This window comes from Hyphomicrobium sp. ghe19 (genome assembly GCF_902712875.1).
In the GTDB taxonomy this organism is placed as follows: domain Bacteria; phylum Pseudomonadota; class Alphaproteobacteria; order Rhizobiales; family Hyphomicrobiaceae; genus Hyphomicrobium_B.
Genome location: NZ_LR743509.1, coordinates 229,573 through 344,915, shown reverse-complemented (window position 1 = coordinate 344,915; position 115,343 = coordinate 229,573). Strand labels below are relative to the sequence as shown.

General features: G+C 59.1%; 106 protein-coding genes, 2 tRNA genes and 1 pseudogene (2 of these 109 only partly in view). 55 read left to right on the top strand and 54 right to left on the bottom strand.

All coding sequences use genetic code 11. The features are described 5' to 3' along the window. Window positions 1-71 carry the 5' portion of a complex I NDUFA9 subunit family protein gene (locus AACL53_RS01605; RefSeq protein ID WP_339081794.1) on the bottom strand. The gene continues 904 nt to the left of window position 1, outside the view, so the window shows 71 of its 975 coding nt (coding positions 1-71); it begins with the start codon at window positions 69-71; its stop codon lies off the left edge, out of view. A 192-nt stretch (window positions 72-263) separates the two neighbouring features. Between AACL53_RS01605 and AACL53_RS01600 the strand changes: the two genes are divergently transcribed. The 3 genes and pseudogenes from AACL53_RS01600 (at window position 264) to AACL53_RS01590 (ending at window position 4,658) form a co-directional block, all read left to right on the top strand. Further along, window positions 264-349, top strand: a tRNA-Leu gene (locus AACL53_RS01600). A gap of 1,215 nt (window positions 350-1,564) precedes the next feature. After that, a complete protein-coding gene (locus tag AACL53_RS01595; RefSeq protein WP_339081792.1) occupies window positions 1,565-3,574 on the top strand; it encodes a protein-L-isoaspartate(D-aspartate) O-methyltransferase in 2,010 nt (669 codons plus the stop codon). Between the two features lie 48 nt (window positions 3,575-3,622). After that, a pseudogene (locus AACL53_RS01590) lies at window positions 3,623-4,658 on the top strand (zinc-dependent alcohol dehydrogenase family protein). Window positions 4,659-4,743: 85 nt separating this feature from the next. On the opposite strand, the gene AACL53_RS01585 reads toward AACL53_RS01590, so the two are convergent. From AACL53_RS01585 to AACL53_RS01555, 7 genes are all read right to left on the bottom strand, one after another. Beyond that, on the bottom strand, window positions 4,744-5,025 hold the full coding sequence (locus AACL53_RS01585; RefSeq protein ID WP_339081790.1) for a hypothetical protein: 282 nt from the start codon (window positions 5,023-5,025) through the stop codon (window positions 4,744-4,746). Beyond that, entirely contained in the window at window positions 5,010-6,170 is a 1,161-nt protein-coding gene (locus AACL53_RS01580) for an ABC-type transport auxiliary lipoprotein family protein (RefSeq protein ID WP_339081788.1), read from the bottom strand. The genes AACL53_RS01585 and AACL53_RS01580 overlap by 16 nt, the downstream gene beginning before the upstream one ends. Beyond that, window positions 6,145-6,936, bottom strand: a complete 792-nt coding sequence (locus AACL53_RS01575; RefSeq protein WP_339081786.1) for an ABC transporter ATP-binding protein — start codon at window positions 6,934-6,936, stop codon at window positions 6,145-6,147. Before AACL53_RS01575 ends, AACL53_RS01580 begins: the two co-directional genes overlap by 26 nt. A gap of 3 nt (window positions 6,937-6,939) precedes the next feature. Then, entirely contained in the window at window positions 6,940-8,082 is a 1,143-nt protein-coding gene (locus AACL53_RS01570; protein WP_339081784.1) for an MlaE family lipid ABC transporter permease subunit, read from the bottom strand. Beyond that, window positions 8,079-8,822, bottom strand: a complete 744-nt coding sequence (locus AACL53_RS01565; protein WP_339081782.1) for a CBS domain-containing protein — start codon at window positions 8,820-8,822, stop codon at window positions 8,079-8,081. Before AACL53_RS01565 ends, AACL53_RS01570 begins: the two co-directional genes overlap by 4 nt. Window positions 8,823-8,856: 34 nt before the next feature. Next, window positions 8,857-9,138 (bottom strand): phasin family protein, encoded by a 282-nt coding sequence (locus tag AACL53_RS01560; protein WP_339081779.1) that lies wholly within the window; start codon window positions 9,136-9,138, stop codon window positions 8,857-8,859. 182 nt (window positions 9,139-9,320) lie between these two features. Then, window positions 9,321-11,153 carry an alpha/beta hydrolase gene (locus tag AACL53_RS01555; protein WP_339081777.1) on the bottom strand — a complete coding sequence of 611 codons (1,833 nt, stop codon included), beginning with the start codon at window positions 11,151-11,153 and terminating at the stop codon, window positions 9,321-9,323. Between the two features lie 180 nt (window positions 11,154-11,333). Here AACL53_RS01555 and AACL53_RS01550 point away from each other — a divergent pair, with 180 nt between their 5' ends. Next, window positions 11,334-14,036, top strand: coding sequence for a bifunctional acetate--CoA ligase family protein/GNAT family N-acetyltransferase (locus tag AACL53_RS01550; RefSeq protein WP_339081775.1), 2,703 nt, complete (start codon window positions 11,334-11,336; stop codon window positions 14,034-14,036). A 19-nt stretch (window positions 14,037-14,055) separates the two neighbouring features. On the opposite strand, the gene AACL53_RS01545 is transcribed toward AACL53_RS01550, so the two are convergent. The 4 genes from AACL53_RS01545 to AACL53_RS01530 form a co-directional block, all read right to left on the bottom strand. After that, window positions 14,056-14,505: a hypothetical protein gene (locus AACL53_RS01545; RefSeq protein WP_339081773.1), complete on the bottom strand. Its 450-nt coding sequence runs from the start codon at window positions 14,503-14,505 to the stop codon at window positions 14,056-14,058. A gap of 137 nt (window positions 14,506-14,642) precedes the next feature. After that, entirely contained in the window at window positions 14,643-17,207 is a 2,565-nt protein-coding gene (gene mgtA / locus AACL53_RS01540) for a magnesium-translocating P-type ATPase (RefSeq protein WP_339081771.1), read from the bottom strand. A gap of 274 nt (window positions 17,208-17,481) precedes the next feature. Further along, window positions 17,482-18,135, bottom strand: coding sequence for a BON domain-containing protein (locus AACL53_RS01535; protein WP_339081769.1), 654 nt, complete (start codon window positions 18,133-18,135; stop codon window positions 17,482-17,484). Between the two features lie 373 nt (window positions 18,136-18,508). Next, a complete protein-coding gene (locus tag AACL53_RS01530) occupies window positions 18,509-18,763 on the bottom strand; it encodes a hypothetical protein (protein WP_339087026.1) in 255 nt (84 codons plus the stop codon). Between AACL53_RS01530 and AACL53_RS01525 the strand changes: the two genes are divergently transcribed. Beyond that, complete coding sequence (locus tag AACL53_RS01525) at window positions 18,674-19,840, top strand: AAA family ATPase (RefSeq protein ID WP_339086853.1); 1,167 nt, start codon at window positions 18,674-18,676, stop codon at window positions 19,838-19,840. The genes AACL53_RS01530 and AACL53_RS01525 overlap by 90 nt on opposite strands. 15 nt (window positions 19,841-19,855) lie before the next feature. Here AACL53_RS01525 and AACL53_RS01520 read toward each other — a convergent pair whose 3' ends face one another. The 3 genes from AACL53_RS01520 to AACL53_RS01510 all read right to left on the bottom strand — a co-directional run bounded on the left by AACL53_RS01520 (window position 19,856) and on the right by AACL53_RS01510 (window position 23,687). Further along, window positions 19,856-20,293, bottom strand: a complete 438-nt coding sequence (locus AACL53_RS01520) for a universal stress protein (protein WP_339081767.1) — start codon at window positions 20,291-20,293, stop codon at window positions 19,856-19,858. A 174-nt stretch (window positions 20,294-20,467) separates the two neighbouring features. Continuing rightward, complete coding sequence (chrA, locus tag AACL53_RS01515) at window positions 20,468-21,679, bottom strand: chromate efflux transporter (protein ID WP_339081765.1); 1,212 nt, start codon at window positions 21,677-21,679, stop codon at window positions 20,468-20,470. Between the two features lie 871 nt (window positions 21,680-22,550). Further along, complete coding sequence (locus AACL53_RS01510) at window positions 22,551-23,687, bottom strand: porin (RefSeq protein ID WP_339081763.1); 1,137 nt, start codon at window positions 23,685-23,687, stop codon at window positions 22,551-22,553. Between the two features lie 596 nt (window positions 23,688-24,283). On the opposite strand from AACL53_RS01510, the gene AACL53_RS01505 reads away from it, so the two are divergent. Continuing rightward, window positions 24,284-24,369, top strand: a tRNA-Leu gene (locus tag AACL53_RS01505). Window positions 24,370-24,555: 186 nt separating this feature from the next. Here AACL53_RS01505 and AACL53_RS01500 read toward each other — a convergent pair. Continuing rightward, window positions 24,556-24,741, bottom strand: a complete 186-nt coding sequence (locus tag AACL53_RS01500) for a hypothetical protein (RefSeq protein WP_339081761.1) — start codon at window positions 24,739-24,741, stop codon at window positions 24,556-24,558. Between the two features lie 44 nt (window positions 24,742-24,785). On the opposite strand from AACL53_RS01500, the gene AACL53_RS01495 reads away from it, so the two are divergent. The 5 genes from AACL53_RS01495 to AACL53_RS01475 all read left to right on the top strand — a co-directional run bounded on the left by AACL53_RS01495 (window position 24,786) and on the right by AACL53_RS01475 (window position 27,608). After that, window positions 24,786-25,328, top strand: a complete 543-nt coding sequence (locus AACL53_RS01495; protein WP_339081759.1) for a sigma-70 family RNA polymerase sigma factor — start codon at window positions 24,786-24,788, stop codon at window positions 25,326-25,328. Next, on the top strand, window positions 25,325-25,957 hold the full coding sequence (locus AACL53_RS01490) for a ChrR family anti-sigma-E factor (RefSeq protein ID WP_339081757.1): 633 nt from the start codon (window positions 25,325-25,327) through the stop codon (window positions 25,955-25,957). Before AACL53_RS01495 ends, AACL53_RS01490 begins: the two co-directional genes overlap by 4 nt. A gap of 86 nt (window positions 25,958-26,043) precedes the next feature. Further along, window positions 26,044-26,469, top strand: coding sequence for a hypothetical protein (locus tag AACL53_RS01485; protein WP_339081754.1), 426 nt, complete (start codon window positions 26,044-26,046; stop codon window positions 26,467-26,469). Window positions 26,470-27,084: 615 nt separating this feature from the next. Beyond that, window positions 27,085-27,243 (top strand): hypothetical protein, encoded by a 159-nt coding sequence (locus AACL53_RS01480; protein ID WP_339081752.1) that lies wholly within the window; start codon window positions 27,085-27,087, stop codon window positions 27,241-27,243. Between the two features lie 74 nt (window positions 27,244-27,317). Next, entirely contained in the window at window positions 27,318-27,608 is a 291-nt protein-coding gene (locus AACL53_RS01475; protein ID WP_339081750.1) for a hypothetical protein, read from the top strand. A gap of 38 nt (window positions 27,609-27,646) precedes the next feature. Here the strand turns inward: AACL53_RS01475 and AACL53_RS01470 are convergent, their stop codons facing one another. Next, window positions 27,647-27,934: a hypothetical protein gene (locus tag AACL53_RS01470; protein WP_339081748.1), complete on the bottom strand. Its 288-nt coding sequence runs from the start codon at window positions 27,932-27,934 to the stop codon at window positions 27,647-27,649. 158 nt (window positions 27,935-28,092) lie between these two features. Continuing rightward, entirely contained in the window at window positions 28,093-28,233 is a 141-nt protein-coding gene (locus tag AACL53_RS01465; protein WP_339081746.1) for a hypothetical protein, read from the bottom strand. A 185-nt stretch (window positions 28,234-28,418) separates the two neighbouring features. Here AACL53_RS01465 and AACL53_RS01460 point away from each other — a divergent pair, with 185 nt between their 5' ends. Continuing rightward, window positions 28,419-28,607: a DUF3606 domain-containing protein gene (locus AACL53_RS01460; protein ID WP_339081744.1), complete on the top strand. Its 189-nt coding sequence runs from the start codon at window positions 28,419-28,421 to the stop codon at window positions 28,605-28,607. A 484-nt stretch (window positions 28,608-29,091) separates the two neighbouring features. Here AACL53_RS01460 and AACL53_RS01455 read toward each other — a convergent pair whose 3' ends face one another. Together AACL53_RS01455 and AACL53_RS01450 are read right to left on the bottom strand one after the other, a co-directional pair. Continuing rightward, window positions 29,092-29,904 carry a hypothetical protein gene (locus AACL53_RS01455; protein ID WP_339081742.1) on the bottom strand — a complete coding sequence of 271 codons (813 nt, stop codon included), beginning with the start codon at window positions 29,902-29,904 and terminating at the stop codon, window positions 29,092-29,094. A gap of 5 nt (window positions 29,905-29,909) precedes the next feature. Continuing rightward, complete coding sequence (locus AACL53_RS01450) at window positions 29,910-31,217, bottom strand: hypothetical protein (protein WP_339081740.1); 1,308 nt, start codon at window positions 31,215-31,217, stop codon at window positions 29,910-29,912. Window positions 31,218-31,436: 219 nt separating this feature from the next. Between AACL53_RS01450 and AACL53_RS01445 the strand changes: the two genes are divergently transcribed. Further along, complete coding sequence (locus tag AACL53_RS01445) at window positions 31,437-31,739, top strand: polyhydroxyalkanoic acid system family protein (RefSeq protein WP_339081738.1); 303 nt, start codon at window positions 31,437-31,439, stop codon at window positions 31,737-31,739. 282 nt (window positions 31,740-32,021) lie between these two features. Here the strand turns inward: AACL53_RS01445 and AACL53_RS01440 are convergent, their stop codons facing one another. From AACL53_RS01440 to AACL53_RS01410, 7 genes are all read right to left on the bottom strand, one after another. Further along, the gene (locus AACL53_RS01440) at window positions 32,022-32,279 is read right to left on the bottom strand and encodes a hypothetical protein (protein WP_339081736.1); all 258 of its coding nucleotides are present in this window, start codon (window positions 32,277-32,279) and stop codon (window positions 32,022-32,024) included. 305 nt (window positions 32,280-32,584) lie between these two features. Beyond that, window positions 32,585-34,585, bottom strand: coding sequence for an AI-2E family transporter (locus AACL53_RS01435; protein ID WP_339081734.1), 2,001 nt, complete (start codon window positions 34,583-34,585; stop codon window positions 32,585-32,587). Between the two features lie 54 nt (window positions 34,586-34,639). Then, window positions 34,640-34,855, bottom strand: a complete 216-nt coding sequence (locus AACL53_RS01430; protein ID WP_339081733.1) for a CsbD family protein — start codon at window positions 34,853-34,855, stop codon at window positions 34,640-34,642. Between the two features lie 115 nt (window positions 34,856-34,970). Next, window positions 34,971-35,102 carry a hypothetical protein gene (locus tag AACL53_RS01425; protein WP_339081731.1) on the bottom strand — a complete coding sequence of 44 codons (132 nt, stop codon included), beginning with the start codon at window positions 35,100-35,102 and terminating at the stop codon, window positions 34,971-34,973. Between the two features lie 148 nt (window positions 35,103-35,250). Then, entirely contained in the window at window positions 35,251-35,592 is a 342-nt protein-coding gene (locus tag AACL53_RS01420) for a hypothetical protein (protein ID WP_339081729.1), read from the bottom strand. 13 nt (window positions 35,593-35,605) lie between these two features. Beyond that, a complete protein-coding gene (locus AACL53_RS01415) occupies window positions 35,606-36,088 on the bottom strand; it encodes a hypothetical protein (protein WP_339081728.1) in 483 nt (160 codons plus the stop codon). 15 nt (window positions 36,089-36,103) lie between these two features. Beyond that, window positions 36,104-36,394 (bottom strand): hypothetical protein, encoded by a 291-nt coding sequence (locus AACL53_RS01410; protein ID WP_339081725.1) that lies wholly within the window; start codon window positions 36,392-36,394, stop codon window positions 36,104-36,106. Window positions 36,395-36,630: 236 nt separating this feature from the next. Between AACL53_RS01410 and AACL53_RS01405 the strand changes: the two genes are divergently transcribed. From AACL53_RS01405 to AACL53_RS01395, 3 genes are all read left to right on the top strand, one after another. Then, window positions 36,631-37,239, top strand: coding sequence for a hypothetical protein (locus AACL53_RS01405; protein WP_339081723.1), 609 nt, complete (start codon window positions 36,631-36,633; stop codon window positions 37,237-37,239). Window positions 37,240-37,288: 49 nt separating this feature from the next. After that, the gene (locus AACL53_RS01400) at window positions 37,289-38,095 is read left to right on the top strand and encodes a hypothetical protein (protein ID WP_339081721.1); all 807 of its coding nucleotides are present in this window, start codon (window positions 37,289-37,291) and stop codon (window positions 38,093-38,095) included. 205 nt (window positions 38,096-38,300) lie between these two features. Then, entirely contained in the window at window positions 38,301-38,936 is a 636-nt protein-coding gene (locus AACL53_RS01395) for a phosphatase PAP2 family protein (RefSeq protein WP_339081719.1), read from the top strand. Window positions 38,937-38,954: 18 nt separating this feature from the next. On the opposite strand, the gene AACL53_RS01390 is transcribed toward AACL53_RS01395, so the two are convergent. Together AACL53_RS01390 and AACL53_RS01385 are read right to left on the bottom strand one after the other, a co-directional pair. Then, complete coding sequence (locus tag AACL53_RS01390; protein ID WP_339081717.1) at window positions 38,955-40,355, bottom strand: HAMP domain-containing sensor histidine kinase; 1,401 nt, start codon at window positions 40,353-40,355, stop codon at window positions 38,955-38,957. Further along, the gene (locus AACL53_RS01385) at window positions 40,339-41,016 is read right to left on the bottom strand and encodes a response regulator transcription factor (protein WP_339081715.1); all 678 of its coding nucleotides are present in this window, start codon (window positions 41,014-41,016) and stop codon (window positions 40,339-40,341) included. The genes AACL53_RS01390 and AACL53_RS01385 overlap by 17 nt, the downstream gene beginning before the upstream one ends. 264 nt (window positions 41,017-41,280) lie before the next feature. Between AACL53_RS01385 and AACL53_RS01380 the strand changes: the two genes are divergently transcribed. From AACL53_RS01380 to yghU, 3 genes are all read left to right on the top strand, one after another. After that, complete coding sequence (locus AACL53_RS01380; protein ID WP_339081713.1) at window positions 41,281-41,745, top strand: hypothetical protein; 465 nt, start codon at window positions 41,281-41,283, stop codon at window positions 41,743-41,745. 105 nt (window positions 41,746-41,850) lie between these two features. Further along, on the top strand, window positions 41,851-42,969 hold the full coding sequence (locus AACL53_RS01375) for a class I SAM-dependent RNA methyltransferase (RefSeq protein WP_339081711.1): 1,119 nt from the start codon (window positions 41,851-41,853) through the stop codon (window positions 42,967-42,969). Window positions 42,970-43,019: 50 nt separating this feature from the next. Then, complete coding sequence (gene yghU / locus AACL53_RS01370; protein WP_339081709.1) at window positions 43,020-43,886, top strand: glutathione-dependent disulfide-bond oxidoreductase; 867 nt, start codon at window positions 43,020-43,022, stop codon at window positions 43,884-43,886. On the opposite strand, the gene AACL53_RS01365 is transcribed toward yghU, so the two are convergent. Beyond that, complete coding sequence (locus AACL53_RS01365) at window positions 43,887-44,564, bottom strand: alpha/beta hydrolase (RefSeq protein ID WP_339081707.1); 678 nt, start codon at window positions 44,562-44,564, stop codon at window positions 43,887-43,889. A gap of 113 nt (window positions 44,565-44,677) precedes the next feature. Here AACL53_RS01365 and AACL53_RS01360 point away from each other — a divergent pair, with 113 nt between their 5' ends. The 5 genes from AACL53_RS01360 to AACL53_RS01340 all read left to right on the top strand — a co-directional run bounded on the left by AACL53_RS01360 (window position 44,678) and on the right by AACL53_RS01340 (window position 49,717). Beyond that, window positions 44,678-45,460, top strand: coding sequence for a cobalamin-binding protein (locus tag AACL53_RS01360; RefSeq protein ID WP_339081705.1), 783 nt, complete (start codon window positions 44,678-44,680; stop codon window positions 45,458-45,460). A gap of 144 nt (window positions 45,461-45,604) precedes the next feature. Next, window positions 45,605-46,042: a hypothetical protein gene (locus AACL53_RS01355; RefSeq protein ID WP_339081703.1), complete on the top strand. Its 438-nt coding sequence runs from the start codon at window positions 45,605-45,607 to the stop codon at window positions 46,040-46,042. A 726-nt stretch (window positions 46,043-46,768) separates the two neighbouring features. Continuing rightward, on the top strand, window positions 46,769-47,047 hold the full coding sequence (locus AACL53_RS01350) for a hypothetical protein (RefSeq protein WP_339081701.1): 279 nt from the start codon (window positions 46,769-46,771) through the stop codon (window positions 47,045-47,047). Between the two features lie 139 nt (window positions 47,048-47,186). Further along, on the top strand, window positions 47,187-48,182 hold the full coding sequence (locus AACL53_RS01345; RefSeq protein WP_339081699.1) for an aldo/keto reductase: 996 nt from the start codon (window positions 47,187-47,189) through the stop codon (window positions 48,180-48,182). Window positions 48,183-48,253: 71 nt separating this feature from the next. Further along, window positions 48,254-49,717 (top strand): MFS transporter, encoded by a 1,464-nt coding sequence (locus AACL53_RS01340; RefSeq protein ID WP_339081697.1) that lies wholly within the window; start codon window positions 48,254-48,256, stop codon window positions 49,715-49,717. A 3-nt stretch (window positions 49,718-49,720) separates the two neighbouring features. Here the strand turns inward: AACL53_RS01340 and AACL53_RS01335 are convergent, their stop codons facing one another. From AACL53_RS01335 to ssuD, 3 genes are read right to left on the bottom strand one after another with little or no spacing between them, the layout of a single operon-like run. Continuing rightward, a complete protein-coding gene (locus AACL53_RS01335) occupies window positions 49,721-50,509 on the bottom strand; it encodes an ATP-binding cassette domain-containing protein (protein WP_339081695.1) in 789 nt (262 codons plus the stop codon). A 28-nt stretch (window positions 50,510-50,537) separates the two neighbouring features. After that, window positions 50,538-51,338 carry an aliphatic sulfonate ABC transporter permease SsuC gene (gene ssuC, locus AACL53_RS01330; RefSeq protein ID WP_339081693.1) on the bottom strand — a complete coding sequence of 267 codons (801 nt, stop codon included), beginning with the start codon at window positions 51,336-51,338 and terminating at the stop codon, window positions 50,538-50,540. Continuing rightward, on the bottom strand, window positions 51,335-52,513 hold the full coding sequence (ssuD, locus tag AACL53_RS01325) for an FMNH2-dependent alkanesulfonate monooxygenase (protein WP_339081691.1): 1,179 nt from the start codon (window positions 52,511-52,513) through the stop codon (window positions 51,335-51,337). The genes ssuC and ssuD overlap by 4 nt, the downstream gene beginning before the upstream one ends. Window positions 52,514-52,763: 250 nt before the next feature. On the opposite strand from ssuD, the gene AACL53_RS01320 reads away from it, so the two are divergent. Next, window positions 52,764-53,741 carry an aliphatic sulfonate ABC transporter substrate-binding protein gene (locus tag AACL53_RS01320; protein ID WP_339081689.1) on the top strand — a complete coding sequence of 326 codons (978 nt, stop codon included), beginning with the start codon at window positions 52,764-52,766 and terminating at the stop codon, window positions 53,739-53,741. 38 nt (window positions 53,742-53,779) lie between these two features. Here AACL53_RS01320 and AACL53_RS01315 read toward each other — a convergent pair whose 3' ends face one another. Continuing rightward, the gene (locus AACL53_RS01315; RefSeq protein ID WP_339081687.1) at window positions 53,780-55,396 is read right to left on the bottom strand and encodes a DHA2 family efflux MFS transporter permease subunit; all 1,617 of its coding nucleotides are present in this window, start codon (window positions 55,394-55,396) and stop codon (window positions 53,780-53,782) included. 38 nt (window positions 55,397-55,434) lie between these two features. Continuing rightward, a complete protein-coding gene (locus AACL53_RS01310; protein WP_339081685.1) occupies window positions 55,435-56,661 on the bottom strand; it encodes an HlyD family secretion protein in 1,227 nt (408 codons plus the stop codon). A 115-nt stretch (window positions 56,662-56,776) separates the two neighbouring features. Here AACL53_RS01310 and AACL53_RS01305 point away from each other — a divergent pair, with 115 nt between their 5' ends. The 8 genes from AACL53_RS01305 (at window position 56,777) to AACL53_RS01270 (ending at window position 65,497) form a co-directional block, all read left to right on the top strand. Beyond that, complete coding sequence (locus tag AACL53_RS01305) at window positions 56,777-57,424, top strand: TetR/AcrR family transcriptional regulator (protein WP_339081683.1); 648 nt, start codon at window positions 56,777-56,779, stop codon at window positions 57,422-57,424. Window positions 57,425-57,595: 171 nt separating this feature from the next. Next, window positions 57,596-58,738 (top strand): HlyD family secretion protein, encoded by a 1,143-nt coding sequence (locus tag AACL53_RS01300; RefSeq protein ID WP_339081681.1) that lies wholly within the window; start codon window positions 57,596-57,598, stop codon window positions 58,736-58,738. A gap of 199 nt (window positions 58,739-58,937) precedes the next feature. Further along, the gene (locus AACL53_RS01295; RefSeq protein ID WP_339086852.1) at window positions 58,938-59,558 is read left to right on the top strand and encodes a ribonuclease D; all 621 of its coding nucleotides are present in this window, start codon (window positions 58,938-58,940) and stop codon (window positions 59,556-59,558) included. Window positions 59,559-59,642: 84 nt separating this feature from the next. Continuing rightward, window positions 59,643-61,589, top strand: a complete 1,947-nt coding sequence (gene lptC / locus AACL53_RS01290; protein WP_339081679.1) for an LPS export ABC transporter periplasmic protein LptC — start codon at window positions 59,643-59,645, stop codon at window positions 61,587-61,589. Between the two features lie 66 nt (window positions 61,590-61,655). Then, window positions 61,656-62,516, top strand: coding sequence for an LPS export ABC transporter ATP-binding protein (lptB, locus tag AACL53_RS01285; protein WP_339081676.1), 861 nt, complete (start codon window positions 61,656-61,658; stop codon window positions 62,514-62,516). Between the two features lie 46 nt (window positions 62,517-62,562). Then, entirely contained in the window at window positions 62,563-64,092 is a 1,530-nt protein-coding gene (gene rpoN / locus AACL53_RS01280) for an RNA polymerase factor sigma-54 (protein ID WP_339081674.1), read from the top strand. Window positions 64,093-64,315: 223 nt separating this feature from the next. Further along, window positions 64,316-64,936: a ribosome hibernation-promoting factor, HPF/YfiA family gene (gene raiA / locus AACL53_RS01275; protein ID WP_339081672.1), complete on the top strand. Its 621-nt coding sequence runs from the start codon at window positions 64,316-64,318 to the stop codon at window positions 64,934-64,936. Window positions 64,937-65,032: 96 nt separating this feature from the next. Next, window positions 65,033-65,497, top strand: coding sequence for a PTS sugar transporter subunit IIA (locus AACL53_RS01270; RefSeq protein ID WP_339081670.1), 465 nt, complete (start codon window positions 65,033-65,035; stop codon window positions 65,495-65,497). A 51-nt stretch (window positions 65,498-65,548) separates the two neighbouring features. Here the strand turns inward: AACL53_RS01270 and AACL53_RS01265 are convergent, their stop codons facing one another. After that, window positions 65,549-66,346 carry an undecaprenyl-diphosphate phosphatase gene (locus tag AACL53_RS01265; protein ID WP_339081668.1) on the bottom strand — a complete coding sequence of 266 codons (798 nt, stop codon included), beginning with the start codon at window positions 66,344-66,346 and terminating at the stop codon, window positions 65,549-65,551. A 191-nt stretch (window positions 66,347-66,537) separates the two neighbouring features. Between AACL53_RS01265 and AACL53_RS01260 the strand changes: the two genes are divergently transcribed. The 4 genes from AACL53_RS01260 (at window position 66,538) to AACL53_RS01245 (ending at window position 70,310) form a co-directional block, all read left to right on the top strand. Continuing rightward, on the top strand, window positions 66,538-67,188 hold the full coding sequence (locus tag AACL53_RS01260) for a glutathione S-transferase family protein (RefSeq protein ID WP_339081666.1): 651 nt from the start codon (window positions 66,538-66,540) through the stop codon (window positions 67,186-67,188). Window positions 67,189-67,197: 9 nt separating this feature from the next. Next, window positions 67,198-68,346: a tRNA epoxyqueuosine(34) reductase QueG gene (gene queG, locus AACL53_RS01255; protein ID WP_339081664.1), complete on the top strand. Its 1,149-nt coding sequence runs from the start codon at window positions 67,198-67,200 to the stop codon at window positions 68,344-68,346. 1 nt (window position 68,347) lies between these two features. Next, window positions 68,348-69,211 carry an SDR family oxidoreductase gene (locus tag AACL53_RS01250; RefSeq protein WP_339081662.1) on the top strand — a complete coding sequence of 288 codons (864 nt, stop codon included), beginning with the start codon at window positions 68,348-68,350 and terminating at the stop codon, window positions 69,209-69,211. A gap of 121 nt (window positions 69,212-69,332) precedes the next feature. Then, a complete protein-coding gene (locus tag AACL53_RS01245) occupies window positions 69,333-70,310 on the top strand; it encodes a hypothetical protein (protein WP_339081660.1) in 978 nt (325 codons plus the stop codon). A 2-nt stretch (window positions 70,311-70,312) separates the two neighbouring features. On the opposite strand, the gene AACL53_RS01240 is transcribed toward AACL53_RS01245, so the two are convergent. Then, on the bottom strand, window positions 70,313-71,116 hold the full coding sequence (locus AACL53_RS01240) for a carboxylesterase (protein WP_339081658.1): 804 nt from the start codon (window positions 71,114-71,116) through the stop codon (window positions 70,313-70,315). Window positions 71,117-71,150: 34 nt separating this feature from the next. On the opposite strand from AACL53_RS01240, the gene AACL53_RS01235 reads away from it, so the two are divergent. The 4 genes from AACL53_RS01235 to AACL53_RS01220 all read left to right on the top strand — a co-directional run bounded on the left by AACL53_RS01235 (window position 71,151) and on the right by AACL53_RS01220 (window position 74,595). Beyond that, window positions 71,151-72,314 carry a glycosyltransferase family 4 protein gene (locus tag AACL53_RS01235; protein WP_339081656.1) on the top strand — a complete coding sequence of 388 codons (1,164 nt, stop codon included), beginning with the start codon at window positions 71,151-71,153 and terminating at the stop codon, window positions 72,312-72,314. Between the two features lie 281 nt (window positions 72,315-72,595). After that, the gene (locus AACL53_RS01230; protein WP_339081654.1) at window positions 72,596-73,327 is read left to right on the top strand and encodes a hypothetical protein; all 732 of its coding nucleotides are present in this window, start codon (window positions 72,596-72,598) and stop codon (window positions 73,325-73,327) included. Window positions 73,328-73,530: 203 nt separating this feature from the next. Then, a complete protein-coding gene (gene infC / locus AACL53_RS01225; RefSeq protein WP_092863127.1) occupies window positions 73,531-74,061 on the top strand; it encodes a translation initiation factor IF-3 in 531 nt (176 codons plus the stop codon). 159 nt (window positions 74,062-74,220) lie between these two features. After that, a complete protein-coding gene (locus tag AACL53_RS01220) occupies window positions 74,221-74,595 on the top strand; it encodes a cyclic nucleotide-binding domain-containing protein (protein ID WP_339081651.1) in 375 nt (124 codons plus the stop codon). Window positions 74,596-75,073: 478 nt separating this feature from the next. On the opposite strand, the gene AACL53_RS01215 is transcribed toward AACL53_RS01220, so the two are convergent. Together AACL53_RS01215 and AACL53_RS01210 are read right to left on the bottom strand one after the other, a co-directional pair. Next, window positions 75,074-75,250 (bottom strand): hypothetical protein, encoded by a 177-nt coding sequence (locus AACL53_RS01215; protein ID WP_339081649.1) that lies wholly within the window; start codon window positions 75,248-75,250, stop codon window positions 75,074-75,076. Window positions 75,251-75,364: 114 nt separating this feature from the next. Continuing rightward, window positions 75,365-75,565, bottom strand: coding sequence for a hypothetical protein (locus AACL53_RS01210; RefSeq protein WP_339081647.1), 201 nt, complete (start codon window positions 75,563-75,565; stop codon window positions 75,365-75,367). Window positions 75,566-75,892: 327 nt separating this feature from the next. Here AACL53_RS01210 and AACL53_RS01205 point away from each other — a divergent pair, with 327 nt between their 5' ends. Continuing rightward, window positions 75,893-76,333 carry a GtrA family protein gene (locus tag AACL53_RS01205; protein ID WP_339081645.1) on the top strand — a complete coding sequence of 147 codons (441 nt, stop codon included), beginning with the start codon at window positions 75,893-75,895 and terminating at the stop codon, window positions 76,331-76,333. A gap of 19 nt (window positions 76,334-76,352) precedes the next feature. Here the strand turns inward: AACL53_RS01205 and AACL53_RS01200 are convergent, their stop codons facing one another. Then, entirely contained in the window at window positions 76,353-76,700 is a 348-nt protein-coding gene (locus tag AACL53_RS01200) for a hypothetical protein (protein ID WP_339081643.1), read from the bottom strand. 489 nt (window positions 76,701-77,189) lie between these two features. Between AACL53_RS01200 and rpmI the strand changes: the two genes are divergently transcribed. The 6 genes from rpmI (at window position 77,190) to AACL53_RS01170 (ending at window position 84,777) form a co-directional block, all read left to right on the top strand. After that, window positions 77,190-77,390 (top strand): 50S ribosomal protein L35, encoded by a 201-nt coding sequence (gene rpmI / locus AACL53_RS01195; RefSeq protein WP_015596609.1) that lies wholly within the window; start codon window positions 77,190-77,192, stop codon window positions 77,388-77,390. 98 nt (window positions 77,391-77,488) lie between these two features. Then, window positions 77,489-77,890, top strand: coding sequence for a 50S ribosomal protein L20 (rplT, locus tag AACL53_RS01190; protein ID WP_339081637.1), 402 nt, complete (start codon window positions 77,489-77,491; stop codon window positions 77,888-77,890). Between the two features lie 238 nt (window positions 77,891-78,128). Continuing rightward, the gene (gene pheS, locus AACL53_RS01185) at window positions 78,129-79,202 is read left to right on the top strand and encodes a phenylalanine--tRNA ligase subunit alpha (protein ID WP_339081635.1); all 1,074 of its coding nucleotides are present in this window, start codon (window positions 78,129-78,131) and stop codon (window positions 79,200-79,202) included. Between the two features lie 274 nt (window positions 79,203-79,476). Then, complete coding sequence (locus AACL53_RS01180; RefSeq protein WP_339081633.1) at window positions 79,477-80,826, top strand: RtcB family protein; 1,350 nt, start codon at window positions 79,477-79,479, stop codon at window positions 80,824-80,826. Window positions 80,827-80,946: 120 nt separating this feature from the next. Further along, window positions 80,947-83,379 (top strand): phenylalanine--tRNA ligase subunit beta, encoded by a 2,433-nt coding sequence (pheT, locus tag AACL53_RS01175; protein ID WP_339081631.1) that lies wholly within the window; start codon window positions 80,947-80,949, stop codon window positions 83,377-83,379. Window positions 83,380-83,415: 36 nt separating this feature from the next. After that, complete coding sequence (locus tag AACL53_RS01170) at window positions 83,416-84,777, top strand: NAD(P)/FAD-dependent oxidoreductase (RefSeq protein ID WP_339081629.1); 1,362 nt, start codon at window positions 83,416-83,418, stop codon at window positions 84,775-84,777. A 92-nt stretch (window positions 84,778-84,869) separates the two neighbouring features. On the opposite strand, the gene AACL53_RS01165 is transcribed toward AACL53_RS01170, so the two are convergent. From AACL53_RS01165 to AACL53_RS01150, 4 genes are all read right to left on the bottom strand, one after another. Continuing rightward, complete coding sequence (locus AACL53_RS01165; protein ID WP_339081627.1) at window positions 84,870-86,111, bottom strand: lytic murein transglycosylase; 1,242 nt, start codon at window positions 86,109-86,111, stop codon at window positions 84,870-84,872. A 98-nt stretch (window positions 86,112-86,209) separates the two neighbouring features. Next, complete coding sequence (mbfA, locus tag AACL53_RS01160; RefSeq protein WP_339081625.1) at window positions 86,210-87,166, bottom strand: iron exporter MbfA; 957 nt, start codon at window positions 87,164-87,166, stop codon at window positions 86,210-86,212. Window positions 87,167-87,309: 143 nt separating this feature from the next. After that, the gene (locus AACL53_RS01155; RefSeq protein ID WP_339081623.1) at window positions 87,310-88,908 is read right to left on the bottom strand and encodes a SulP family inorganic anion transporter; all 1,599 of its coding nucleotides are present in this window, start codon (window positions 88,906-88,908) and stop codon (window positions 87,310-87,312) included. Window positions 88,909-89,175: 267 nt separating this feature from the next. Then, window positions 89,176-89,742: a hypothetical protein gene (locus tag AACL53_RS01150; RefSeq protein ID WP_339081621.1), complete on the bottom strand. Its 567-nt coding sequence runs from the start codon at window positions 89,740-89,742 to the stop codon at window positions 89,176-89,178. Between the two features lie 172 nt (window positions 89,743-89,914). On the opposite strand from AACL53_RS01150, the gene lepA reads away from it, so the two are divergent. Continuing rightward, a complete protein-coding gene (lepA, locus tag AACL53_RS01145) occupies window positions 89,915-91,717 on the top strand; it encodes a translation elongation factor 4 (protein WP_339081619.1) in 1,803 nt (600 codons plus the stop codon). Between the two features lie 14 nt (window positions 91,718-91,731). Here the strand turns inward: lepA and AACL53_RS01140 are convergent, their stop codons facing one another. Then, window positions 91,732-95,778 carry an AsmA family protein gene (locus tag AACL53_RS01140; protein WP_339081617.1) on the bottom strand — a complete coding sequence of 1,349 codons (4,047 nt, stop codon included), beginning with the start codon at window positions 95,776-95,778 and terminating at the stop codon, window positions 91,732-91,734. A gap of 649 nt (window positions 95,779-96,427) precedes the next feature. Here AACL53_RS01140 and AACL53_RS01135 point away from each other — a divergent pair. Together AACL53_RS01135 and AACL53_RS01130 are read left to right on the top strand one after the other, a co-directional pair. After that, window positions 96,428-98,875, top strand: coding sequence for an ATP-dependent helicase (locus AACL53_RS01135; RefSeq protein WP_339081615.1), 2,448 nt, complete (start codon window positions 96,428-96,430; stop codon window positions 98,873-98,875). 267 nt (window positions 98,876-99,142) lie between these two features. Further along, window positions 99,143-99,340 carry a hypothetical protein gene (locus AACL53_RS01130; protein ID WP_339081613.1) on the top strand — a complete coding sequence of 66 codons (198 nt, stop codon included), beginning with the start codon at window positions 99,143-99,145 and terminating at the stop codon, window positions 99,338-99,340. A gap of 76 nt (window positions 99,341-99,416) precedes the next feature. Here AACL53_RS01130 and AACL53_RS01125 read toward each other — a convergent pair whose 3' ends face one another. Beyond that, window positions 99,417-100,673: a J domain-containing protein gene (locus AACL53_RS01125; RefSeq protein ID WP_339081611.1), complete on the bottom strand. Its 1,257-nt coding sequence runs from the start codon at window positions 100,671-100,673 to the stop codon at window positions 99,417-99,419. Window positions 100,674-101,011: 338 nt separating this feature from the next. Here AACL53_RS01125 and AACL53_RS01120 point away from each other — a divergent pair, with 338 nt between their 5' ends. The 4 genes from AACL53_RS01120 (at window position 101,012) to AACL53_RS01105 (ending at window position 105,476) form a co-directional block, all read left to right on the top strand. Further along, on the top strand, window positions 101,012-102,466 hold the full coding sequence (locus AACL53_RS01120; protein WP_339081609.1) for a TMEM143 family protein: 1,455 nt from the start codon (window positions 101,012-101,014) through the stop codon (window positions 102,464-102,466). Window positions 102,467-102,474: 8 nt separating this feature from the next. Continuing rightward, the gene (locus AACL53_RS01115; RefSeq protein WP_339081607.1) at window positions 102,475-103,350 is read left to right on the top strand and encodes a 50S ribosomal protein L11 methyltransferase; all 876 of its coding nucleotides are present in this window, start codon (window positions 102,475-102,477) and stop codon (window positions 103,348-103,350) included. Between the two features lie 44 nt (window positions 103,351-103,394). After that, window positions 103,395-105,206 (top strand): aminopeptidase P family protein, encoded by a 1,812-nt coding sequence (locus tag AACL53_RS01110; protein ID WP_339081605.1) that lies wholly within the window; start codon window positions 103,395-103,397, stop codon window positions 105,204-105,206. A gap of 90 nt (window positions 105,207-105,296) precedes the next feature. Further along, window positions 105,297-105,476, top strand: a complete 180-nt coding sequence (locus tag AACL53_RS01105) for a hypothetical protein (protein WP_339081603.1) — start codon at window positions 105,297-105,299, stop codon at window positions 105,474-105,476. Between the two features lie 25 nt (window positions 105,477-105,501). Here AACL53_RS01105 and ligA read toward each other — a convergent pair whose 3' ends face one another. From ligA to murB, 8 genes are all read right to left on the bottom strand, one after another. Further along, the gene (gene ligA, locus AACL53_RS01100) at window positions 105,502-107,643 is read right to left on the bottom strand and encodes an NAD-dependent DNA ligase LigA (RefSeq protein WP_339081601.1); all 2,142 of its coding nucleotides are present in this window, start codon (window positions 107,641-107,643) and stop codon (window positions 105,502-105,504) included. A gap of 100 nt (window positions 107,644-107,743) precedes the next feature. Further along, a complete protein-coding gene (locus tag AACL53_RS01095; RefSeq protein ID WP_339081599.1) occupies window positions 107,744-108,613 on the bottom strand; it encodes an outer membrane protein assembly factor BamD in 870 nt (289 codons plus the stop codon). A 236-nt stretch (window positions 108,614-108,849) separates the two neighbouring features. After that, the gene (gene lpxC / locus AACL53_RS01090) at window positions 108,850-109,791 is read right to left on the bottom strand and encodes a UDP-3-O-acyl-N-acetylglucosamine deacetylase (protein ID WP_339081597.1); all 942 of its coding nucleotides are present in this window, start codon (window positions 109,789-109,791) and stop codon (window positions 108,850-108,852) included. 375 nt (window positions 109,792-110,166) lie between these two features. After that, a complete protein-coding gene (gene ftsZ, locus AACL53_RS01085; protein ID WP_339081595.1) occupies window positions 110,167-111,750 on the bottom strand; it encodes a cell division protein FtsZ in 1,584 nt (527 codons plus the stop codon). Window positions 111,751-111,844: 94 nt separating this feature from the next. Continuing rightward, entirely contained in the window at window positions 111,845-113,101 is a 1,257-nt protein-coding gene (ftsA, locus tag AACL53_RS01080) for a cell division protein FtsA (RefSeq protein WP_339081593.1), read from the bottom strand. A gap of 11 nt (window positions 113,102-113,112) precedes the next feature. After that, complete coding sequence (locus tag AACL53_RS01075) at window positions 113,113-114,138, bottom strand: FtsQ-type POTRA domain-containing protein (RefSeq protein WP_339081591.1); 1,026 nt, start codon at window positions 114,136-114,138, stop codon at window positions 113,113-113,115. Then, the gene (locus tag AACL53_RS01070; RefSeq protein WP_339081589.1) at window positions 114,126-115,079 is read right to left on the bottom strand and encodes a D-alanine--D-alanine ligase; all 954 of its coding nucleotides are present in this window, start codon (window positions 115,077-115,079) and stop codon (window positions 114,126-114,128) included. The genes AACL53_RS01075 and AACL53_RS01070 overlap by 13 nt, the downstream gene beginning before the upstream one ends. Window positions 115,080-115,123: 44 nt before the next feature. Continuing rightward, on the bottom strand, window positions 115,124-115,343 hold the final stretch of the coding sequence (gene murB, locus AACL53_RS01065; protein WP_339081587.1) for a UDP-N-acetylmuramate dehydrogenase. The gene runs 758 nt beyond the window's last position; only the last 220 of its 978 coding nucleotides appear in the window; its start codon lies off the right edge, out of view — the gene reads right to left on this strand; it ends in the stop codon at window positions 115,124-115,126.

The window sequence follows — 115,343 nt, the reverse complement described above, 5'->3', positions numbered from 1 at the left end:
GACCAGACGATGTAGCGGCCGACGAAACCGGAGCCTCCGAAAACCGTCGCCAGCTTGCCGTTTTCTGCCATTCGGAAACCTCGATGCTGCAGCCCCGATGGGCTCATTTGCTGGCTGCAGGTCTAACGATCCAAACTGACGCTGTGAAGCCTGTCGGACTGCCTCATCCCGGAGTTGATGGCGCGGGTCGATGTATTGTCTCACCCTGCTAACTCGTAACGCAATTGACTGCGGCGCTCGCACAATTTACCTGACACGTCGGAGCCCAGATGGCGGAATTGGTAGACGCACTGCTTTCAGGTAGCAGCGCTCACAAGGCGTGGAGGTTCGAGTCCTCTTCTGGGCACCATGGAATTCCCGAAAAACTAAATAAAATCCACCACTTGGTGAAACTCAAGCCGCGACGATTCACCCTGTGGCCCACCTCTCTGGGGTGGGTGGGATTAACCGCTTTGGATCGCAGCTTTTTCCTCTTTTCGACGTCGCAAACTATCCACGTGCAAGTGTCCCACGGAATTCTCAGCCTTCGAGGCTGACCAATTGTTCTGAGGGCGCCCCTATCCGCTTAGGAAGGGAGGTTTGCGAAGATGCAAGTCTGAGCAAGCGAATCCTTACTCAGCCGGACAAAATTGCCATACACATTCGTATCGCTGGGGAATTCGAGTGAACTCTCAGCCCGGCCTCCGTAAAATAGAATTTTACAAAAAATATTGCCTTCGATCGACCGTTCACCGCTGCGGCCGTAGGTCGTCAGCACTCCAACGTTTTGCAACCCACAAGCTACCACGCTCTATGGTTTTCGAGCGCTTTTGAGAGGCCGCACTCCCGGCAAATGAAGTACCGGACTGAGGTCACAAGCGTTCAAAAGTGTGCGCGTTACGTAGCCCTTTTTTCGGGAAGATGTTCGTAGGCATGACCGATTGGCTCGAACTAACGCTTAGACGTCTGTCTCGTCAGTCGCGCACTTTCTCTGCGGACGCTTATGTCTGGTGTTTTGTGGTCAGCGAGCGAGGATAACGTTTCGGCATTAGCGCAATACCGCTTCCAGCCTGGACTGCCGAAGCTATCTGTCATGTCATCGAAGCATTGCTGTTTATTCGAGCACGACGCACACGTGCATTGCAAACGCTGAAAGATTATCGGCGACACTCGCTTGATGCCCATTGGATTCAACCCAAGAGACGTCAAACGCCACTGGAGCAACAAACTTCCACGAAGACTATAGGATTTTTTTGAGAGGGGCGGCGAAAACAGTTTCTGCTTTCGGCTTCCAGAAGCTTCCATCCTGATCTCCATAAATGATCTGGCATGACGTTCACGCCGCTCAAGCGCTGCCTCAAAACAATTTTTATGCAAACTTTCCGTGAGCGGCTTCGACTGAGAAGGGCCGCGTAGCGAACCCGACTAAACTGTTGCAACGTAAGCGGACGAACATATTGCGCCGTTCACTTTAAGTCGCGCATCTCGCATTGTTTCTGACTTCATTTTGGGCAAGCGCAACGCGCGTAACCCTATAAAATGTATTGATGTTTAAAATTCCCGGGAACCTCGCGGGTATCGTGCCATGAAGCACAGCAACGAACATCAGGCAATAGAGCGGCGAGGGTTTGTCGAGCGACAGATCGAGGCACGGGGTGTACGTGATCCTCTCGTCCTCGATGCGATGCGAACAGTGCCACGCGAAATGTTCGTTCCCCAGGAATTCGCAGCGGAGGCCTATGATGATGCGCCCCTGCCTATCGGTTCCGGACAAACAATTTCCCAGCCTTACATTGTAGCCTTCATGATCGAAGCGTTAAGCCTGCGTGGTGGCGAGAAGGTCTTAGAGATCGGTACCGGATCTGGTTACGCCGCGGCGGTATTGGCGCAAATTGCGGGCGACGTGTACACGATCGAACGCATCGGCGAACTGGCATCGCGAGCTAACCAGAATCTGGCGAACGCAGCCTGCGATCATGTGCACGTGCTGCACGCCGATGGCACGCAAGGCTGGCAGCAGGAAGCGCCATTCGATGCCATTCTGGTCTCAGCGGGCGCGCCGGATGTTCCATCCACGCTGCTGCATCAACTAAAGGTCGGCGGACGGATCGTCGTACCCATTGGAGATAATTTGCGTTCCCAAGAACTGGTGCGCATTACGAGAACGGGCGATGAAGACTTCGAGCAGGAGGACATAGCCGACGTCCGCTTTGTGCCGCTGATCGGAAAAGAGGGATGGGAAACCACGGAAGACGAATGGCAGGTGAAGCCACCGCGTGTCATTCGTGCGCGACCCGCCGTGAGCATCTCGGTGCCATCCCTGATCGCCAAGAACGCGGAGATCTTCACCCAGATTCGAGATGCGAAATTCGAGCCGCTTCTCGATCGAATCGGTAACTCACGCGTCGTCCTGATCGGCGAAGCAAGTCATGGCACTTCCGAGTTTTACCGAATGCGAGCGCGCATTACGCAGCGCTTGATGGAAGAGAAGGGATTTAGTTTCGTCGCCGCCGAGGCGGATTGGCCCGATGCGGCGCGCATCGACCACTATGCGCGGCATCGAGACGTACCTCCATCGGAATGGACGGCGTTTGCAAGATTCCCGACGTGGATGTGGCGGAACGCCGAAACCCGCAGCTTCGTCGACTGGCTCCATAAGCACAACGCGACGCGCGCCTATGATCAACGGACGGCGTTCTATGGTTTGGACCTCTACAGCTTGTATAACTCGGTACGGGTGGTCCTTGCATATCTCGACTCTGTCGATCCAGACCTCGCAGCAATTGCTCGTGAACGTTATGGGTGCCTTAGCCCTTGGGAAGCGGACCCGTCTGCTTACGGTCGCGCGGCACTAACCGGTGCTTATCGAAAGTGCGAACAAGACGTCACGCATGTCTTGGTGGATCTGCTCGAAAAACAACAGGCCTATGCGATGAATGACGGCGACCGTTTCTTCGACGCCGCTCAAAATGCGCGCTTGATCTCGAATGCCGAGCGCTACTATCGCACGATGTATTATGGCTCGCGCGCATCGTGGAACTTGCGCGACAGCCACATGTTCGAAACCCTGAACCAGCTACTGAACCATCATGGCGCAAGTTCGAAAGCGATCATTTGGGCACATAATTCCCATATAGGAGATGCATCGGCGACGGAAATGAGCCGGCGCGGCGAATACAATATCGGGCAACTCTGCAGACGGCACTTCGGGACCGATTGCTTCAGCATAGGCTTCGGCACGAACGACGGTACGGTTGCAGCCGCCTCGAACTGGGACGGGGACATGGAGGTCATGAATGTCCGGCCGGCGCACGCCCAAAGCTATGAGCGGCTCTTCCATTTGACGAACGCGCCGGGGTTGATGCTTTCTCTCCAGGCAGAGACCGCGCTTCGCGAAAAGTTGATGCGACCGCTCCTCGAACGGGCGATCGGCGTCATCTATCGTCCCGATAGCGAGCTCGCGAGCCACTACTTCGAGGCAACCCTGCCCCTCCAGTTTGACGAATACATATGGATCGACCGGACAAGCGCCGTTAAGCCGCTCGCTAGTATAGAACTCGAGGGAATGCCCGAAACCTATCCGTTTGGCGTCTAGAAAGCTAACGAGCGCACGCTGCACGTTCAACCGAGCAGGTGATAAGTGATGAAGGCACAGGTCTATAAAGGCCCCGGTCAGAAAGTCGTTGGATCGGCCCATCCCTGAAGTTAAAGAACCGAATGACGCCATCGTCAGAATTTCCAAGACGACGATTTGCGGAACGGATCTTCACATCCTCAAGGGTGATGTTCCAACGTGCAGTCCCGGCCGCATACTTGGTCACGAGGGAACGGGAACTGTCGAGAAGATCGGCGCGGGTGTCACTGCATTTCGGCCCGGCGACCGCGTCCTCATCTCGTGCATCTCGGCCTGTGGCCGTTGCGAATATTGCCGTCGGGGCATGTATTCACACTGCACGACGGGTGGTTGGATTCTCGGCAACAAAATTGACGGAACGCAGACGCAGTATGTGCGAATTCCTCATGCGGACACGAGCCTCTATCGGATCCCGGAAGGAACTGACGAAGAAGCGCTCGTGATGCTCAGCGATATCCTGCCCACGGGATTTGAGTGCGGTGTCCTCAACGGCAAGGTTGCACCAGGCAGCACTGTCGCAATCGTCGGCGCGGGGCCGATCGGGCTGGCAGCCCTGCTAACGGCGCAGTTCTATTCGCCGGCCAAGATTATCATGATCGATCCCGACAACAATCGCCTCGAAGTGACCAAGCATTTTGGGGCAACGGCAATGGTCAACGCGACCGGCATCGAGGCGGCGGAAACCGTCATGAAAATGACCGGCGGCCGCGGCGTCGATACTGCGATCGAGGCTGTTGGTGTACCCGCTTCATTTCTGACATGCGAGGATATCGTTGCGCCGGGCGGAACGATCGCCAATATCGGTGTGCATGGCGTCAAAGTCGATCTGCACCTTGAGCGCCTCTGGAGTCAGAACATCAGCATTACGACACGGCTTGTCGACACTGTCACCACACCGATGCTGCTCAAAATAGTTCAAGCCCATAAAATAGATCCGGCCAAGCTGATCACGCACCGTTTCAAGTTCGACAATATCCTCGATGCCTACGACACTTTCAGCCACGCAGCGGAGACGCACGCGCTCAAGGTCGTGATCGAAGCGTAAAGCTGCGCTCGCGTCCAACTTGGTTCTGTCGGAATATCGATGTGCCTCGAAGCAACGCAGGGCGTCGTTGTCGTGCCAGACTACGCTAATTCTTTTGAATGGATTCCAGGTATTTCAGCAACTCGCCGACGGCTATGCGAGAATAATTTCCTCCGCCTTTGCCTCCTCCGCCTTTCTCGCTGAAGACCTTGCCCCATAGCGGCATGTCCTGTGGCCCATGGCCAGCGATGTCTCCGCCGTAACGAATAATCTCCACGATGCGAGCGGCAGGGAAGTTGCCATTGGCCCGCTTGCTGATCTCGGTAAGGTTGGCCGGCGTCACTGTGAGACACTTTGCTGTCGGCCCGTTGCCTAGGCGATTTTGCATGTCCAAAGAACAAGCTCCGTGACGACCTTGGCGAACACCTGATTGAGAGCCGCCACGGCGCTCGCCTCGTCGACGACGTTCGACGGGATACGAGCTTCGAACAGCCGGGCACCGAGGATATTGCCGTTGTCACCGATGATCTTTGCCGAAAAAGCGATTTCGGAAGTCGGAGTTTCTGACATAACAACTTGGAAGCTGCGCAAATCTATCAGCAGCTGATAATCGATTTTGAGCCCTTCGGGCTGGCGGCCAAGCGTCTTCAGATAGCCGGCATTCTCGAAACTTTGAACCACACGTGATTGCACGAGGCGGCTCAACGTATCCGGCCATTTTGCCTGGAACGCTGTCGCCCGGTCGCCGGATGGCGTTACGACGGCAACCTGATCGTTGAAGACGCTGCCGACGACGTCCGGTTCAGGAATGACGAGCTGACCTTGCGGAATTTTCGCCAGAGATGGAAACGCATTCGCGGCTTTGAGATCAAAAACATGAGTTGAGGCTTTCTGAGTTCCTCCGCCTGTCATTCGCTCGAGCCCGGAAAGTATTCCGTCAACGCGGTCCGAATTGCGGGCAAGCGCAGTGGAAAAAGTATTGATATTGGCAATCAGCGAACGCAATGGCTCAGCATTATCAGTTACGACCGCGTCGATGTGGCGAAGAACGCTTCGCGCCGAGTCCGTCATATTTTGACCAGCGTCCGGATCAGCGAAAAGAAGCGGCGGCTGATCGTCGATCGATTTCACGGGCGGCGCGTTCGCCACTCCGCCGTCTAATGACAGAACCGGTGAACCCGTGAGCCCCTGAAATGCAATAGCGACCTTCGTATCGGCACGAACGGGTGTATCGCGGTCAATGGACATGACCGCCGTCACCTGCCTTGGATTCTCAGGGTTCAATTGAAGCGCAACGACTTCTCCGACGCGGATGCCATTGAACTGAACACCTGAGCCCTTCAGAAGCCCCGACACCGAATTTTCAAATCGTACCCGGTACAGTTGTTGCTTCGTCAAGCCGCCGGCATGATTCAGCCAGTAGACGAACGCAAAAGCTGCCATGATAGCGATAAGCGTAAATGTCCCGATCAGCGTATAGCGCGCGCGGATTTCCATCCAAGGTCCCTCAAACAGGTAATCGTGCGAATCCATGTTCGAGCAGCCGACCTCGCTGCCCACGAAAATAGGCCTTAACCCAGGGGTGCTCGCTGGAAAGCATTGCGGGCATCGGACCATCCGCCACGATTTTTCCCTCTGCCAGGACGGCGATGTGATCGCAGACAGCGTGCAAGGTGTTTAAATCATGGGTGATCATGAAGACCGTCAGACCGAGCGTCCTTTGGAGCGTCCGGATCAAAGCATCAAACTCGCCGGCCGATATGGGATCGAGGCCGGAAGTCGGTTCGTCGAGAAAAACCAGCTCCGGATCGAGTGCAAGGGCGCGGGCCAGTGCCACACGCTTCGTCATGCCACCGGAGAGCTCCGAAGGAAACTTGTTCTCGTCCTTCCTGGATATCCCGACCATGGTGAGCTTCGTCGCCGCCAATTCTTCGAGCATGGATTCCGGGAGGCGAAGGAATTCCCGCATCGGAAATTGTACGTTCTGAAGGACCGTCAGCGAGGAGAACAACGCGCCATTTTGAAATAAAACGCCCCATCGACGTTGGAATTCGCGACGAGCCTCATCGTCGAGCGCATCCTGGCTTTGCCCAAGAACCTCGATGGTACCTGAGCGCTTCGGCAGCAGTCCGATGATCGTGCGGAGGAGAACGGATTTGCCGCTGCCCGATCCGCCTACGAGACCGAGGATCTCACCACGCCTGACGTCCAAGGAAATATGATCGAGCACAATCCGGTCGTGGAAGCCGACGACCAAATCACGGACACGGATCATCGGCTGGGCTGCGGCGTTTTGCATGGCTCACATACCGATCGATGCAAAAAAGATTGCGAAAAGTCCGTCGATAACGATGACGAGGAATATGGATGTCACCACGGAAGCCGTAGTCTGAAGCCCGAGAGATTCAGCGCTGCCTTTGACTTTCAAACCCTCTGTGCACGCGACAACGCCGATGACGAGTGCCATGAAGGGCGCCTTGATCATTCCCACCTTGAAATGCGTGATCGAGATAGCTTCCTTCAGCCGTGCCACGAAAATTTCCGGGCTCATCCCACCGTACAACCAAGCGACCAATTCGGCTCCGTAAAGCGCCGACATCGAACCGAGGAAGGTCAAAATCGGTAACGCGATTACCAAAGCAATCACACGAGGTAAAATCAGAACGTCGACGGGGTCGAAGCCCATGGTCCTCAGAGCATCGATTTCTTCGCGCATTTTCATCGACCCGAGCTCGGCCGTGTACGAGCTTCCCGAACGCCCCGCCACCATGATGGCCACGATGAGCACACCGATCTCACGGAGGACGAGAATGCCGACCATATCGACGACGTAGTCGTCCGCCCCGAATTTCCGGAAATGGAAAAATCCCTGCTGGGCGATGATCGCGCCGATCAGAAACGTGATCAGCAGGATGATCGGAATAGCCTGCCAAGCGACCCGATCTAGATGGTGTACCGTGGACGGAAGCCGGAATTCCGAAGGCCTACGCAGCGCTCGCAGCGCCGCGACCGAGACCGCTCCGAGCATATTGAGGAGCAGCAAAAAATTTTGCCAAGCGGCCGTCAACGCCTCGCCGACTGCCGCAACTCCTGAATATCCCAACCGTGCCTTTGGATGCACACGATCAGCGTCCTCGCTTGATTTTTGCACGGCATCGAACAAGACGGAGAACTGGCTTGGGAGGCCAACAATCGTTACTTCTCGTCCCCGCGACTTCAATTCGCGAACGAGACGCGCAAGCTGCCAGGCGCCGAAAGTGTCGAAGGCACGAACACCGCTCATGTCGATGGACGTCGCAATTGGCTGATGCGCATCAGCCAATAACGAGCAAACGATTTGATCAAGCGTCTTTGCACGCTCCGCGGTCCATTCGTTCGCAGCCGTGAGAGACGACGAATTCGCGTCACTAACGGATGTCAGCAGAGACGTGGAATCTGCGCTCAAGATACAGGTTCTTCCGGCAGACATTGCTCCTTGTCGTCAGGAGAATACACGACCAGTCCGGAGACCGGATCGACCCATGCGAGGTGGTTTCGCACCTCTTTGACACCCGGAACATTTTCGGCAGCCACCACGGCGGCCTCATCCTGTTGATAGGCGGTAAATGAACCCCAGAGATCTACGATGCCATCCTTCACCGTGGGAGTAATGAATTCGCTGGCCATCCACGGTAGCTTGCCCAGCTCCGCACGCACCTTCTCGCGGATGACGGCATCATCCTCACGAACGGAACTAGCGCCACGAGCCAGGCTTGCCAGCGCTTGCACGAGATTGGCCCGGCTGACAATTCCAATCACGGCGTCATCCCTCAAAACGGGCAGCCGCTTGATCTGATGCTTCTCCATGAGATGAACAATCTCATCGATATCCGTATGTTCACCGATCGTGACCAGATCTCGCGTCATTACGTCGGAGACCTTGCGGCCATGAGAACGGACGTATTCTCCCGCGAGTGTTGAGGGCGCCGCCAAAAACGAACGCCAGCCGGATCTCTTGGTTTCGGTCCCCGTTTCAGCGCGGCGCAGGCAATCACCCTCGGTGACCATGCCAACCAGCGCCCCGTTGGCGTCTATCACGGGCAAACCGCTAACGCGGAACTTCTGCATCGTCGCCGCCATGTCCGCGATTGAGGAGTCTGGTGTGACCGACACCACATTTTTGGTCATAATATCCAGCGCTTTCATGGTCCAACTCCTTGGAGTGAGTATGAACGGCAAACTATTGGAGCTTGTCTGAGGAGAACGGCGCGAATGGCCCGCGCGCCGCTTGCCACATGTTATCGGCGAAGGCAGTAAAGCCCTTGCCATAGTCATTGGCAGCCTGCTGCCAGAACTGCGCATAGACCTGGTAGACGTCGTTGATTGTCTTGCAGCTTGCGAGCTGCTGGGGAAAAGCGGCGTCCTTTGCCATGCGGTCGCCGACGAACCGGAGCCAGCCGTGCGCGATTTCCTCCGTCGCGTGCTGTGCGTCTGAATTCCAAGCTGCAAATCTTCCGGCCATTGGATTCCAAACTGTCAGTAAGGGAAAAATGCTCGTTTCAGATGCTGTATCTGGCGTGGCTCTGGATTCTGAATATTGTTGACGATCGGACATATCCGTAGCTCCTACTCTAAAATGGTCCCCTCCCTGTCATCACCTTCATTCGCCCGTCCTTTTCTGCTTTGACCGTCACCCCGGCAATCTCAACGCTGATAGACGTAGGTTCCTGGCGCACTTGCGAGGGGTTCAAGTCCATCGCCAGATGCGCCCATTGGTGGTGGCGCAGATTTTTTGGATGACCGCTCGGCGAGCCAACCCGTCCACGCCGGCCACCAGGAGCCGTCGAATTTGGGCGCGTTCGCATGCCACTCGTCGGCGCTTTCGAAGCTATCTGTTTCAAGCTTGGTCGCCATCCGATAGCTGCGTCCCGATGATCCCGGAGGCGATATGACGCCCGCATTATGCCCTCCGCTGGTCAGCACAAACGTAACATCCGTGTCGCTCAGGATGTTGAACTTGTAGACCGATCGCCATGGCGCGACGTGGTCGGTCTCGGTTCCGAGTGCGAATATCGGCATACGCAGATCGGTGAGCGCAATCGCTCGCCCATCGACTGTGTAGCGTCCTTCCGCGAGATCATTGTTCAGAAAAAGGGAGCGCAGATAATCCGAATGCATACGGTAAGGCATACGCGTGGCATCTGCGTTCCAAGCCAATAAATCGAAGATGGGCTGGCGTTCGCCCAGGAGGTAACGATTGATGACATGCGACCAGATGAGATCGTTCGAGCGGAGGAGCTGGAAAGCTCCTGCCATCTGAGTGCTATCGAGGAAGCCCTGCTGCTGCATCATGTCTTCGAGGAAAGAAATCTGACTTTCGTCGATGAACAACGTCAGTTCACCTGCTTCCCTGAAGTCCGCTTGAGCCGCAAGAAACGTTACCGATTTGAGACGATCGTCATTGTCGAGTGCCATGGCCGCCGCCGCCGTCGCCAGCAGTGTCCCGCCGAGGCAGTAGCCGGCTGCATGAATTTTCTGTCCTCCCGCAACTTTGCTGACCGCGTCGATCGCGGCCATCACGCCAAGACGGCGATAATCTTCAAAGCTCGTATCGCGATCCTCTTCCCCTGGGTTGCGCCAGGAAACCATGAACACGGTGAAACCCTGGGCCGTGAGATACTTGACCAGCGAGTTCTCGGGCCGGAGATCCAGAATGTAGAATTTCATGATCCAGGCGGGAATGATGAGTATCGGCTCGGGGTACACATCCGGCGTCGTCGGCGCGCATTGGATCAGCTCGATCAGGTCATTGCGAAAGATGACTTTTCCGGGCGTCACCGCGATCGTTTCACCGACCCTGAAATTTTCTACGCCTTCCGGCCCCTCTCCGTCACGAAGCCGCTTCAGATCTTCGAGAAAATTCCATAGTCCGCGAACGAGATTGAAGCCCGCCTCTGCTTCGGTACGGACGAGGACATCCGGATTCGTCAGCGGAAAATTCGTGGGGGCGAAGACATCGAGCGTCTGTCTCATAATGAAGTCGAGACGCTCGGCGTTCTGCCTTTCCACTCCGCGCACTCCCGTGACTGCGGAATGCCACCACTCCTCCCAAAGCAAAAACGATTGGCCATAGAGGTTGAAGGGAAAATCCTTCCAGCGTTCGGAGCGAAAGCGCTTGTCATTCGACCGTGGCAGAATGCATGGAGCTGCATCAGCACCCGTCAATGCCGCAGCTTTTGCGAAGTCCGCCAGCCGGGTCCATTGATGGACGGCTTCACCAAAAAGCTCGAGTTGACGGCCTGGAGACGTTGCCAAGTGAATGGCCCAATCGAAGTAAGCATTGGCGCACGCGGCGGGAGACACACCGGCGGTCGTCCGCGCAAGCAGATAGTGCAAATAGCGGTCGAGGTTATTATAAAATGCATTCTGTTCGTGCGCGCGCAAGGATTCGGCGGCGCCGCTGTCAGACTTTATCGTGCGCCCGCTTGTGGAAACAATACCCAGCTCAGGCCCGCCGTCCTCCACCTTGGTCAACACGGCAACTTCTCCAAGACTGATGCTCAGAATACTCAATAGGAACAATCTGCGCCAAGGGAATTGAGCCACGTCAAAGAAGGCTAAACGACCGGCGTTAGGGGTTGATCCAAATCAACTGCCGCTCGACCGTGCCGTCTAAACCGTCGGCAGGGACGAACGCGCTACGAGCGAAGGAACGTGATGACCATACGAAATCTCACTCATCTGATGGCGCCAAAATCCGTCGCATTGATTGGCGCCAGTTCGAAGCCAGGCTCTGTGGGGCTCACGGTGATGCGCAATCTCTCGGCAGCGGGCTTTGCAGGCGACATCACCCTGGTTAATCCCAATCACTCAGAGGTCGATGGGCGCCACTGCTACGGCTCGGTGAACGATCTCGGTGAGCCGCCTGACTTGGCGGTCGTCGCTGCACCGCCTGCCGCGGTACCTGGAATAATCGCCGACCTCGGCCGCAAAGGAACACGCGCTGCTGTCGTATTGACGGCGGGTCTCGGCCCAAGATCGAAAGAGATGCTCGAAGCTGCTCGTCCCAATTGTCTGCGCATCCTCGGCCCGAACTGCATCGGCCTTATGGCTCCACAGATCGGCCTCAATGCGAGCTTTGCGCATCGGGCTCCGCTGGCTGGCGATTTGGCTTTCGTATCGCAATCTGGCGCGCTGATAACCGCGATCATTGACTGGGCGGCTGCTCGTGAGATCGGCTTCTCACATGTGGTGTCCCTGGGAGAAATGGCAGACATCGACCTGGGCGACATGCTCGACTATCTCGCGACCGAGCGGTCTAGCCGCGCTATTCTGCTCTATGTCGAGGCCGTTACGCACGCCCCAAAGTTTCTGTCTGCCGCACGCCGCGCAGCAAGATTGAAGCCCGTTGTTGTCGTCAAGAGCGGCCGCCACTCCGGCGGAGCCCGTGCCGCTCTTTCGCACACTGGCGCGTTGGCTGGCTCTGATGCTGCCTATGATGCTGCGTTTCGCCGTTCGGGTTTGCTACGTGTCAAAACGCTCGACGAACTTTTCGCGGCCGCAGAAATTCTCGCCCACGCACCAAAGCTCGACGGCGAACGATTGGCAATCCTGACGAACGGCGGCGGTGCCGGCGTCCTCGCTGCCGACGAATTGCAGGATGCCGAGGGCGTCCTGGCGAAGCTCGATATCAAGACGACAGCAGCGCTCAACAAAGTGCTTCCGCCAACCTGGTCGCACGGCAATCCTGTCGACATCATCGGCGACGCCACTCCGAAGCGGTACACAGATGCGCTTCACGAACTTCTCCAAGATCCGCAGTCCGACGCCGTTCTTGTTTTGCACTGTCCGACCGCGATCACGCCGGCGCGTGACGCAGCGACTGCCGTGATCGACGAAATCAATCTGAATCGCCGCGACAGCAGCCCGCCAAAGCCTGTCATCACGTGCTGGCTCGGAGAGCCGGTCGCAAGGGAACCGCGCGAGCTATTCACGGCAAACAATATCCCGACATTCGCGACGACGTCCGAAGCAGTTACCGGTTTCATGCAGCTGGTCGATTATGCGCGAGCCCAAACTGAATTGATGCAGACGCCGACCGTTGCCGCCGAAGAGCGGAGCTACCAGCCGGAAGACGCGGCTGAGGAAATTCAACGCATCCTCGGGGCCGGACGCACGGTGGCGTCAGCGCTCGAAACAAAAACGATCCTGGCAGCCTATGGTATCCCGACCAACAAGGCGACGCTGGCAAAGACTCCCGCCGAGGTTCGAACCATCGCCTCTGACGTGCTGAAGCAGGCTCAGGCTTGCGTGATCAAGATTGCGTCGCCCGATATCTCGCACAAATCCGATGTCGGGGGCGTGCACCTCGGACTGGAGAGCGCTGTATCCGCAGAACAGGCGGCAGTGGAGATGCTGGCGCACATCAAGACTAAGCTGCCGGACGCGCGCATCGATGGATTTACCATTGAACCCATGATCAGCAGGCCAAATGCGCTCGAAATCATCGTCGGGATGAACGTCGATGAAACATTCGGCCCCATGATGTTGTTCGGCGCCGGTGGCGTCGCTGTTGAAGTCATCAACGATAGTGCCCTCGCGTTGCCGCCGCTCGATAACCTTCTCGCCCGCCAGATGATAGCTGAGACCCGCATCTCTCGCTTGCTTGCCGGATATCGCGACCGGCCTGCATCCGATATCAACGCCGTCGCCGATGTATTGGTGCGCGTGAGCGACCTCATTATCCGTCACCTCGAAATCCGCGAATTGGATATCAATCCATTATTGGTCGACGAGAACGGCGTGATAGCGATCGACGCGCGGCTAAAGCTCGCCGATGAGCGGATTAGCCCAAGACACGAACTCGCTATCCGGCCCTATCCCTCAGGGTTGCAAAAAACGATCACCATCGATGGCATTGGCGAGATTACGCTGCGGGCGGTCCGCCCAGACGACGAACCGCGCTACGGGCCATTCTTCGCCCGCATATCACCGGACGACATACGACTTCGCTTCTTTACGGGCCGGAGTGCGTTTCCGCATTCGTTTTTAGCGACGCTGACACAGATCGACTACGCAAGAGAAATGGCATTTGTTGCGATAAAGAAGGACTCCGGCGACCTGCTCGGTGTGTCACGCCTCATTCTGGAACCTGATCGGACCCGAGGTGAGTTCGGCGTGCTCGTCAGATCCGACCTGCATAGCCACGGTCTTGGCCGGCATCTCATGAACGCGCTGATGAGTTACGCGCGTTCCGAAGGAGTGACGGAGTTGTTTGGACTTGTGCACATTGAGAACCGGCAGATGCTCACGATGGCGGACGAACTTGGCTTCAAGTTGCACACGATCCCGGACGATCCATCTGTTCGAGAAGTCGTCTGGCATCCTCAAGGCGTCACCGCTCGTGCGAACCTGTCTTAGGTGGTCGAGAAATCGATATTCATTTCTCTGTTTCGGCTAATTCGGTTTTGGCAGACTGTGCAGTCTTAAAATTTCGGAGCAGCGTCACCAGTAGTGGTAAGACGACCGCCGATATCATCGCTTCGCCCATCGTATATGCAGAGGCATCGAGTCTGCCGGCCATCGGCGAAACGTCTTGTTCCAGTTCCTGTATTGCCGATTTTCGCATGGTGAGCGCGAAAGAAAGTTCGCGGCCAGGTTTGAGCAATACCGCAACTGAAAAAATCAAAAGTGCCACGAACACGTTGAAGGCGCCCAGAACAGCCACGGCTCCAACGGGACCAAAGGACGGCTCAAAAAGCCAAAACGAAGCGAGCTCCAACAATCCGAGGCCGCAAATTGCCATAAACGCGGAAAGCGCGCAGAGCGCCGACTTTTTCAAGATATAATGCGCATAACTGTTTACAACGACGGCATCGGCAGCTGACAATCTATCGATATCTTGAGTGAGACGTCGCAGGTTCACGGTCAAAGACCTTCGATGATGGCGCTCCCTTCTCTTTAAAAGATGGGCCACCGGTGCACTAGAGCCTTGATCAATGTTTATTGGCTCGACCCCCGATATCCTTAAGGTTTCTTCTGCCGTTGCGGCGAAACAGCCACGTGCTTCAGCGCTTCGGCGCTCGCAAGATAGAGCAGAGTTATGCCGGTGATCGCGGCAAGAATTGAAGCCGGCAGAGGCACGAAGCCGACGATGCCGCCCTGAGGCGTTAACGCCACCATGAGCGCAACGGCCAACGCCCCAAGTGACGTGGTGACGAGGACTGGATGAGGCCGGCTCACCCAAAACGGCTGTGCCGTGCGGATGATGAAGATGACAAGGATCTGCGTCGCGATCGACTCGACGAACCACGCCGTCCGAAATTCGCTGACGTTCGCATCGAAACCTATCCGAAGCAGCGCAAAAGTCGCGGCATCGAACAGAGATGACAGAAGGCCCATGATCAGCGTGAAGCGGAGCACGGCATTCATATCCCAGGTCTTCGGCCGAGCGAGATCCTCCGGATCGGCGGAATCGAAGGGGATACCGATTTCGGAAAAGTCATAGATGAGGTTGTTGAGAAGAATTTGTATCGACGCCAGTGGCAGGAAAGGCAGGAACAGCGAAGCGAATGCCATCGAAAGCATGTTGCCGAAGTTCGAACTCGTCCCCATCCGCACGTATTTCATGATGTTTGCGTATGTACGCCGGCCCTCAGCTACGCCGTCCGCAAGCACGCCAAGATCGGGCGCAAGCAGAATGATGTCGGCAGCTTCGCGCGCCACTTCGGTTCCGCCATCGACGGACAGACCGACGTCGGCTGCATGAATGGCGGGCGCATCGTTTATGCCGTCGCCGAGGAAACCAACCGTATGGCCGGCGGAGCGCAGGGCCTGGACGATACGGTTCTTCTGATCCGGCGATACCCGAACGAAAAGATCGACTTCCTGGGCCCTGGAGATAAGAGCAGCTTGGCTCAAGGCCGCTATTTCCTCTCCCGCGATCATTCCCCGAGCCGGAAGCCTCAGCGTTTCGACGAGATGCTGGACAACGGGCGCAGCATCACCCGAGACGACCTTCACGCGTACGCCTGCCTCTGCGAGACGGGCAACGGTCTTCGTTGCCGAAAACTTGGGCGGATCGAGGAAAGCCGCACAGCCCACGAATATAAGATCGGCTTCGTCAGTGAGTTCAATATGATGGCGACCCGCCGCTATCGGCTGCCGCGCCACGCCGAGCAGGCGGACACCCTCCCGGCCCTTGGCCTCGATGAGGCCGATGAGTTTCATCCTCAGCGCGGCATCGAGCGGAACGACAGTACCTTCTGCAGTCTCCGCCTGACTGCACAGGGAGAGGAGAGATTCCGGGGCGCCTTTTGTGATCATCTCCTGTTCGTTGCCGCGCGCGATCAAGATCGAGCATCGGCGCCGGTTGAAGTCGAACGGCAGATCGTCGACGTGGCGCCAGTCTTGGAATGAAGCGCACGTGTCGCGCATGAGAGCATCGTCCAAGGCGCTGCGCATGCCGCTCGCGAAGTGACTGTTCAAGCATGCCAGCTCGGTAACACGATTGCTTTTTGCGCCGTCGATGCCAAAGCTGCCGGTGTGTGCGATCTTCGCCTCCGTCAGCGTGCCGGTCTTATCAGTGCAGAGGATATCCATCGCGCCGAGATCGTGAATAGCTGACAGCCGCTTGACGACGACCTTACGATCGGCCATCCGCATCGCCCCGCGCGAGAGCGTAACGGTGATCACCATAGGAAGAAGTTCAGGCGTCAAACCAACGGCCAGCGCCACAGCGAATAAAAAGCTTTCAAGAGTGAGGCCATGATTGACCAGCTGGGTGAGCAGCACAAAGAGGACAAGAAACCCCGTCAGCCGCAAAATCAGCATGCCGAGTGCATGGACGCCCTGCTCGAAGGCCGTCGGCGCCGCGATCTCTTGAATCGAAGCCGCAATGGCCCCGAAGCGCGTAGCCCCGCCCGTCGCCACCACGAGCAAGACGGCTTCGCCGCCGACGAGGCTGGTTCCTCCAAACAGCGCGTTGAAGGCGTCCGCGGGGGAGAGGCCGTCGCATGGTCCGAGCCGCTTCTCGACGGGATAAGGTTCCCCTGTCAGAACTGCCTCGTTGGCGAGTGCTGCCCGGCTCGCGATAATGATACCATCCGCAGGCACAAGATCGCCGACACGAAGTTCGACTACGTCGCCAGGGACGATATCCGTGACCGGCAGCTCAACCGTCTGTCCGTCGCGGCGGACGGAGGCCCGGACGGCAACCGAGCGTTTCAGCGCATCGACGGCGAATTCCGCCTTCTGCTCTTGGACCATGTCCAGAGTGACGGAAAACAAGACGATGACGACGATGATGACGAAGCTTTGCCAGTCGCCTATCGCACCCGAAATCGCCCCTGCGATGAGGAGAATGGCGACCAGTGGCTCGGTGAGCCTCCTCACGAGTTTGAGGACGAGGCTCCGTCGTACGCTGGCCACCGCGATGTTTGCGCCGTAGCGCGCGAACCGGTCTTCGGCTTCTACTGAAGTTAGGCCTTCAGGTCGCGCTCTGAGCGCGAGGAAGACGTCTTCGTTGAGAGATGTCCAGAATCTCGGCCGATCGCCCTCTTGATCGTCCCGACGTAACCGCTCGTGCCTCACGCCCGTTGCTCCGTCCAGCGCTCTTTGCCCGTGCACAATAGCTGCTAGCGGCTCGGCTCAATTGATTTATGGCAATCATCCGCACGCCGGCCAATAAGAACATGCCCAGGCGAGCCGATCATGAAGTCTGACAGGTCCATTCCGGCCGGAATTATATTCGAAATGTCTTCCGACCCCAATGTCTCAGACACCTCAGATGACGGAGGTTGCTGAGCCATTTCAATGAAGCTGTCTCGCAGGAATTGACGTCGGCACCGAGACACCCGCGGCTCACTCATGACGAGACGGTCAAACGGTCGTCGACCCATTGAACTCCGGGGACCGACCACGCCGCATTCTCGACGACGTCGTGATCTTCCCAACTGTCGACAATGCCTTCGAGGCTCACGTGATTACCGTCCGAGACGTTGACGCGAATGGCGTTCGCCTCTACCTGCGCGTTTCGAGCCAATGCGGCCTCGATCTTCTTCTTGACGTCTACTGGCTGAACCGACGCCTTGACAGATATGGAGTTGGTGACACCGATGACGCCCTGCAATTTCCTGATGGCGTCGTCCACGGCTTTCTTCTGGTAATGCCAGTCTACGGTGCCGCTGAGGTTTACCCATCCTTTTTCAACGGTCACTTTGACGTCTTCGTGCGGGATCATGGCGTGCCATTTCAAAACACTGAGAACGCGCTTCGCAATTTCCTCGTCAGACGTCGTGTCCTCTCCGGGATAGCGCACCTCGATTTCCTGTGCGACAGCTCGTACGCCTCTAACTCGCCGTACAGCCCAAAGCGCGGCAACCTTCTCGGCATAGCTTCGAACGTGCCCCGTCAAGGTTATGATACCGTCGTCGGCAGCGACCCCAATATTTGTTGCGTCGATGCTGGGTTCGAATTCAAGCTCGTCGATGACGTACTGGCGAAGCTGGGCATCATTCATTGAAGTATCCTCCGCTCAACAATAGAAAAAACCGCTACATAGAGCAGCAAGTCAAAACTCGCCTTGCGTTGGATCAAACCTCACGTAGACATTTTATTTTAAGCTATCGATTTATGTTCTTAGGCCAAGCCGCGCGGCGACGTTAGCCGAGCCTTGCGACAGAACTCGACTCGAAACGGCAATAACAATGACGACTGGGCACGATCAAAGCGACGTCATTGATTTCCTCTCAAGCCTATCGGACCTTACCGAACGACACGACACGCACATCTCCATAATTATCCTGAGCGGTGGACGGGCTTTTAAACTTAAACGTTCCGTATGCTTCCCCTATTTGGATTTCTCTACAGCGAGCCAGCGTCTCTCTGCGTGCTTACGAGAACTGGAGCTTAATCGGCGAACCGCACCGTCCCTTTATGTTGCCGTGCGACGCATCACACGCGACGAGAGCGGCAGCCTGACATTCGACGGGACCGGCGAATTGGTCGATTCGGTTGTTGAAATGGTGCGCTTCGATCAGCGGGATCTCTTCAGCCAAATCGCTGAGCGGAACGAACTCGGCCCTGAACTCCTCACCAAGACGGCACTCGCTATCGCAGACTTCCATCGATATGCAGCAATCGATCATCGGCGATCTGGCCGCGAGATCATGACGGCTGTCCTGAATGGGAATTCCGAATCGATCAGGGCTGCGGGAATATTCAGCGCAGAGCAGGCGCACGTCCTTGAAATGAATTTCAAGGCGACCCTCGACCGGTTGGGGTGGTTACTCGATGAGCGGGAGAGATCGGGCAAAGTGCGCCGTTGCCATGGAGATCTGCACCTCCGAAACGTCTGCCTGCTTGATGGCAATCCCACGCTTTTCGACTGCCTGGAATTCGATGAGGATCTGGCCACCATCGACGTGCTTTATGATCTTGCCTTTCTGCTCATGGATTTATGGGGCCGGGGACTTCGCCCCGAAGCAAACTGGGTGTTCAATCGCTATTTCGATACTGCTGATGAAGATGACGGAGTCGCTCTCTTGCCTTTCTTCATGGCTGTTCGTGCTTCTGTTCGCGCGCATGTCTCTGCCGTCCAAGTCACGGATAGAAACGCAGCTGCGCTCAAGGAAGCCCGCGCCTATTTTGACCTTGCAGGCGATCTGTTGACTGTCAGTCCACCGCAGCTCGTTGCGGTCGGTGGCCTTAGCGGTTCCGGGAAGTCATCCGTAGCCGCCGCGGCCGCCCATCGATTGGGAAATCCACCAGGGGCCCGTGTGCTTTCCAGCGATCGAATTCGCAAGCGCTTATACGGCGTGCCGGCAGAAACGCGTTTACCGCCTGAGGCCTATCAACCGAGCGTGTCAAAGCGCGTTTATGCGGAACAAGCGAGAATAGCGGCAACGTATCTGAAAAGCGGGCACGCCGTTATCGCCGATGCCGTCTTTGATCGCGCTGCAGACCGGCAACGGATTGAAGCGGTGGTGCCTCAGACCATTCCCTTCAATGGCTTCTGGCTGGATGCGCCGCTCGAGCTGCTTATTGATCGCGTGAGTCATCGGGTTGGAGATCCCTCCGATGCAACGCCAAGCGTCTTACGACAACAGGTAAACAGTGCGACGCAGACGGAATGGCAATCGCTCAGCGCCGGTGAAACAGTGGCGAGTACGGCGGCCATGCTGATCCAGCGCGTGCGAGCCGCGCCGGATATGGCGGAGCGTTAAGCTCGATCCTCTGCTTCATCGACAAATCAAGACCGACGTCGCGCTCTGCGTCACGACGCGATGAGCTTGGCTGCCAAGCACGAGGCGCATCAAACCCCTGTGGCCATGCGATGCCATTACGATCAAGTCGCAGCCATTCGCGCTTGCAGTTTGGACAATGCCCTCGGCGGGATACTGGTCTTTGACATGGACGGTCTGGCAGGCAACTTGTATTTTCATCCCAGCGGTGGCTGCATCGTCCAAGATTTTTCTCGCGTTCGCCGCCGCTGCCTGCTCGTATTCTTGGACCGGATAGACAACCGCGACTTCGGGGGGAACATTCATTCCCCAGGGTTCAGTCACGGTTACGATTGTCACTTTTGCACCGACAGCTTCAGCCAAGGCGAACCCCTGTGCGATAGCTTTTTGTGCGAGATCGGAACCGTCAGTCGCAATAAGTATATGTTTGAACATGTTACTTCTCGTAGCCGAAAAAGATCACCGATTGACCACCGCACATCGTATCCATGACATCGGCGGCCGCCAATACATGCCTCGTCACCTGCTCTGCCAGATGAAGGTCCGTTCTCTCAAAACGGTTTGGTGCGCTTGGCTCCAACTAAGTGAAGAGCGCGACGCCCCACCTTCTTAAAGGACTGACGCGATGAGACCAGCGACAGCGAGCAAGCCGACGACGCTCCAGCTCGGCAGTTTCCATACAGTCAGCAGCAAGAAACCCGCCGTTGCTATGGCGAAATCGCGAGGCGCCAGCACCGCGCTGGTCCACACGGGATTATAGAGCGCGGCGGCAAGAATGCCGACGACGGCAGCGTTGGCACCCTTCATGGCAGCTCGCGCGCCCGGCCTGGATCGCAGCTCATCCCAATAGGGAAGCGTTCCGTAGACCAGCATTAAGCCAGGAAGGAAAATAGCGAAGAGCGCGAGAAATGCCCCGGCTGTTCCATTAGGCCATTGGACGGCGACCGCGCCGATGTAAGCCGCAAAAGTGAAGAGCGGCCCAGGCACAGCCTGCGCCAGGCCATAACCGGCAAGAAAATCCTGATTGTGGACCAGCCCCGGCGCAACGACGGCGTTCTGTAGGAGCGGCAGTACCACGTGGCCGCCGCCGAACACCAAGGCGCCCGAGCGGAAGAACGCATCAAAGAACCTTACCGTATGGTCGCCGGTTGCGGCCGCGATCACCGGAGGTAAGAGGAGAAAGCCGGTGAAGAGCGCAAGACTGATCGCGCCGTCACGACGCGACACGGGAAAGCGCAGCGCGCCGCGAACCGTCTTACTGTCATCTCTGCAGAGCAGAAGCCCACCGATTGCGCCGAGCGCAATGGCGGCGATCTGCGCCCAGGAATTGCTGGCAAGAATGACGAGGAAAAGCGCGCATAGTGCAATGGCCGCGCGAGGCCTATCGGGCGTCAGGTTCTGGGCCATGCCCCACACTGCCTGCGCCACCACGGCAACCGCGACGAGTTTCAATCCGTGAATGAAGCCTTCAGCGGCAGGCCCGGTGAAGGCGTTTGCGCCAAGTGCAAACGCCAGGAGAATGAGGGCCGAGGGCAACGTGAAGGCGGCCCAAGCAGCCAATCCTCCCAACAAGCCGTTGCCACGCAACAACCCGAGCGAAAAGCCAACCTGGCTCGATGCCGGCCCCGGCAGAAACTGGCACAGCGCAACAAGCTGAACGTAAGTTTCCTCGTCGATCCAGCGCCGACGTAGAACCAGTTCATTATGGAAGTACCCGAGGTGGGCAATGGGTCCGCCGAACGATGTCAGGCCAAGCCTCAGGAAGACGCGGAAGACTTCAAGCGGAGAACCAGTCGCTTCGGCTTTTTCGACATCGCTCACTGCAGACACCCGCCCCGCTCTCGCATCATCGGATAGCGCTATCGCATAGCGATACCGAAGATCAGCGGCAAGGCCACTGCCGCAGCGTATATGCCCAAGTCACGAGGCCCAAGGTGCTGATCCGAGAGTTTCGTGTCGCGGCACTGTCACATCCATCCTCGCCGTAGGCACTGAAAGCGGCCTGCTTTGATCCAAAACTGGAAACGGCGGCGAAGGGGCAGTCGGCTCCAGCCGCTGAGGCCGCGCAAACAAACTTCTGGATCGCGCACCTCGATGACGCGGGGGCGATCGATTGCGGCCTTGATCCGTGTTTTGCCGGTGAAGTCGAAGTTCTCTACGCGGGCTCGCCAAGATTCGCCAGGCGCTTCCAATTCGAGAACATGCCCTTGATCGTCTTCGCCAAGCTAAGAAGGACGATCAGCAACGATGCTCGAAGGGCCGCAGAGCGAAAGCGCCCGCAACAGGCGACACCATGTCTTTCAGTTGCAAATCTGTATCAATCGTCCGCATGCGACATAATGCAAATTCGCGCCCGCCCAATTCGCGGGAGCGGAGCCGTAGAAAGCTTGTGCCGCTTGACCCAAATCAAATAATTCGATGCCTGACTATCTACGTTCGAGGTGGTGAACGGTCGATCGACGGCAATATTTCGCAAAATTCCATTTAACGGACGCCGGTCTGATCGTTCACTTAAATTCCTCCAACAGTCGAACCCATCACGGTCTCAGGTCGAAGGCATCGGCGACGCCGCCTCTAAATGCACGGCGGCGCAAGTTTCATCGAGACGCTGGGCTTCGCGCGCTTAATGCCAACCGGCTGTGAAGCCGCCCACCATTTGGCACCGTGATGGGTATCGCAAGTTTCCGTTACATCAAAACTGAAGTTGCATACCCAGAATAAATCTGTCGACGTTTCTGTCGCCAAAGTCGTCGATATTCTCATGCGAAAAGAGGGCGGACAGAAGCGCGTCGTGGCCATCGATGATGAAGTTGCTGCCGACCGAATATTCAGCTTGGTCCGGCCCGAAATCGTGATCGAACTCCTGGTAACGGAAGACCGGCTCAAACCTGCCAATGCAAACTTTATAATCGATCAGGTAGCTCGTCAGGATGAACCACGCATTGCCGGAAGCAAGCCCGTTTCCGCCATCCGCGGCGCGCGTATCGATGCCGTAGGTATCGTAGATGTAGTACGCACCTTCGATCGTAAAATTATCATGCGCGGTAAACGCGTGATGCTGCATCAGCACGTCCACATTGAAGCCGGTGAAATCACCTGACCGCACGCCGTTGGTCGCGGCTCCACTCTGGAACTGCCCAACCACACCGACCGACAGAATTTTCTTTTTGCCGTAATAGTCGCTCGAGTAGGTGTAATAGCCGTCCTCTGCATCCCAGAAATCGTACTGCACACGGCCGGCAACAAGCGGCCCGTTAGCTTCGCGACTGAAACACGAGTTGTTATCTGCGGTACAACCCTGGTATCCGCCGATCATATATTTGAACTTGCCGATATCGCCCCAAACCGCACCGCCATTATCGCGGCCGTCGAAGATAGCGGGATAGGCGCTGACGAACGGAAATTCCCAAGTTCCGAGATTGAACGGCCCGTCGAGGTTTGCGCGATCGCTCGGAGGCAGCATTCGCCCGCCGTAGAGGTTGAACTCGTCGTGAAACTCGAAGCGAGCCATCGCGTCGAGAGTTTGCATGCCGGTGGGATCGCCGTTCGGAGCTTGATCTATGTCGGTATTATAAGTGAAACCGACTTTTTTGGTGAGCTGGCCCTGTATGTAAAGTCGGGCGTTTGCGAGTTCCGCATCGTTAAGTCCTGATTTCTCGGGCTCCGTGATGAACTGCCCGCGCAGGCCCGCTCCGACACTGATCCAGGAGTCGTCATCCCAAAGATTGAACCTCAAGAACTCTTGCGCGAAAGCGGCAGTGCTGCCGAAAAGAGTGAAGGTGCAGGTGGCGGCAACCAATCCCCGCTGCAATGCTCTGAGCAAAATCATTCCCCCGGAATTTGGGATCAACGCGCGAATTGCAAAAAAGCATTCGTCTACGCCAAACAAGCGCCGCCCGACCAATTATCAGCATTGAGAACATCGGCCACAAAATACACTTATGAAAAATGTCATTTATTCAATCGAGGAGCACTGACGCAGCGAGCGCGAAGATGCGCGACTAAAATTAGAAACGAATCGCTTCACGAAAAAATCAGTTGGCGGTAATTATTTTGAAACCTTGGGGTGATTCTGCGATCGGTGGAATGCGCGCCGGTTCCGCTTGTAGACGAACAGTGACCTCCTGTGGATCGACGGCCACGTTCGCACGGTGCGGGACCACAAGCGTGAGAGCTCGATGGAGCACGTTTGGGGAAGCGGCCACCACCCTCATCCCGATTATTGCTCCCCACGGTGTCGGCCGCAGACCGAGTTGCATCGTCGAGCGCAGGATGAAGCCCAGCAGCACCCGTCACCACATACGCAACCGTTGGCACCAAGGATCGCCTGGACCGCCTCATCGGAACCCCTGAAGTATTGCCTCAGTCGGATCAGCCGTCCCGCAATTGACTTCCGGGCCCGCACAATTTACCTGACACGTCGATGCCCAGATGGCGGAATTGGTAGACGCACTGCTTTCAGGTAGCAGCGCTCACAAGGCGTGGAGGTTCGAGTCCTCTTCTGGGCACCAATCCATATATTTCAGATACTTACGTGTCTGAATGGACATTCTGGTTGCCCTTGGGTCGCTTGGCTCCCAGCCATGCACTGCCAACTTTGATCGACGCGTGACCAGGCGGCGAAGTGGGCCGCGGAACATCGGCGAGCCGCAACGGTCCATTTTTCTCGGCTCAATAACAGCCGAGCCCGAGGGCGGTCACCAGGAAGGGCCCGCTACGAACTCGCCTGATGTCAGGCTCTGGCTGAGCAGCACCGTCGAAGCGACGAGGCCGGTTACGATCGATCCATAAAATGTCAGCGCGACAACGAGGGCGACGTCGAGAGAGAAAAGATCGGAACGGCCACTATCTACCGTGAGCACTATCGTCAACGAGCCGGGCATAGAATATCATTTCGGCCGTAACTGAAAACCCAAGATCGGCAAGCATGTCGGACACTGATAACCTTCTGCAGATCGCAAACCAGAAGGATCAGCTGGCATTCCAACAGCTGTTCCAAAAATACGCGCCGCGCGTCAAATCCTTCATGATGCGGCACGGCGCGGACGCGAATACTGCGGAAGAACTCGCCCAGGAAACCCTTCTAGCGGTCTGGCGCAAGGCGAGCCTCTACTCCAGCGAACGCGGAAGTGTCCCGACGTGGATTTTTACGATCGCACGCAATCTAAGGATCGATCGCCTGCGTAAGGAGGAAATGTGGGTTGAGCTTCCCGACGGCTACGATCAGGAGGCGAGCATGGATGCACCGCCGGATGAGGTCGTCTCTGATGAAGAGCGACGGCTCAACATGCGCCGGGCGTTGGAGGGTTTGCCGCGTGACCAGTATCAAGTTGTCTTTCTGTCATTCATCGATGGTCTGTCCCACCGTGAAATCGCTGAGCGGCTGGGGTTACCGGTCGGCACCGTAAAATCGCGGATCCGGTTGGCATATCTGAAACTTCGCGCGACGGTCGGGGCACAAGACGAATGAGCATCGAACGTCATCCAGCACTTGAAAACCTCGTGAGCTGCTCCGCGGGAAGCATGCCGGAGGCTTTGGCCGCCGTTATGGCGAGCCATATCTCGCTTTGTAAACGTTGCCGCCGCGAATTGGCGATCATGGAAACCATAGGCGCATCGCTGTTGGATGAGGTTCCTTCGGCCTCACTCACTCCGGGAATTGCCATATTGAGAGACTTCAAAGAACCCAAAGCGCTCGCCTCAGGCGAGGGCGATGTGCCGGCGGCTCTCCGAAAGCATGTCGGCCCTTGGTTCAAGGACGTCCCATGGAAATGGGCTGGCTTTGGCGTTTGGCAGCACCGGATTCCGCTGTCGGGACGAGCCCAAGCGTCGCTGCGGCTCATCAGGGTTTCGCCGGGATTGAAACTTCCAGAACACGGCCACAGCGGCTCCGAGATGACCCTCGTCTTGCAGGGATCCTTCACGGACAATACAGGCATATACGGCGTCGGCGACGTTGCCGATATGAATGAAGGTGATGAGCACGCTCCGATTGCCGGCGCCGGAGACGATTGCATCTGCTTGATCGCCTCCGAGGGGCCGATGCGCTTCAACAGCATCATCGGCAGAGTTATTCAGAGGTTGACCGGCTTCGAATGAACCGCCGCTGCGGATGTTCTGTGATCCGCAGCCCAATGCCCAACGTAATTTTGACTGGAGCGCCTATAACAAGCTGAACGGTCACGATGACAACGCACAAGCGTCAGATCGCAATGTACCTTTTGCGGACACCCGCTTCCGGGATGGGGTATCTTCTCGTTCTATTCCTCGGCCTGACCAATGCTTTCGCGGGCGCGTCATCCTCGCTCTCGCCGCAAGAGGCCGGAGCCCGATATGGCGAAGCGCTCGGCGCGATAGAGGTTTGCGACGGAACCGCCCTCACCGATAAAGCCAAGAATTTAAAGGCGTCCTTCGCAGGCGCCGAACTCGATCGCTTCACCGCCCAAGCCGCGAAAATCTACAGCGCCTGGGTTACCGTCAAAAATTGCGTCCATCAAAACGATCCCAACCCCTGCAGAATAATCATTCAGAAGAGCTGTCTGGAGGCGACATCCGAAATCGGCCCGCAAGGCTCGGCGCTCCCCGGTTTGCTTGACGTCCAAAATCGCTGAAGTCGCCCCCCGGGCGCCACGCTCGCGGCTCGGATCATCCAGGCTTCGTCGTACCAAGGAAGCCGATCAAGGAAATTACGCATAACCCCACGCAAACCCCGCAACTCTCGGGCTTATGCGAAGTTCCTCCCATGTCGAAATCCTGGAGGTAGCAAACGATGCAACAACTTAGCACCGAAATGCGGGCCTGCGCCGATCTTTGCCAGACCTGCGCCACCACCTGCTTCAGCGAGGCGATGAACCATTGCCTCGAGTCGGGGGGCAAGCATACCGTACCCGAGCATTTCCAGTTGATGATCGCCTGCGCTGAAATTTGCAAAGCGGCGGCCGCGGTATTGCTGACGGGAATTCCCCAGCACGTCTTCGTCTGCCACGCCTGCGCACAAATCTGCCGCGCATGCGCTCAAAGCTGCCAGAGAATCGGAGACATGCAGGATTGCGTGGATGATTGCAGCGTTTGCGCAGAGGGCTGCGAGGCCTTGAGCGCAACCATGCAGAAAGCAGCATAGGGACGAATGACCCGGTCCAAGGAGCAAAAATGACCGGGGTCAGCCCAAGTCGCGGAACCCAAAGCCCTCTGGTCACGTTTACAGGCGGGTTTTGCGAGGGTGACTGATGAAATCGCTTGTGGCCGCGCTTTCGGTATTATTCATCTCATTCATGGCGTTGAGCGCTTACTCACTCAACGCCGACTATGAAACGCCGGCTGCCATGAATGCTGACGCTGCCATGACGCCAGATTCAGGCACGTCGGGCGTCGGCTATTCCCCGTGATCCTTGGTCGTTATTCCAATCCGGAACAAATCGACTTCGCCCCACGTCTGTTTCTCGAGCGAGTGGAGGAAACGATGGGTGAGCATACGCGCAGTCCGGCGGCCCAAGGCGGTCACACCTATTTGGAGTATTGCTGCCGAGAGGCGCTGGATGCCTACACGCTCGAAGATGCACTCATGTGGCAGCAGGAAATCTCGCGAGAACTGACGCGGCGGATCGCTTTCGTCGCCGAAGCAGATTGGCCGACGGATATCAAAGCCAGAACACTGTTCGACCTCATGCATCGGCGCGCCACGCATAATGCCCGCGCCCGCCATGCAGAGACCGCGCTGCGGAAAAATGAGAATCTCACCTGGCGACGCTAGGAGCACCTGGAGCGGCACACTGCACGCTTAGAGTGCCATCAAGCCGCGGGCTTGAAAGCAATCCTTGCGTAACCCACTTCATCGCCCGCACGAAGCTTCCGAACGCCCAATATCGTTGCAGCCTCGTCGAACTTCTGAAGAAAGTTGGCGACGGGAAGAGGCTGCACATCCTTCTTGCGGCACCAGAGAGAATATTCTGCCCAAAGCGTACTTGGCGCCAGCCAATTATTCGGATCCGGCCTCAATCGCTCAAGGGCGAAGATGCCGATCCGCCATGAAATATCATCGGAATTGGCGCACCGCTGCAAATAGCGAAATGCCTGCAAGATCCGTACTCCCCCCTACTTCCCGAGGAACATCCCTTCAGCCAAAAACGCGGTACGAAAAGGGCGGCACGTGTTGCCGGTCCACCTTTGTCGTGGACGATGTGTTGATAACGAGGACCGCCTAACGGACTGGATGTGGAGAACCTCTCCGCACGGCTCTATCCGTGCGCCGCCTTCTTTTTGAAGAACTGAACTTGCCGCTCGCGTTTCTCAGCACCTGCCTTGTTCTTATAGGTCCCGAGATTCTTGCCCTTCTTCGACACCAACCGATAACCGGACTTCACCTTGCGAATGGTCATGACCGAGCTCCCTTTGCCAGCTGATTGGTCAACCGGCGGAAAGCGCATTCGTTGCGATTGCAGTCACCGGGCGCTTTCCCGCTGAACGATCTCACGCCCGACCGCCTTCGCATTCGACAGTGTGCGGACCATACGGAGCCGTGATACGATCGAAATGCGAAAGCTAGTCGGGAAAGGATATTCCAATGGCCGATGATAAGACAAAGAAAGGCAAGCAGGATCGTACGCGCATAGCGATGCGCGAGCCCTATGAAGTCCAATATTGGAAAAAGAAATTCGGCGTGACCGGACAAGGGCTCGCAGGCGCGATCCGGGCCGTAGGATCTAATAACGTCGAGAAAGTTGGAGCGTATCTGAAGGCGAAACGGAAATAGCTCTCGCGAATAATCGCAAAATAAGAGCCCCGGAAAAATCCGAGGCTCTCCACACTCGGGGTTTCCTCCGGTGTGATACGGCTTCCGACCCCTTTCAGGGCTTCGCCGCTTTCATAGTCCTCGCGGGCGTGAGGACTTTGCGTGCTTCGCTTTTCTCATCGTACACATGGATTACGCATCGGTGGCGCGCGCGTTCCTTAACTCTCGGCAATGTAGCCGTGCGCTACAGCGGGTGCATCCCAAAAAAAATGAAAAAGCCCCGGCTAAAAAGCCGCCGGGGCTCCGCTGAATTGCTTCAGCTCGTCGGCACCGTCTGCAAGCGTCACGGGCCACGTGTCTATCGATACGGCAGAACGAGCGGATCGGTTTCATCAGAACTATTCGAACTGGCTCTCAGCTCCGCTTATCTGCGGCCCACATGAAAAGCCCCGAGGCGAAAGCGGCAATTGCGGATTCAATCGTCAGGATGACGACTTGCGAAGATTCAAGTCTTCGCCGCTCCCGTCGTGATCTTCAAGACGTGAAGCTCATCGGTCCTGAAAATATAGAGACGCTCCTTCGGCGTCCGCATTGCTTTGATCCAGCTATCTGGATCGACACCCATGCTGACCAGATATTCCACGCAGCGCGCGGAAATCTGTTGAGCGGCCGAAATACCGTCGCCCCAAGTCTCCGTCCCTTTGGCCACTGCTGAAACCTGATGAACGCCTATCAGCGCGTGCTTGCCGGCCGTGCGGCGAACGCCACCTGCAAACAGCAGCGGACACGAAGACGCGCAATATCCATTGTCGGCCACCATCGTATCGAGCCCGCGCTTCCGGACGGAACGGCCCATGGTGATGGCGTCCGGCACCGACCCTCCCGGCGAAAGCAGCCAGATCGTCTTCGCGCCTTTTCCATCGTGATCGAGAAACTTCTCGAAATCGTCCGAACTCCCCGTTTCAATTCTCCCGACCGCCGAGACGTCGCCGTTAGCACCCACATGAAACGACATGCGGCCTGCCACCATATCGGGCGTCGGCTTGTCGGGAACACCCGGCATTTTCGGGCTCCCTGATCCAGGGATGACGGGGAGCGCCTTCGGAAAGTAGGGCCGCTCCTGGTCCGTCCGGGTAGGGAGTTGAATGACGACCCGCGTCACCTGCTCCGCCCCCTCGTCAAGCGTGAGATCCAGCTGATCGCGAAGATCCAATGCGAGCATGCCGATGCTCATCGCCACCAGGAAGAGAAAGATCGATCGTATGAGCGCGCCCTCTAAGGCACCCTCGTCCCGCCACAAGATGCCTTTTTTAGCCATGACATTCAGCGGTTGAATCCCGCGGCCGGATTGATGGAGGCAACATTTGCGGGTGGCTTCTCGAGACCCCCAGCGGGTGTTTCGCCCGGCGCAGATTTTTCGAGAACCACGTGAGGCGGCGATGATAACGGCCGGGCCTCGAGCCCTTGCATGTTGTTATAAATCTTGAGAGCCCGCATGACCTCCCCGGCGGACATTCCATCTTCGTCACACGCCTCGCCCTCATCCCTTCGGATCGCCTCGAAGACGATCGAATGGATGAAAATCAATACCGCCGGCATCAGATCGAGCGAGATGGCGCCTGCCCAGCTCGGCAGAAAATCGGTTCCATACTGAATCACGGCTTCCGCCGTCGATAAAGGAACGAACCGCACAGGCTTCACCTCAGGCCGCGATAGAATATCGTCAGCGGCCATTGCCAACGCTCGCGATTGCGATTTGATCGACTGCTCCACCTTGCCAACGACTTGGTTCTGGCGGTCTGCCAAATCGGCAGTCCGGCCGTCAGCTGCAGGCGCGATAAAGGACTTCGATAGGTCCTCCGCAGTTCGCTTCACCGCGGGTGCAATCGAAGTCTGCTGCAGATCGGCGATGATCCCGGTCAAGACCACGGTCTCTGCTGCAAACTCGTTCGTCCGCTCGTCGATTGGTCCTGCCCCGGAAGTCAGCTGGCGCATCCTTTCGAGCGTCTTGCTTCCCGATTCAAACAGCGTCTTTATCCGGTCGCGCGACGCGTCGACTTCGGCGGCAAGCGCATTGAGCTGCGCCGACATCTGTGCAGTCAGCTGAACCACGGTCCCGCTTCCCGACGTTCCGGTAAGCGCGCCGGATTGCCGTTCCTGATCCGAAAGAAGCGAAAACCGCCGCGAAGCCAGCTGAATGTCCGGCAAGAGGCCTTGCGCCGCGAGGGCATTGCCGTGCGCCCGGTCCAAGCTCTGCTGAAATTGGTCCGTAGAATTCGCCATGTGCTGCTGGAGCGCTGCAGACCCCGCGAGCGCCGCCGCATTGAGCCAAGCCGACATCGCGAGGATCATCAAGCTGCCGATGAACATGGCGACATACATGAGCCGCCGCGATGACGCCTGCCGAACGTGCGGCAAAAATCGCATCAAATATGTCCAAAATGCAAATATGGCGACGGAGACCGCCGCCGAGTACACGATCGCGGCGAGAAACACTTCGATTGGAGAGCCTTCGAGAAGGCTTCGAACGCCAATGTACGTATAAACTCCGCTGGCAAGCGCGAGCGTCGCGAGCGTGAACTTCGTCATCACTTCGAGGCGGGTGATGCCGCCTCGCAGCACCTGAGACATCGAACTATCCTTGGACGGAAACGCCAAAACCTTAAATAATGCAATGTATGCGGACCGCTTTTAAAGCGGGCTCAATCTTCGACCGAAAAATAAGAGCAAATCCGATCACTTGCGCTGCCTGGATCGAAGGCTTGCCGATCGGCGTTATGGGACAGGCAATATTATATTGCTCGATAGGCGGATTAGACCGCCAGCAGTTTACAGCAAGGATATGAGTTCGTGCCGGAGCCGGTTGTCATCACCATTCCTCATCGCCTTGGAAAGGAAGAAGCCATACGTCGCTTGAAAAGCGGGTTGGCATCGGCCCATCTCCCCTTCGTGACGATTGACCGAGAAATTTGGAACGGCGATCTCTTGGAGTTCAGCTTGACCGGAATGGGCCACAAGGCGAGTGGCTCCGCTCTCGTGATGAATGATTCCGTGCGCCTCGAACTCGTTCTGCCGTGGCTTCTACAGCGGTTCGCAGAGTTGGCGCTCAAAGGACTGGCGTCCCGCACCAAGCTTCTGTTGGAAAAAAAATAAGCGGGTTGCGGCCGCCATCGCTAGTTTACACCGTTCGTCAACAGACAATTATTGCCTTTATTCCGCGTGCTGTTGAAAACTCCGGCCTCGCCCTTGCTTCGAATCATGCCTCACGCAACGGTCAAAATCTCTCGCCCTCATTGGCAAATCTGGGAGAGACCCCGCACCCCGACAGCAACCCTCGCTCGTCGGGGTGTTCTCCTTTTTAGCGAGGTCGAACGGCTCCGTTCGAACTCGTCTGTGGCGGTCGCGATGCCCTAAAAGCGACCGCCACTTTCAAACTTAGAACTCGATCCAGATACCGTTGCGCCAATATCCACGTCCCTCGTGTTCGCGCCAGCGATACCTCTTGGCGTCGGCATCGGCCCATCTCCAATCATCCGAGTAAACGCGCACACCGAATTCCGGACGATACGCATGACGCTCGCGGACATGCCAGCAATCTCCCTCGCCGTTGCAAACAATTTCAGCCGAAGCTGTTGTGGCCGAAGCGGCAACCATGCTGGCGGCGGCAAGCACGCACTTGGTGATCATCTTCATACGGGTCTCCTCGATTTTATGGAATCAGCGGTAATGATCCACGTGTCATGGACGCGAACTTTCAACGGCATGACATCCATGAAGTTCCGAAGAGCCGTTGCCTGAACAGCCGTTCATCAGCTGGCTGTCGTTTTGATGAAGATGGATCACTTGCGGCGCGCGAAATATCACAAACCGTATGCCATTCGCCGCAATCGGAAGCCGATGCAAATGGCCCACGCGCTTGCTGTCGTAGACAGCCTATCTCGCCGCTTGACGATTTCCAGAAGTAGAACGCGAGAAGTTCTACGATGATTGATCTAAGCTTACGGCCCGAGTTCCTCGCCGAACCGCATCGAATTTTCATAGACGATATCCGTGCGAGCCGCTTCGCTATCTGCGATAGCCCCGACGCGTCCCGGCTTGTGATCGAGTAACTCCTGGCACAGCGCAAGAGAGTCGGAAATTTTCGTCACGACACGGTCCGCGCCCACAGCTTCCCGCCATTCCACAGCCTTAGCCCCGTTGCTAGCGAGCGACCAAAAACCCGCGATCATGATCGCATCCGGCATCACGCTGCGGACACGACGCATCAGAATGCCCATGAACGCCGGTGCTTTCTTGGAGCCCAAATAGCCGAAGACGACGACCTTGGCCGGACCGCGCCTGGCATCGAGTGCACGCAACCGGATCGACGCATTGTAGGGAAGCGTTGCTGCGTGGATGCCCTGCGCTTCAAGCACTTGCTCCAGCATCAAAAGTGGCCCCTCGTCGAGTTCGCTGCGAACTGGAAGACAAAGCACAACATCGCTTTTGACGGCATCCTCCCCGGGCTTCCCGCTTGGCGCATCGCTTGCCCCGACGCCCTCTCCGGTCGCATGTTCCGACAAACCATCGACAACGTCGTCGATTGCGTCTTTGACTTCCGTAATCTCGTCAGCGCCGAGCCGACCAGCTGTCGCATCTTCGTAAGCCATCGACAGCGCCTTCAACGCGACATCGTCGTAATAGCGGATCAAAGGCATTTCTTTCATGCTCTGCTCCGCAACTTCGATTGCCTCGACGCCATCCCCCGCCAAAACACGTTGATATAATCGCTCGTGAGGTTCGAGAGCCGGTTCATCTCCAAACAGGATTTCGAGAAAGCGCAGCGCCTCGACGTGTCTGCCTAAAACCATGAGACAGACGGTAAGCGGAGTAGCCAAAATCAATCCGACAGGCCCCCACAACAACGTCCAGAAGAGCGTCGCGACGACCACGGCAACGGGAGAAAGACCCGTGTTGCGTCCGTAGAGCATCGGCTCGATGACTTCGCCAGCCAGGACTTCTGACACGAGGAACAGCGCTGCCGTCCACATCACGAGCGACCAGCCGGGATCGATTGCGGCCGCAAGAATAATTGGAAATACGCTCGCAATGACCGAGCCGATGAACGGAACAAACCGCATCAGCCCTGCGAGAACGCCCCATAGGACGGGATTTGGCAGACCCATCGCCCAAAGGCACAAACCGATGAACACGCCAAAACTCGCGTTCAGCAAACCCTGAATGATGAAAAACCTGCTGAGGCGGTCGCCTGCATCATCGAGCGCGACCGTCGTGCGCTGGAGATCACCCTTTCCCGCCAGCCTTAGAAAGCGGTCTCTCAGATCTTCCCGCTGCGCGAGAATGAAGAAGAGAAACAGAACGATCAATCCGGTAGTCGCGAGCGGCGAAATCAGCGGGCGGATCAAGGAGACCGTCTTATCCAGAACCGGCTCCGGCGGCTGATGTATTTCGACAGGAATCGGCTTGACGGCAGCAGTGTCACCTGGAGCTGCGGGGGCAGCAGAGCGCTTGCCGCTATCGGATCGCGAAAGCTCCGCCTGCAGATCATCGAGCGTGCTTCTTGCGCGCTCTAGCACACTGGATTCGACCGACGCGGAACGAACGGACGAAACCTTTTTGAGCAGGTTGTATTCATAAGATGGAATTCGCTCGAGCAAATCCGAGATCTGTCCGCCGACAACGACACCAACACCACCAATGGCGGCAATCGAGATGACGACGACAGCAATCACCGCGGGCACTTTCGGAATGCCGGCCTGCTTCAACAGACGAATTGCTGGTGTTAATACGAAACTCAGAAGGCCCGCTAGCGCGAGCGGCATTAATACGCTGCTGCCGTAATAGAGAATGAGTATGGCGCCGGCGAAGATCACCATGTAGCAAGCGGCATTCATGGCCGTCAGCCGGCTAGTCGCAGCGCCCGAAGCAAAAGCGGCTTTAGACTTTTTTAGCCGGCGTATCGAGGTCGATCCGTTGTTGTTGATGTCGACAGCGCGCATTGTGACCTCCAGCAAAGAAAAGGCCGGTCGTTTGACCGGCCTATATGCTTTTGACTAGAGTTTGCGATTGATCTCATCAGCGACTTTGTTGGCGCCATCCTTGACGGCAGCTTTCGCCTTTCCGACTTCGACCTGCGCTTCGCCTTTCAGCTCCTGAATGGCGCCTTCTACCGTCATCTTGTCCGAACCAACGGCTTTGCCGATGTTCTTCTTGATATTCCCGGCCGCCTCGTTCGCGTAGCCGGAAACCTTGTCAGCGGTGCTGCCCATAGAGGTAATTCCTTTTGTGGATGCGGCTCTAAACGCGCGGCGCAACCACTAAGTTCCTGAGCAGGACCGCATGCTGACGTATCTCAAAATCGCAGGCGCTTGAACTTCAAACTCTTCACTTCACCGCGCGCGCATCCTGCGCATCCGCAGGTGAAAATGCTTCGCCCATGTGCCCATAATGACTAACGATAATCGCGATACCGGCGATCAGAACGATATGAAAGATGATCTTTTGGATCGGCTGCATGTCTCGCGTTCGCTCCTCTCACATTCGGTGAAAACTTTGCCTACACCCAGCCTTTCCTGGGCCGAAACAAAAAAACCGGAACAGCATCAGGTCCGCACTCGCGACGATGCCGTTCCGGGATTTCGATTACATAAAACGCGCCGTGAAACTAGTAGGCCCTTCGTTGCACGGCGTCGATAAACCGGCTCAAATGCTTCTTTGCCGCGCCTTCGATCTGGGCAGGGGAATAGCCTTCGTCCTGAAGTCTCTTGCGAAGTTTTTCTACAGTGTCGGTTGCGCCGGATCGAGCCCTGCCAAAAGCCCGCTCGAGCGAGCCGTACGATGACATATTGGATTTTCTATATCGCCAGATCACGGCGCCGACCGCGAAGCCGATAGCACCTGCGGCCAACAGCGCGACAGTCGGGTCGCTGAGAAGCGATCCGTTTTCATCATGCTCCGGAGCTTCCATCGTATCGTCGTCGGACCTGTTCATATCTGCGGATCCCATTGAGTTCTCCTTATCAAACTTGCGGCGGGGATTGCGGAGCGCTCCCCACGCTCTCGGAGCGGCTGAAGACATAGAGGCCAGCCGCGGCCGCCAGAATGAGCGGCCAATTCTTCGATGCCGTTCGTAGCATCGCCGGAAGCACGATCGGTGCGGCAGCCGAAACGATGCTCATCACCTTGTCGTCTTCTAGAAAAGAAGGGCCGGTGCTTTGAGGTTCCTCAGAAGCCGGCTCTTCACGAACTTCAGATGTCGGGCCACTGGGCCGCTTCCGAAACTTCACCACCAGAGCAACGACGAATCCGAGAAGAACAAATCCTCCCGCGACGATCAGGTTGCCGATCTCGGGACCGTAGGTACGATTTGCGTACGATGAAAAACTAGCTGCGGCAAAACCAAGCGCAACGATAAACGGAATTCCGATCAACACTCGGTTCCCGAGTTCGCCAAGTGTATTTTCTACACTCGCTTCGGCCCTCTTGAATAAGCTTGCGAACACCGGATAACTCCGAAATTAAGATTTCCAGATAGCACCAAGAATGAAGCCAGCGGCCACGGCCATTCCGAGCGTCGTCATCGGCTGCTCGGCGACCGACTTGTCGACGGCGTTCGAAAAGTTCTTGGCAACTTTCTGCAAATTATTACTGAGTTCGGATGTCTGGGCGGCGAGTCTTTGCCCGGTGTCCTGAGCGCTCGAAACCGCCCGATCCAGCGAATCGACGGCTCTCAGTCCAGCATCCACGGCTCTATCGGCCAGATCGTGCGAGGCAGATCTGACCTCATCCGTCGTATCAATTCTTCCCATAGAAACTCTCCCGATAACGTGTTCAAGCGTGCCATGAACGCGGTGCCTCGGGCGATAGTTCCGGTTTTCAGGCGTACGAGCAGGAGCGCGGGCACGCGAATGACCGTGCCGATATCGCCAAGGCCAATCCGGATGCCCCTTCGCCGGCATATAGAACTGTATGCATCGCGCCGCAAAGTGACCGCCAAGCAACTAAAGTTTGGGCCGCTTCGCTGTGATCGTTAGGGCAATCAGGCATGCACACTAAGGAATTCGCGCGATCTCTTCGTGCGTTCGCCGAACTCGCGGAGTTCGAGAAGTCGCAGGAATTATATCGCTTCGCGGGCTGTTTTGATGAGGGTCATAAGGAAACGATCCTCACGCGCCTGAAGCGGATGAGCCCCTCTACCGCCTATCCTCCGCGGCTCAAGGAGAGCTTGGAAGCCATCGAGCAGGGCTTCCGGGCTCTCGGCGCCACCAAGCAGGCCAACGGGCTTCGCGCCGTCCTCCCGCTGTTCGCCGGCCGCTCCGGAGCGACCATCGACGTCTTCATCGCCGAGATCTCTGCGTCGCCGCGGATAGCGAACCTTAGCGTGAAGAGGTTCAAGACGGCCGATATCGATCTGGTAAAGACGGTTGCGGGCCAACTCGCACAGCCTACCCTCGAAGCCGAGGCGTTCGAAGGGATCTTGGCGACGCTGAGTTCGTCCAAGGCCATCGGAACCCCGACGCTGGTTTTGATCGCCAACTGCTATCTCGGCAATCAACGGACCTATCGAGACCGGAAATCCGCGCTCGAAGCTATCGAAAGACATTTCCGTGGAAGGCCGTTGCGCCCAGTCCGCCAGTGCGAAGTGTTGGAATGAAGGGCCAGGCCCCATTCAGAGCGGAGCCTGCCATACGAAAGGATCATGAATGAACCGAGAGCACCTCGCCCCCGGCGCGGCGACATATTCGAAGGTCGCCCAAGTCACGATCTTCTTCTGGATTATGAAGGTGCTAGCAACGACGCTCGGAGAGACCGCCGGCGATTTCATCTCCATGACCCTCGGCCTCGGATACTACGTCGGCCTGACTATTACGTTCTCCATACTGACCATCGTGCTGTGGGCCCAGATCGGCGGCAAAACATATCACCCCGTCCTATTCTGGGGTGCGATCATCGCAACGACGACTGCCGGCACGGAAATCTCGGACTTTATGGATCGCTCGATGGGCCTAGGCTATTTCGCGGGCTCGATAATACTCGTGACCGGATTGGCTCTAAGCCTTGCGGTCTGGTATTACCGGGTTGGCAACCTAAAAGTATATCCGATCACGACGCCAAGCGCAGAGTCGATGTTCTGGTTGGCCGTATTGTTGTCGAACAGCCTTGGAACGGCTTTCGGCGATTACCTCGTAGACAACGTTGGACTTAGCTTTATCCAGGGCGCACTGGTAACCGCGGGTATCATTCTCGCGGTAGCCGCATTGCATTACTTCACGCGATTGAACGACGTCCTTCTGTTTTGGATCGCCTTCGTCTTCACACGCCCCTTCGGCGCGACTTTTGGAGATTTCCTAACGAAGCCACTCGACGCCGGGGGTCTGAGCATGTCGCGTGGCTACGCCTCGCTCGTGACATTGGTGCTCTTGCTCACGGTGCTTTACGTGTCGTTGCGCTGGTCGCCAGAGCGAAGGATTTCGCCCGCTCCGGCGGATCGGAAAGAACCCTCACGCTAGCGGAGCGTAAGTTGGAAACCATACGAATTTGAGAGAAATTCGCCCAGATCCGGGCTTAAAGCTCTTCGAGAGTGCAACCCGAAAGCTTCGAGGGGGCAAGTTATTGGTTTCAAATGAAATTACAGCGCCCTACGCGGCAGCTGCACCGGTCGACCTCCAACGCCGAACGGCGAAAACGCTTATCCTGGGCGCGTTGGCGGTAGGCATGGCCAGCGCACTTCTCTTCCAGATTTATCCGAAGCTCGATCTCGCCGTGTCGGAACGGCTTTTCACTGATCACCAATTCATCGGACGCGACTCTGGCGCGTTTAATGCGGCACGGTTCCTGTTCAACGTCCTGTTCTACAGCAGTTGCGCCGTCGGGCTGTTAGGCTGCGTGATCACGCTTACGACGGGACGAAAGTGGCTGAACCTCTCTTCGAATAAATGGCTTTTCCTCGCCGTCTGCGTTCTCGTCGGGCCGCTGACTGTCGCGAACCTCGGGTTCAAGGACCATTGGGGGCGGGCCCGGCCACAGACAGTTGTCGAATTCGGAGGAGACAAATCGTTTACGCCTCCTTTGGTCAAATCGACGGCGTGTCCAAGAAATTGTTCGTTCTTTTCCGGCGAAGCCTCTTCGATCTACGTCTTGGGCTTCGCCGCAGCCTTCCTGTTCCCCACGGCGGCCGGCGCATGGCTCGTGTCGGGCATCGTGCTCGGAAGCTTGTGCGGCTTCGTGCGAATGACGGAAGGCGGCCACTTCTTGTCCGACGTGATTTTTGCAGGGGTGTTCATGGCCGTCACGGTCGCCCTCATCCAGATGCTTTTTTCGGCAATTTCTCGAAAAAGCGAACCGGTATGATCGGCTGTCATCAGCCGGCTAACTCACGCGCGGCGCCTGATCGAACGTGATTTCAGCGACGAGGCCCGGCTTGTTATCCCCAAGCGTCACCTTGGCGCTGTGAAGTTCCGCGATAGCAGCAACCAAGCTGAGGCCGAGCCCGCTCCCGCGCGTGGTCCGGCTTTTTTCCAACCGGTAAAGCCGCCTGAATACTTTTTCGCGTTCTTCTACTGGAATTCCTGGCCCCGTATCGCGCACCCGAACAATCGGCTGTCGCGTGTCTCCGGCCAGCTCCACCTCGATATCCGATGCGGGCGGACAGTGCAGGATCGCATTCTCGATGAGATTGACGAAGAGCTGATTGAGAAGCCGGCGGTCGCCACGGACCGTCAAGGGACCGCCGGTGCCGCTGAGCGCCCGCAAACGATGCTGACGCTCTTCCGCAACCGCTTCCAGGGCATCGATGATATTTGCCAAGAGGCCGTTCAACTCGACATCGACGAACTTCATCTTCCGGGCGCCGGCCTCGATCTCGGAAATGCGCAGCAGCGCATCAAAGGTATCCGCGATGCTGTCGATTTCGCCGAGCGACTCATCGACGGCGGCTTTGTAGGTTTCGATGGTGGCAGGCCCCGACCGGACGACTTCGAGCTTCTGGCGCATGCGGCTGATGGGCGTGCGCAGATCATGGGCGATGTCGACCGACACCTGCTTCAAGTTGCCGATGAGCTTCTGCAATCGGTCCAGCGTCACGTTGATAAGAGCCGCAACGTGATCGATGTCGTCCGACGCTGCATTCCTTGGGATGCGCCGGTTGAACTCTCCGGAGGCAACGGCATCGAGCACCTGCTCCATCTCCTCGACACGTCGCTGCGCCTTGAGACCAAGGAGGTACCCGCCACAGAGCGCACAAATGACCGATAGGCCGATGCCCCACAGCAATCCCGTGAGAAGCAATATTTGGGCGTCTTTGATATCGCCGTTGCCGTCTCCGACGAATAGATAGCCGCCTTTTACGGGCGTCCATATTCCGATAACGGCATCGCTTGCTCGCGGCGACGGCCATTGCCCGATGAGTTTCAAATCCTGCCACGGGATCGTTCGCCATCCATCGAATCGCTCCAATGATTTGACGTTGCCCGCGACGTATTTCCCGCTCTCGTCCGTCAGCAGATAAATGTCTTCGTCCGACTGAGCGACCAGCGCATGCCGTCCGACCGTCTCCGCAAGCTCGCGAAACCCGTCGCTCTCACTCCCTTGAACATCGACGAGAGTTTCCCGCACTTCATCGACGTGGGCCTTCAAATGCAGGCTGAGCTGCTCACTGATGACGAGAAACAAAATCGCAAAAATGACGACGTTGGTCAGCGTGATGATGGCAGCGACGACGCCCGCCAGACGAAACGCCGTTCGTTGCGTTAACCTATGCCGGCTGATCAATGATGTAACCCAAGCCTCTCACCGTGCGGATCAGAGGCGCATCCCCCGGCCGGTCGATTTTCAACCGCAGGCGGCTGACGTTTGTTTGAACGATGGAGGTCTTGGTGTCCGTCTCCAACCCCCACATTTGTTCCAGAATCATGGATCTCGTAACGACGCGTCCGCTATTTTTGATCAGAAGCTCGAGCATTCTGAATTCGCGCGGCTGCAGATGAATGACCTCACCGCCGCGCCGCACTTCGTGTTTGACGAGATTGACCTCGAGATCATCGATCCTGAAGAGAAAGTCCTGCTTCGGACTTGGCGGCCGCCGCCCGAGCGCCGTCACGCGCGCGAGAAGCTCACCCAGGGCGAACGGCTTGACGAGGTAATCATCGGCGCCGCATTCAAAGCCTTCGATGCGATCTTCTATGCCGCCGATGGCAGTAAGTAATAAAATGGCGGAAGTGACCTCGGCACGGCGCAGGCTCTGGACGACATTGAGGCCATCGAGACCCGGAAGCATCCGGTCGATGACCAGCACGTCGAACGATCCGACAGCCGCTTGCTTCAGGCCATTGATGCCGTCGGAAGCGATCTCGACTTGATGACCGTTGGACGAAAGGCTGTCGCTGACAAGCCTCGCCGTTTCGGCATCGTCTTCAATAATCAAAATCCGCATTGCAACTTCATGTTTGCGAGCGGGCTAAAGCCGCCGGCCCACGTCCGATGATTGAGCGTCGAACTCTCCGCGGAGAGTGACGGAATTGCGGCCAAACGGCTACCGATATGTAAGGCTGCTCCGCCCCCCGGGGCACCGGCCCAGTCGCCCCAAAAATCAACCTTACGACCCAAGATTGCGCGCCAATATTACGAGACTGAGACGCCGCAGCCAAAATCCGAACGCCCCCGAGACCGACTTTCGGCGCCAAATGGGGGCAAGGTTTTGGCAGTCGGAAAATCTCAGTCTTATCCATTGCGGGTCGCCGCAAGCTCAGGTCTCGTCCTCGTGTCTGCGGGCTCGAGTTGCTACAGCTCGCCCGTTTGCGTCCGCTGCGACGGACCGGCAGCGGCCGTGCTTTGCGTGGTCGACGATTCCGCAAAAGTCGAAGCGCTCCCATTCGGCCACGTCCTCGTCGAACGGGCATGCGTGAAGCTGCTCAAATCAGAAGGTCTCCGGCACTGCAAGGTGGCGAGCGACGAGGCATGCAAGGATGCGACCCCGAAGCATGTCAGCCTGAAGGATGCCAAGCACGCCCTGCTGGGAGAAGCCCGAAGCGAACCGCCGAAGCCGGTCGCAATTCCCGATGCCGCCGGCACGAATCCTCCCGCCTTCAAGGAGGCGCAGACGTCGAGCAACCCTGCTGTGAACGCGTGGATGCACATAAAATCGATCTTCGGCTGGAATTAGGAGAATCCGGGAATTAACGAGATGCAACTTCTCTTCTCGCCATAAGACCCCGGCCGCGGCGAGAAAACTGTCGAAGCGAACGCCTCTTCCCGATAAGCAGACGGGATGACCACAGATGGCGATTTCGAAATCTTCCTTTCGGCCACTCCAGGCTTTGAACCCGCGCTCGGCAAAGAGGCCGAGGCCGCGGGATTTAAAGAGCCGAAGATCACGACAGGCGGCGTCACGATCAAAGGCGGCTGGCCCGAGGTGTGGCGCGCAAATCTCGAACTCCGGGGCGCAGGCCGCGTGCTCGCCCGCATCGACGAATTCCGCGCCATGCATCTCGCCCAGCTCGACAAGCGCGCCCGCCGCATCGTCTGGGGCGAAGTCCTCCGCCCCGATGTGCCCTTCCGCGTCCAGGCTTCCTGCAGCAAGAGTTCGCGCATCTATCATTCGGGCGCGGCAGCGCAGCGGATTGAAAAAGCGATCCGCGAGGAACTCGGGGCCAAGCACTCCCCCGACGCCGAAGTCGTCATCAAGGTCCGCATCGATGACGATCTTTGCACCATCGCTGTCGACACTTCGGGCGAGCCGCTGCACAAGCGCGGCCACAAGGAAGCCGTCGCCAAGGCGCCGATGCGCGAGACGATGGCATCCCTCTTCCTGAGACAATGCGGATTCGTCGGGACCGAGCCCGTGTTGGATCCGATGTGCGGTTCGGGAACATTTATCATCGAGGCGGCAGAAATCGCAGCTGGCTATAAGCCCGGCCGCTCGCGCCACTTCGCCTTCGAACAATTGGCAACTTTCGATAAAGCGGCTTGGGAGCGGCTACGCGGCACGGGAGACGCGGCGAAGCCCGAGCTTCGCTTTTTCGGAAGCGACATCGATGCGGGCGCGATCCGTATGAGCCGCGCCAACGCGGAACGCGCGGGCGTGACGGAGATCACCGAGTTCCAACAACTCGCAGCAAGCGAAATCACGCCGCCGCCAGGTCCGCCCGGCCTCGTCATCGTCAACCCGCCCTATGGCGACCGGCTCGGCGACAGGAACGAACTTCAATCCCTCTACCGCTCTCTCGGCAAAACTTTACTCAAACGATTCTCCGGCTGGAGAGTTGGCATGGTGACGAGCGAAGCCTTTCTCGCCAACGCGACCGGCCTGCCGTTCGCTCAGCCCGCGGGACCGGTGTTGCATGGCGGATTGCGCGTTACCCTCTTTTTGACTGGCCCGCTGAAATAATGCCGATCGAGCAACGCGATCGCCTCGCGGCCGAAATGGGAGCATGAGATATGACGGAATACACGCCGCCCAAGATCTGGGTCTGGAACAAGCCGAGCGGCGGTCAATTCGCCAGCATAAATCGCCCTATTTCAGGTTCGACGCACGACAAGGATTTGCCGGTCGGCCGCCATCCGCTTCAGCTCTATTCGCTAGCCACGCCCAACGGCGTGAAGGTCACGATCATGCTCGAAGAGCTGCTGGCGCTCGGGCACAGCGGCGCGGAGTACGATGCTTGGCTGATCAATATCAACGATGGCGATCAGTTCGGCAGTGGCTTCGTAGCAGTGAACCCCAACTCTAAAATTCCGGCCATGATGGATCGCAGCGGACCGGAACCGGTGCGCATCTTCGAGTCTGGCGCGATCCTGTTGTATCTCGCCGAGAAGTTCGGCGCCTTCCTGCCTACCGAGGTTCCCGCACGTGCCGAATGCCTCTCCTGGCTGTTCTGGCAGATGGGAAGCGCACCATATCTCGGTGGCGGTTTCGGCCACTTCTACAGCTACGCGCCGACGAAGATCGAATACGCCATCGATCGTTTTGCGATGGAGGTGAAGCGCCAGCTCGACGTACTCGACCACCGCTTGGCCAATAACGCATATGTTGCGGGCAACGAGTATACGATCGCCGATATGGCAATCTGGCCTTGGTACGGCGCGCTGGTACAGGGCACACTTTACGGAGCGGCCGAGTTCCTCTCGGTCAACGAATATAAGAACGTCCGTCGCTGGGCTGACGCCGTCCGCCAACGGCCCGCGGTGCAACGTGGGCGAATGGTAAACCGCATCTCGGGCGATCCCGCCAGCCAATTGCATGAACGCCACGACGCGGCCGATTTCGAGACGAAGACACAGGACAAGTTGCTCGCTGGCAGTTAGTCACGACGAGCCGCGCTCAGTCAGCCACGCATTGAGATCCTGCATTTCGCGATCGCCGATCTCGTGGTGCATGCGCTCGTAGGAATGAAATGCATTGGGAACGCCGAGCCGACCGAGCGCTTCATGAGCGCGCCTTGCGCTGGCGAACGGAACGCGCTCGTCAGCCGTTCCATGGCCGATGAAAAACGACTCGTGCGTCCAATCCGCTTTTGGTGAAAGCTTGCGCTCGTCGAAGGCGTAGAGGGAGCCGCTGAGCACAGCCGCGCCGCGAAACCTGCCGGGCGCGCGCAGGACTGCATGGTAGACCATCACCGCACCCTGACTGAATCCCGCTAGAAAAACCCTCTGAGGGTCGGCGTGGAACCGGTTGACTGCAGTTTCAACAAGCTTGGCGATGACATCGCGACTGAGCCTGATGTCGGCCTCGGTCGAAGCTCCCTTGCGATACCATCGGTAGCCGCTCGCCCGATCTCCAAATGGCGCGCGCGGCGATACGACGACAAAGCCTTCCGGCAATTGCGGCCAGAGACCGATCATATCGGTCTCATCGGCGCCGCTTCCGTGAAGCAAGACGATCAGCGGCGGATGGGCAGATGGCTTCGCCGGCTCGTGAAAGAGATAGGTCAGCTCGTTATCCGCGGCTCGCACGTACGTGGCAGCGACAGGCCAAAATGTCATAAGCAAAAACAGGCAACACCATTTGGCCGCCCGGCCAGACTTAGACCCATTACACTTAGACTCGCTATGATGCCTCATCGCTCCCCGCGTCGACCACACTGGGTATAAATCACATGCGCCACTTTCCCGCCCGCCGGCTTGTCTGCCTCACCGAAGAGACGGTCGAAACACTGTATTTGCTCGGAGAAGAGCACCGGATCGTCGGCGTCTCCGGATACGCGGTTCGCCCGCCGCAAGTTCGGCGCGAGAAGCCGCGCGTGTCGGCCTTTACCTCGGCGGATATTCCAAAAATCGAAGCCCTGAAGCCTGATCTTGTTCTCGCGTTCTCGGATATTCAAGCGTCGATCGCGGCGGATCTCACGCGCGCTGGCCTCGCCGTTCATGTTTTCAACCAACGTGACCTGGCCGGCATCTTCGCAATGATACGGACGCTTGGGGCGCTGATCGGCTGCAACGAAAAAGCCGATGCACTGGCCCGCTCGTTCCAAGAACGCCTCGACACTGTCCGGCGCGAAACGCAAACGCTAGCCCGCCGTCCGCGCGTCTATTTCGAGGAATGGGACGAGCCGATGATAACCGGCCTGTGCTGGGTTTCCGAGTTGATCGAGATTGCGGGCGGCGATGATATTTTTCCCGAGAAGCGCAGCGAACCCGCCGCCAAAGATCGCATCGTGTCCGCCGCGGACGTGGCACATCGATCGCCCGAGATCATTCTCGCCTCCTGGTGCGGCAAAAAGGTGAGACCGGAGAAAATTCGCGCACGGGACGGCTGGCAAGACATACCGGCGGTTGTCGAAAACAAAATCTACGAGATCAAGTCGCCGCTCATTTTGCAACCGGGTCCCGCTGCTCTGACCGATGGCCTCGACGCCATCCGCGCCGCGATCAGCGCTTGATCGCTCCGTCTTTGGCCGACGCAAACAACTGCGCGATCTTCGCTAAGGCGATTTTTAGCACGACCTGGGAACACCGGTAGCCGCAGGGAGTATTCTGCTAGGCTATCGAGTGGGGGCACGATGCCAGAGGTTGTTGGCTGTGCCATGTCAAATCGGTTTTACGCGTCGCTGTTTTATATCGTTCTGATCGTGGCCAGCTCCTGGACCGTCGTGACAGTCGGAGAAGCTCTTGCCCGTGAAGCACTGACAAAGTTGGCGCGGGCTCCCTCATCGGAGCAACGGCCGACGCGGGTAAATGTTGTATTGGCTTCGCAGAAGGCGATTGTCTCCCGGTCACAAGCCAGGGACGTGATCGTGCCGAAAGCGCCTTCGATTGCGTTCGGCGAGCTGGCGAAAGGTCTCGACGAGGCCGAACAGAACAACAAGCAGTTTAAAACGATGGGTGTCGTCGTACGGCCGCGGGTGGCGGGCTGGGTCAAACGGATTCCTAGACGCGCAATACCGGAAGACCAGCCGAGACGGGCTGCATCGGAAGATTCCTCGGGCCGTATCATCGTCCGGTCGCTGCGCGCAGAAATGTAGTCGCAAAGACGCTGAAAATGAGTGGTGGGCACCCGGCGGGGGGAAGAGGGGGTGGCCGAGTGCCCACGCTCAAGACCTCAATCCGGGGGGAGGATATGAGGTACACGTACGATACCAGAAATCCGACAGCGAGAAGTTAACGGCCGCGCTCTTTTGCGAATGATATCTGCTTGAGTCTCACGGCATCTAAGAGATGAACCGAGTGTTTCGCGACAACCCACGAGACTTGTTCCACCTTTCAATGGTCCACGCCGCCGCGGCTTGTGCTGCGCGATAGACTACTGATCGGCTCACCGGGTCCATCCGCCGGAAAACGCTCGTTCTTATGTCGCGCTGCGTTATCACTTCTCTGCCGCGATGAGAGCGCCTGCTCCCAAGCGCGCGCCAGCGCATAAAGAATTACGATCCCGAAGGCGTACACGCTCGCAATGAAAAAGATGACGGGAGTTGCGTCGCCAGACACGGATGCCTCCATTTCGCTTTCCCGCTACTTGGGATCTCGGCATATCCAGACAAGGTGCCCAAAGTCGATGGCTGACGTGCAATTGTCGTCTCAATACGACCGAGCGCTACACCTTTTCCCGGAATTCGCCGTCCATTGAACCTATCTGCCGAATTGATCGGCAGATACGGCGCATTTTGTCTAAATTGTCGTCAAGGCTTCTTATTGCCCTGATGTAAAATCCGAATGCATTCACCGATTCGGGTTCCAAAAGGACGGCCGGCGTGACTCTCGTCATCGTCTTCATCGGCGCCATTTGTTATTACTATTTCGGTGCCATCGGCGCTGTTCTCGGCGCTTTGGTCATCACCTCCTCGCTTTCCAAATCCAGAGCCAATGTCCTTCTCCCATTGCTCGTGATTATCGGCTTGTCATGGGCAGCCGGCGAAGTCGTCGCGAGCCACACCGGAGCCGTTGCAGGCGTCACATTGGCAACCGCTTTGGCGCTGTGGCTCGACGGCGGTAAAAAAATCCGCCCGCAGCAGGCTATCGACAAGCGTTGACGAGCCGCCTGCTTTATTACTGACTTCATTATCGCCGTTTTGATCGGCGCCCCTGCCGGTTGCGCCGGCCAGATTTAATTCCACATGACGAATCTTCAATCCGCACGCTTCCTGATGCATTCACTCCCGCGAGGTATTTATGGAATACGTCAAACTCGGTCACACTGGTCTCGAAGTGTCCCGCATCTGCCTGGGCTGCATGAGCTACGGGCAATCCGACGCAGGCGTCATGAAATGGACCTGGACCTTGAGTGAGGAGGACAGCCGCCCCTACATCAAATCGGCGTTGGAACACGGCATAAATTTCTTCGATACCGCGAACGTCTATTCCCACGGCGAGAGCGAGCGCGTGCTCGGGCGCGCCCTTCGCGATTTCGCCAAGCGTGAGGATGTCGTTATCGCCACCAAAGTCTATTCCCCCATGCGGTCTGGACCGAACGGCAAGGGCCTCTCGCGCAAGGCGATCTTTTCCGAGATCGACGACAGCCTGACGCGCCTCGGCACCGACTACGTCGACCTCTACATCATCCACCGCTACGATTATGAAACGCCGCTGGAGGAAACGCTCGAAGCACTGGACGAAGTCGTACGCTCCGGCAAGGCGCTCTATCTTGGCGCGTCCTCGATGCACTCCTGGCAGTTCATGAAAGCCATCGGTCTGCAGCGCGCTAACGGGTGGGCGCAGTTCATATCGATGCAAAATTATTACAACCTGCTCTATCGCGAGGAAGAACGCGATATGCTGCCGCTCTGCCTTTCCGAGGGTATCGGCGTCACGCCCTGGTCGCCGTTGGCACGCGGACGCCTCGCTCGACCCTGGCAAGATGAACCACAGACAGAGCGCGCGAAAGCCGATCCGTTCGCCCAACGGCTCTACGAAAAAACGCGGAAGATCGACAAGCCTGTCGTCGACCGCGTGATGGACGTCGCAAAAAAGCGCGGCATCTCAGCGGCTCAGGTCGCACTCGCCTGGATGCTGACGAAACCTGTGGTGACGTCTCCCATCATCGGCGCGACCAAGCCCCATCAGCTCGAGGACGCGATAAAAGCCGTATCAGTCAAGCTGACGCCCGAAGACATCAACTATCTCGAAGAACCGTATGAGCCTCACGGTCCTTCTGAAGCTTTCGTCTAAACCGTCATTCCGATTTGAACCGCTACTGGGCTCGCGCGTTTCCCTCCGAAGCGAGCGAGCCCTGCGGTTCCATGCAAAAGCCGGTTGCAAGCGAGAAGGTGGAAGGCGGGACTGTCGTCGAAACGACGATACCCTCACGCCTCGATCGCTTGCCGTTCGGGCGCTTTCACGTCCTCGTCATCGTGGCGCTCGGCATAACCTGGATTCTCGATGGGCTGGAGGTCACCCTCGTCAGCGCCATTGCCGGAGCCTTGAAGAACAGCCCCACGCTTCAGTTTACCAATACCGACGTCGGCATAACGAATAGCTCTTACCTCGCCGGCGCCGTGCTTGGCGGATTGTTTTTCGGCTGGCTGACAGACAGGCTTGGACGCAAGAAGCTCTTCTTCATCACGCTGACGACGTACATGCTCGCAACGATCGCGACCGCATTCTCGTGGAACCTCGTGAGCTTTTCGCTATTCCGCTTTCTGACTGGCGCCGGCATCGGCGGCGAGTACACAGCCGTAAATTCGACGATCCAGGAACTGGTGCCCGCGCGGTATCGAGGCTGGACCGATCTCAGCATCAACGGCAGTTTCTGGATCGGCGCGGCGCTCGGCGCCCTGGGCTCTGTCGTCCTGCTCGATACCGCGCTTCTACCGGCGGACATCGGCTGGCGATTGACCTTCCTGATCGGCGGTGGATTGAGCGTATTCATCTTCCTGTTGCGCTTATGGATCCCCGAGAGCCCGCGGTGGCTCATCACGCATGGCCATGCAAAAAAAGCTGACAAGATCGTGGACGGAATAGAAGCGAAATTCGAGAACGACAACCAGGTTCTCGACAATGATGCGCTCAAAACGACACGCCTCAAAACGCGCAGTCATACGCCGCTCATCGAAGTCGCGACGTCGATCCTGAAAACGCACCTCGATCGCGCGATCGTGGGATTTTCCCTGATGACCGCGCAAGCCTATTTTTACAACGCGATCTTCTTCACCTACGCGCTCGTTCTTTCGTCGTTCTACGGCGTCGCAACCGACAAAATTGGTTGGTATCTTCTCCCCTTTGCTGCCGGAAACTTCCTCGGACCGCTGCTGCTTGGACGGCTCTTCGATATTTGGGGACGCCGGCCGATGCTCATCATGACGTATAGCGTCGCCGGCGTGCTGCTCGCCCTCACCGGATATTTGTTTGCGGCCAATCTCGTTTCGGATTCGATGCTCACGTTCGCCTGGGTGATCGTATTCTTCTTCGGTTCGGCAGCATCGAGTGCAGCCTACCTCACGGTCAGCGAATCGTTCCCACTCGAAGTCCGCGCGCTCGCCATTTCGCTTTTCTATGCCGTCGGAACCGGCATCGGCGGCGTCATCGGCCCCGCTTTCCTCGGCCACCTTATCGATACCGGATCACGCAATAGCGTGTTCGTCGGCTACCTCATCGGCGCGGGATTGATGTTGTTGGCGGCAGGCGTCGCCGCGTTCAAAGCAGTCGCCGCTGAAGGCAAGCCGCTCGAACAAGTTGCGCGCCCTCTGTCTCTCGCCGACGAGTAGCCTTCACACCTCGGCGAGAATCTTGGCCTGCAAAGCGGCAAGATGTGGATCGGCGCGATGGCGCGGCCTCTCCGCAGCAACGTCGACGTCAAATGTGAGACGGCCATCCCTGATGACGATGACGCGATCCGCTAACGCCACGGCTTCGGCAACATCGTGGGTGATGAGAAGCGTCGTAAATTTGCGCTGAAGCCAGAGCCTTTCCAAGAGCCCGTGCATTTCCACCCGCGTCATCGCATCGAGCGCTCCGAAGGGTTCATCGAGAAGCAGCACACTCGGACGGCCGACAAGCACACGCGCCAATGCCACGCGCTGGCGCTGTCCTCCCGAGAGCACGGCCGGCCATTCGTTGAGGCGATCTGCAAGCCCGACGTCGCGAAGCGCCTCGATGGCCGCTTCCCGCCAGCAAGGTACACGCGCGATCCCGACGTTGCTCAACACGCTGTGCCAAGGCAGCAGGCGCGCGTCTTGAAACAAAAGCCGCACCGAACTCTGCAAGCCGTTGACGGGTTCGCCATCGATGACGACGCGTCCCTCTTCCGGCTGATCGAGACCGACGATCAGACGCATGAGCGTCGATTTACCGACGCCCGAACGCCCGACGATCGCGACGAACTGCCCTGCGGGAACATCGAGACTGAGCCCGTCGAGAACTTTTCGCGGCCCGAACGAACGCTTTAGCCCCTCGAGCTTCAGCGGCTTGCCGAGCGGCGTCGGCTGCGTTTCGCGCGCGACGGACACGGCGTCGTCAGCGCTGACGAGATCGCGGCGTGGGTCAATTCTCTTCAACATTGCTGCAATTACCTGATGCGATTTGGTTCTAAGCTGAGGCGGAGCCGGACCCGTGATAGGCGGGATGCCACGCGAGAACACGGTGCTCGATCAGCTTCGTCGCGAAATCGGCAGCCTTGCCGAGAAGCGCGTAGACGAGGATGCCGAGCACGACGACATCGGTCTGCAGGAATTCCCGCGCGTTCATCGTCATGTATCCGATGCCCGATGATGCGGAGATCGTTTCCGCAACGATGAGCGTCAGCCACATGATGCCGAGCGCGTAGCGCAGCCCGACGAGAACCGAAGGCATTGCGCCCGGCAAAACCACGCGCCAGAAAATCGCGAAAGGACCGAGCCCGTTGACCTTCGCCATCTCGACGAGCCCGCGGTCGACGGTGCGTATCCCATGAAACGTGTTGAGGTAGATCGGGAACAGGGTCCCGACAGCAACCAGGAATATTTTCGCCGTCTCATCGATGCCGAACCATAGGATCACCATCGGAATAATGGCGAGATGCGGCACGTTCCGCAGCATCTGTAATCCGGAATCGAACAGCTTTTCAGCAGGCCGCGATACGCCGTTGAGAACCCCGAGAATAAATCCAAGGCTGCCGCCGACCGCGAGCCCCACGATGGCGCGATTGAAGCTGACCATCACATGATGCGCGAGCGCGCCGCTCTTCGCGTTCTCCCAGAACGCAACCGCCACTTGGCTCGGCGCAGGAAGTACGCGCTGCTCGATCAGGCCTGCTCGCGTAAAGACCTCCCATAAAACGAGCACCGACAACGGCAACAGCCACGGCGTCAGACGATCGACGATACTCTCAGTCCGCGAAATACGGCTCATGACTGACCTCGCTGCCGCTCTTCGGGAAGAATGGAATTCGCAATCGTCTCGCCGATCGGCCCACCGGCGTTTTCCCGTCGCCGCTGGCCGCGAGCGCCATCGGCTAATGGCAAAAGAGGGAAAACGAGTTCGGCGAAACGATACGACTCTTCGAGATGCGGATAGCCCGAGAAAATGAAGGTATCGATTCCGACCCGCATATACTCCTTGATGCGTTCGGCCACGGTCTCTGCATCGCCGACGAGCGCAGTTCCCGCGCCGCCCCTCACAAGGCCCACTCCTGCCCAAAGATTGGGACTGACCTCCAGCTTGTCGCGGCTGCCGCTGTGCAGCGCCAGCATGCGCTTTTGCCCGACGGAATCCATTCTCTCGAATGTCTTTTGCGCAGCCGTGACCGTCTTCTCGTCGAGGTGCTTCAAGAGATCGCTTGCGGCGCGCCAGGCCTCTTCGTTCGTTTCTCGCACGATGACGTGCAGACGAATGCCGAAGGAAAGTTTGCGCCCCCGCGCAGCTGCTGCAGCCTGCGCCACCTGAACTTTCTTGGCGACCTCTCCGGGCGGCTCGCCCCACGTCAAATACTTGTCGACGGTCTCGGCCGCCACCGCGATCCCCGCGTCCGACGAACCGCCGAAATAGAGAGGCGGGTGCGGAGCTTGAATAGGTTGAAAGAGCAGACGGCCATCCTCGACCTTGATATGCCGGCCCTCGTAATCGACGCGCTCGCCCGCAAGAAGCGCCTTGTAGACGTCGAGAAATTCCTTGGTCACTTCGTAGCGTTCGTCATGCGACAGAAACACGCCGTCGCCTTTGTTCTCGACCGGATCACCACCAGTCACGACGTTGATGAGCAGCCGCCCATCTGAAATGCGATCGAGCGTCGCTGTCATTCGGGCCGCGACCGCCGGCGAAAGAAGTCCCGGCCTTACAGCGACGAGAAAGCGAAGCCGCGTCGTCTGCGGCAACAGTGCCGACGCAATCACCCAGGAGTCTTCACAGCTTCGTCCCGTGGGCAGAAGCACGCCGAAATACCCGAGCCGGTCGGAAGCTTCCGCGATCTGCTTCAAATAACTGAGATCGACACGGCGGCCGCCGACAGACGACCCCAGATAATGTCCATCGCCATGCGTCGGCAGAAACCAAAGGACATTCGCTCGTTCTGCGGCTTCAATCGTCACAGTCAATTTCCCCGCCGTTATGGGTTGGATGTGAAGCGTCGCGCGATGGCAGATTTTCTCTGCCACCGCCGGATCGACAACACGTTCCGTTTTATTGGACGAGCGTGAGCAGCATCACAAACAACAAAAACCGATTTGCTTTTCGGATTTTTATATTGGCGTCCGCGGCGCGGGCGTCGCGATAGTTCCACGGAAGCCACATCGCGGCCGCAGCAAGATCGCGGCGACGAAAAATCGGGGGTAAATTCCTATGAACCGACGCCACTTCTCAAACCGCCTTGCCGTCCTTGCACTCACGCTCACTGCCGCAATAAGCGGCACTGCGAGCGCAGATGCGCCGAAAACGGTGCGCATCGGATTTCAAAAGTCGTCGACGCTCATCAATGTACTCAAAGCCAACGGCGAGTTGGAAAAGGCGTTGTCGGAAGTTGGAGTCTCCGTGACGTGGTCCGAATTTCCGAGCGGCCTGCCGTTGCTCGAGGCGCTGAACGTCGGCGCCATCGACGTATCGGGAGACGTCGCCGATACCGTTCCGATTTTCGCGCAGGCCGCGGGCGCTAAACTGACCTACCTCGCCAGCGAAGCGCCTTCACCCTCGGCGCAAGCATTGATCGTCAAGTCGACATCCCCGATCAAATCCGTCGCCGAACTCAAGGGTAAGAAAATCGCCGTCGCCAAAGCATCGGGTAGCCATTACCTGCTCATCGCCGCGCTTGCGCACGCAGGCTTGAAATTCAATGACATCGAACCCGCTTACTTGACACCCGCCGATGGCCGCGCCGCCTTCGAGAAGGGCGCCGTCGATGCCTGGGCGACATGGGACCCGTTCGTGGCCGCCGTCCAAAAGCAATCCGACGTCCGTGTACTGGCTGATGGCAAGGGCATCGCTGACTATCAGCGCTATTACCTTGCATCTTCCGCTTTCGCCGCCCAACGGCCCGACGTCCTCAATCTCGTGTTCGCGAAACTCAAAGAGACCGGCGAGTGGGTAAAGAAAAATCCGGAAGCCGCCGCTCAACTTCTGGCCCCGGTCTGGGGCCTCGACTCGGAAATCGTCAGCGTCGCAAATGCACGCCGCAGCTATGACGTTCAGCCCGTTGGCTCCGAGAACTTGGCCGACGAGCAGAAGATCGCCGACGCATTCTTTGCCGAGGGCGTTCTTCCGAAACAGATCAAAGCCAGCGACGCCGAGATCTGGGCTCCGGCCAAAAAGGCGGCAGCGAATTAATTCGCCTCCGCCCGACTGGCTCGGTCACGCTTATAAAATCAATGTGCCGCAGAGGCGCCACCGCTGGGTGTCGCCTTTCGCGCAAAGAGGAGCGCGACCGCAGCGACCGCTAGCATGATCGCGATCACCGCGAACGTATCGCTGAATCCCATGACGAGGGCCTGGCGCTTGACGGTCTTGCCAAGCGCGACAATCGCCTGGTGCCGCGCTGCAGCGGCATCCGAAACACCATGCGCCATGAAATAGTTCGTCATCTCTTCGATCCGCTGACGAACCTCGTCACGATAGACATTTACGGATTGACCGATGATGTTCGAGTGAAACTGCTCGCGCTTCGTGATGATGGTTTCGAGCGCGGCAGTCCCGACGGCACCGGCCAAATTCCGGAGCATATTGAAGAGACCCGAAGCGTTGGCTGCATCCTTCGGCGCAATACCCGAGGTCGCGATTGCGGTCAGCGGCGTCAGGATGAGAGCCTGTCCGACGGCACGCACGATGTTGGGCACGAAGAACTGGTCGCCGGAATAATCGAGCGACATATTGACGTTCATGAAACAGCTCAGCGCAAAAAGCGCGATGCCCGCGACGCCGATGTAGCGAATGTCGAAAATCTTCATCAGCCGCGGCACGAAGGGGATGATGAGAAGCTGCGGCAAACCGGTCCACGCGAGCACGTTCCCGATCTGCTCGGCGTTATAACCCTGCACCTGCCCGAGATACTGCGGCAGAACATAAACCGTGCCGAACAGCGCGAAGCCGACGAGCATGTTCGCAACGGTGCCGATGCCGAAATTTCTGTCTTTCAGCAGCCTGAGATCGACGAGCGGCTTTTCAACCTTGAGCTCGATCCACACGAAGGCGACCAGAAACAACACCGCGATAACCGCAAGCTTCACGATGAATGGCGAACCGAACCAATCATCCTTGTTTCCCTCTTCGAGCAGCGTCTGAAGCGCAGAAAGACCGATCGCCATCGTGAAGATGCCAGCCCAATCGCCCTCCTTGAGAAGACCAAGCTGCAGCTTGTCTTTCTCGAGCGTGAACCACAGCGCGACGATCATGATCGCACTTGGAACGACGTTGATGAAAAAGATTTTCTGCCAGCCGTAGTTCTCGGTCAGATACCCGCCAATCGTCGGACCGATGGCCGGAGCAAACGTGACGGCAATTGCGAACAGCGCTAGCCCAACTGGTTGCTGAGACTTCGGCAGCTTCGTCACGACCATCGTGAACGCCATCGGGATTAGCACGCCGCCCGCAAAGCCCTGCAATCCACGCATCGCGATCATCGTGCCGAGGTCATGCGCGAACGCGCACGCCATCGAGAAGACGGCGAAAAAGAATGTGCTGACGATCATGTAGCGGCGAAACCCGAAGACGCGGCTGAAATAGCCCGTCAGCGGGATGACCACGATTTCACCGATCAGATATGACGTCGAGATCCACGCGCCGTTGTCGGCGCCCGTTCCGATCCCGCCCTCGATATCAAGAAGAGACGCGTTGGTGATCTGGATGTTCAGGATCGACATGAAGGCGCCGATCATGCCGGCAACGACGGCGATCCAAGTCGTCAAGCTTGCTTTGTCGACTGAGCCGGCGCCGGCCGCGGTGGGAAAATCCGCGGCCGGTATTGCTGTTTGATCCGCGCTTGCCATCGCTGCTTGCTCCAACTCAAGGCGCTAGGCCCTTGCCATCACTTGGCTGCGAGAGAAGTGCCGGATTTGCTCTGCTGCTTGGTTTCGATGGTCGGGTAGACCGACATCCCCGGACGAAGTTCTCCGGCGAGCGGGTTTCCGGGATCGAGCGTGATCTTCACCGGAATGCGTTGGACGATCTTCGTGAAGTTGCCCGTCGCATTGTCCGGCGGCAAAAGCGCGAACTGCTGACCGCTCGCAGGTGCAAGGCTGTCAACGTGCGCCGGTATCTCCACGCCCGGGAACATATCGACTTCGACGTTCACCGCCTGGCCGGGACGAACATCCGCGAGCTGCGTTTCCTTGAAGTTGGCGACGATGTACGCGGAAGCAGTCGGCACGACAGCCATCAACTGCGTTCCTGCCTGAACGTACTGACCGACGCGCAACGTGCGGTTTCCAACCGCGCCGTCGACGGGCGAGAGAATGTTCGTGTAGGAAAGGTTCAACTCGGCCTGTCGCTGCACGGCTTCGTCACGCGCCTGCGTTGCCTGCGCCTGCGCAAGTTCTGCTTTCAGAATATCGGTCTGTTTGATTGCATTCGCGAGCGAAGCGCTATCGCGCGCGACCGATGCACGAGCAGCAGCAATACGAGACGTAGCCTGCTGCGCATTCTGGACGCTGCCGTAGCCCGTGGTGGCGAGGTGCGTGAAACGCTGATTGTCCTGCTCGGCGAACGTTTCGTTCGCGCGATCGACGTCGATCGTCGCCTTCGCGCTTTCGATGATCGACTGCTGCGCATCGAGCGACGCCTGCTTGTTCGCGACGGCCGCCTTGGCGCCGAGAACGTCGGCCTTCGCCTGATCGAGAGCGACCTTGAAGTCGCGATCGTCGATCCGCGCCAGCACCTGTCCGGCCTTCACAGTCTCGTTGTCGCCAACGAGGACATCCGACAGGTAGCCGGAAACCTTCGGTGCAATGGTCGTGTTGTCGGCCTGAACGTAAGCGTCGTCCGTCGATACCTGGAAACGCCAAACCGACCAGTACTCCGAGCCGAGGTATGCGGCAGCTCCAAGGACCAGGAGGCTCGCACCAGCCAGAAGCGGCCAGCGGGACCTTTTGGGAGGCGCAGACGTGACAGGTCGCTGCGGCTCTGCCGCCTCGGCGCCGGGAGCCGGTGCCTTCAGCTCTGCCGACAGGTGCTGCCCGGACGACGGGACAAACGAGACTGTCTCGGCCCCGGTAAGCGGTCTGTCCGCGATCATGGCATTGGAATGATGGCCCATTGGGGCTGCTCCTCAATACGCTGCAGTCAGGCCGGGGTCGCGGCCATTAGGAAACTTGATATTTTCCAAAATAGGCACTATAAAATGGAAGTCAACAGGAATTTGGAAAATAGTCATGGGACAAAATGCAGTGGCCCCGAAACGCAGCCGGGGCCGCCCTCAAATCCGGCCCGACGAGGAGACGATCCACCTCCTGATCGAAGCCGCGGCTGCTGAGTTTCACGACAAAGGCTATGCAGCAACGACGATGGGGAACGTGGCCCAGCGCGCCGGAATTTCGACCAAGACCATGTACCGGCTCATCCCGGCCAAGGCGGATCTTTTCCAGAAGGTCATCGCCGACCGGACCGGGCGCTTCATGCTCAAAGTCGACCCCTCGGAACTCGACCGCTACGAGCTCATCGACGCCGTCGAGCATTTCCTCATCGCTTTCGGCACCCTGGCACTCGACAGCGAAACGATCGCCATGCTCCGGCTGGTCATCAGCGAGAGAGATCGCTGCCCCGAGCTTGCCGCGACCTTTAATGACGTCGCCGTGGCGCAGACCACGAAAGCCATGACGCAGTGGCTCGAACGTCAGCGCGACCGCGGATTGCTAAAATTTGATGATACTGTCGCGACGGTCAGCGCATTGCGCGGAATGATGGTGATGGATTTGCAGCGCACCGCAATGATCGGTCTGAGCCCGCCTCCCTCGCCCGAAGAGATCAAGAGTCGAGCCCGCATCTGCGCCAAGCTCTTCCTCGACGGTTGTCGCGCCTAAGTGGTCGCGCCCGATAGGCAAAAGATCAGACGCACACGGAACTTCGGCACAACCTGGAAGTAACAAGCTTTCGTCCGGCTTTGAGATCGCCTCCCTCCCTGCGGCGAGTTGGTTCGAACGGATTGCGCAGCCCCGCGGTAGCGCTTCTTCGACGAAGACCAGGAGAAAGTCATGACCGATGGCCCGCGAGGAGAGCAACGACCCGCTGGCTCCGGCGCCATACTGAGCATCCTCGCCGTCGCATGCGCAGGATTTCTGGCATGGCAGTTGATTGGAAGCGATGGTCGCTGGACGCGCCCCGCCCACAGTGAAACCACGAATGACGCACTCCAAACGACGGAGGACGCCTTCATTGCAGGTGACGTCACGCCGCTCTCAGCCAAGGTCTCGGGCCTCATCAAGTCGGTTCCGGTCAAGGACTTCCAACCGGTGAAAAAGGGCGATCTCGTCGCCGAAATCGATCCGTCGGACTATGACGCAGCACTCGCGCAAGCCCAGGCGAACGTCGTCTCGGCGAAGGCGAACCTCGCCAATCTTGCAAATCAAAAGGCAGCCCAGCGAAGCCTCGTACGTCAGGCGCAAGCGGGAATAGACGCAGCGCAAGCAGATCTCGAGCGTTTCAATCTCGAAGAGAAGCGACAGCGCGAGCTGTTGAAATCCAGCGACATCGGGACGACCCAGCGCGTCGAGCAGGCGGTGAACAGCGCGAAACGTAGCTCCGCTCAAATGGTGTTGAGCAGTGCCCAGCTCGATCAGCAGAAGACAATCCTCGCAAGCCTCGACACTGTGCAGGTACAGCTCGAAGCGCAGGTGCGCGCGGCCGAGGCTGTGGCGACCGGTGCCCAGAACAACCTGAACAGCACGCGCATTTTATCGCCGGCCGACGGCATCGTCGGTCAGCGCCAGGTTCGGCCGGGTCAATTCGTGAGTGTCGGATCGCCCGTGATCACCGTCGTTTCCCTGCCGGACATCTGGGTCATTGCCAATCTCAAGGAAACGCAAATGACGAACGTCCGCAGTGGCCAGCCCGCGCGCATCACTGTGGATGCATTTCCGGATTTGAAAGTGACGGGTCACGTCGAGAGTTGGGCGCCGGGAACCGGCAAGATCTTCGCACCACAAGCTCCGGATACCGCGACGGGGAATCTCACGAAGGTCGTCCAGCGCGTGCCCGTAAAGATCGCTCTCGATCAAAATCCGGCATTCGGCACGCTGGTCCGGCCAGGCATGTCGGTCAAAGCCACGATCGATACGGAAGGCGCGCCAAACGCCACGGCAGCAACATTCGACCCGCCCGCGACCTCCACCAGATGAGCGAAGTGAATGGGCTTCATGCCCGGAAAAACGCGCCTCCTTGCTATCGGCGGCGGCCGAATGCTACAGACCTATTTCGCTTTGAGTCCTAGAGCGTAACAACATCAATCATTTAGCCTCCGGCAAGATGACTTAGGCGAGGCTCGTGGCATCGCGACGAGCTATCTCGGCTGCGGCGGCGACCGACGGACGTATGAACATGACCGCGCCCAAGACGAAGCTCCACAAAGGTGATTTGCCCGCCGGCCTCACGTTTCCGAACGGCGTCGCGATCGACACCGAAACGCTCGGGCTGAACCCCCATCGCGATCGCCTGTGCCTCGTGCAGCTTTCGAGCGGTGACGGCACGGCTCATCTCGTGAAATTCGACGGCAAGGACTATAGCGCCCCGCGCCTCAAAGCCCTTCTGACCGATCCAAAAGTTCTGAAGATTTTTCATTTCGCGCGCTTCGATATCGCCGTGCTCGAGCAATACCTCGGAGTTGCAACGGCACCCATCTACTGCACCAAGATCGCCTCGAAGCTTTCCCGCACCTACACCGACCGGCACGGATTGAAGGATCTCGTCGGCGAACTTCTCGGAATAGAACTTTCGAAGCAGCAGCAAAGCAGCGACTGGGGCGCGTCAGAACTTTCCGATAGCCAAAAGGCATACGCGGCGAACGACGTGCTGCATCTTCACGCGGTCAAGACGAAGCTCGATATGATGCTCGCGAGAGAAGGGCGGGAAGGCTTCGCCAGCGAAGCTTTCAAGTTCCTTCCGACCCGCGCCCGCCTCGACCTCGCCGGATTCGAGGAAGACGACATTTTCGCACACTGAACCCGGTCGCGGCTGGGCTCGGAGCATAAGGTCCCAAAGTCTCCCCAATTACCGGCGAGATTAGCGGGCCTTAGGGGGAATTAAATGGCCAGCGCGGCTGTCACCACGGATAACTCTGCTACAGCCGGTGGGCATTCCCGCTCGTCAGGCCACAGCATCGTCATTGCCGGCGATCGCACGCAAAGCAGACAGGCAGCTCATCGCCATTCAAGACGCGTGCGAGTGCTGAAGATTGCGCTTCCGGCCGCGGCAGTCGTAACGGCCGTAATCGCCACGGCGAACATCCTTGGCAACGCCGGCATAAGTCCGTCGATCCCGCCGCTCGAAATTCCGCAAATCGTTGCCGACAATCTCAAGATGCACAACCCGCACTATCAGGGCTTCAACGCCGATGGTGGCAAATACTGGGTGAAGGCGGAAACGGCGCAGCAAGATCTCAAGACGCTGACCGCCATTCATCTGCAAGGCATCACCGGCGAACTGCTGGATGCCAAAAAGCAGAAGACTTATCTCGTCGCGAGCCGCGGACTGTTCGACAACAACTCGAACGTGCTCGAGCTTTATGATTCGATCGACGTGAAAGGCGATGGCGGCCTGAACGCCAAGCTGACGCGGGCGACCGTCAAGACGAAAGAAAACATCATCACGTCCGATCAGCCGTCGACCATAATAATGGGCGCCGGGACGATCACATCCAATCAGCTGACCATCCGCCAGAAGGCAAAAGAATATACCTTCGTCGACAACGTGCGCACGCACATGAAGCCGAAGGAAGCTCCCGCCGGCTCAGACGATCAAAGCGCGCAACAGTCGCTTCCCTTCGGCAAGCCCGGCGAACCCGTCGACGTCACGTCGAACCGGCTCGACATCGACGACGTCAAGAAAACGGCTTTCTACACCGGCAAAGTCGTCGCGACCCAAGCCGGAGCGACGATGACCGCGCCGGAAATGACCGTCACGTACGAAGGTGCGGTCGCGCCGGAAGGCGGCAACTCGGCTCAAGCCGCGCCGGATGGGGACGCCGATCGCGGAACGAAGGTGAAGCAAATCCTCGCCACGGATACCGTGGTGCTGAAACAGCCGAACGGCGAAACGGCAACCAGTCACACGGCGCTCTTCGATACGATCTCGAACACCGCCGTTCTCGAAGGCGACGTCGTGCTGACCCAGGGCGACGACAAGAAAGCCGTCGGTGATCGCGTCGATTACGATCAGAAGGCGCAGACCATGGTTCTGACCGGCCCCGTCGTCGTGACGCAGGGAGCGAACGTGTTGCGAGGCCGCCGGCTGACTTACCATCGCACGACGAGCAAGATGCAACTGTCGTCGCCGGCTGATGTCTCGTCCGGCATCAGCGCAGGACGCATTACCGCGCATTTCGTCAGGGCATCGGCGAAGGGGTCCCCACAACAGACGGATGACGATCAGGACCAGAGCGGCGACGGAATTTCATTCGGCGCCGCGTTCAAGACCGATTCAAACTCGCCTTACGATGTCGTATCCGACAAGCTCGACGTCGATGACGTAGCCAAGACGGCATTGTTCACCGGCAACGTTTCCGCCGTGCAGGGAAACATATCGATGCGGTCACAGGAGCTGACGGCTTTCTACACCGGTAACGCCGGCATCGGTGCGACCGGCGACAATGCTGCCGGCGGTGCCGCCGCTTCTTTGACGCACCTGACCGCCAAGAAGAAGGTCGTGGTTACCGCAAAAGATGGGCAGACAGCGACTGGCGACTGGGCTGAAGTCGACGTTAAGAAAAATATCACGACGCTCGGCGGTGCGGTTGTGCTGACCCAAGGCAAGAATATCGTGAACGGGACGAGGCTGGTGATCGACATGAACACCGGCGAGGCGACCATCAAAACCGAGCCGACGGCAACGAGCGGAGCGCTGATGACGAGCCGCGACGGCGACAGCAAGGGCGAGGTCTTCAAGGCCGAACGTCCCAGCGCCGTCTTCTATCCGGGCCAATTGAAGAAATCGAAAATCCAGGCGGACAGCTGGCAGGTCCGTACGTCACCTTGACGTTGCGGCCGGCTTGGACACATTTCAAACCGCGGCGACAATGCACGAAGGGCTGCGAGGTATCGGGTGTTTAAGGCTTTACCAATTCGCCTGCGATCGAAGAAAGTTTCGACCGCGAACGGCGCGAGCGAACACACGAACGGCGTCAGCGCTAATCGCGCGGCTGTAGCCTCCGACGACCCGCACGCAATCGGCGCGGACGGTTGGCTGACCGCCTTCGATGTGAAGAAATCTTACCGCAAGCGGATGGTCGTCAAAGGCGTGAACCTGGCGGTCGGACGCGGCGAATCCGTCGGCCTGCTCGGTCCGAACGGCGCAGGCAAAACCACCGTCTTCTACATGATCACCGGCCTCGTCGCTGCCGACGAGGGCCGCATCACGATCGACGGCGAGGACGTGACCAAACTACCGATGTATCAGCGGGCCCGCCTTGGCGTCGGTTATCTTCCGCAGGAAGCATCGATCTTTCGCGGATTGACGGTCGAGCAGAACATCATGGCCGTCCTCGAGCTGATCGAGCCTAACCGGCAGGCGCGCAAAGAGCAGCTCGACAGCCTGCTAGAGGAATTTTCCATCACTCGGCTGAGAAAGTCGGCGGCGATGGCGCTCTCGGGCGGTGAACGGCGGCGCTGTGAAATTGCCCGCGCCCTCGCCTCTCGGCCGTCGTTCATGTTGCTGGACGAACCGTTCGCCGGTATCGACCCGATCGCCGTCGGCGACATCCAGCAACTGGTGCGCCACTTGACCGAACGCGGTATTGGTGTGTTGATCACCGACCATAACGTTCGTGAAACTTTAAGCCTAATTGATCGCGCTTATATTATTTACGATGGTCAAGTTCTGACACAGGGCAAGCCTTCTGAAATCATATCGAATGAAGACGTGCGGCGGGTCTACCTTGGCGATATGTTCGTTAACGCGCGATGAGTATAAGTGGCTCCGATTTTATCGAAACGGAGCAACGGATTAGCGCATGGCGCTTTCAGCAAAATTAGAGCTGAGACAAGGCCAGCAGCTGGTAATGACGCCGCAGCTGCAGCAGGCGATCCGTCTACTTCAGCTGTCCAATCTCGAACTGACCGAATTCGTCGACTCTGAGCTCGAACGCAATCCCCTGCTCGAGCGTGACGACCCCGCCAACGCCAAGCCGGCCGACGATGCTGTGCTTGAACGCGCAGAAGAACGCGCCGCCGACGACCGCTGGCTCGATCTTAGAGAGCCCGTTAGCGACCATACCGGCGGCCTTGATGTCGATTTCGGCAACGTCTTCCAGGAGCCGGGAACAGGCGAACCGGGCTCGTCTGCGGCGCCCCAGACGGGCATGAGCTGGGCCAACGTCTCCCAACGCATGCATAACGGCGGCGACGGCGATAACGACCTTGAGGATTACGTCGCCAATCAGGTTTCGCTCAGGGATCACTTGAGCGCTCAATTGCCGTTGACCGTTAACGATCCCGTCGAGCGGTTGATCGGCCAATACCTGATCGATCTCGTCGACGAAGCGGGCTACATCCCGGCAGACCTCGAGGCGCTCTCGCAGCGCCTTGGCGCACCGCTAGAATTAGTCGAAAGCGTACTAGGCAAACTGCAGACGTTCGATCCGCCCGGTATCTTCGCCCGGTCACTCGCCGAGTGCCTCGCGCTCCAGCTCAAAGAGCAAAATCGCTACGATCCATTGATGGCGCAGCTCCTGGCCAACCTCGATCTGCTTGCCAGCCGTAATATCCCAGCCCTGAAAAGGGCGATCGGCATCGATATGGACGAACTCGCCGATATGATCCGCGAGATCAAACGGCTCAACCCGAAACCCGGCCTCAAATTCGGTTCTGTCCAGCTTCAGCCGGTCGTGCCGGACGTCATCGTGCGCGCGGCCGCCGACGGCGGCTGGCACGTCGAACTGAATAGCGACACTCTGCCGCGCGTTCTGGTCAATCGCTCGTATTACACGCGCATCGCAAAAACGACGACCAACGAGCGCGACAAGGGCTATATCTTCGATTGTCTGCAGACGGCCAATTGGCTCGTGAAGAGCTTGGATCAGCGCGCGCGCACGATCCTCAAGGTCGCCGAGCAAATCGTGCGCCAGCAAGACAGCTTCTTCATGTACGGCGTCCAGTATCTGCGGCCGCTCAACCTGAAGGTCATCGCCGACGCCATCTCCATGCACGAGTCGACCGTCTCGCGCGTGACGTCGAACAAGTACATCGCGACGCCGAGGGGCATCTTCGAGCTAAAGTACTTCTTCACATCAGCCATCGCCTCGGCTGCCGACGGCGAAGCTCACTCGTCTGAATCGGTCCGTCACAGGATCAAGCAGCTGATCGACGCCGAAAGCGCCGACGATGTGCTCTCAGACGATCAGCTCGTCGACCGCTTGCGGGGCGAGGGCATCGAGATCGCGCGGCGGACGGTCGCAAAATATCGCGAGGCCATGCGCATTCCCTCGTCCGTGCAGCGCCGTCGCGACAAGAAACTCGTTGAACGTCTGGGCGACTTCGCGTGAAACGCGCGGCCTAACCCACTGAACATTCGAAATATTTCCGTAACATTCGAGTTCAAAGCGTGATTTGACAGGGCCCAGCGGGGAGCCTAACTCTTATTCATCAAGAGCCTGGGTTGGTGTCGGTCACACGCTCCCGAGGTCAAAGAAAGGCAGGTCGGAACCTCGGAGCAATACGCTCGGTAACGGCAAACTCAGCCTCGGTAAGTGCAGAACAGGCATTTTCATGACCCTCCAAATCACCGGTAAAAATCTCGAAATCGGCGACGCCTTCCAGACCTACGCTGGCGACAAAATTCGCGGTGTTCTCCAGAAATTTCTGGCGCGCGAAGTAGACGGCCACATCCGTTTGGAACGCGAGCGTGAAGTCTTCAAAACGTCTTGCACGGTCCATTTCTCGAGCGGTCTTCTGCTCGAAGCGCACGGCGAAGGCGGCGACGCCTATAGTGCCGTCGATGCCGCAGCCCACCGCCTGGAGACGCGCGTCCGGCGGTATAAGAGCCGCATTAAGCACCATACATCCCCCGCTGCTGCAGCGCGCCGCAGGGTCGACATCGAGGCGCGGGATTATGTAGTCAGCCTGAGCGATGAGGATGAGCCGGAGCAGGACGGCGCGAATCCGCTTATCATCGCCGAAGGCCAGCGGAACATCGGCCATATGACGGTGAGCGAAGCTGTATTGAAGCTCGACCTGTCGGAAGCGTCCTTCATGATTTTCAGGAACGCTGCCCACGGGGGATTAAACGTCGTTTATCGGCGTACTGACGGGCACATTGGGTGGATCGACGCCGATCTGCCTTTGGCGACGAAGGCGAACGGTGCCTTGCCGCCGGATCATGTAGATTGAGGGCGGTTTATTTATTTTAATCAATGCAGTGTGTATGCCGTACATATTGGCCCGGTAGGCCACATTGACGGCCATATCATTGTGGATGGAGCCTGAATGAATATCGAAGACATGCTGGCCACTGACGCGATTGTTCCGCGTCTCGAGGCTGAAGATAAGAAGCAGGCGCTTCACATCCTCGCACAAAAGGCGGAAGCGCTGACCGGCGCCTCCGCGGCCGACATCTATGCGGCTCTCCTCCAAAGGGAGAGACTGAGTTCAACGAGCCTCGGCCGTGGGATTGCGATCCCGCACGTCAAACTGCCGACCGTGAAAAAGATCACGTGCCTCTTTGCGCGTCTCGAGCGTCCGATTGCATTCGAAAGCCACGACGGTGAGCCCGTCGATCTTCTGTTCTTCCTGTTGGCCCCCGAGCACGCAGGCGCCGACCATCTAAAGGCACTCGCGCGCATTTCCCGGCTCGTCCGCGATCCGGCGACCCTTGAAGGCCTGCGGAGCGCCAAGGACGTCGAAGGACTCCGGACCGTCCTCACGAAGCCCCTGACGTCACACGCCGCCTAACGCACGCGCTCGGCGGCCGGAACGCGAGTCGCCGAACGCAATTTAAAAGCGTCAGTGCAGGACTGCGATCACGCCCAGTCCGATGCCGCCGACCAGCAACCGCCACCACCCGAAGAACGATAGCCCGCGCCGCGATATGAAATCGAGCATGTAGCGAACTACGATCACGCCGGTGACGAACGCTGCGATAAATCCGAGCACGATGTGGCTCACGTCGTCAGGCGTTAAAATCGACCAGTTCTTGTAAAGATCGTAGGCGAACGCACCGGTCATCGTCGGCATCGCCAGAAAAAACGAGAATTCCGCAGCCGTACGCTTGTCGGCGCCGAGCAGCACCGCCGAGACGATCGTCGAACCGGACCGCGATACTCCCGGGATCATGGCAAGACATTGCGCAAAGCCGATGATCAGGGCCGTCGCCGGCGGAATGTCCATCACATTGGTGAACCGCGGCTTGTACTTGATCCGGTCGACGGCAAGCAGAATGATCCCGCCGACAACCAGCGCCGTGCACATGATCAACGGCGATTCAAAAAGAACTTCCTTGATGATCCGATGCGCCATGACGCCGATGAAGACAGCCGGCAGGAAGGCGACAAGCACCGCAAAAACGAAACGTCGCGTTGTCGCGTTGGTCGGAAAATCGAGCGCGATGTGCCAGAGTTTGCCGGCATATACGGTGAGAAGAGCGAGAATTGCGCCGAGCTGGATCAGCACCTCAAAGGTGCGCCCTGCCGAGGTGACCCCCATGAGCTGCTCGGTAAGAAGAAGGTGCGCCGTCGAGGAAACGGGTAGATATTCCGTCAAGCCTTCGATCAGTCCGAGCAGTACGACTTGCCACGTTTCCATCAGTGCTCCTTCGCGCGCTCGAAAGCGGCCGAGCGTTAACAGAAATTGTGGCCATGCCAAAGAGGTCGTTTAGCCGAGTTGCCATCGAATCGACGACAGCGGGTGTATAGTGCCGCCGTCATCAGCACAGGAATCCTATGCCCCCGCGACTTACGCAGTACCGCCTATGCCCGCGATCTCGGTCCATTCGATTGGCGCTTGCCGAATACGCCGTCGAAGTTCAGCTTCTCGATGAAAATCCCTGGGAATGGCGCCAAAGCTTTCTTGCAAAGAACCCCGCAGGCGAGATGCCGGTCCTCGAGTTCGAGAACGGCCTGACGCTGTGCGGCGCGTATTCGATCTCTGAATTCGTCGCTGAAGAAGTACTGCCGAGCGCGACGACGATTGCGCCAGGTCCCCCTCCGCTCATTCCGGGCAACCGGGAGGACCGCGCGGAGATCCGCCGCCTCATCGACTGGTATCACGGCAAGTTCGATCGCGAGGTGACGAGAGAACTTCTCATCGAGAAGGTCTACAGCTCGATGCGCCCCTCAGGCCCCGTTGCACCTGATCCGGGAGTCCTGCGTGCCGTTCGCGCTAACCTTAAATATCATCTCTCCTACACGGGCTATCTTGCCGACACCCGGCGCTGGATCGGCGGCGACGAGCTGAGCTTTGCCGATTTTGCTGCCGCAGCTCAAATTTCGACCGTAGACTACCTGGGCGAGATACCGTGGAACGACTATCCGACAGTCAAAGTCTGGTATCAGCGAATGAAATCCCGGCCGTCATTCCGAGCCCTGCTCGGCGACCGCGTTCCGGGAACGGCGCCGCCTCTTGCCTATTCCGACCTCGATTTCTAAATCGCTCATATGTCCGAAGCCCAAAATTCCAGTTCCGCTCTCGGCGGGATGATCCGCGCTGAAGCAGCGAAGCTTGGGCTCGACGCTGTCGGCATTGCGCGCTTGGCCGACGACACGGAGCTGACCGCTCGGCTCGCGCACTTCCTGAGCGAGAAGCGCCACGGCGACATGGACTGGATGGAAACCCATGCCGATCGGCGCGCGGGTCCGCTTCGATTGTGGCCCGACGCCAAGAGCGCCATCATCTTCGGACAATCGTACGCGCCGCCCGCTGATCCACTCGACGCCCTTCACGATCGATCGAATGCCGCGATTTCGGTCTATGCCAAAGGCCGCGATTACCACGATGTTCTGAAGAAAAAGATCAAGTCGCTCGCGCGTGCGTTTTCCGAGCAATCTGGCGCCGAAGTCAAAGTCTTCGTCGATACCGCGCCGCTGATGGAAAAGCCGCTCGCCGCGAAAGCCGGTCTCGGCTGGCAAGGCAAGCACACGATCCTGGTTTCCCGCCAGCACGGCAACTGGCTCTTTCTCGGCGCCGTACTGACGACGGCCGAACTCGAACCCGACGAGGGCACCGAGGACCATTGCGGTTCGTGCCGGCGATGTCTCGACGTCTGTCCGACGAACGCCTTTCCCGCGCCCTACCAGCTCGATGCACGGCGCTGCATCGCCTACCTGACGATCGAGCACAAAGGCCATATCGCACCCGAATTTCGCGGCCCGATCGGCAATCGCGTGTTCGGTTGCGATGACTGCGCCGCCGTCTGTCCATGGAATAAGTTCGCGAGCGCCGCGACCGAGATCCGCTACGCCGCGCGTCCCGAAACGGACAATCCTCCCCTTGCCGAATTGCTCGCACTCGATGATGCAGCATTCCGCTCGCGCTTTGCGGGCACACCGATCAAACGGACGGGGCGCGACCGCGTCATCCGCAATACGCTGATCGCTTCCGGCAATTCGGGCGATCGATCGCTACTTGCCCTTATCGAACCCCTGCTGGAAGATAACTCGGCACTCGTCCGCGCCATGGCGATCTGGGCATCTCGCCGGCTCGCGAGTGACGCCGAGATCGATGCTCTGCGAAAGCGCTACGAGGCTCGCGAGCACGACACCGAAGTCGCCGCCGAATGGACTTTGCCAATTGAGGAACTCCGCTAGCATGAGCCGGCTCTTCTGTTTCGGACTGGGATACTGCGCCACCGAACTCGGACGGCGGCTAATAGAGGAAGGCTGGACGGTCGCCGGCACGACCGCACACGCCGAAAAAGTTGAGCGCCTCGTCGAGCAGGGCTTCGAGCCCTTCCTTTTCGACGGGAGGGAAGCTCTGCACGACGTCGCCGATGCACTGCAAAGCGCGACGCATGTGCTCCTATCTATTCCCCCCGATGCTGACGGCGATCCGGCCTTGCGATGCTACGGCGATGCGATTGCAGCCAGCCCTTCCGTTCGCTGGATCGGATACTTCTCGACTGTCGGGGTCTACGGCGACGCAGCGGGCGGCTGGGTGGACGAAACGACGGAGACGCGCCCCGGAACCATCCGTGGACAGCGTCGCCTCAAAGCTGAGAACGGTTGGATCGAACTCGCGCGCAAATCCGGCAAAGCGCTCGTCATCTATCGCCTGCCTGGAATTTATGGCCCTGGTCGCAGCGCCATCGATCAACTGAAAGCAGGCACTGCACGGCGCATATTCAAGCCAGGTCAGCTCACCAATCGCGTCCACGTCGAGGATATCGCGACCGCGGTCGAAGCGAGCATCGATCTTCAGCCCGGCGTGCACATCTTCAACGTGACGGACGACCTTCCAGCACCGCCCCAGGACGTCATCGCCTATGGCGCCGAACTGTTAGGCTTGCCCTGCCCGCCCGCAATCGATCCCGACGATGCCGATCTGTCGTCCACGGCGCGCAGTTTCTATATCGAAAACAAGAAGGTCTCGAACGCCCGCATGAAGGCGGAGCTCGGCGTCAAACTTGCCTATCCCACCTACGTCGAAGGACTGAAATCCATCGCGGGACTTTAGCCAACGGCTTTTTAGCGTTCCGTCACACGTTTTCCGCCATTCCGCCAGAATAGAGGATAAAGACGTCAGCGGTTGCGCACCCGTCGGGGGCGCCGATGCGAGCGGGACCACGAGCTTTCCCATGGCGATCAAAGTGCTCTTTGTGGCGACATTGGCGGTGATGACCTCCGCGCTTGGCGTTCACGCCGACTCCGTCGATCCGGCACAGGCGATTGCACAGAAATTCTCCGGTGCAAGCGACGAACCAGCCGCGAAGCCAGCACCAAAACCAGCGTCGAAGCCATCCGTGAAGCTGGCGCCGGCAGCGGCTAAGCCCGACGCCGATTATGAAGCGGACATGCTGAGCCGGGCGGGCGCCGAAGAGGCCAATCGCTTGAAGCAGGAAGCCCGCACCCGGCAGGTTGCCGCTGAGCCCGCTGCGACCGCTCCCGTTGCCCCAATCGCCGCGCTCCCTGTCGCCGCTGCCCCAGTCACCGCGGCCCCCATTCCCGCGCCGCCGCCGGCTGTTACCCCGGCCCCCGAAAAACAACCTGCACCTGTGCCCGTTGCTGCGGCTGTCCCGACGAAACCGGAAAGCGAGCGGATGATTGTCGCCGAGGCTCCGAAGCCCGGCTCAGTGCCGGCCACTGTGCTGATTGTGCTCGACACGAATGATGCGGCCCTCGGCTTCAAACCCGACCCGATTATTTGCATCGACGATCGCTGCTGGCTTTCAAACGGCATCGAAGCTCCTGCCGTCAGCATGCCGCGCACTCAGGCGGTCGCATTGTCGACGACGGAGGAATCGACGGCGGATTCCTGTGCCGGGAAATCAGCGTGCGTCTATCGCGCCGTTTCAATCGATCCTGACGCGCGCATCGAAGTGATCGAGGTCGGCGAAAGCCGCGGCGCTTCCGCTGGAGCCTATACGGTTCCGGCCGACACGAGCTGCCGGAGCGAAGGCGGGGCCCTTCTCTGCGACAACGGCCTTGCGACGCAGAACTTTCGCATTTGGGTCGTTCCGGAAGCCATCGCCGCGTCCGCCGGACCGTCAAGCATCGAAGACGCAATCGAGAATGGGCTTCCCGATCCCGGCGCTTCAACGAGCGTCGATAAATAGCGCTAAAGCAGCTTGTTGATTTCGCCGAAAAGCAGATCGAGATCTTGCGGCCGCGACAGCCGGTGCTCCGCGTCGGCAACCTCAATCAACTTGACCCTGTCGCCCGTCAGGAACGTCGCAAGTTCGCGCGTATGAGACGCCGGCACATCGACATCCAATAGACCTTGCAGAATCACGACCGGCCGTCCCGGATCGAACGGCTGACGCGCGAAAAGATGTTCGCGGCCTTCCTCGATGAGACGGCGCGTGATCGTATAGGGCTCCGCATAGGCGGACGGTTGCTTGAAAAAGCCGCGCTCCGTGATTTCGCGGCGAACCTCATCGGAAAACCGCTTCCACATCAGTTCTTCCGTCATGTCCCAGGCGGGCGCGATGAGAACGAGCGCTTTGATCCGCGCCGCCTCGTCCGGACGCTCTCGCAGAAGTTTTCGCAAGAGCAGCAGCGCGATATGCCCGCCCATGCTCGAACCGATGACGATCTGAGGACCGCTCGTGACCGCTGAGAAGACCGCCTCGGCTTCTTCGAGCCACCGCCCGATCGTTCCATCCTCAATACGCCCCGCGGAAATTCCGTGACCGGAATAATCAAATCGCGTCGACCCGAGATTATGCTCAGCCGCCCATTGAGCCATTGCCGTGGCTTTCGTCGCAGCCATGTCCGACATGAATCCCGAGAGCCAGAAAAGACCGGGCCCGGCGGATTTTGCTCGATTCTGCGCGATAAAGGGGATTTCCCGCGCCTCCGCGCCTCTCCCGACAGGAAGCATTTGCGGTTCCGCTGCTGGAATCTTATAGGGACTGTCCATCGTTGGCCTCAACGACTCCGATTGATGAGCTGAAATGAAAAACACTTTGACGGTGCTGCAAGTCATTCCTCGCATGCGCGCAGGCGGCGCCGAACTCGGTTGCTTGCAGATAGCAACCGCGCTTGTCAAAAACGGACATCGCGCTCTCGTTGCGTCCCAAGGCGGCCCGATGGTCGATCAGATCGTTGCCGCCGGCGGTGAGCATATTCCCATGCCGCTCGCCACCAAGAACCCGGTCGTTCTCTTGAAGAACGCGCGGCAGCTCGCTGACATCATCCGCCGCGAAAACGTCTCGATCATTCATGCGCGAAGCCGCGCACCCGCTTGGAGCGCCCTTTATGCTGCGCGGCGCACCAGTACGCCTTTCGTGACAACCTACCATTCCGAATATTCCGAAAAAACCCGGCTGAAGAATTTCTACAATAGCGTCATGGCGCGCAGCGATACCGTGATCGCCGTGTCGGACTACATGGCGCACCTCATCCGCACCCGCTACCATACGCCCGAGAAGCGCATTGCCGTCATTCATCGTGCCTTCGATGGGACAGTGTTTGATCCCGCGCTGCTGACGCCCGAAAGATTGGCCGCGGTGCGAAAGTTGCTGGATGCGGACGGCAGCAAGCCAGTCTTGATCCTCGCCGGCCGCATCACGCCGCGCAAAGCCCAGCATCATCTGGTCTCTGCTTTGGGAATTCTGAAACAGCGCGGCGCCCCAGACGTCGTCTGTGTCTTGGCGGGCGAGGTCGAAAAACCGGCCTTCAAAGCGGAACTCGAGGCGCAGGCCCAAAAGCTCGGCGTCGCGCATCAATTGCGCTTCCCCGGGCACGTGCGCGACATCGCGGCTGCTTACGGGATCAGCGATATCGCCCTCAATATTTCCGAGCAGGAAGGCCTTCCGCGCGTCGCCATCGAATCTCAAGCGATGGGCGTGCCGATCATCGTCTCGGATACCGGCCCCGGCCGCGAAGTGGCGCTGACGGAACCCGACGTCTCACCCGATAAAGCGTCCGGTTTGCGCGTCCCATACGCTGATCCGGTGGCCGTCGCCGATGCGATCGAAACCATGCTGAAGTGGCCGGCCGAGAAACGTAAGGCACATGGCGAACGGGGAGCGGCCAACGTTCGAAGCCGCTTCACGTTGGCCCAGCTTACATCGAAAACGCTGGCCGTTTACCAGCGCTTGATCGATGCAAAATGACGCCGTCGCGAATCCCCCCGTGACAGTGCGCGAGGGAAATTATTCGTGGAAAAGTCCGGAGCGTGTGCTCTCTATTGAACGCCTTCGTCCTGCAACGAACATTTTGCGCAATGCCCGGTTGAACGGGCCCGACATAATCCCCACCGCTATTACCGATACTGACACTAATTGTCGGAAGATCCGCTGTGCACGCTGTTGCGTCCGCAAAACTTCCGATATCAAAGATCGGACTGGGTGGGTCGGACCACGGGGACGTGGCCTTAGGTGTCAAAAGCGAGGCGATGCAAACAATAATCTGTATTAAATGGGGTACGCGATACGGCATCGATTACCTCAACCGCTTAGCATCGATGATCCGCCGCAATACGCAGCGGGAAACTCGCCTCATCTGTTTCACTGACGATGCAAAAGGGGTCGATCCCTGGGTGCAAATTGCGCCTCTTCCCGCGATCAACTTGCCCGCGCGCGAATTTACGACGCCGTGGCGGAAGCTATCGCTCTGGCAATACCCGCTTCACGATCTCGAAGGCGACGTACTGTTTTTTGATCTCGACGTGGTCATCACTGGATCGATAGACGGCTTCTTCGACTTCGAGCCAGGGCGTTTTTGCGTTGCCCAGAACTGGACCCAACCCAACGAGCGCGTCGGCAATACGTCGATCTATCGGTTCCCTGTCGGCAAGATGTCTCACATCTTCGACACGTTCAACGCCGACCCCGAAGCCATTTTGCGCCGCTACCGGATTGAACAACAATATATTTCCGCCGAGAGCGAAGACGTCGTCTTCTTCCCCCCGGAATGGTGCCTGAGCTTCAAACACTCGCTGCTGCCGAGTTGGCCCCTGAATTTCTTCATCCCGCCTCGGCTCCCGCCGGAAGCAAAGGTCGTAGCGTTCCACGGCAAGCCCGATCCGGATGAGGCGCGCGACGGAATTTGGCCCGTCAATGCGGCGTGGAAGAAATCCTATAAGTACGTCCTGCCGACGCCCTGGATAGCGAAGCATTGGCGCTGAGGGCCATTTGCCCCGCCAAAAAGCGCTGCGAGGAGGGGAAAGTGTTCGGAAAATGGGCGAAGGCACGCCTTTTGGCAATTTTGCTCACGCGTCACGCTTGACTTGAGAGCCCGTTCTTTCCCATGTTCGCCGCTGACTGGGCCGGGAATCCGTCTTCGGTCAATAATTGGAACCACATAAGGAGTTGAACCATCCGTAAACCAATGCGACCCGAGCCTCAGAGCCGGGAAAACTCAGGGCCCCGCATCAACGACCAAATTCGGGCCCGAGAAGTCCGTCTCATCGATGAGACAGGCCAGAACGTCGGCGTCATTGCAAAATTCGATGCACTTGCCCGCGCCGAAGAGGCCGGACTAGACCTCGTGGAAATTTCGCCCGACGCGGAACCGCCGGTCTGCAAAATCCTCGACTTCGGCAAGTTCAAATTCCAAGAACAGAAGAAGGCCGCCGAGGCCCGTAAAAATCAGAAAATCGTTGAGTTGAAAGAGATCAAGATGCGTCCGGGCATCGATGATCACGACTACGACGTCAAGATGCGGGCGATTAAGCGGTTCTTCGAAGAAGGCGACAAGGTCAAGATAACGCTGCGCTTCCGCGGCCGTGAAATGGCGCACTCTCAGCTTGGCATGGCCGTCCTGCAGCGCGTGAAAGCCGACACCGAATCCATCTCCAAGGTCGAGAGCGAACCACGCTTCGAAGGCCGGCAGATGGTCATGGTGCTCGCTCCCAAATGACGTCGATGAAGTGACTGCGGCGGGGTTTCCGCCCCGCCCTTGTCTACCTCTGCCCGCGCCGGCCCTCGCCCGTTTACGGCGCAGGCTCTGAGACTTGCTCTCGCACACGGACGGTTCTAGCTTTGCCCGACTGACGGAAGTCTTCGGGGGAGCGGCCGCATGAGCGATGACCGGCCTTTTGATTTCTCGATACTCGACCGCATCGGCGCGCCGTACCGGCATTTCGAGGCCGGCGAAAAAATCTTCCTCGAAGAAGATCCCGGTGACACCATGTACATGGTGCGCTCAGGCCGGGTCGACATCATCACCTATGGGATAGTGCTGGAAAACGTCCAAACCGGCGGCATTTTCGGCGAGATGGCGCTGATCGATGATGGACCGCGAAGCGCGGCCGCAATGGCCGCCGAACCGACAGAAGTTGTCGCCATCGATAAGCCCGCGTTTCTCGCCGTCGTGCGCGACGATCCAGAATTCGCGCTCCGCGTTATGAGCCTTCTCGCAACCCGTCTCAGGCGCGCGAACAAGCAAATTTGAGATGCGCGGCATCGTCCTTTGACGCCGCGCACGCAGTCAAATGAACGTCAGCATCCGTGACGCCACATGCAGCGGCGGAAACGCGGGCCGCCCCAACCCCAGCGGTTTGCGCAGATATTGCGCCAGCGCCAGCAGTACCGGCCAACACCAACCGGCGTAGCAAGTGATTGGCTTGCTTCTATTCCCTTTAGCGGTGCGAGCTGGGCGGCCTGTGAAGAAGTGCCCGCCGCAGACAAACCGATCGCAACGACGGATGCTGCCAATAGTGGTGCAATACGCATGTTCATCTCCGCTTATCTCAACGAACAGCACGCGAGCAAGCGTGCGAGCAACCGTCGTTGCCTACGGCTGAATGAACTCCGAATAAGGACAGGCTGCATAGGGAGAATTGTATTCTTTGTGTAAACCGCATTAACGCAGGAGGAGCCTCGTTTACACACCGGGAAACAATTGGATTGAGGGTTCCAAGACCCTGTAATTACGCCGCGATCTGCAACTTCGGCTTCGAGGCGCTCTTCGAATATTTCCGATGCGCCTCTTCGAGAAGCTGCAGCAGAATATCCTGGCGATTGTAGAGATTTGGAAACGCCTGACGCAGGTCGTCGAGCTGTTTCAGGGCCGCGCTATTCATTCCAACATGAACGATGTGATACATGACGCTGATCCGTGAGCTGACGATGATGCAATAGACATCACCACGTCGAATCGCTCGCGCGCTGTTCCCCACGAAACGCTGCGTGGCCTGAGCTTCCGCGACTGACGAGCGAGGTCAATCGAGGTCGACCAAACCGAGTGCGGCTAGTGAAATGAACGCCACGATCATCAGAATGCCGACTAGCAGGACCAGCGCCGGATAGAACGCCGCGAATACGACACCGGCACGCCAGCCGGTGGCGGAACGCAGGCTGATGGCAGCGGTGGGAAGCGCCGCAAGAAAGAAAATCGCCGCGATGAACGGATCGAGTCTCATGAGCAGCCTCTTGAGGATAGTCGCACTTCAGGGGCGAGCTTAACTTGCCACAACCCAATGCTCGCGCCAGTCAACGGCGGCGAAGGAGACGCAATCAGCGGTAAGCACGAATTTGCTGATGAATTCCGGCATCGCCGCGCGAGAAGAGTGCGTCGAGGTCCATTTGGCGCATGACCGGGCGCATTCAAATCAGCCTAAAAAAACTGCGGACGACGAGTAGCCGCCCGCACGAAAAATCATTGCTGTTTCCCAAGTTGCAGCTGTTCGCTTGTCAGTCCGCTTTAGGTATCGCATCGTTCGCCAGTCGGTCGCCAGAAGGTCTTTCGAATGAACCCTAAGCTTCGTCATGCCTTGCTCTATCTCGGCGTTAACCTGGGTTCGACCATCGTCGATTACACGATCTTCCTCTCACTCACATACGTCTTCGGACTGCCTATTCTGCAGAGCGTCATCGCATATACAGTCGGAATGGTCGTGAACTACGCGCTGACGAGGACCTTCGTCTTCAATCACGACATGTCGCACAAATCCAATCATCGCGTCTTCATGGAATTCGCAGGCACATCGTTCCTCGGTCTTCTGCTGACGGCGGGCGTGATCTGGCTGACGGTGCACGAAATGAATCTCCCGCCCATCGACGGGAAAACGATATCCGTGCTGATCTGCTTCGTATCGCTCTACTACGTGCGCAGCCGCATCGTGTTCAGCAAGAACACGAATGCTCCCGCCGGCGACGACACCGAATTGCAATCGGTATCGTCGAGCTGATCCCGTTTACGAGATCGCGTTAGATATTGACGTGCTGAATGATGTAGCTGCCGCCCGCTGCGATCAGGCCGGCGATCAGCACGTAGGGCAGGATGGAGACGAGCACCATCAGCAGTTCGACAAACGCTTTGAAGATTTGTTCCGCCGCCGCCCAAAGCTGGAAGAAGCCGCGATAAAGCACGTAGATGATGGCGATGACGACGACCGCCAGAATAGCGATTTTCCAAACCGGCAGAGCCTGCCAGTTCGATTGAAAAATTTCGAACATCTGGCCGAACGACCACTGCCAGACGAGTTCGACGAACTTGAAAATGGCCGTTATGCCCTGTTGGAGCAAATTGACGATCTGATCGATGATTTGCTTCACGGCCCGTCTCCCTGGCGCATCGGCGCACTTAACAACGTGTTAACCCTGTAATTAGTTCTAATGTAACCAATGAGAATTTCGCGGGTCTCCGGCGAAATCCTTCCGCGCGTTGCATTTTTCGCAACGCTACCGAAAATGTTGCGAATTCCCGAGGCCTCCCCTATAACCCCGCTCAGAGCCGCCCGGCGAGGCATGCCGTGGCGGTTCTTATGCTTTTGAAAAACAAGCGGAAACCGCAAAAAGCACCCTTCGCAGGACCAGCCGTTTCGCAACGGTTGAGAGCGCTGGAGCAGCAATGCACCGGCACTTCGGCTCGGAAACGAGCCAGGGCATTTGAGCGCCTCCAAGCTCGCCTCCGCACTTCGGACTTTTGGTCCGGGGCCGCAAGGCGGCTCGGCGCCGAGCGCCGCCCCCGCGGAGGGCCAGGATGTAAAGCGCGTGAGCGCGAGCATCCGGCGGGCCCGTGAGCGAGAACTAAGGACAAGCAAAATGCCTAAGATGAAGACCAAGAGCGGCGCCAAAAAGCGCTTCAAGATGACCGGCACGGGCAAGGTTGTTGCAGCCCAGGCCGGTAAGCGTCACGGCATGATCAAACGCACGGCGAAATTCATTCAGAAGGCGCGCGGCACAGGCGTGCTGAACGATTCTGACGCGAAGATCGTCAAGAAATACATGCCCTACAACCGCTGAGATCTCGCAGGTGGTTGCAGCCGGCTCCCGGTGGGGAGCAGCAAGCACCCAGCAAAGACTCGTTCTTCTTGAAGCACTAATTCCAGGAGTTTTCTCCCATGGCTCGCGTCAAACGTGGCGTTACCGCCCACGCCAAGCACAAGAAAGTAATCAAGGCCGCGAAGGGCTATTACGGCCGTCGCAAAAATACGATCCGCGTCGCCAAGCAGGCTGTCGAAAAAGCGCAGCAGTACGCTTATCGCGATCGCAAGCGTCGCAAGCGCAATTTCCGCGCACTCTGGATCCAGCGCATCAACGCCGCTGTCCGCGAGCACGGCCTGACCTACGGCCGCTTCATCAACGGCCTGACGAACCTCGGCATCGAGGTCGATCGCAAGGTTCTGTCGGATATCGCGATCAACGATCCGGCGGGCTTCAAGGCCCTCGTCGACAAGGCTGCGGCAGCTGCCAGCTCGCCCGTCGCCAAGGCCGACCAGGACAAGGTCAAGAAGGCGGCTTAATTGCCCACTTGGCTGCTCGGACGCAGCCAACTGGCCCAACAAGTGTCATCCCGGCCGAAGTGGCCGCGCCTCGGGTGCGGTCACAAAGAGCCGGGATCCATCGCTTGAACGGAGACTGCCCCACAGGCGCGGTGTCCGGATCGTCGCGCGGAGTTGATCGTGCGCACCAAGCCTGCCAAACAAAGGCCGCGCGTCATTCCGGACGACAACAAGCGCCCGCGCCCGGACGAGGTCTTGCATGAGCACTTCTGACGTTCTCTCCAATCTCGAAAACGATCTCTTGGCCGAGATTGCCGGAGCCACTGATCTGGCGTCTCTCGATGCCGTCCGCGTCTCGGCCCTCGGCAAGAAGGGCCGCGTATCGGAGCTGATGAGCAAGCTCGGGTCGTTGCCGCCCGAAGAGCGCAAGAGCTTCGGCCAGACGGTCAATACGCTGAAGTCGAAAGTCGCAGACGCGCTCGATGCCCGCAAAGCGGTGCTTGAAACGGCAGCGCTCGACGAACGCCTCAAGACCGAGCGCGCTGACGTCACGTTGCCGGTTCGCCTTGGTCCCGTTGCGGAAGGCCGCATTCATCCCGTGAGCCAGGTCCTCGACGAAGTCATAGAGATCTTCGCCGATATGGGCTTCTCGGTCGCCGAAGGTCCGGACATCGAGACCGACGAGATGAACTTCGACAAGCTCAACATCCCGGCCGAGCACCCCGCGCGACAGGACCACGACACGTTCTATTTTTCCCCGAAGGCCGACGGCTCGCGGCTGTTGCTTCGCACGCACACGAGCCCCGTGCAGATCCGCACGATGGTGTCGCAAAAGCCCCCGATCCGCATCATCGCGCCGGGCCGCGTCTACCGCATGGATAGCGATCAGACACACACACCGATGTTCCATCAGGTGGAAGGCCTCGTCATCGACGAGTCGACCCACATGGGCCACCTGAAGTGGGTGCTACAGGAATTCTGCAAAGCCTTCTTCGAGGTCGACGAAGTGAAGATGCGCTTCCGCGCGTCGCACTTCCCGTTCACCGAGCCCTCGATGGAAGTCGACATCGGCGCCGAAGCGATCGGCAAGCCCGGCCAATGGCTCGAAATTCTCGGCTGCGGAATGGTGCACCCGAACGTGCTTCGTAACTGCGGTCTCGATCCCGAGAAGTATCAAGGCTTCGCGTTCGGCGTCGGCCTCGACCGGCTGACGATGCTGAAATACGGCATCCCCGATCTGCGCTCGTTCTTCTCCGGCGATTTGAAGTGGCTCAGCCACTACGGCTTTTCGATGCTCGACGTGCCGACCCTCGGCGGCGGGCTAAGCAATTAGTGCGTACAGAGCTTGACGTACACATCGCATATAAAGCATAACCCTCGAACTCAACTTCGTGAATCGACGCTATGAAACGCGCACGCGCATATTTGTTTGCAGATCGGCGTCCAGAAATGGGCAGTCTGCAACCGCGCTTGGCCTACGTCGATCGGATCGGAGTTGATGGAGTTACACTAAGGTAACATCCAATAACTTCTCGGACCTCGATGTGGGCCTCCCAGCAAACGCTGCGGAGGTTTTTTTGTTTTCAAAATCGTAAATGGTGAACGCGATGGAACGTTCAGATCCCTACAAGGCGCGTGCTCGCGAACTCGCAATGGCTGCCGGATACGCCGATCCTGATGTGAGAGTCGAAAGGCCCGGCATGAAGGCATGGCCTGCCTGGTGCCAGTTCCGTCAGGCCGCCCGCGATGAGCACATGGCGCACGAGGCTGGCGCAGCAGGCGCCGAGATTGCGGCAATCAAGCCGCAAGACGCAGCCTATCGCGACAGCCCGCTGACTGTCATTGGTGAGCACGATGCGGCGACGGTCGCGCAAATGCGCAACTGCATGGGCGTTGGCAACGCCGTCGCTGGCGTTATTTGTGCTGACGGGCACCTCGGCTATGCGCAACCCGTCGGTGGCGTGATTGCTTACGAAAAGCAGATCAGCATCTCCGGTGTCGGCTTCGACATTGGATGCGGAAACATGGCCGTGCGCCTTGATACCCGCTTCGAAGAAATCGAAAGCCGAATTGGAAGCATCACAAAGGATATCGCGCGCATCGTTTCGTTCGGGATTGGACGTTCGAACAACGAGCGGGTTGAGCATGAGCTGTTTGATGATTCCAATGCTTGGAAGGCCTCCGATATGGAGGCTTATCGGCAGAAGGCGGTCAATCAGATTGGCACGGTCGGATCGGGCAACCACTATGTCGACTTGATGCGCGATGAAGCCGGTTACGTTTGGATCGGCGTGCATTTTGGTAGCCGCGGCCTCGGCCATACGAGCGCAACGCGTTACCTCAAAGCTGCGGGCGGGAAGGACGGCATGAACGTACCGCCTGCGGTGGTCGATGAAGATAGCGAACTCGGTCAGCGTTACATCGCTGCGATGGAACTTGCAGGTCGCTATTCGTACGCTGGCCGTGAATGGGTGGTGGAACGCGTGCGACAGATCATCGGTGGTATGGTGACAGACATGGTCCACAATCATCACAACTACGCCTGGCGCGAGACGCACGACGGGCGCGATCTGTGGGTTGTCCGCAAGGGCGCAACGCCGGCGTTTCCCGGGCAACGCGGCTTCGTGGGCGGCTCGATGGGTGATGACGCGGTAATCCTCGAAGGTGTTGACAGTCCTGAAGCAAAGGCGTCGCTCTATTCGACGGTGCATGGCGCTGGCCGTCTGTTTGGACGCAAGGAAGCCAAGCGGCGGTTCTCGCGCGTCGAAATGGACGCCTGGCTGCAGCGGCGCGGCGTAACGCTCGTCGGTGCCGACCTCGACGAAAGCCCGATGGCCTACCGGCGGCTGGATGAGGTTCTGGCGTACCACGCGACATCAACGCGCGTGTTGCACAGGCTGACGCCTTTTGCCGTAGTTATGGCCGGAGAGGGCGAGTTTGACCCTTTCAAGGACTGAGCGGCATCGCGGGTGGTAGCGGACCAGGATTGAACCCGCTATCACCTTGTCGCGAATTCTACCCACCCCTACCTCCCCTTCCCTGCTGGGGAGGGGAATTCTGCGCACGAGACCTAAGAAATGAAATTCACGTTCTCTTGGCTGAAGGATCACCTCGACACGGAGAAATCCGTCGACGAGATCGCGACGACGCTGTCCGCGATCGGTCTCGAGGTCGAAGGCATCGAAGACCCGGCGAAGTCGCTCGGCGCCTTCAAGATCGCGCGCATCGTCGAAGCAAAAAAACATCCGAACGCCGACAAGTTGCAGGTCGTCCAAGTCGAGGTCGCCAAAGGCGAGCCGCTGATGGAAGTCGTCTGCGGCGCACCGAACGCGCGTCCCGGCATGGTCTCCGTCTTTGCGCCGCTCGGAACCTACATTCCAGGCTCGAAAATCACGCTCGAGAAAAAGCCGGTTCGCGGCGTCGTCTCGAACGGCATGATGTGCTCCGCCGCCGAACTCGAACTCTCCGAGGAAAGCGACGGCATTCTCGATCTGCCGGCGGAATGGGCCGCTAACGTCGGCGACCGCTATATCGATGTCGTCGGCCTCAACGATCCTGTCATCGAAGTCAAACTGACGCCGAACCGCCCTGACTGCACCGGCGTTCGCGGCATCGCGCGCGATCTCGCGGCAGCAGGCATGGGCAAGCTGAAGCCCGAGCCGAAGCTCGCGCCGCTCAACGAAGCCTTCGATTGCAAGATCCCGGTCAAGCTTGAGTTCACGCCCGAAACGGCTGACGCGTGCCCGGTGTTCGCCGCGCGAACGATTCGCAACGTCGCGAATGGTGCGTCGCCCGATTGGATGCAGAACAGGCTGAAAGCTGCGGGCCTGCGCCCGATCAACGCCCTCGTTGACGTCACGAATTACATCTCGCTCGATCGCGGCCGCCCTCTGCACGTGTACGACGCACACAAGATCAAGGGCGCGCTGCATGCTCGTCTCGGCAAGAATGGCGAAAAGTTTCTCGCGCTCGACGGTAAGGAGTACACCGTCGACGACACGATGTGCGTGATCGCCGACGATTCGGGCCCACTCGGCCTTGGCGGCGTCATGGGCGGCGAAAGCACCGGTTGCACGCCAGAGACCAAAGCTGTTCTCATCGAGAGCGCCTGGTTCGATCCCGTCCGCACCGCCGCGACTGGCCGCAAGACCGGTCTCGTAAGCGATGCTCGGTATCGTTTCGAGCGCGGCGTCGATCCGGCTTCCGTTCGTCCTGGTCTCGATCTCGCCACCGACATGATCCTGAAGTTCTGCGGAGGCGAAGCCTCGAAGGCCAAGATCGCGGGCAAAGAGCCAATCGAAAGCCGCGTCATTTCCTTCGATTTCGCGCGCATCGAAAAGCTCTCGGGCGTGAAACTCTCGAACGACGAGATCTCGGACACACTGAAAGCGCTAGGCTTCACGATAGAAGGCAAGCCGAACGCCGCAAAGATCACCGTTCCGACGTGGCGTCCTGACGTCCATGGCGCTGCCGACCTCGTAGAAGAAGTCGTCCGCATCGCCGGACTCGATCGCATCCCGGCGACGCCCCTGCCGCGCGCCGACGGAATTGCCCGCGCCGTCCTTACCGAAAAGCAGAAGCGCGCCCGTCGCGGCCGCCGCTTGCTGGCAGCCCGCGGCTTCGTCGAAGCCGTGACGTGGAGCTTCATTCCGAAAGAGCAAGCCGTCCATTTCGGCGGCGGCGCGCCAGCTCTCGATCTTGGAAACCCCATCTCCGTCGAGATGTCGTCAATGCGTCCGGGATTGCTCCCTGGCCTGCTGACGGCGGTGACGCGCAACCGCAATCGCGGCATTGCGGATGTCGCGCTTTTCGAGCTCGGCCAAGCTTACCGCGGCGAGCGGCCGGAAGATCAATACGCGAGCGCTGCCGGTGTACGCGCCGGAACGGCCCGCTTGACGGGCGCGGGGCGGCACTGGGACGGCAACGCCAACCCGGTCGGCGTCTTCGACGTTAAAGCCGATGTCTTTGCGGCACTTTCCGCGCTTGGGCTCGACCCTTCGAAAGCGCAGATCACGCGCGATGCCCCGGCTTGGTATCACCCCGGCCGTTCAGGGGCGCTCAAGCTCGGCCCGAAGACCGTGCTCGCCTATTTCGGCGAAATTCACCCCGCGACGCTCAAGGCGCTGGATGTTGAAGCCCCCGTTTCCGCTTTCGAGATCTTCCTCGACGCCCTGCCGCCCGAGAAGAAGAAGTCGCGAGCCAAACCGCCGCTTGCGGCATCCGATCTATTGCCCGTGACGCGCGACCTGGCTTTCATCGTGCCGAAAGACGTCGCCGCCGGAGATGTGGTAAAAGCCGCGGCGAACGCCGACAAGACTCTGATCCGCTCCGTCAGCGTGTTCGACGTTTTCGAAGGCGGCAGTCTCGCGGCCGAAGGCAAGAAATCCATCGCCATAGAAATAACGATCCAGCCTGCGACGGAAACGCTGACCGATCAGGCGATCGAAACGATAACCAAAAAAATAGTAACGGATGTTAAGAAGGCGACCGGCGGCGAATTGCGTTCCTAAAAATGCCGCCGTCATGACTTCGCGCATGAGGCCAATATGAATTTGCAGGCTCCCGCTACATCGCCAGACAAAGGCGTCACCGAAAAACAGCCCTATCGTATCGTCATCGTCGGAGGTGGCGCGGGCGGACTGGAACTCGCGACACAGCTCGGCAGAAAGCTCGGCCGGTCCGGCAAGGCAGAAATTACGCTCGTCGACCGTGCGCGGACGCACATCTGGAAGCCGCTCCTGCACGAGATCGCGGCGGGCAGCATGGATACCGGACGCCACGAACTGTCCTATCAGGCCCAGGGCCACTGGCACGGATTTCGTTATCGCTACGGCGAAATGATCGGGCTCGACCGCGCCAACAAGCGCGTGCACCTCGGCGCGACCTACGACGAGGACGGCCGCGAGATCACGCCGGACCGTTGGTTCCCCTACGACACGCTCGTCATCGCCATCGGCAGCGTATCGCATGATTTCGGAACGCCGGGTGTGTTGGAACATGCCATCATGCTCGACACGCCAGAGCAGGCGGAGCGCTTCAACAGGCGCCTGTTGAACGCTTGCGTTCGCGCCTACGCGCAGCCGGGCCCCGTGCGGGACGGCCAGCTTCACGTCGCGATCATCGGAGCCGGCGCAACCGGCTCGGAGCTTTCGGCGGAGCTGCACCATGCAGCTCGCGGCCTGATCGAATTCGGGCTCGACAAGCTCGATCCGGAGAAAGACTTCAAGATCACGCTGATCGAAGCCGCGCCCCGCATCTTGCCCGCTCTTCCCGAGCGTCTATCACAAGCAACCGCTGATATTCTGCGCGGCATGGGCGTCGATATCCGCGTCGGCAGTCCCGTCACGAAAGTCACCGCGGAAGGCGTAACGCTCGCCAACGGCGAGTTCATTCCGTCGGAACTCGTCGTTTGGGCCGCCGGCGTCAAAGGCCCGGATGTCTTATCGAAGCTCGATGGTCTCGAAGTCAGCCGCATGAATACGCTCGTCGTCAAACCGACGTTGCAGACGACGCGCGACGACAACATCTTCGTCATCGGCGATGCCGCCTATTTGCTGCCCGACGGTGAAACGGCGCCGATCCCTCCGCGCGCTCAGGCGGCCCACCAGGAAGCGAGCCATCTCGTCAAACAGATCCAGCGCCGCATGAATGGCGCGAAGGAACTGGCGCCGTTCAAATATCGCGACTTCGGCTCGCTGGTTTCGCTCGGCAAATATTCGACCGTCGGCAACCTGATGGGCTTCATCGAAGGCAAGTCGCTGCGCATCGAAGGCTGGTTCGCCAAGATGATGTATCGGTCGCTCTATAAGATGCACGAAGTCGCGCTGCACGGATATATCAAGGTCGCGCTCGACACGCTCTCGCGTACGCTCACCCGCCGCACTGAGCCGCAGGTCAAGCTGCACTAGGTTCGCAAAGCGGCACGAGTTGCAGTGACGGAATACAATTACGCCGGCGGCTCAACGAGCCGCCGGCGTAATTCATTTACAGCGAACAAAATCTAGCTGCGGCCGCGTAGCGCCGTCAGCAGCTCCGCCGTCGGATAGCTGTCGGCAGGCAAACCGAACTTCATCTGCATTTCCTTGACGGCCTTGCGGGTACCCGCGCCAAGCTTGCCGTCGATCTCGCCCACATCCAAACCGCGACGCTTCAAAAGGCCTTGCAGCTCTTTCAGCTGCTCGTAGCTCAGCGAAACCACGTTGCCGCTCTCGCGTTTGAGGTTCGGTGCGCCCGCCATGCGGGCAGCGAGATGCGCCGCCGTCATCGCGTAGGTCAGCGACTGGTTCCAATCCGTGTAAACGTGGAAGTTCTGGTAGGCGAGAAACGCCGGGCCGTTACGGCCCATCGGCAGCAGGAGCGAAGCCTTGAAATCGTCGGCCGGAAGCTGCTTGCTGCCGACGGCTTGAACGCCCCACGCCGCCCATTGCGAGCGCGGCAGCTGGATCGCGAGATCGGCCTTATCCCACGGCAGTTCCTTTGTAAGGCGCACTTCCTCGATCCACGGCTCGCCGCGCCGCCAGCCCATTTCCGAGAGGAATTTCGCCGTCGATCCGATGACGTCGGCATTGCTACGAATGAGATCGACGCGCCCGTCGCCGTCGTAATCGATACCGAGGTTGAGATAGTGGCGCGGCAGGAACTGCGTCTGGCCGAGTTCACCCGCCCATGAGCCGATCATCTGATCGGGAGTAAGGTCGCCACGCTGGACGATCTTCATCGCCGCTTTCAGCTCTTCGCGAAACATATCGCCGCGACGGCAATCCCACGCCAAAGTTACGAGTGAATGCAGAACGGGCAACTTACCCATCCCAGCGCCGAAGTCGCTTTCGAGCGCCCAGAACCCGGTGATAACCGCGCCTGGAACGCCGAACTCCTTCTCGGCGCGGTCGAAGATGTCGGCATAACGCTGCAGGTACGTGCGGCCCATCTGCTCGCGGCTTTTGGTGGCGAGCTTGAAGTAGAATTCGATGAACGTCTGCGAGAAGAAGCCCTGCTTCCGGTCGCGGCTGATCGTCCCCTGATCAGGCGTCATGCCGCCGATCGTTTCCTCGATGATCTCCGGACGAATGCCGTCAGCGATCGCCTCTCGCTTGAAATCTGCGAGCCATGTGTTGAACGGCACCGTGTTCTGGCAATTGCGCTTGTTCGGTGGTGTGGGCGGCGCGCTTTCCGCATTGGCAGTCGCGGAGAGACCCGCCAGCATGAGGGATGCCACCGTGAAAACGAGAAAACCTGCGCGCATGAGATGCCTTCGGCCGTTGATGGGCGCCGGCACTTTTGCCAGCAGCGAGCAAAGCGTCAAGAGACTATGGCTTCAGTGAGGCCTGCCCGCCATCCTGTCTACGCGCTGCCGATCAGGATGCCCACCATAAACACGATCAGGCCGCCCACGACGACCTCCGAAGCCGCTCTCCAGAACTTCGTCTCGCTGAACCGGGAGCGTATTCCGGCAATGATCCAAAGCTCGATGAACACCACGCTGACAGCGATTGTCGTCGCAGTCCAAAAATCGGGAATGAGATAAGGAAGCGTATGTCCGATGCCACCGAGTGCGGTCATCAGTCCTGTGACCGAGCCGCGCAGCCACGGATGGCCGCGCCCCGAGATCTCCCCGTCATCGGAAAGCGCTTCCGCAAAAGCCATCGATATGCCGGCACCGACCGAAGCAGCAATGCCGACGAGAAATGTCTGCCAAGTGTTATGCGTCGCGAAGGCCGCTGCAAAGATCGGCGCGAGCGTCGAGATCGAGCCGTCGATCAGACCCGTCAGTCCAGGCTGCACGTACTGGAGCACGAAGGAACGGCGCGCGGCCTGAGCTTCATGCGTTTTCGCTTTATCGGTCAGCTCGACGGCGGCAACGTCGTGCGCGATTTCGATGTGCTCGTTTTCCGCCGCAATCAGATCGCCGAGAAGCTTGCGGATTTCGGCGTCTGACGCACGCGCCAATGCAGACTGGTAGAAACTCCGCGTCTCCGCTTCGATCTGCTCGGCCTGCCGCCGCACCTTCTCGATGCCGAGCGGCCGGACCATCCAGATGGGATCGTGGCGGACGAAACCGGACACGTCCTGGCGACGGATAAGCGGAATATGGTCGCCGAACTTGCGTCGGAAGAGATCGATCAGCCAGCGGCGGTGCTCGTTTTCCTCTTCTCCGAGTTCGGAGAAGATCTTGGCCGATGCCGGATAGTCGGCGCTGAGGCCCGCCGCATAATCGGAATAGATGCGGCCGTGCTCTTCCTCGAGTGAGATCGCGAGCGCTAGGATTTCGCGCTGATCAAGATCGCCGAACTTTCGCATGAACTATAAGCATCCTAGAATTAGAATAATTCTAACCTAGTGCCAAATGAACTACAGGGCAAGCGTCACGCTGTCCGCGCACCGCTTCCTGTTGATATTCGCTCTCGGAAGCTCAGGCCGCGCTCCAATCTCCGGAGCTCAGCTCACGCGGGGTTTACGGCAGTCGCAGCGGTCCCGGCAGCACTCTCTTTGGCGGCGGCCCGCTGGTACGCGTTGCCGCTGCGTTGCTGATACTTATTCTTCAGCGCATCCCACTCGATCGAAAGCGAGCCGCCACTCAACCCGTGCTGGCGGTCCCAGTTCGACAACAGATCGATGCACGCGTGATCGATGTAATCGAGATCTTCGATATGCACGTGAACGTTCGCACCGGGCTTGAGCGCCTCGAGAGCGGACGCCAGCATCGGCAATCGAACGAGTGTCGCCGAACCTTTGAGGTGCAGATCGACCCGATTGTCCGGCCCATCCTGTTTCGTGATTTCGAGATGCGAGAACGCGTAAACCAGCTTCAGGAGCGACAGTCCAAGCCCGACGAGCACGCCATCCAGCAGGTTCGTCAGCACGATCGTGACGACTGTGATCGCGTAGATCGCGACTTCAGCCCATCCATAGGTTCGCAACGTCGGCAGGATCTTCGGATAGGCGAGCTTGTAACCCGTGTAGACGAGAACGGCTGCGAGCGCGGAAAGCGGAATGAGCTTCAAAACCGCTGGAAAGAACGCAACAAGAAGAAGAAGCCAAACGCCATGCAGAATGGCCGACCACCGCGTTTGCGCTCCCGCCGCAACGTTCGCGCCCGATCGAATGATGACACCCGTCATCGGCAACACGCCGAGAACGCCACAGATCGAGTTGCCGACACCCTGCGCAAAAAGCTCCTTGTCGTATTTTGTGCGAGGCCCGGTGTGCATTTGATCGACAGCCGTCGCGCAGAGAAGCGTCTCGGCGCTGGCGATGAAGGCGATCGAAATCGCTCCGATCAGTATACCGGGCTCGGTGATGCGAAAGAGCTTGTCAGCCGTCGGATACATCTGGAGCGACCACTCCCAGATGTTGCTCGGAACATCGACGAACTTGATGGCTTCCAAACCGAGGAGCTTGGCTGCCACCACCGCAACGATAACGCCGACGAGCGGCGCCGGCACCAGCTTCAGTGATTTGGGCGAGTAGGCGCTCCACCCGGCAATCGTGACGATCGTCAGAAGGCCGACGAGCCCGGCCGTTTGACGTGCATCGCCGCCGCGCATCGCGTCGAGAACAACCCCCGGAATTCCGATCAGGTTCTGCACCCCGCTGCCGAGCGGCTTGCCGTCGAACATGACGTGAAACTGGGAAGCGAAGATCAGCACACCGATGCCGGCGAGCATCCCGTGAATGACGGCCGGCGAGACGGCGCGAAACCATTGGCCGAGCTTCATATAGCCCGCCACCATTTGAATGAGCCCGGCGAAAAGTACGATTGTCCCAAGCATGGCGGCGCCATGCTCTTGGACGAGCATATAGACGAGAACGGTGAGACCCGCGGCCGGTCCGCTGACCTGCAGCGGCTGACCGGAGATTGTCGCAACGATGATGCCGCCGACGATTCCTGTGATGATGCCCGTCGTGGGTGGCAGGCCCGACGCAATCGAGATGCCCATGCACAACGGCAGGGCCACCAGAAATACGACGATCGACGCGAGAAAATCGCGTCCGAATGTGCTTGTAGCAGCCGGAGCTGCAGCCGGGCTCGACATCGTCATAGAGCGTCCCCCGTACTTGCGCGGAGCAATGTTCCGCGCGGCAATTGTTTTTTGTTTTTGTGCGGAAACACTTCGCTCCGCGTGCGACATTTAACGCGGCGGACGATAGCCACAGCGAGACGCCGCCGCAACGGTGGCGACACCACTAAAAGTTGCGGCATTGCGATATAGATCAGAGGTAGGATCAAAAAGAAGAAGGCGTCGGCCCTACACGGATCAACGCCTCAAAACTTTTACAATTTGCGAATTGCGGTCGAGTTCAGCGCGTTAGCGCGAGTTGCCTTTACCGCCCGTGGGCTTGCCGCCCATCGCCTGCTGCTGGGTATCCACCCAGGTGGACATCGCCTGCTGCCAACCCTTCTGCCACATCTCAGCGGCCTGCATCCAAAATTGGATCGGATTGACGGCCCCGCCGCCAAAATCGGGAAAACCGCCGCCGTTCGTCGCCGAGAACCCTGGGAAGCCGGATCCGGCTCCAAAGCCAGGTACGTTCGGGAAGTTCGGAAACGTCGGGAAGCTCGGCGCCTGCCCGGCATTGCCGAGCGCCTTCACCTGCTTCTCCCAGACGTCCATCACCTGATCGACGGCCTGCAGCTGCAGCTTGGAAGCGCTTTGCATCTGTTTACGGCTCAATTCGACGAAATCCGTCGGCCAGCCGAGAGCTTTGGCTGCTTCCGCCATCTTGTCGAAGACGGCATTGCTGTTTTTCTCGCCGAGTTCGGCAAGCTCCGCCCGCCAGTTGGCCATGGCGTCGAACGCCTGACTAACGGCCTTTTTTGCGTCGTCCCCAAGCTTGGTAAAAGCAGGGTTCGCCTCGAACGGTGAATTCGCCATATCGGTTCTCCAGGGCGCCGGGGGAGCATAAAGTGCGCTTCGGGATTTCTCGCACACCGGCATCCGTCCCGCCACTTATATCGACGATGCGGCGATCGCGCAGCCCAGATAATCCCCTCAGTGGCTTAACGCCCCTTTTGCCGGTCAGTTCCGGGTGCTATGAGCCCCGCCCATGACAGCCATTTCACACATCCGAAATTTCTCGATCATCGCCCACATCGATCACGGCAAATCGACGCTTTCCGACCGGCTGATCCAGCTGTGCGGCAACGTCTCGAATCGTGAAATGAAGGAGCAGATCCTCGACTCGATGGACATCGAGCGCGAGCGTGGCATCACGATCAAGGCCCAGACCGTCCGCCTCGACTACCGGGCGAAGAACGGCGAGCTTTATCAGCTCAACCTCATGGACACGCCCGGCCACGTCGACTTCGCCTACGAAGTCTCGCGGTCGCTCGCCGCCTGCGAAGGCGCAATCCTCGTCGTCGACGCGAGCCAGGGGGTCGAAGCCCAGACTCTTGCGAACGTTTATCAAGCGCTCGACAATAGCCTCGAAATCCTCCCCGTTCTGAACAAGATCGACCTGCCGGCCGCCGACGAGGATCGCGTCAAGCAGCAGATCGAGGACGTGATCGGCATCGATGCATCGGGCGCGATCGGGGTCTCCGCCAAGAGCGGGCTCAACGTCGCAGCCGTGCTCGAAGCGATCGTCGAGCGGCTGCCGCCCCCGAAAGGCGACCCGAAGAAGCCGTTGAAGGCAATGCTCATCGACAGCTGGTACGACGCCTACCTCGGCGTCATCGTTCTCGCCCGCGTTATCGACGGCACCCTGAAGAAGGGCCAGCGCGTCAAGCTGATGGCGACGGACGGCAGCTATCAGGTGGAACGCGTCGGCATCTTCCGGCCGAAACAGGAAATGCTCGAGCAGCTCGGCCCCGGAGAGGTCGGCTTCTTCACTGCCGCCATCAAAGAGGTTGCCGATACCCGCGTCGGCGACACGATCACGGACGAAAAAAATCCGACCGCTGAAGCCCTGCCCGGTTTCAAACCGGCGCAACCGGTCGTCTTCTGCGGCCTCTTCCCCGTCGACGCCGCCGACTTCGAGGACCTGCGCGAGGCGATGGGCCGGCTTCGCCTGAACGACGCAAGCTTCTCGTTCGAAACGGAAAGCTCGGCGGCGTTGGGCTTCGGCTTCCGCTGCGGCTTCCTTGGGCTATTGCATCTTGAGATCATCACGGAGCGTCTTGAGCGCGAGTTCAACCTCGATCTCATCACGACCGCGCCGAGCGTCATCTATCACCTGCATATGAATGACGGCTCGATCATCGAGATGCACAATCCGGCCGACATGCCGGAGATCCCCAAAATCGATCACATCGAGGAACCGTGGATCGAAGCCACCATCCTCGTGCCCGACGATTATCTCGGCGCCGTCTTGAAGCTGTGTCAGGACCGCCGCGGCCGTCAGAAACAGCTCACCTACGCCGGCACGCGCGCTATGGTCGTTTACGAGCTGCCGCTCAATGAAGTGGTGTTCGATTTCTACGACCGCCTGAAGAGCGTCTCGCGCGGCTACGCGTCGTTCGACTATCACATCAAGAATTACGAGGAAGGCGACCTCGTCAAACTGTCCATTCTCGTCAACAGCGAACCGGTCGACGCGCTCTCGATCATCGTGCACCGAGCGCGCGCCGAGAGCCGCGGCCGCTCGATGTGCGAAAAGCTGAAGGAACTCATTCCTCCCCATCTCTTCCAAATTCCGATTCAGGCAGCGATTGGCGCCAAGGTCATTGCGCGCGAGACGATCAAAGCTCTGCGGAAAGACGTGCTGGCCAAGTGCTACGGCGGCGACATCTCACGAAAGAGAAAGCTGCTCGACAAGCAGAAGGCCGGCAAGAAGAAGATGCGCGAATTCGGCAAGGTCGAAATTCCTCAAGAGGCGTTCATCAACGCCCTCAAGATGGACGACAACTGACGGGCGCGAGGCGCCTACTGGAAGCCGCCGCCTAAGCTCTTCATGACTTCGTCGGAAGAGGTGCGGCGTGGCTGTCTCTGGGCCCCGGTCGAACGCCCAGTCGAGGGCCGTACCGCGGGCTCGGGCTTCGGAACGGGTAAACCCGTTACCGGATCGATCACGACAGCGCCCGTCGCAGCGTTCGGCTCTCCGCCGCTCCCACCTTCGGGCGTAATGGGCTCGATCGATATATTCGGCGTCAGAACAGTATTGCCAGTGCCCGCATCCACAGGCTTCGCCGCATCTTGCGTTTCTGCCGGCTGATCGGAAGGACCGCTTGGCTGTGCACTAGCGCCGGGCCCCGTAGCTGCTGGCTGTTGCGGCGGAGCGGGCGTCGCCGACGGCACGTCCGGCTGCTCTGGCTGGGTAGAAGAGTTCGCGGTCCCGGTCGATTCTGGGATGACCGGCGGCAGTCGTTCCATTTGATTTTTCTTCGCGGCTTCGAGCGCCGCCGCGCGATCGGCTGCGAGCTTCTTCCGACGCTCCTTTTCGAGACGGACACGCTCTTCATCGACGCGACGCGATTGCTCGAGTTCTTCGACGTTGCGTTCCATCTGCCTGACGACAAGCTCGCGCTGAAGACTGGCAACGTCGGTCTTGACTGTTACGCCCGCGAGATTGTCGAGTTGCCCATCGTACAGCACGACGACGGCAGGCAACGTTCCCTTTGGCTGCGGCGGCGTCCAATTCGCGAGCGGAATTGCGGGCGGCGGCAACGGTCTGACGACAGACGTAAGTTGGAACGCGGCGTTCATGCCGAGCGTGGCGAGATCGGCTGTGACGTTACCCTCCGCCTGGCCGTCGGCACCGTCGAGAACGAACTTCTCGAGTTTGATCGAGCCATCGGAGATCGACATCGCGAGTTCGCGGTTGCCGAGCGTCATCTTCGAACTATTGAGCGCACCAGCAAAACCCGCCGATATCGCACGCTGCTCGTTTTGCAATTTTCCGCCGAGCACATCGTCGACGAGCTGGGCGACCGTCGATGTCGAGGGGCCGGGAACTTCGACGTCCGCAAGCTTGGCTGTACCCCCGCCCGTCATGACCGCGACGAGACCCGCCGGACTTTGCGCCCGTGCTTCCGCATGAAGGTCGATCGTCGCCGTGCCTTTGCCGGCGGCGCTGATGGTCGCCAGCTTCGCCTGATCGAGCTTCAGCGTCGAAGTGAAAGCGACGCCGTTCGACACCTTCTCGAGACCGGCGCTGCCGCTCAACTGTCCGCCAGCAGCCACTGCATTGAGATCGCTCAACACAAGCTTCCCCGGAGCGAGCGCGAGCGTCATCCGGCCGTCGTGCGCCGCGAGACCACCGCTCAGTTCAAGAGACTTGAAGGCAACATTCAGCGTCCCGCTCGTGTTGCCCAGCGCCGCGAAATTGAACAACCCCTCGGGCCATATCGGTTGCGCATCGGCGGCAGCATCGTCAGCCGCGTCAGCTGCGGTCGAAGCAGGCGGCGCAGGCCGAGCGTCCGTCACCGCTGAAAGCAGGCTTTGGAACGCAACGCGATCTGCCTCGAGCTTTCCGTCGATCCGCATCGCGTCCGCATCGGGCTTCACGGTCACATTACCCGCAAGCGTCGACGTGCCGAGAGAGAAGCCATGCGTCGCAATCGTCCAATCGCGTCCATTGCGGCCGATCTCGAGCGAACCGCGCGCCGCCACGTTTTCGGCGCCGCTCGGCAGAGAAACCCCGGCGGCTGCCAGCGCATCGGCGAATTGCGCCGCCTTGAAATCCAGCGTTCCGCCGAGCGCCAAATTCGCATTGTCGGGCCACTGCGAATGCCCATTGAAGCTCACATTGAAATCGGAAGACGAAACATCGGCGCGCACGTTCGCGTCCGAGCCGATGACACCTGCAGTGACGATCGACGCGCGAGCGGGTTGTGCCGCTTGTCCATCGCCCACCGGCGCGCGTCCGAGTGTCTTCAGGAGCGACGATAAAGATGGCGCATCGAGCGCGGTGTGCATGCGGCTTGGCCGCGAGCGCCAGCCTGCGAGACCGCCATCGAATTCCGCTGTCCCGTTGAGATGGGCCCCGTTCAGCGTTCCATCGAATGTCACGTCCGTCGCCCCGGGCGCCCTGAGGCCAAGCCGGATCAGCCCGGCGATTTTGCCGTCCTTCAGGCCTTTGAAGCGCTCATCGCCGAGCACCGCTACAAGACCGGCTTTGCTGACAAGGTCATGCATCGCCTCGGGCGTCGCGCCAGTGAGATCGAATGCAAACGTGCCGGCTGGTCCGCTATCGCGCGTCTCGACACGTCCCTCGAGTTCGATCGAAAGTCCGCTTTGCGTCGTAAGTTTCGCGACCGGCAGCTTGATGTCTCGGTTTTCGATCGTGAACGAGACGTCGACATCCCGATACGTCGTGTCGCCATCCGTCAGCCGGCTCGCGATCAGGCGAAGCCGCACGTCGCCCGGCAACACCGCGCGGGGATCTTCGGCACCCTCTAATTTCTGAAGTCCCAGCGACCGCCGGAATTCACTGCCGAGGGCCGCGGCAATTTTCGGGAAAACTTCGCGCGTGTCGAGATCGGCGGCCTGCAACGTCAGATCCGTTTGCTGCCGGTCTCCGCGCAGGATCTTGAGCTCGCCTGCAAGCGCCCGTCCCGATAACTCACCCGAGGCGTCCGTCAGCGCGAAATGCGTATCGTCGACTTCGAGCTTGCCCGCGGCCGAGTAAGAGCCATCGGCATTGAAATCGATCGGAACGCCGGATTTCTCCGCCCACGCTTTCAATCGCCCGAAACTGCTTCCGCCGATAAACGCATTTCCGGCGAAGCTGAACTTACCCGCATTGTTCTTGAGATCGCCCGCAAGATCGAGCCGCGATCCGCCGGGCAAGCTTACCTTGAATGTTTTGAGATGCGTAACATTGCCTTGCCGAACCGCGTCTATCGACAGGCCGCCCGCGTTCTCGCCGCCGACCTTCACCTGCTCGAGATTGATCTTCGCCGTTGCGGTGCTGTCACCCGAAACGGATTGCATCAATCCGCCGGTGAGTTGCTTGAGCTTCTCGAAGGACGCGCTGCCCTGCCCGGCGCCCGCAAGCCTATCGATGTCGAGCCATTTCGATTGCAGCGAAATATCGAGCCGGGGCGTTGCCGTCCAAGTCGCAACCGCCGATCCCGTGATCGTTTGCGGAGCGCCCGTGGCGTCGAGCGAAAGTGCGAGCTTCTCGAATTTTGCGCCAAGGGGATCGGCTGTCACGTCCGATGCGAGATCGAGCAGCGGCGGAGCTTTTCCCGGCGGCGTGGTCGTTTCGCTGCCGGGAATTGCGATCTTTCCCGTCCACCGGCCTTTGAATGTCGGCTTGTTGCTCAAATCAGAAACCCGCCCGTCCAGCATGTAGACGGTCGGCGAGTTGTCGCCTCGCGCCGAAACCTTGAGCGCGAACGCCCCGTCTGCGGCCGGAATATCGGTCGCGAATTTCACATCATGGGCAGACCCGGCCCAGGACACCGAGCCCTTGAAACGAAACGGACCCTTGAGGCCATCGGCAGACAGCTCGCCATCGATGCCGTTGAGGAGGGCGACGCGCTCCGCCGCCGCATTGTAGATGGCAACGGCACCCTCGGTCAGCCGCACCGACCTGAGCGCGACGTCACGCGGCACGAACGGCATATCGCCGGACTTTAGCTCGATATTGGTCCAGTTCCCGCCACCGGTGTCGTCGACGGCGAGCGTCAGAACCGGTTTGTCGAGCTCGATCTGGCTAGCTTCCAGAACACCGCGAAGAAGAGCCGGACCCGAAAGCCACATCGTAAAGCTCTCGGCACGGACGAATGGCTCACCCGTCTGACCGGTCAAGTTGGCGATACGAACCTTTTCGAAGCGAACATAAGGAACCGGCAGGAGCTTCAGGTTGACCGACCCGCCGACGCGAACGTCACGGCCGAGCACTTTTGACGCTTCTTCCTCAAAGACGCCGCGGTAACCGTTCCAGTCCACGAAATTCGGGACGGCGAAAAGCGCCGCAAGAACAACGACGAGGAGGCCGCTAAAATATAATAGCCCGTTGTTCATGAACGTCTCTTTGAGCCGCGCCCGAAACGCAACGCACACAGGCGGACATCGAAATAACGTCCTGCCTTGTACACCTGTATTGCACGGCGGAAGTTCACTCTGAACCCGAAATTTGGCTCAATTCCAACAAGCGCGCATCAGTGTTTCGACAAATCGAATTCGCGTTCTTAGATCATAAGCTTACATGTCTTGTAAATGCGTTAGAAATTCCGGCGGATATACTGAGTGGCTCACGAGAAGCACGGAGCGATAAGCTGTCGTTTTGGGCAGTCGACACAACTCGCACGATGGCTCCATCGAGAACGCGAAGACCTCAAACCTGATCCGGAATGTCGGCCCCCGTTGAATCCGGCAGGCACAAATTCCCGAAGCACACCTTTCCGATACTCAGAAACAGCAATTCCGAAATTCGAATTCGCGATCGCCGGAAAGACGAGATCTGATTGGAGCGGGAACGGACAAAAGCATCCGCACGCCTTCGCGGCAAAGGCCTCGCGATGCCGGAACCCCGCCCGCTTTGTTTGCCAAGAAACGGTCGGTTTTCCAAACACTTGAATAGTTGTGGATCGATGTCGCAACTCTGTTGGCGAGGCCGCGGCGCCGCGCCGCGCCGGTTGTACGATCAGCCCCGGTGGTTTACCTGAGTTCGATGACCTCAATTCAGAAGCCGAACGCCGCCGGCAGCGGAGATTTGCCGCACGACGATGATCCGCCCTTCGATCTCCCGGAGGCGCCCAAAGTTCTGCGCCACGACGACAGGAACAGCCCGTCGATTTCGGCGCGTGCTGTCGCGGCGGCGCGTGGCCAGCCGACGTATCTCGATGGCCTAAATCCCGAGCAACGCGACGCCGTCGAAACGACGGAAGGACCGCTGCTGGTGCTCGCTGGCGCCGGCACCGGAAAAACGCGGGTACTGACGACGCGCATCGCCCATATCCTGGCGACCGGCCGCGCCTACCCGTCGCAAATTCTGGCGGTGACGTTCACGAACAAAGCCGCCCGCGAAATGCGCGAGCGGATCGGCACGCTGATCGGTGGCACGCTCGAAGGCATGCAGTGGCTCGGCACGTTCCATTCCATCGGTGTCAAAATCCTGCGCCGTCATGTCGAACTCGTCGGCCTGAAGACCGGCTTCACGATTCTCGACGACGATGATCAAGTGCGGCTGCTGAAGCAGGTCCTCGAAGCCAACGGCGTCGACAAAGACCGCTGGCCCGCTCGCCAGCTCGCAAACCAGATCGACGGCTGGAAAAATCGCGGCCTCACCCCGGATAAAGTTCCCGAAGGAGAGGCCTACAATTTCGCCGCCGGCAAGGGCGCGCTCCTGTACGCGGCCTATCAGGCGCGGCTGAAGGACCTGAACGCCTGTGATTTCGGCGATCTGCTGCTCGAATGCATCCGGCTCTTCCGCGATCACCCCGACGTGCTCGCCGATTATCATCGCCGCTTCCGCTACATCCTCGTCGACGAATACCAGGACACCAACGTCGCCCAATATCTGTGGCTGCGGTTCCTGGCCAAGGGATCGCCCAACATCTGCTGCGTCGGCGACGACGATCAGTCGATTTACGGCTGGCGCGGCGCCGAGGTCGACAACATACTGCGGTTCGAAAAGGATTTCCCCGGCGCCAAGGTCATCCGCCTCGAGCGCAACTATCGCTCGACGGCAAACATCCTTGCGGCCGCTTCCGGGCTCATCGCCAAGAACGACGGCAGGCTCGGAAAGACCCTGTTCACAGACGGCGCAGCCGGATCAAAAGTCACCGTCGCGAATTTCTGGGACGACGAAGCCGAAGCCCGTGCCATAGGCGAAGCGATCGAGAGATTGCAGCGAAAGAACGAAAAGTTGAACGATATGGCCGTTCTGGTGCGGGCATCCTCCCAGATGCGCGCCATCGAAGACCGCTTCATCACGCTCGGCCTTCCCTACCGCGTCATCGGCGGCCCGCGCTTTTACGAGCGCCAGGAAATCAAGGATGCTATTGCCTACCTTGATGTCGTCGCCAATCCCGCGAACGATCTCAAGTTCGAGCGCATCGTCAACGTGCCGAAACGCGCCCTCGGCGACACGACGGTGAAGCGCGTCCACGAGCTCGCGCGTGCCCGCGTCATTCCTCTCTATCAGGCAGCACGAGAGATCGTCGAAACAGATGAGCTGACGCCTCGCGCGCGAAAATCGCTGTTCGATCTGACGCAGTCATTCGAACGCTGGCGCGCCAACCTGGAGCACATGCGCCATACCGATCTCGCCGAACAAATCCTCGACGAGTCCGGTTACACAGCGATGTGGCAGGCGGATAAGAGTCCGCAATCGCAGACGCGTCTCGAAAACCTCAAGGAACTCGTGCGCTTCATGCACGACTTCGACTCCCTGCAAGGCTTCCTTGAGCACGTCTCCCTCGTCATGGACGCCGACAAAGGCAACGACGGCGACCGCGTTTCCCTGATGACGCTCCATGGTGCGAAAGGATTGGAATTCGGCATCGTCTTCCTGCCAGGCTGGGAAGAGGGCCTGTTCCCCCATCAGCGCTCGATGGACGAAAGCGGCAAAGCCGGCCTCGAGGAAGAGCGGCGGCTCGCCTACGTCGGCATCACACGCGCGAAACGGCTTGCGAAGATTTCGTTCGCTCAGAACCGCCGCACGCACGGCCTTTATCAGTCGGCGCTGCCTTCCCGCTTCGTCGACGAACTTCCCGTGGCGACTGTTGAGGTTGTCGAAAGCGAGACGCCGTTCGGCGGCAGGCCGGATCCATTCGGTTATGGTGGCGGCTTCGGCCAAAGCCGTTTTGATCGCCCGGGCTCATCCGAGCCCTTCAAATCGACTTACAACACGCCGGGTTGGCAGCGCGCCCAGCAGTCCTGGAACAGCGGCAGCAAGCAGGACAAGAAAAAGAGATCGCGAGGACCGCTGACACTCGAAGGCGAACTGGTTGCAGCCTCGAGCGCCAACGCACCTTCATTCAAGACGGGCTCCCGCGTTCGCCACGAAAAATTCGGCGACGGAACCGTAACCAACGTCGACGGTAACAAGCTCACCATCGAGTTCGACGACGGCGAGATAAAGCGCGTTGTCGCAAGTTTCGTCGACCTGATATGACAGGTTTGCGAAGCCTAATGCTCGAGCGGTGTCTAATTCTCGCCGCGAAATTTCTTGGTATTGCCGCAATTCTACAACATGTTATCCCCAGCTCGTTGAGCGTGGGGGTTCATCAGCTAGAGCAGTCGTTTACGTCGCTGGCATGCCGGCGATGATCAGGCGTGTCTTGCGTTCAAGTCCCTGATCTACAATAAAATTTGCGGGGACATGAAACCGAAACAGGGGACGTTTGTTTGGGAGGGTAGAGTCCTTGAAAGGAGCTATCCAATGAGCACTTACCGCTTTCCATTAAGGGGTAAGATAGGCGTCGTGCGCGGACAGGACGGGGAAGTTCCGTCGCGGCGGATTGGTGTGCAGCGTGATTTGAGCCGGGCGAATCGCAGGAACTACCTGCTGGCTGACACACCACCGCTGACCGAGGAGGAAATTCGAAACCTTCCGGTCGCCCATCGCTACTCATCTTGAAATTGAGAGAAAAACGCATTCGGACTCGCAACGGCATCGCTCTCCAGCGGTGCCGTTGTTATTTTCGGACGCCGGCTCAAGCTGCCGCCGCCGTTCTGACTTTCAATAAATCCCACGCAGCATTGATCTGCTTGATCCGCTGTTCTCGATAGCGGCGATCGGCCTCGTCACGCGCATGGTCCGGGTGCCAGGACATCCGCAACGCATCCACGATCTTCTTCACCGCCGCATCCGGAGCATCGGGATTGAGCCCGAGAATTCTGTAGGCCTCGAAAGTCGTCGATGGTGCATCGGGCTCATGCGATGCGGCACGCTCGTCCGGCGACGCGGGCGCGGCGCCTTGCGCAATACGCGTGATACGGTCGAGATCGCGCATGATCGCGCGAACCGACGATCGCAGCTTCTCGGGCCCGATTTGCCCGACGCGGCGCCTCAATTCAGCGGTGCGGTCGTATAAGCTGTCGATCTCCGAAGCGAGCACATCCCGCAACAAAAGATCCCCGGGAAGCCCCGCAACGAGCGCCTCCGCTTCGTGTAATCGAACATGCACTTGAGCGAGCGGATCGGCATATTCGCCGTCCTCGCCGTCGCGGGCCGATGAGGCCTCGTAGCTTTCATAGCTTTTGCGGACCGCAGCCGCTCCCCAAACGAAAGGTGCAGCCACAAACGCCCAAACGCGGGCCGGCAGCGATCCATCGCCTTGAGCAAAATGCAGAAACTCGAACGACGCTAGTTGCCGCCGGCGGACAAAAATCAGGCAGGCTCCCATCAGGGAGGCGAGCAGTGTAGAGACTACGCCCGCAACTTTTAGCGCATTCCCCGAGCCGGGCGATGCGGCGGGTACAGACTCCGGATCAACGACGGTGACCCATTGCGTCGGCGCCGCCTCCCGTTCAGCGCCCCGCTCTGAGCGAAGAGCGGCTGGCTCGATGACCGCATCTGCCGCAAGAGTTTGCGACGCGACCTGCGGTAGCATCGTGGCGTGCCCAAACCCTGGGAATACGAAACGGCCCCTCAGCTTGCTCACAGGAGCGTACCCGGGCGGGAGTCGGTCGGGCAGATGCACGCCCAAAGACCGGGCTGACGCCGCGACCCTCGACCAGGCCACACGCTGCCCGCCGCAATTGATCGAAAATTTGTAGATCATCATCGTCTCGCACGTCCATGCGGCTGAACCTGAGCACGACGGGAAAGCGAGATCCTCGCGAGGACCGATGATGCGATAGGCATTCTCTTCCGAGGGCGAGAGGCGAGGAACGCCTCCTTCCATCGTGCAACTATAAGGTAGAACGAGTTCGTCGGCGGCGACGACGCCACCGCTCCCAAGGACCATGCAAACCGCAAGGCCCGAGGCCAAAAAACGCAAAGCCCCCATAACGTCCGCCCCTGAAACGAAATCCCCTCTAATTCCAGTTGTGCATGATCCTAGCCAAACATCGGTTCTACTATGGCGAAAAAGAAAGTTATGAACCGAAAAATTGAGGGTCCAAGGGAACTTAGTGATGTATCATCAACTAACGGAGGGGCGGCTATTGAGCACCGCTCCCCGGGAAATGCTCGTCATCTTTCCGCGATGAAGAGTTGCGACGCTCGACATCAACTTCAGCGACTCGCTATGAACTTCATTGCGTAAGAAGCTGGATAGAAAACAAAAGTTCGGGGAGTTAGTGCATGTCATCGGCAGACTTTGCAGAGGACCGGTTACGCCGGAGGCAAGGCCTGTTTCAGCGGCTCGCTGACTTGGCTGACCTCGAGGCTAAGCCCGCCGAACTCCACGACGACGTCGAAAGGCGGCCGGTCAATATCCTGGAGCCCGACGACACGCGTAAGCGCGAACGCTTCATTCCGGTAACGCGTTTTGCGCTGCTTGACCGTCTGACGAAGCCTTGGCTCTGGCCGGCAGGACAAGATGCCGATGCCCGGCGCTTTTTCCGCTACCTCGATTACTGGCGCCAGCAGCAATACTTTGCGCTGCTGCTCGATCTCGAGCAGACCTACGAGGCATTCTCGCCCGATAGCGACCTGCTGATGACGCGCAGCTTTTCCGACGACGACCGCGCAGTATTGCAGCATCGCGTTTTCGAGGGCGTCGAAAGTCTGCTGCAGCGGGCGAACTATGAGCGCATCGATCCAAACAATATCGACATCATTCTGACTCGCGACAGCCACTACGGCCTCGATCTGTTCGTCGACATGAAAGCTTTCGAGAGGATCGCGATCTATTATCGCGGCGCGACGAACCGGAAATATGAAAAGCGGCGCGTTCGCAAGTTCTTGCGCAAGGAAGAATTCAACGTTCCGGTCTTCCAACGGCTTTGCTTGATGTTCAAGTTGAAGCCGGTCGAAGTGTGCATCGAAGAAGCGATGCGAGACATGAAGCTCTCCCGCGAGGCGGCCGAGAAATATGTCGCCCGCAGCCGCGCCCATTTCCCGAAGAGCATGAATGAGAAGAATATCTACTTGAAGCTCTTCAAGAACATTCCGCGCACCGACGTCGAAATGATCTTCCCCAACACCGAAGTCCGCTTTCGGCCGATGGACAAGCTCCGCCTCGGCGTGACGGCCAGCGGCGGCCTCGGCATGGGCGCAGCCGGCGCGGCCGGCAAGGTCGCCCTATTGATGAGCAATCCGATCGCGGCGATAGGCGCGCTTGCCGGCATTGGCGGCGTCGCCTTTCGGCAAGCCATGGGCTTCCTCAACCAGAAGCAGCGTTACATGGTCATCATGGCGCAGAACCTCTACTTCCACACCATGGCCGACAACCGTGGTGTCATCCTGAAAATCGCGGCCCGCGGCGCCGAGGAGGATGTGAAGGAAGAGATGTTGCTCTATAGCGTTCTCGCCAAGGAGAAGTCGACGCGTGCCGATCTGCCGTCCATCGACCTTGCAATCGAGCACTACCTGACCCGAACCTTCGGCGTGAAAATCGATTTCGAGATCGACGACGCGCTTGATCGCTTGATCCGCGATGGCATCGTCGTCGAAAAGCCGGACGGCAGCTTCGTCACATTGCCCCCGGCTGAAGCGGCGAAGCATATCGACGACAAGTGGGACTTGTTCCTAGACCACCTACCCGATCCCGTCAGCACGGAAGGCTACGAGTTCGAGGGCCGCCCCTCGAACTGAAACATCCAATGGCATTCAAAAAATTCGCGGCGCAGTTTGGCGACCGATCCCTGGCCTATGAGACCGGCAACGCGCTTCAAGACCTGATAGAGCCGCCGCCCGACGCATTGACCGTCTTTGAAGACGGCCTCGACCGGTGGCGTCTCGAAGCCTACTTCGACGTCGAAGCCGGCGACCGCGACCTCGCGGCCGAACTCGGACCGCTCGTCCAGGGGACATTGCCGCCGTTCACCGTCGAGACCGTCCCCGACCTCAACTGGGTCGCGATTTCGCAAGCCGCGCTGCCGCCGGTCCACGCCGGGCGCTTCACGATTCACGGCAGTCACGACAAGGGGCGCATAGCCGGCGGCCCGAACGCGATCCTGATCGACGCCGGTGAAGCCTTCGGCACCGCGCATCACGCGACGACGCTCGGATGCCTTCTCGCAATTGACCGGTTGACGCGTTCACGGACGTTTCAATGGGTCTTCGATCTCGGCTGCGGCTCGGGGGTACTGGCAATCGCCGCATCGAAAGCCTTGCCGCACGCCGAAATCATCGCCGCCGACATGGACCCGCAATCGGTAAAAGTCGCGACCGAGAACGTTCGGCTCAACGGCGCCGCGAACCGCATCGCCCTCGTCGTTGGAAACGGCTTAGCGCATCCCAAAGTCCGGACCCGAGCGCCGTTCGACCTCTTCATCGCCAATATCCTCGCGGGCCCCCTGATCCGTCTCGCGCCCTCGATCTCCCGCTCCGTCGTACCCGGCGGGACGTTGGTGCTGTCGGGCATTCTCATTCCCCAGGCCCCCGAGGTCATCGCCACCTATCGTGCTCACGGCTTCTCGCTCGCCCGCCACGACCGCCTGACGGGTTGGTCCACGCTGACGCTCGAGCGGCGTTGAAATCGTCATTGCCCGCTCGAAATCTGCCGCTTAGAAACTGACCCATGCTGCAGACATTTCAATCCCAATCCGAACCCGAGCGCGTCGCCGAACGCGTGAAGGCGCTTCGCTCGTGGATGGCACAAGCGAAGATCGACGCCGTTCTCATTCCGCGCGCCGACAAGCATCAGGGCGAATATGTGCCAGCATCCGCCGAGCGCCTGAAGTGGCTGACGGGATTTTCAGGCTCGGCCGGCATCGCCGTCGTCACGAAGCGATCCGCCGTCCTCATGATCGACGGCCGCTACACGGTGCAAGCGGGCGCCGAAACCGACACCAAGGTTTTCGAAGTTTCTCTGCTCCCGAGAAATAAGCTTTCGGAATGGCTCATTGGGCATTTGGGAAAGTCCCAGGTCATCGGCTTCGACCCATGGAACCATACGGCCGGCGAAATTGAACGGCTGCAAAAGGCGCTCGCCCCGAAGGGCGTGAAGCTCAAAGCGCTCGCGAAAAATCCGATCGATGTGATCTGGGGCAAAGCGCGCCCGGCGCCGCCGCAAAACCCCGTGATCGCGCAACCGATCGCCTTTGCCGGCAGGACCCCCGCCGATAAGATCGCCGAGCTGCAGGCGCGCCTCAAGGATGAAGGTCAAAGCGCCGTCATTCTTACGCTGCCGGATTCGATCTGCTGGCTGTTCAACATTCGCGGCAGCGATGTTGCGCATAATCCGGTCGTGCTTGCCTTCGCAATCGTACCGGCGAGCGGCAAAGCCGAACTGTTCATTGACCCCGACCGCTTCGATCCCGAAGCCCGCGCCGCCGTTGCGCCTGTTGCCAAGCTTCTTTCCCCGGCGATGCTCCCCGCACGCCTGAAAGAACTCAAGGCGAAAGGCAAGCGCGTGCGTCTCGATACCGAGACGGCAGCCTATTGGTTCGAAGCGCAGCTCGGATCGAAGCTGATCTCTCGCGGACAAGACCCTTGCATCGTTCCGAAAGCGATCAAGACCGACGCGGAAGTCATCGGCGCGCGTGCCGCGCACGTCCGCGATGGCCACGCCGTCGTTCGCTTCCTCGCGTGGCTTGATGATTGGGCCGCGGATGGAACGCTGGACGAGATCACGGCTGTCCAAAAGCTCGAAGAATTTCGCCGCGACACGAACATGCTGCGCGACGTGAGTTTTCCGACAATATCGGGCTCCGGCCCCAACGGCGCCATCGTCCACTATCGCGTCACCGAAGACACCAATCGCCGGATGCGGCCGGGCGAACTCTTCCTGATCGACAGCGGCGGACAGTATCCCGACGGCACGACCGACATCACGCGCACAGTCGCGATCGGCGAGCCGAGCGAAGACATGAAGCGCCATTTCACGGCCGTTCTGAAGGGTCATATCGCTGTCGCGACCGCGATGTTCCCCAAAGGCACGCGCGGCATCGATCTCGATCCCTTCGCCCGCCGCGCGCTATGGCAGATCGGCGCCGATTTCGATCACGGGACAGGACACGGTATCGGCAGTTATCTTTCCGTGCACGAGGGACCGCAGTCCATATCGCGCGCGGGAATGGCGCCGCTTCACGCCGGGATGCTGATCTCGAACGAGCCCGGCTATTACAAAGTGGGCGAATACGGCATTCGCATCGAGAATGTCGTGCTGGTCACGCTGCCCGAACCCGTCGAGGACGGCGATCGCGAGATGATGGCTTTCGAAACGCTGACCCTCGCGCCCATCGATCGCCGGCTGATCGATTCCAAAATGCTGGATACGAGCGAGCGCGATTGGCTCAACGACTATCATAAGCATGTCTTCGACACGCTTGCGCCGGGCCTCGATCCCTCCGCGCGCAATTGGCTGAAGCAGGCGACGCAGCCGGTGTAGTTCGCGAGCTTCGCCTGTATCATCCGTGACAGCTGAACAAGCCGCTTTCCGATAGATCTCTCCCTCGCATGAGCATGAGGGAGAGTACCGATGTTTTCGATCAACGAACTGAGCGCCGCACCGCATTTTCCAGAGCCGCTGAAAACGCTAGTCGACCTGACGCGGCCCGAAAATATCGTCACCCTTCTTGCACAGGCCATCGACGGCAACGAAGCCGTCGAGGTGACGATCCGCAACGGCGAAATTTTCATTTCGCTCACGTCAACCTGATCGGAATTCGCGCGATCAACGCAGATCAGCTTTGCCCGACGAGCGCGATCCACTCGTCCTCATCGAGCACCGTCACGCCCAGCGCCCGCGCGTTATCAAGCTTCGAACCGGCCTCGGCACCTGCGACGACATAATCCGTCTTTTTCGAAACCGATCCTGAAACCTTCGCACCAAGCCGTTCGGCCTGCGCCTTGGCTTCATTCCGCGTCAGCTTCGTCAATGTTCCGGTGAAGACGACCGTCTTGCCGGTCACGGGCGAAGCTTTCGTTTGAATCCGCTCGTATGGCTTGACCGTCACCTCGTTCAAGAGCGCATCGACCTGCTCCTGATTGTGCTGCTCGCCGAAAAAATCGACGAGCGCGTCGACGACCGTCTCGCCGATGCCTTCGATATTGTCGATGTCCTCGTAAGCGTCGCTGCCTTTACCGCCTTCGATCGCAGCATCGACGGCCGCCCGCAATGCTTCGAACGTACCGTAGGCCTTGGCGAGATCCTTCGCCGTCGTCTCTCCGATATGCCGAATGCCGAGAGCAAAAAGGAAACGATCGAACGCCACTTGCCGGCGCGCTTCAATCGCCGAAAAAAGCTTACGGACCGATGTCTCCTTGAACCCTCTGACTTTCGTCAGCGGCTCGTCGGAATCCCGGTCGCGCGTCTCGAGCGTGAAAATGTCGGCCGGCGACTTGATGCGGCCGGTATCGAAGAAGAACTCGATCTTTTCTGCTCCGAGCCCGTCGATGTCGAACGCGTTCCGCGAGACGAAATGTTTGAGACGTTCCTTCGCCTGCGCCGGACAGATGAGCCCTCCGGTGCAACGGCGGACAACGTCGGCCTTCCCGGTTTCTTCCACCGACTCGCGCACGGCGTGGCTGCCGCAAACCGGACAGACCGTCGGAAATTCGTACGGCTTCAAATGTGAATGACGCTTGCCCGTCACGACCTCGACGACCTGCGGAATGACATCGCCCGCGCGCTGAACGACGACCGTATCGCCTTCGCGAATGTCCTTCCGCGCAATCTCGTCCTCGTTGTGCAGCGTCGCGTTCGACACGACGACGCCACCGACCGTCACCGGTCGAAGCTTGGCAACCGGCGTCAAGGCTCCGGTCCGTCCGACCTGAATATCGATCTTTTCGAGCACCGTCGTCGCGCGCTCCGCGGCGAACTTATGCGCAATAGCCCAGCGCGGCGACCGCGACACGAACCCGAGCCGCTCCTGATAGTCGAGCCGGTTGACCTTGTAGACGACGCCGTCGATGTCGTAGCCAAGCCCCGCACGGTCCCGCTCGATATCGCGGTAGAATGCGAGTAGATCCTCGATCTTCGTCGCAGCGTGCATCAACGGATTGACTGGCAACCCCCACCGCTTGAAGGCCGCGACGACGCCGGCTTGCGTATCGGCGGGAAGTCCCGATGCAGCGCCCCAGGTGTAAGCAAAAAACCGCAGCGGCCGTTTCGCCGTGATCGACACATCGAGTTGCCGAAGCGACCCCGCAGCCGCATTTCGCGGATTGGCAAAAATCTTGTCGCCGCTCGCAGCCTGCGCCGCATTGAGCTTCTCGAAATCCTTGTGCGCGAGATAGATCTCGCCGCGGATCTCGATAACCTCGGGGATGTCGAGGCCCTTGAGCATGTGTGGGATTTCGCGAATCGTTTTGATGTTCGCCGTGACGTTCTCGCCCTCCGTGCCATCGCCTCGCGTCGCCGCCTGGACGAGAACACCCGCCTCGTAGCGGATGGAGATCGACAGCCCGTCAATCTTGGGCTCGGCCGTAACCTCCAAGACGTCGGCGTCGCCAAGCTTCAGGAAGCGCCGCACCCGCTCGACGAAATCGACGACATCCTGATCCTCGAACGCGTTGCCGAGCGACAGCATCGGCACCTCGTGGCGGATCTTACCGAATGCCGCGACCGGCGCCGCGCCGACCGTCTTCGTCGGACTGTCGGGACGGCCTAGCTCGGGGTGCGCCTTCTCAAGTTCGTCCAAACGGCGCCGAAGCGCATCATACTCGGCATCGGAAATTTCGGGCGCGTCTTGCCGGTAATAGAGTTCATCGTGGTGCGAGATCTCGGCCGCCAACCGGGCCATCTCCGCCTCGGGAGCTTCCGTCTTTGAAGCCGCGGATGCGCTGCCCTTCGACTTCTTTTTTGAACCTGCTGGAGACATGACGATCTCGGATCACGGGAAGCAAAGCAAAAAGCGCGGCAGGATCTCCGGCCGCGCTTCAAATCTAGCACGAGGCTATTTTCAGACGGAAACCGGCAAATCAGCCGCTCCCGAAGCTCATTTTAGGTACGCTGAGCTTGGGCACGGAGTTCCATGCCTTGGAGAGCCACGATCCGCCATCCTCGCGCGGAGCCAAACCGTCGGATTGGAGCAGCGCGTAGGAATCCTTGTACCACTTGCTGTCCGGATAGTTGTGGCCAAGCACAGCCGCCGCGTTCTGTGCTTCCTTGGTGATGCCCAGCGCCATATAGCTCTCGACCAATCGCGCCAGCGCCTCTTCGACATGCGCCGTCGTCTGGTAATCGCTCACCACCGTCTTGAAACGGTTTATCGCGCCCACGTAGTTGTGCTTGTCGAGATAGTACCGGCCGACTTCCATCTCGTTCGCAGCAAGGTTGTCCTGGCAGATGCGAATCTTGTTGTCGGCATCGCGCGCATACTCGCTTTCGGGATACCGGCTCTTCAATATTTTGAACTGTTCGAGCGCCTTTCGAGCCGGCGTCTGATCGCGGTTGGCGGTCTTCAAATCATCGAAGTAGGCAGAGGCGATGATGTGGTGCGCCAACGGCGCTTCCTTCGTGCCCGGATGCATGGTCACGTAACGCTCGGCCGAGGCAATCGCCTCAGGCGTCTTGCCCGCACGATAGTAGGCATAAGCGGCCATGACGATGGAGCGGCGAGCCTCTTGCGAGTACGGATGCTCGCGATCGACGGATTCGAATTTCTGTGCGGCGTCGTCGAAATTGCCCTTGGCCATCATCGCGTCGGCGTCAGCAAACATTTTGCTGGGCGGATCGGGATTGAGAGCCGAGGTATCGAGCTTGTTGCCTGAGCAGCCGGCGACGGCTAGAGCAGCCACGATCGACGCAGCCCTCAGAACTCTTGTGATTTCTCGCGTCGTTCTCATCATGCGCCGCGTTGCTTCCCACACTGGCTGACGTTGTTGTCAACGCCGGCCAAACTCTGACGACGACTGCATGCGGATAGCACCCCGAAGCTCGCCCCGAAAGATGAATCGTCAGCATATCCCCGCCAACGGCTCTTCTCGCGAGGCTAAAACCAGAATGTGGTGCATTCCGGGCTGCCGCGGAAGAGAATGGCGCCCAGGCCGGGCGCCAATTTAAGCATGGAATAAGCGCCGCTGGCTTATTCCGCTGCCACGACAGTCTGCGGAAGCAGATGGACCGGCGACCGGGTAGCACGAGCACGAGGCGCCAGCGCGATTTCCCAATTGGAAGCGTCAGCGAACAGGGCCTGAAGAACCATCGAATTCAGGCGATGGCCGCCTCTGTAAGAACGATAAGCGCCGAGCAGCGGCATGCCGGCAAGCGCGAGATCACCAACGGCGTCGAGCATCTTGTGGCGGACGAACTCCTGCGGATAGCGGAGCCCTTCCTTGTTCATGATCTTGTCTTCGCCGATTGCCACCGTGTTCGTCAGATCGGCGCCGAGCGCCAGACCGGCCTTCCACAGCTTCTCGACGTCGCTCATGAACCCGAAGGTGCGGGCGCGGGAAATCTCGTGGCGGAACACGCCAGGGCTCATTTCGTACTGGAGCCGCTGATTGCCGATGATGGGGGACGAGAAGTCGATCTCGACGTCCATGCGGAAGCCGGCATGTGGTTCGAGCGTGCCCCAGCAGCCGTTTTCCTCGACGCGAACCGGCTTCAGAACCTTGATGTATTTGCGCGGCTCGGAAAGCTCGCGAATGCCGACCCGATCAATGGCGTCGACGAATACCGCCGAGCTGCCGTCCATGATCGGAACTTCTTTGCTGTCGATCTCGATGTAGAGGTTGTCGATTGAAAGGCCGCGAAGAGCGGCGAGAAGATGTTCGACTGTTCCGACCGTTGTTCCGGCGCCGTCGCCGATGACGGTACAGAGTGTAAGATTTTTGACGTTAGCTACGTGCGCCGCGATTTCCGAAATGACTTTTCCTCGTTTCGTAACGAGAAAGCGGAGCCCAGTATCAGCCTCTGCTGGATGCAGTGTGAGTGATACCGGAGCTCCGCTGTGCACCCCCGTGCCTGTCAACTGGATCTCGCGGGCAAGCGTGGTTTGCCGCGCACCGATGAATCGATTCGACATACAGCGCCGTCCCTCATTCTTTTGGCGGGCCGCTGCTCCCCAGCATTATGCGGCCTACCAACCCCCTGACCCCGTTTGGACGATCCCCTTAAAGTTCAGAGCGAGCCAGCCTTATTTCGGGCCGTGTCAGCTCTGATCAAAGGCGCATCACAAGTGGTCGATGTCCAAAAGCTAACTGCTTCGCCAAACACCGACAAATCACGCTTTCTTACACTGTGTTACGGTTTGGCAACCATGCTTGACGCCGACGCGGTCTTGATGCAGCCCCATTTTCTCCGCGTTTTCCGCCTCAAAAATCGCCTGCTCTCGCCACGCTTTTTTCACGATTTAAAATCGAAAGCATTCCGCATTCGAAACAATTTTCAGGCTCGCGCGCTATTTTCTTCCTCTGCCCGCGAAACGTTCAAGAAGGCCCGGTTTTCTTGACTCTTCTGCATCTCTCGCACCCGATCGGGAACCCGATCCATGGTGGGCGTTCCATTCTTTCTGCGCCTGCGGAGGAAATTCTTCGATGGCTGGCAGACGACGCGATCCGCGATGAATTTCGGCAGGTGGCTGCGGCTCGAATCGGGAGTCGTAATGTTGGGCCGGAGACCCCGCAGGGAGCGGCGGCGTACGTAACAATGCGTTGCCTGAGAGGGGAGGAAAATTCTCCAGCCCGTCCTCGATCATAACGTTTCCGGGGGCAATCCAACTGTCACGATTCTGTCGTGCGGGTTCGCTGTGGACAGATCGGGAAATATTCTGCCCCTCCTGACCATTAGAAGGTTGCAGAGCCTCTGCCAGACGCCGCTGCAAATCGCCTGGCGGCGGCGGAACCGGCTGAGCTTGGCTATGCTGATGCGGCGCGGGCCGTTGTTGCTGAACCTGATGCTGTGGAGCCTGATACTGCGGCGCCTGATACTGCGGCGCGAGGGGCGCTGCAGCCGGCTGCGTAGCCGGCGAACCTGCAATCGCGCGGATTCCGCCCTGCTGGCCGACGATCGATTCGGCCGCCCGGTTCATGCCGGAGGCAACGATCGATACCCGTAAGCGGTCGCCGAGTTGCTCTTCGAAGGTCGCGCCGACGATGATGTTCGCATCGGGATCGACTTCCTGCCGAATTCGGCTCGCCGCCTCGTCGACCTCGTAGAGCGTCATCTCGCGGCCGCCTGAAATCGACAGCAGCAGACCCTTCGCGCCGCGAAGCGTCACGTCATCGAGCAGCGGATTGGCGATCGCCTCCTCCGCAGCGAGAACCGCGCGCCGTTCGCCGGTCGCTTCGCCGGTGCCCATCATGGCCGTGCCCATGCCGCTCATGACGGTTCTGACGTCGGCGAAATCGAGATTGATGAGGCCTTCCTTCAGCACCAGCTCGACGATGCACGCGACGCCCGAATAAAGCACCTGATCGGCAAGCACGAAGGCTTCAGCGAATGTCGTGCGCTCGTTGGCGATGCGGAACAGGTTCTGGTTCGGAATGACGATGAGCGTATCGACGAGATGGCGAAGGCTCTGCACGCCCGCCTCCGCGATGCGCATGCGCCGCGCACCCTCGAACTGAAACGGCTTACAAACGACGCCGACCGTGAGCGCGCCGAGTTCGCGCGCGATTCGCGCGATGACGGCGGCAGCGCCGGTTCCCGTGCCGCCGCCCATACCGGCGGCGATGAACACCATATGCGCGCCGGCGATGTGCGTGCGAAGTTCTTCGAGCGCCTCTTCAGCCGCCGCTTCGCCGATCTCCGGCCGCGCGCCGGCGCCAAGGCCTTCCGTCAAATTGACGCCGAGCTGGATGCGGTGCTCGGCGCTCGATGCTTCGAGTGATTGCGCGTCCGTGTTCGCGACCACGAATTGTACGCCTTGCAATCCGGCTGCGATCATATTGTTGACGGCATTGCACCCCGCGCCGCCGACGCCGATCACGGTGATCCGCGGCTTGGCGTCGACCAGTTTCGGCAATTGCAGCTTGATGCTCATAGCTTCCCCGACTTTGATAGTTCGCCGCTTCGCACGATTTCGATGAGCCCCCGCGCCCAGTTCGTCGACGATTGCAGCCCTCTATGCGACACGTTCAAAACCCGCCCTTGAGCCATGTACCGACACGGCCGAGATACCCTTGCGTCACCGTCTTCCGGCCCCGAGCCACGCTATGTTCGCCGTCGCCGCGCGCCGCAATCATCGCCAGCCCCGACAGCGTAGCAAGCTGCGGTCCCGCGAGGCTTGCGTTGAGACCGGGAAGATCCGATGGCCGTCCAACACGTACAGTCCTGCCGAACTCGTGGGCGACGAGTTCCGGCAATCCCAGAAGTTGGCTGGCTCCGCCCGTCAGAACAACCTTGTCTCCCGCGTAGCGGCTCGCCGCGTTGGATACCAAACGCTCGCGCACAAGCCCCATGATCTGTTGCACGCGCGGCCGGATGATATCCGCGAGCCGCGCTCTGCTCGTTTCGTAGCTCGCATCGTCTTCTTCTCCGGCGATGGGATAGGAAAACGACTCGTGCTCGTCGGACTGGGCATTGAGAAGTGTGCCATAAAGCGTTTTGATTCGCTCGGCTTCCGCAAGTGGCGTCTGCAACGCCTTTGCGATGTCGTAGGTGATGTGCTGGCTTCCGACCGGAATGACGTCTGTTCCGGTGAAGGCGCCGTCGGCGAAAAGCGCAATGGACGTCGTTCCCGCCCCGAAATCGATGCATGTAACACCGAACTGCCGCTCCTCGGCGGTCGTTGCGGCAAGGGCGCTCGCATAAGGAGCGGCAACCAGACCGTCACAGCTCGCATAGCATCTGTCGATCAGAACGAGCAGGTTGCGCAACGGCGCTTCGTCGGCCGTGACGGCGTGCAGCCCCGCTGATAGCCGGCGCGCCGATAAGCCCAGCGGGTCGCGCACGCCGCCTGCGCCGTCGACCTCATAGCCGAGACGATTGAGATGTATCAGCGTCCGTCCGTTACGTTCGGCGTAACTTTCCCCCGCAGCCATGAGCCGGGCCAGATCGTCTTGCGTCACGCTTCCGGTTTCGACGTCCGTCCGAGCCGTGCAATGGACCGATGAAAGCCGCCCGGCCGCGACCGACAGCGTAAAGCCGCCGACCGAAATCCCGGCCGCGCGTTCCGCTTGACCGATGACACCGCGAACGACCGATTCCGCCTCGTCGAGATCCGTCAAAACCCCGGCTTTGATGCCCTTCGAACGCTGCAGGCCAAGCCCCGCCAGCCGCAGCGAAGGGCTCGCAGCACCAGCGATGTATTCAGCCACGACGACCGCCGCAACAGTCTTGCTGGTGCCGATGTCGAGAAGCCCGAAGGTCCGGTAATTGCGCCGATCCGCCACAAATATCTCCGTTAGGGCCGTTCTGAAGCGAGAGAGATAGTCCGCGCGCCGGCGTTCGAAGCCGTCCGCGCGGAATTGCCGGTTAGAGGCCGGATCGCGATCCGGCCGGGTGTGCGAACATCGACAACCATCGGTGCTCCCTTGAGCGTAGCCGCAGCCTCTCGCGTGGCCGCGACTTCTTGGAAACCTTCGATCTCACGATCGGCGCCAAGTTCCAGCGCCGTTCCATTCTTGAGTACGATCCGCCAGCGCCGCTCGGCGATGCGTTCGCCATAGGCGTACTGGCGTTCGATCTGCGGGTATTGCCGCAATGCCGAGAGCATCAGAATGGCCTCGGTGTCGGCACCTTCGCCGACGACGCGCGGCAAGTTCCAACTGTTCGCGCGAGGGACAGGCCCAAGCGTGCGGCCCGTCGCATCGACGAGAACGTTCGTTTCTCCCCGTTGCCACATGAACGCGGGCGTCCGCTCGCGAATGACGACGTCGAGAGTCCCCGGATAGACGCGCGTAATTTGCGCCGTATCGACCCAGGAAATACGCTCGATGCGTTTCAGCGCAGCATCGGAATTGAAGGCCGCGAATGTCTTCACATTCGGCAAATCGAGCGCGTCGAACACGTCGGAATCCAACGTGTAACGCTGGCCGGAAACGTTCACCTGATCGATTCCAAATCCGGCGGCAATCATCACGTCGTTGGTTTTCGCGGCAAAGTCGATCGCCGCGAGTTTGCCGAACGACAAGGCGAACGCGCTCGCGCAGACGGCAATGAGCGCAGCGGCGGCGATCGGCACCGGCTTCATCCAGCGCGGGTTGCGTCGCGCACCGCGAAAGCGGCGGCGTTCTCCGCGTGGAATTTGCAGATCCAAAGGCGAGCGCTTGACTGCCGTGCTTGTCGCGCTTCGACCGCGCGTCGCGAGGCCCCGTGCCCCACCGGTCCTGCTGGTTTGTTCGGTCCAGCGAGCAGCATCCGGTTCAGGCGTTGGCGCATCGTGTGCAGCCCGCCACCAGAACCGTTGCTTGCTCTCTACCTGTTGCAACTCGCGTCCTCGACCATCCATCGGACGAGGTCACCGAACGACCAGCCGGCATACCCCGCCAGCTCAGGCACGAGGGAGGTTCCCGTCATGCCCGGCTGAGTGTTCACTTCGAGGCAGATCAGCTCGTTCGTTCCACCGGCAGTATCGTCGTACCGGAAGTCGGCCCGCGATACGCCGCGACAGCCCAAAGCTTGATGCGCCCTTAACGTTAAGGAGCGGACTAACTGGTAAATATCTGGTAAAAGTTGTGCAGGCAGCTCGTGCTTGGAGCCCCCTGGACCGTACTTCGACTCGTAGTCGTAGAAAGCGAGCCCTCTGAGCGGCAGGATCTCGATCACGTCGGTCACGAAATCGCCGATGACGGCGCAGGTTAGCTCGCGGCCCGCAATGTAGCGCTCGACCATCACGACTTCCTCGAGCGGTCCCCCCGCGGCGATGGAATTCGGCGGCCGGTCGGCACCGGACTGGACGATGACGACGCCGACGCTCGACCCTTCCTTCAACGGCTTCACGACGTAGGGCGTGGCCATCACATGGCCCTCCAGCGCCTCGCCGCGCGTCACCAGCACGGCTTCCGCAACCGGAACGTCTGCGAGCTTCATGATGTCCTTGGCCCGCTCCTTGTGCATGGCAAGGGCAGAGGCGAGCACGCCGGAATGCGTGTACGGAATACCCAGCAGTTCGAGGACGCCCTGGACGCAGCCGTCCTCGCCGAATTTGCCATGCAACGCGTTGAAGCACACGTCGGGCTTCAGCTCCTGAAGCCTGGTGGCGAGGTCGCGCTCGACGTCGATTTCCGTGACGGTATAGCCTTCGCGTAACAGCGCCTCGGCAACCGCCGCGCCGGAACTCAAGCTCACCTCGCGCTCGGCAGAAAGGCCGCCCATCAAGACGGCGACGTGATTGTGCGTACGGCTTGGCACCGGGCCGAGTTCATTCATGGCTGGCTCGCTTGCATCAAAAGAAACATCGGTGGGCAGTTTGATCAGTTTTGGTTCGCGTGAATAGCCGCGCGTTCGGCCGCCAGCGCTTCGCCGGTTGGACGGCCCGGCTTTGGCACGCCGACCCGAATGATTTCCCAATCGAGAGTGATGCCGGACGCTGCGAGCACACGCGCGCGCACCGTTTCGCCCAGCGTCTCGACGTCTTCGCCGGTGGCTTGGCTGTCGTTGATCAGAAAGTTGCAATGCATCTCGGAGACTTTT

Excerpts from the sequence above, each read along its gene's own strand:
- AACL53_RS01595 (WP_339081792.1), top strand. The coding sequence starts at position 1,565 with ATGAAGCACAGCAACGAACATCAGGCAATAGAGCGGCGAGGGTTTGTC.
- AACL53_RS01585 (WP_339081790.1), bottom strand. The coding sequence starts at position 5,025 with ATGCAAAATCGCCTAGGCAACGGGCCGACAGCAAAGTGTCTCACAGTG.
- AACL53_RS01580 (WP_339081788.1), bottom strand. The coding sequence starts at position 6,170 with ATGGATTCGCACGATTACCTGTTTGAGGGACCTTGGATGGAAATCCGC.
- AACL53_RS01575 (WP_339081786.1), bottom strand. The coding sequence starts at position 6,936 with ATGCAAAACGCCGCAGCCCAGCCGATGATCCGTGTCCGTGATTTGGTC.
- AACL53_RS01565 (WP_339081782.1), bottom strand. The coding sequence starts at position 8,822 with ATGAAAGCGCTGGATATTATGACCAAAAATGTGGTGTCGGTCACACCA.
- AACL53_RS01560 (WP_339081779.1), bottom strand. The coding sequence starts at position 9,138 with ATGGCCGGAAGATTTGCAGCTTGGAATTCAGACGCACAGCACGCGACG.
- AACL53_RS01550 (WP_339081775.1), top strand. The coding sequence starts at position 11,334 with ATGACCATACGAAATCTCACTCATCTGATGGCGCCAAAATCCGTCGCA.
- AACL53_RS01535 (WP_339081769.1), bottom strand. The coding sequence starts at position 18,135 with ATGAATGATGCCCAGCTTCGCCAGTACGTCATCGACGAGCTTGAATTC.
- AACL53_RS01530 (WP_339087026.1), bottom strand. The coding sequence starts at position 18,763 with ATGATCGATTGCTGCATATCGATGGAAGTCTGCGATAGCGAGTGCCGT.
- AACL53_RS01520 (WP_339081767.1), bottom strand. The coding sequence starts at position 20,293 with ATGTTCAAACATATACTTATTGCGACTGACGGTTCCGATCTCGCACAA.
- AACL53_RS01510 (WP_339081763.1), bottom strand. The coding sequence starts at position 23,687 with ATGATTTTGCTCAGAGCATTGCAGCGGGGATTGGTTGCCGCCACCTGC.
- AACL53_RS01500 (WP_339081761.1), bottom strand. The coding sequence starts at position 24,741 with ATGCCCGGCTCGTTGACGATAGTGCTCACGGTAGATAGTGGCCGTTCC.
- AACL53_RS01495 (WP_339081759.1), top strand. The coding sequence starts at position 24,786 with ATGTCGGACACTGATAACCTTCTGCAGATCGCAAACCAGAAGGATCAG.
- AACL53_RS01490 (WP_339081757.1), top strand. The coding sequence starts at position 25,325 with ATGAGCATCGAACGTCATCCAGCACTTGAAAACCTCGTGAGCTGCTCC.
- AACL53_RS01485 (WP_339081754.1), top strand. The coding sequence starts at position 26,044 with ATGACAACGCACAAGCGTCAGATCGCAATGTACCTTTTGCGGACACCC.
- AACL53_RS01480 (WP_339081752.1), top strand. The coding sequence starts at position 27,085 with ATGAAATCGCTTGTGGCCGCGCTTTCGGTATTATTCATCTCATTCATG.
- AACL53_RS01475 (WP_339081750.1), top strand. The coding sequence starts at position 27,318 with ATGGGTGAGCATACGCGCAGTCCGGCGGCCCAAGGCGGTCACACCTAT.
- AACL53_RS01465 (WP_339081746.1), bottom strand. The coding sequence starts at position 28,233 with ATGACCATTCGCAAGGTGAAGTCCGGTTATCGGTTGGTGTCGAAGAAG.
- AACL53_RS01460 (WP_339081744.1), top strand. The coding sequence starts at position 28,419 with ATGGCCGATGATAAGACAAAGAAAGGCAAGCAGGATCGTACGCGCATA.
- AACL53_RS01455 (WP_339081742.1), bottom strand. The coding sequence starts at position 29,904 with ATGGCTAAAAAAGGCATCTTGTGGCGGGACGAGGGTGCCTTAGAGGGC.
- AACL53_RS01450 (WP_339081740.1), bottom strand. The coding sequence starts at position 31,217 with ATGTCTCAGGTGCTGCGAGGCGGCATCACCCGCCTCGAAGTGATGACG.
- AACL53_RS01440 (WP_339081736.1), bottom strand. The coding sequence starts at position 32,279 with ATGAAGATGATCACCAAGTGCGTGCTTGCCGCCGCCAGCATGGTTGCC.
- AACL53_RS01435 (WP_339081734.1), bottom strand. The coding sequence starts at position 34,585 with ATGCGCGCTGTCGACATCAACAACAACGGATCGACCTCGATACGCCGG.
- AACL53_RS01430 (WP_339081733.1), bottom strand. The coding sequence starts at position 34,855 with ATGGGCAGCACCGCTGACAAGGTTTCCGGCTACGCGAACGAGGCGGCC.
- AACL53_RS01425 (WP_339081731.1), bottom strand. The coding sequence starts at position 35,102 with ATGCAGCCGATCCAAAAGATCATCTTTCATATCGTTCTGATCGCCGGT.
- AACL53_RS01420 (WP_339081729.1), bottom strand. The coding sequence starts at position 35,592 with ATGGGATCCGCAGATATGAACAGGTCCGACGACGATACGATGGAAGCT.
- AACL53_RS01410 (WP_339081725.1), bottom strand. The coding sequence starts at position 36,394 with ATGGGAAGAATTGATACGACGGATGAGGTCAGATCTGCCTCGCACGAT.
- AACL53_RS01405 (WP_339081723.1), top strand. The coding sequence starts at position 36,631 with ATGCACACTAAGGAATTCGCGCGATCTCTTCGTGCGTTCGCCGAACTC.
- AACL53_RS01400 (WP_339081721.1), top strand. The coding sequence starts at position 37,289 with ATGAACCGAGAGCACCTCGCCCCCGGCGCGGCGACATATTCGAAGGTC.
- AACL53_RS01395 (WP_339081719.1), top strand. The coding sequence starts at position 38,301 with ATGGCCAGCGCACTTCTCTTCCAGATTTATCCGAAGCTCGATCTCGCC.
- AACL53_RS01385 (WP_339081715.1), bottom strand. The coding sequence starts at position 41,016 with ATGCGGATTTTGATTATTGAAGACGATGCCGAAACGGCGAGGCTTGTC.
- AACL53_RS01375 (WP_339081711.1), top strand. The coding sequence starts at position 41,851 with ATGACCACAGATGGCGATTTCGAAATCTTCCTTTCGGCCACTCCAGGC.
- yghU (WP_339081709.1), top strand. The coding sequence starts at position 43,020 with ATGACGGAATACACGCCGCCCAAGATCTGGGTCTGGAACAAGCCGAGC.
- AACL53_RS01365 (WP_339081707.1), bottom strand. The coding sequence starts at position 44,564 with ATGACATTTTGGCCTGTCGCTGCCACGTACGTGCGAGCCGCGGATAAC.
- AACL53_RS01360 (WP_339081705.1), top strand. The coding sequence starts at position 44,678 with ATGCGCCACTTTCCCGCCCGCCGGCTTGTCTGCCTCACCGAAGAGACG.
- AACL53_RS01355 (WP_339081703.1), top strand. The coding sequence starts at position 45,605 with ATGTCAAATCGGTTTTACGCGTCGCTGTTTTATATCGTTCTGATCGTG.
- AACL53_RS01345 (WP_339081699.1), top strand. The coding sequence starts at position 47,187 with ATGGAATACGTCAAACTCGGTCACACTGGTCTCGAAGTGTCCCGCATC.
- AACL53_RS01340 (WP_339081697.1), top strand. The coding sequence starts at position 48,254 with ATGCAAAAGCCGGTTGCAAGCGAGAAGGTGGAAGGCGGGACTGTCGTC.
- AACL53_RS01335 (WP_339081695.1), bottom strand. The coding sequence starts at position 50,509 with ATGTTGAAGAGAATTGACCCACGCCGCGATCTCGTCAGCGCTGACGAC.
- ssuC (WP_339081693.1), bottom strand. The coding sequence starts at position 51,338 with ATGAGCCGTATTTCGCGGACTGAGAGTATCGTCGATCGTCTGACGCCG.
- AACL53_RS01320 (WP_339081689.1), top strand. The coding sequence starts at position 52,764 with ATGAACCGACGCCACTTCTCAAACCGCCTTGCCGTCCTTGCACTCACG.
- AACL53_RS01315 (WP_339081687.1), bottom strand. The coding sequence starts at position 55,396 with ATGGCAAGCGCGGATCAAACAGCAATACCGGCCGCGGATTTTCCCACC.
- AACL53_RS01310 (WP_339081685.1), bottom strand. The coding sequence starts at position 56,661 with ATGGGCCATCATTCCAATGCCATGATCGCGGACAGACCGCTTACCGGG.
- AACL53_RS01305 (WP_339081683.1), top strand. The coding sequence starts at position 56,777 with ATGGGACAAAATGCAGTGGCCCCGAAACGCAGCCGGGGCCGCCCTCAA.
- AACL53_RS01300 (WP_339081681.1), top strand. The coding sequence starts at position 57,596 with ATGACCGATGGCCCGCGAGGAGAGCAACGACCCGCTGGCTCCGGCGCC.
- AACL53_RS01295 (WP_339086852.1), top strand. The coding sequence starts at position 58,938 with ATGACCGCGCCCAAGACGAAGCTCCACAAAGGTGATTTGCCCGCCGGC.
- lptC (WP_339081679.1), top strand. The coding sequence starts at position 59,643 with ATGGCCAGCGCGGCTGTCACCACGGATAACTCTGCTACAGCCGGTGGG.
- rpoN (WP_339081674.1), top strand. The coding sequence starts at position 62,563 with ATGGCGCTTTCAGCAAAATTAGAGCTGAGACAAGGCCAGCAGCTGGTA.
- raiA (WP_339081672.1), top strand. The coding sequence starts at position 64,316 with ATGACCCTCCAAATCACCGGTAAAAATCTCGAAATCGGCGACGCCTTC.
- AACL53_RS01270 (WP_339081670.1), top strand. The coding sequence starts at position 65,033 with ATGAATATCGAAGACATGCTGGCCACTGACGCGATTGTTCCGCGTCTC.
- AACL53_RS01265 (WP_339081668.1), bottom strand. The coding sequence starts at position 66,346 with ATGGAAACGTGGCAAGTCGTACTGCTCGGACTGATCGAAGGCTTGACG.
- queG (WP_339081664.1), top strand. The coding sequence starts at position 67,198 with ATGTCCGAAGCCCAAAATTCCAGTTCCGCTCTCGGCGGGATGATCCGC.
- AACL53_RS01250 (WP_339081662.1), top strand. The coding sequence starts at position 68,348 with ATGAGCCGGCTCTTCTGTTTCGGACTGGGATACTGCGCCACCGAACTC.
- AACL53_RS01245 (WP_339081660.1), top strand. The coding sequence starts at position 69,333 with ATGGCGATCAAAGTGCTCTTTGTGGCGACATTGGCGGTGATGACCTCC.
- AACL53_RS01240 (WP_339081658.1), bottom strand. The coding sequence starts at position 71,116 with ATGGACAGTCCCTATAAGATTCCAGCAGCGGAACCGCAAATGCTTCCT.
- AACL53_RS01235 (WP_339081656.1), top strand. The coding sequence starts at position 71,151 with ATGAAAAACACTTTGACGGTGCTGCAAGTCATTCCTCGCATGCGCGCA.
- AACL53_RS01230 (WP_339081654.1), top strand. The coding sequence starts at position 72,596 with ATGCAAACAATAATCTGTATTAAATGGGGTACGCGATACGGCATCGAT.
- infC (WP_092863127.1), top strand. The coding sequence starts at position 73,531 with ATGCGACCCGAGCCTCAGAGCCGGGAAAACTCAGGGCCCCGCATCAAC.
- AACL53_RS01220 (WP_339081651.1), top strand. The coding sequence starts at position 74,221 with ATGAGCGATGACCGGCCTTTTGATTTCTCGATACTCGACCGCATCGGC.
- AACL53_RS01215 (WP_339081649.1), bottom strand. The coding sequence starts at position 75,250 with ATGTATCACATCGTTCATGTTGGAATGAATAGCGCGGCCCTGAAACAG.
- AACL53_RS01210 (WP_339081647.1), bottom strand. The coding sequence starts at position 75,565 with ATGAGACTCGATCCGTTCATCGCGGCGATTTTCTTTCTTGCGGCGCTT.
- AACL53_RS01205 (WP_339081645.1), top strand. The coding sequence starts at position 75,893 with ATGAACCCTAAGCTTCGTCATGCCTTGCTCTATCTCGGCGTTAACCTG.
- rpmI (WP_015596609.1), top strand. The coding sequence starts at position 77,190 with ATGCCTAAGATGAAGACCAAGAGCGGCGCCAAAAAGCGCTTCAAGATG.
- rplT (WP_339081637.1), top strand. The coding sequence starts at position 77,489 with ATGGCTCGCGTCAAACGTGGCGTTACCGCCCACGCCAAGCACAAGAAA.
- pheS (WP_339081635.1), top strand. The coding sequence starts at position 78,129 with ATGAGCACTTCTGACGTTCTCTCCAATCTCGAAAACGATCTCTTGGCC.
- AACL53_RS01180 (WP_339081633.1), top strand. The coding sequence starts at position 79,477 with ATGGAACGTTCAGATCCCTACAAGGCGCGTGCTCGCGAACTCGCAATG.
- pheT (WP_339081631.1), top strand. The coding sequence starts at position 80,947 with ATGAAATTCACGTTCTCTTGGCTGAAGGATCACCTCGACACGGAGAAA.
- AACL53_RS01170 (WP_339081629.1), top strand. The coding sequence starts at position 83,416 with ATGAATTTGCAGGCTCCCGCTACATCGCCAGACAAAGGCGTCACCGAA.
- AACL53_RS01165 (WP_339081627.1), bottom strand. The coding sequence starts at position 86,111 with ATGCGCGCAGGTTTTCTCGTTTTCACGGTGGCATCCCTCATGCTGGCG.
- mbfA (WP_339081625.1), bottom strand. The coding sequence starts at position 87,166 with ATGCGAAAGTTCGGCGATCTTGATCAGCGCGAAATCCTAGCGCTCGCG.
- AACL53_RS01155 (WP_339081623.1), bottom strand. The coding sequence starts at position 88,908 with ATGACGATGTCGAGCCCGGCTGCAGCTCCGGCTGCTACAAGCACATTC.
- AACL53_RS01150 (WP_339081621.1), bottom strand. The coding sequence starts at position 89,742 with ATGGCGAATTCACCGTTCGAGGCGAACCCTGCTTTTACCAAGCTTGGG.
- lepA (WP_339081619.1), top strand. The coding sequence starts at position 89,915 with ATGACAGCCATTTCACACATCCGAAATTTCTCGATCATCGCCCACATC.
- AACL53_RS01140 (WP_339081617.1), bottom strand. The coding sequence starts at position 95,778 with ATGAACAACGGGCTATTATATTTTAGCGGCCTCCTCGTCGTTGTTCTT.
- AACL53_RS01135 (WP_339081615.1), top strand. The coding sequence starts at position 96,428 with ATGACCTCAATTCAGAAGCCGAACGCCGCCGGCAGCGGAGATTTGCCG.
- AACL53_RS01130 (WP_339081613.1), top strand. The coding sequence starts at position 99,143 with ATGAGCACTTACCGCTTTCCATTAAGGGGTAAGATAGGCGTCGTGCGC.
- AACL53_RS01125 (WP_339081611.1), bottom strand. The coding sequence starts at position 100,673 with ATGGTCCTTGGGAGCGGTGGCGTCGTCGCCGCCGACGAACTCGTTCTA.
- AACL53_RS01120 (WP_339081609.1), top strand. The coding sequence starts at position 101,012 with ATGTCATCGGCAGACTTTGCAGAGGACCGGTTACGCCGGAGGCAAGGC.
- AACL53_RS01115 (WP_339081607.1), top strand. The coding sequence starts at position 102,475 with ATGGCATTCAAAAAATTCGCGGCGCAGTTTGGCGACCGATCCCTGGCC.
- AACL53_RS01110 (WP_339081605.1), top strand. The coding sequence starts at position 103,395 with ATGCTGCAGACATTTCAATCCCAATCCGAACCCGAGCGCGTCGCCGAA.
- AACL53_RS01105 (WP_339081603.1), top strand. The coding sequence starts at position 105,297 with ATGTTTTCGATCAACGAACTGAGCGCCGCACCGCATTTTCCAGAGCCG.
- ligA (WP_339081601.1), bottom strand. The coding sequence starts at position 107,643 with ATGTCTCCAGCAGGTTCAAAAAAGAAGTCGAAGGGCAGCGCATCCGCG.
- AACL53_RS01095 (WP_339081599.1), bottom strand. The coding sequence starts at position 108,613 with ATGATGAGAACGACGCGAGAAATCACAAGAGTTCTGAGGGCTGCGTCG.
- lpxC (WP_339081597.1), bottom strand. The coding sequence starts at position 109,791 with ATGTCGAATCGATTCATCGGTGCGCGGCAAACCACGCTTGCCCGCGAG.
- ftsZ (WP_339081595.1), bottom strand. The coding sequence starts at position 111,750 with ATGAGCATCAAGCTGCAATTGCCGAAACTGGTCGACGCCAAGCCGCGG.
- AACL53_RS01070 (WP_339081589.1), bottom strand. The coding sequence starts at position 115,079 with ATGAATGAACTCGGCCCGGTGCCAAGCCGTACGCACAATCACGTCGCC.